This window comes from Rhizobium sp. SG741 (assembly GCF_012275435.1).
GTDB lineage: Bacteria > Pseudomonadota > Alphaproteobacteria > Rhizobiales > Rhizobiaceae > Rhizobium > Rhizobium lusitanum.
Window position 1 is genome coordinate 279473 of record NZ_JAAZQP010000004.1, and the last position, 112562, is coordinate 392034.

Below are 112562 nucleotides of genomic sequence, written 5' to 3' on the forward strand. Positions count from 1 at the left end.
CCGCTTTTACGGTTGCATCTCTGTTATTCTTGGCTCCGCTCGCTTTAGCGCATGTTTGCCGGGAGCGAAACACCAAGTTTCGCGCGCGCAGCATTCGGAACTCCAGAAGCGTGCCTTGCTTGACAGGGTCCCGCCTCGGCTTTACCCCTTCGAGGAACCAAAGCGCAGGACAGAGATCATCGTGAATTTCATTGATTTTTTTAGCAGCCTGTCCAACGGCTTTATAGGGCCGTGGTTTTGAGTTTGATCACTTCCTTTCAACCACTCTATTCCCTTTCCGGCTTCTTCGTCGGCATGCTGGTCGGCATTACCGGCGTTGGCGGCGGGTCGTTGATGACACCGTTGCTGGTGCTGCTGTTCGGCGTGCATCCGGCGACCGCCGTTGGCACCGACCTGCTCTATGCCGCAATTACGAAAACGGCGGGAACAGCCGTCCACGGCATGCATGGACGCGTCAATTGGAGAGTGGTCAGCCTATTGGCCTCGGGCAGCGTCCCGGCAGCACTGGCCATGCTCTGGATCATGGCCGGCGTCAATCGCGAGAGCCCAGCGGTCGCCCACACCATCACCCTGTCTCTCGGTTGTCTTCTGTTGCTGACGGCGCTCATGCTGATCTTCCGTGGGCAGATACTGAATGCCATACGGAAATGGCGCGGCGAGCGCGGCACGCTCACGCCGCGCACCATCGCCTTGCTGACCGTCACTCTCGGCCTCCTGCTCGGAATACTCGTCACGATGACATCGGTCGGCGCCGGTGCGCTCGGGGTCACCGTGCTGCTGGTGCTTTATCCGCAAACGGACGTCCGCGAGATCGTCGGCTCGGACATCGTGCATGCGGTGCCGCTGACCCTGATCGGCGGCATGGGATACTGGTTCATCGGCGAGATCAACTGGACCATGCTGTTTGCGCTGCTCGTCGGGTCCATTCCCGGCATCGTCGCCGGCAGCCTGCTGGCGCCGCGTCTGCACGAGCGATCCGTCCGCATCATTCTCGCCGTCACGCTGACGATCGTCGCCTGGAAGCTTATCTTTCCTTGAGGCAATTCCATCGCCTTCAGATCGCAGGGTTTGCCGTCCGCGCTTCCATGAGAAGCCAATTTGCAAAAACCTGTATTGGGCCGTCACTCAATCGGATCGGCTCCGGCAGGATGAGGCAGAAGGTTTTGGAGATCGACTGACCGTCAGGCCAAGGCGCAATCAAGCGACCTTCCGCCAATTCTGTTTCAACATAGAGGCGCGGCACCAGCGCGACGCCGAGCCCCGCTAGCGCGGCCTCAATCAGCATGACATGCAGATCATAACGGGGACCGATCGTAGGATTGGTCAATACGATCCCTGTCTCCTGTGCATAGCGTTGCCAGGCATCCGGGTTTTGGCGTCGATGGAGGCGCGGCAGTTCATTAAGCGATACCCTGCCCTCACCTCGATCGAGAAGCGCCGGATGGCAAACAGGAACCAAGGTTTCATGCAGCAGTCGGTGTGTTCTCATTCCGGTCCACGCAGGATGCTCGAAATGGATCGCAGCGTCGAAACCGCTTCCCGCAAGGACAAAAGGCTCCATCCGCTCGGCAAGATGCACGATAATATTCGGGTGCTTTTCCCGAAAATGCATCAAACGGGGGATGAGCCAGCGAGCGGCGAAAGTCGGGATGGTGGCGATGTCGATACTCCCGCCGTCGCTCGGCTCACCCATCAGATATTGACTGTCACGTTCCAGCCGATCCAGCGACTCACGAACCTGAATTGCATAACGTTCTCCATTGGGCAAAAGCCGAACGCGATTGCCGACGCGCTCGAACAACGTGACGCCGAGGAAAGCTTCGAGCCGGCCTATCTGGCGGCTGATCGCCCCTTCGGTCAGGGCCAATTCGTCGGCAGCGCGAGCGAAGCTTCCGTGACGAGCCGATGCCTCGAACGCCATGAGTGCGGAATTGCTTGGAATCTTACGGCGCATGAGTGGTTCCTGACATGATGGCTCGGCACACGATCCGCCGTTACCTTGATATTAAATCACTGAAGCATGACCCGATGTTGATATATTGGCCGTGATCGGCAGTTTATCATGATCAAATATCAATGAGAAACAAGATCGGAAGCCGGTGCAACGGTCGGAGGTGATACGATGATCTATACGGTAGAATGCAGCTTTGCCGATCCACACAGCGAAGCGGAATGGAATGAGTTCTATAGTCTGGACAAACTGCCAGCCCTCATTTCAGTGAGCGGTTTCCAAACCTCGCAGCGTTTCAAGGCGTTGAGCCGCGGCTGCCCCGTCTATCTCGCCATTCATTCGATCGACGGCCTCGATGTTCTGACGGGTGAAAAATATCGCAAAAAGGGCGGCGGCAATTTCGCGCGCTGGCAGCAGCACATCACTGACTGGCACCGAAACCTTTATGATGGCGTCGAGCGGGCGCCAGCAATCGATGAGGGCGAATATCTGGCGTTGAGCGCAAAGGGCCCCGAGCCTCTGATCCGGTTAGGCCTCGCTCCACAGGCGATGCAGGCGGTCGCTATGGAAAAGTTCCCCGAATACCGCTGGCTCGCCAAGGTGGAGCGCACCAAGACGCCTGACCTCGAGCGTCTGCCGGAAGACGTCCACATTTATGAGCCGATGACGACGCAGTTGACGAACGGCAACGGCGGCGCCTTCGCGAAGCCTCGGTAAGTGCCGATGCCGAATGTCACGATATTCATCCCCGCAGATAGGATGCCGCCGGACGGAGCACTCGCGGCCCTCGCGGAGCAATGCACCGAACTCTGCACGGGCATCCTACGGGCCGCATTGGTCAGTGTGCATGTTATCTATGTCGCTGTTCGGCATGGGCGAGGTCACCCCGTCTTTGCAGAAATCCAATATCGCCTTGAACCCTTTCGGTCGCCGCCGGTGATGGAGCGGTTCATGGAAGGCCTGGATGAAGCCATCAGGCGCAATCTCGACCTCACCGCGCGCATCCGTTGCTTTGGTTATGCAGCGTCGAGCATCTACGCACGAAATTGAGCTGACGCTCAGAGAGAACCGATGACAGATATTCCCAGCCAGCAGGTCGGCGACTTAACAATCACGGCCATCAGCGATGGCTATCTCGCCGGCAGCCTCGACCTGCTCTCGAATATCGCCCCGGCAGATGCCTCACACATGCAGGAGAAGGCGGGCGTGAAGGATCATGCCGCGATCCACATCAGCTGCTACCTGGTGCGTGGCGGTGGTCGCACTATCCTGATCGACGCGGGAGGGGGTGGCTTCAAACAGTGGGGTGGTCGGCTGAAGGCCAATCTCGCGCTGGCCGGCGTCCAGCCTTCCGGGATCGACACGATCCTGTTGACACATGCCCATCCCGATCATGTCGGAGGGCTGGTGAGCGCTTCAGGAGAAGCCGCCTTTCCGAATGCCGAGCTTGTTGCCCACCATCGGGAAATCGCATTCTGGCAGGATGACGGCAATCTGAGCCGCGCCTCCGGTCGCGCCCGTGGCAACTTCTTCCTGGCGCGTCAGGCGTTCGACGGCTATCGCGCCAGACTGCGCACCTTCGATGCCGGTGAGGTGCTTCCCGGCGTGACGGCGATGCCGCTGCCGGGCCACACGGTCGGGCACACCGGTTATCGTCTCGAATCTTGCGACCGGAATCTGCTGGTCTGGGGAGATGTTGTCCATTTCCCCCAGATTCAGGTTCCGCGACCGGATGTGTCGATCGCGTTCGATCAGGATTCACATCTCGCTGCGGCCACACGGTCGAGGTTGCTGGATCTCGTCAACTCCGAAAGGTTGCTGATCGCCGGTATGCACCTCGGCGAACTCGGTTTTGCGCACATCGAGCGGGCGGACGGAAGCTATCGCGTCATCTATGCTCAGCTAACTTAAGCCGAAAGCTGCTGCTTAAGTTCACCGAGGACTGTAATGAGCGTCTGCTTGCGATCGAGATTGTAGGCCTGCGAGATATTGAGCCGTTCGGTGGTCTCGGAGTGGAGACGGGCCAATCTCTCCGCCGTGCCGATATATCCGCCAAGTGCGGCGGCCCTTGCGCGATCTGCGATATCATCGCCGATATGGGATATGAAGAAGCCGAAGATCGTGTCGCTGTCCTTGCCCGAAAGCGCATCGGCTAGGCGGTGCATCGCCTTGCGGGCCGCCGGTCCATCCACCGAGAGAACCTGCCGATAGGCATCGATGATGTCTCCGCCGCCATAATTCAGCAGCTTGAGCGCCTCGCTGACGCTGCCCTTGGCCGCCGGGAGCAATTCACTCCCCTTCCCGGCCGGCACGCCGAGATTCTCGAGCGCCGAGCGCAAAGCCTCGTCTCCGAGCGGCGCTAGTTTCAGTGGCAGGCAGCGCGAACGGATCGTCGGCAGAAGCCTGCCCGGCGCATGCGACAGGACGAGGAACAGCGCCCGCTTCGGCGGCTCCTCGAGAATTTTCAGGATGGCGTTGGCGGCGTTGCGGTTGAGGTCGTCGGCTGGATCGATGATGACGATCCGCCAGTTGCCGGTGCCGGAGGTCTGCGAAAAGAACTTTCCGGCGCGACGCACCTCATCCACCGTGATTGCGGATTTCACCTTGCCGGTCTTGTCGTCGATGGGACGGGAGAGATGCAGCAGATTGTGGGATGCCCCGCCGGAAATCTGACGGCTGATGGCCGAGGACGGATCGGGATCTCCGATCGTCTCGGGCGCGGATGCCGGGTCGGGATGGGACAGGACATGATTGGCGAAACGAAAGGCGAGCGTCGCCTTGCCTATCCCCTCGGGTCCCTCGATCAACACGGCATGATGACCCTTGCCGGAGCGATAGGATTGCGCCAGGAAGGCTTCCGCCTCCTCATGGCCGAAGAGCCTGGGATTGTCCTGTGGAGGGATCGCGCCGTCGAGAACGCCGGGCCGTTCCTCGCTCATTGCGCCGCTTCCGATCTCGCAGAAGAGATATTGGCGGCGGGCCCGAGCCGCCTGTCGACGATCGCGGCGATGTCCTCTGCAATCTCGTCTTCCGAGCGGAGCGCGTCGACGACGTGGCAGCGATCCGGTTCGCGCGCGGCGATATCGAGAAAGGCCTCCCGGCGTTTCTCATGGGTCTGCATCTCTTCCTTTTCGAAGCGATCCGGCGCTGTGACGGCAGAGGCGCGCTTGCGCGCGCGCTCAAGCCCGATCTCGGCGGGAATGTCGAGGATCAGCGTGCAATCGGGAATAACGCCATTGACGGCAACCCTTTGCAACGCCTCGATATAATCGGCTTCGAGATTGCCGGTTACGCCCTGATAGACGCGCGACGAGTCCATGAAACGATCGCAAAGGACGATGGTGCCGCGCGCCAGCGCCGGGCGAATGACTTCCTCGACATGATCGTTGCGCGCAGCGGCAAAGAGGATGGCCTCCATGCGCGTGCCGAACATCTCTGCGGCCCCGGAGAGCAGCACATGGCGGACGGATTCGGCACCCGGGGAGCCGCCCGGCTCGCGCGTGACCAGCACGTCATGGCCGAGCTCGCGCAACCGTTCGGCCAACCGGCGGATCTGGGTGGATTTCCCGGCCCCTTCCCCGCCTTCGAAGCTTACGAATAATCCGTTTGCATCAGCCAATGATCATGTCCTGCACTTTTCGCCTGCCGTCCGCTCGGCACGCGATACGTCTCTTGTTTAACCCAAGACATGCCGGGGTGGAACCGTGCATGTATCGGCGCCCGCCATTCTATATGGGGTGTGAACAGGGATTTCGCGAGCCATGCAACCCGTCAGGTCGGCAACGGCTTGTCCCAGAGCCAGGAGAATAGCAGGGATTCGGTCAATTCCATGAAGGCATCGAAGGCGCGACGGCTGAGCGTGCCTTGAGCGACTGATTCCTTTGTGTAAAGCGGCAATTCGCGCACCAGTCGCGCGCCCAGGAACACACGAAGCGTCCCGGCTTCATAGTCCCCGGCCACGGGTGCCGTCAGCGGCCAGCGGTAGACGATTCGCGCGGACAGACGGTCAGGCGTGTCGACCGGCACGTAGACATCGACGGGCGTCTTGGCCAGCAGCCCCACCGTCGATTGCGCGCCGCCATAGACGCTGGCATCGCCGATCACTTCCCCGTCGGCGAAAATGCGCTGGCTCTTGAAATTGCTGAGGCCCCATTCGAGCACACGACGGGTCTCTTCTGTCCGCTCCTTGTCGTTCTTCAGGCCGCCAAGCGCCAGGAACAGCCGGCGGCCGTCGCGCTGCACCGAGGCGACGATTGAAAAACCCTCGCCTTCGGTAAAGCCCAGCCCAAGGCCATCGACGCCGATATTGAGCAGCAGCAACGGGTTCTTGTTGCGCTGGTAGATCTTGTTCCAGGTGAAATCCGCCTGGCCGAAATATTTGTAGAGATCCTGATGCTTCTGCTGGAGATCCTGCGCCAGGGCCACCAGTTCCCGCAGCGAGACCTTGCCGCCGCCGTTGGGGTCGTTGGCGTCAGGCAAACCGGTGGAGTTGGTAAAGACAGCCCGCGTCATGCCGAGCTCCCGCGCACGCGACGTCATGCGCCGGGCAAACTCGCGTTCGCTCACCGAAATCCCTTCCGCCAGAACGATGCAGCCATCATTGGCCTGCTGCACGGCGACGCCCTGAATGAGGTCGCCGACCCGCACACGCGACTTCAGCGCGGCAAACATCGTCGACGCACGCGATGGCGCGCCGCCCGTTCGCCAGGCATTTTCCGAGACGGGATATTCCGTATCGAGCGAGATCTCCCCTCGCCCAATAGCATCGAACACGACGTCCAGAGTCATGAGCTTCGCAAGCGAAGCCGGCGAAATCGGTTGATCCTCGTTTTTCGCAAGGAGAATGGTGCCTGTAGAGGCCTCGATCATGAATGCCTGGGCGGCTTTCGTATCGAACGCGCCCGGAACGGCCGGCTGCGCCATGGCTGCCACATTGCCGATGCCCAGGAGAAAAAGGAACAAAAGAATCAAGCGCTTTGGCATACCGTCCCCTCAATCCGACCACCGGCACCTTTATTTTAGTGACGGGTGAAGATTCAGGCAATGACGCCGATCAATCAACCTGCGTCGTGCCTTGATGCTGGCGGCGATAGGCCGAGAGGATCGACTCCTGCGTCAGTCCGTCGTTGCGAACCATGACGGCGTCGAAAGCAAGATCGACATAGACAGTCTTGACCGGGACATTCTGATAGGCGGCGACCATCGAACCGATCGACGGATCGTTGATGCTTGCCATGCCCGGAGCGAAATCCGGACGTTCGTAAGGGATCGGTCCGATCAGCGGCAGAACGACCATGACGGGCTCGGAAGGCTCGGCAGACGGCATCGCGCCGCCGTTCCAGGTCATCGGCGGCGGATTGTTGCGCTTGTTGCCGTTGTAGACCGTGTCCGGCGTCGAGCCGGCGAAAGCCGTGGCCGAATAGGGAGACTGGCGCGGAATGGGGGCGATCGACGGTGCGCGATCGAAGCTGCGCTGCTGGCGGCCGACGCGGACGGGATTATCCGAATCCGGCAGCTGGTCGGCGGTCATCCTGCCATTTGAGGCAACCATCACGCCCGTTGCGATCTGGCCGCCGGGATTGATGCTAGGCAGGCGCGAACCCTTGGGGATGTATGAGGCCATCAGATAGGGGTCGTCGTGACCGTCCATGCGGGCGCGGCCGACATATTGCACGCGCACGTCGCCGGTGCCGCTGTGCTGGAGATCGAGCATCTGCGCCGTCTTGTTGGAAAGATCGATGATGCGGCCGGGATGATAGGGGCCGCGATCGTTGACGCGAACGATGATGGAGGAACCGGTTTCGACATTGGTGACGCGCGCATAGCTCGGCAGCGGGAAAGTCGGATGCGCAGCGGTCAGCGATTGTTGGTCGTAAACTTCGCCATTGGCGGTCAGGCGGCCGTGAAACGCCGAGCCGTACCAGGAAGCGATACCGACCTTGTTATAGCCGTAGTCTTCCTTGGGATAGTACCACTTGCCCTTCACCTGATACGGATTGCCGACCATGAAGCGGCCGCCGCCCTTGGGAACAGGCCCGTTGGCGACAACCCGCGGACTGGCCTTCACGCCATATTCCTTCTCGGAGAAATATTCCTTGCCGTGCTGGCGCGTCGAGGCAACCTTCTGAGACGTTCCACAGGCAGTGATGGTTGCGCACATCAGTGAGAGAGCAAACCAACGCATACCCGTTGCGTATGTCACCGCACGATTTTCGAATTTCATCTGTCCCACGCCGCTACTCAATAATTCTGACGGAGGTCTGCTATAACCGGTACATCCCTCATTCCGGTATCCAGCTACGCCTCAATCACCTAACGGTACTTTAATCATGATTAGAGTTTGTCGATTTTGCGATGCAAATTGAGCGCACTGGGGAAATACCGAAGATCATGGTTAATCTGCGGTAAAATGGGATTTGCCTGAAGTACCGGGCAAGACGGCAAACCGCTCGAACAGCTGGTCTTCCCTCTGTCTTCATCAAGGGTCCCGGATCGGGACAGATCAGAGCAAATTGTGGCCGTCAGAGATGTGCCTTTGACAAGAAGCGAAGGCCCAGTTCAGGAAACTGTATCGCGGCGCATCAGTGTTTCGTGGTGATAGACGTCGCCGACCTTCAGCGCCTCGGTATCGATGGCCCATGCGTTGAAACCAAAAGATTCGTAAAGACGAATGGCCGCCCTATTGGATGAGACGACGCTGAGCCGTTTCAAAACGCTGGAATTGAAGTGGCCTAGCCGCTGGAGACGACTAGGCCACATTTGCCAGGTCAGGGGTCAAATCCGACTGAAGCGCCCTAGCAATAAGACAAGCTTAGTTTTTGTCAATGATGACTGACGGGCCACGAACGAAGAAGATGGCACTATGTCTACTCTATAGCCACCTAACTTGCTCCATAGCTTTCTGACGCCTATGGATTGCTCCGCTGTTCCCTACCCTACCACGGATGATGATGGTGTTCGTCCTGCGGAGACCGACTCACCGGCAGTCGTCTGATCTCCTCGCCGAAGAAGCGGATAGCGTCAACTTTCATGAAAATAGTGGCACTGCCCTCCGGCACACTCCCACCACCGTATTGCGGAACCAGCGATGGGCTGGATCGGCATCCATTCGGGGATGCCACATCGCCGATATTAGGATTTCTGGCGTAGCGACGGGAAGCTCGAAGCTCACCAAGCCCTGGCTGAACGGTTCGGTGCCGACCAGGCCATTTCCGAGACACGAGCGCGGCACAAGCGCGACCAGGTCAGATTGGCGCGCGATGCGCAAGGCGTCCGGGAATCCGGGCACGACAGCGATGACCTCCCGGCTGAGACCGAGTTTCTCCAGGGCATCATCGACTGGCCCCGTAAAACTCCCCTTTCGCGACGCCGCGATATGCCTGGACGCCGCATAGCGCTCGGGTGTCACGGGACCCTTCAGCAAAGGATGCCCATCCCTGACTACACCCAGGAATTTGTCGCGGAAGAGGAAGTGGGTACGCACCTCCGGCGCAAACTCTCCGAGAACGCCAATTTCAAGATCGATCTGCCCTTCTCGGAGCGGCGCGGCATCCTTGACAGGTTTAGGTGCGAACCGCAGGCGGACCCTTGGCGCCGCGTCGGCAATGGCGGCCACCAGGGGAGCAGAGAACAGCGCGATAAAGCCCTCGTTGGCGCGAATGGCGAAGGTCCGCTCCAGCGTGGCGATTTCAAATTGGCCAGCCTGCGGGCTGAGAACGGCTCGAGCTTCGCGAGCAAGCTCGTGAACTCGATCGCGCAACTCGGCGGCGCGGGGCGTTGGGACAAGTCCGCGCCCAGCGCGCACAAGCAGCGGGTCGCCCGTGGCGGACCGGAGCCGTGCGAGGGTCCGGCTCATGGCGGAAGGACTGAGGCCGAGACGGCGCGCAGCGCCGGTCACGCTAACCTCGGTCAGCAGTGCGTCGAGCGCCGGAAGCAGGTTCAGGTCGAGATTGTCCACAACCGCAACCTACATCACTTGACGCCCACAACATAGCGCCTGATGCAACAACAATGTGCATCCTGTGCGTCTGGCGTCAATCCGATGGCGCGCTCATATTCGCTGCCGACACAGCACAACGAAAGATAGCACCCATGTCATCAACCATTTCACACGACACCGCAGGCACGATTCTTCTCATCGGCGCATCGCGTGGCCTCGGACACGCCATGGCCGCCGAGCTCCTGAAAAAGGGGTGGAACGTCGTCGGCACGACGCGCCCGGTCGAAGGCCGAACTGAGCTGCATGACCTGGCCGACGAGAACCCGGGTCGCGTCGAGGTCGAGACCGTCGACATCTGCGAACCGGAGCAGATAGCGGCACTTCGTACTCGCTTGTCGGGCCGGGTGTTCGACATCCTGTTCGTGAACGCCGGCACCGCCAATGCGAATCCCAACGAGACCATCGCCGAGGTATCCACCGAGGAGTTCATCCGCGTGATGGTCACGAATGCACTTGGCCCCATGCGTAGCGTCGAGGCGCTGCAGGATCTTGTCCCCGCAGATGGCCTCATCGGCGTCATGTCGTCAGGACAGGGCAGCATCGCCAACAACACGAACGGTGGGTTTGAAGTCTATCGCGGCAGCAAGTCGGCGCTGAACCAGTATATGCGAAGCTACGCCGCGCGCCACGCGAGCGAGCCGCGCGCCTTGGTGCTGATGGCTCCGGGCTGGATCCGCACGGCACTGGGCGGTCCGAACGCGCCACTCAGCATGGAAGAGGCTATTCCCAGTATCGTGGAGGTGCTTCTCACGAAGCGGGGCAGACCCGGTCTCGAATACCTCGATCGTATGGGGAAAACCGTTCCTTGGTGAACCTCACCGGCGCAGCATTTCTGAATATATTCTATCGCTGGAATTAAGGTGACAGTGCATTCTACCGTGATCGGAGGCCATAGATTTGGCGGAAGAGGTGGGATTCGAACCCACGGTACGGTTTCCCGCACGCCGGTTTTCAAGACCGGTTCCTTAAACCACTCGGACACTCTTCCTGTCGCTACGGCTCGACGCCTAGCAAAAGTGGTTGGCTGGCTTTACAGCTATTCGGGCCGAAGCGTCAACTGGGCCGCGGTGCATCCGTGGCCAACGGCCACGCGAAAAAGATTCCATGACGCCGTTGCTTGTGCGAAAGATTCGGCATCGACTATCCGGAAGGACATCGCCCTCGCCCATGACCTCTGACGATCAATCTCTGTCGCTCGGTCCCAAGCCCCTGGCCGGCCCTGCCCTTGCAGCCTTCTTTGGCCGCGATGCCGTTGGCGTCGCATCCGATCTGATCGGGATGCGGTTCACGGTTGCCGGCATCGGAGGTCGTATCGTCGAGACCGAGGCCTATCGGCCTGATGACGAGGCTTCCCACGCCTATCGCGGTCCAACGCCGCGCAATGCGGCGATGTTCGGTCCGGCCGGCCATGTCTATGTCTATCGCTCCTATGGCATTCACTGGTGTCTGAACTTCGTCTGCCTTACTGGAAGCGCCGTGCTTATTCGGGCGCTGGAGCCGGAGAGCGGCATCGAGGAAATGATACGGCGGCGCGGCATTGCCGATATCGTGTCGCTATGCAACGGGCCGGGAAAGCTCTCGCAGGCGATGGCCATCGACATCGGCCTGAATGGCCTGTCGCTGGATGCGGCGCCTTTCGCTATTTCCTTAGCGGAACCCGTTACCGTCGCTTCCGGCAAACGCATTGGAATCACCAGGAATGTCGATGCGCCCTGGCGGTTCGGCGCGGCGGGTTCGCGCTTCGTCAGTCGTCGTTTTCCCTGATGTTGCAATAAAAAGGCCGCCGGGGTGGTGCCCGGCGGCCCATGCGGCCACGCAGCGAACTGGAAGACTGCGCGGCTATCTTATTCCATGGCAACGCTATGATCGACGGCCGGTGGCGCCTTTGGCTTGCGCAGGAGCACCAGCAGCGGTATGGCGCAGATCGACATCAGCATCAGCAGCTTGAAGTCATCGATGTAGGCGATGATCGTCGCCTGCGTGGTGATCATGCTGTCGAGCGTGGCGCGTCCCACAGCTGTCAAGGGACTGATTCCCTGGGCCGCCGTCGCATCGAAATGGCGGTTGAACGGCGTTACATAGGCGGCGATGTTCGCGTGGTTGACCTGCGTATTTTCCGTGATCAGCATCGAGACGACTGAAATGCCGACGCTGGAGCCGATATTGCGCGAGAGGTTGTAAAGGCCTGTGCCCTCACCGCGCATCTGTGCCGGCAGCGTCGCGAAAGCGATCGTCGTCAACGGCACGAACAGGAAGCCGAGGCCGGCGCCCTGGACGAAGCCGACGGAGATGATGGTTTCTTGCGAGACATCCGGTGTCCAGCCTGTCATCTCGTACATGGCCCACGCGGTCAAAGCGAGACCGATGAACAGCAAGAAGCGCGTATCCACCTTGCCGATCAGCCGTCCCACAAGGAACATGCAGAACATCGTGCCGAGGCCGCGCGGTCCCATGACGATACCGGCGGTGACGACGGGATAGCCCATCAGCGTCTGCAGATAGGGCGTCATCAGGGCGAGCGAGGCCAGATAGGTCACGCCGACGATGAAGATGAACAGCATGCTGACGGCAAAGTTTTGATCGAGGAAGAGCCTCGGGTTCACGAAACTTCGCTCAGCCGTGAACATATGCACGATGAAGAGATAGAAGGCGCAGGCGCAGACGAGCGCCTCGACGATGATCTCGCCCGAATAGAACCAGTCGAGCTGCTCGCCACGATCGAGAAACAATTGCAGCGCGGCAATACCGAGCGAGAGCATACCGAATCCGAACCAATCGAGTTTGGCGAGCGTGTCCAGCTTGGTCTCGGTGACGTAGACGACGATGCCGAAGAAGGCGAGCGCGCCGATCGGCACGTTGATGTAGAACACCCAGCGCCAGCTGATATTGTCGGTCAGCCAGCCGCCGATCACGGGACCGAGCACGGGGCCGACCATCACCGAGACGCCGAACAGCGCCATGGCGCGGCCGCGCTCCTCGACATTGTAGATATCGAGCAGAATGCCCTGCGACAGCGGCACCAGCGCCGCGCCGAATAGGCCCTGCAACAGGCGGAACCCGACGATCTGCGCCAGGGATTCAGAGAGGCCGCAGAGGACCGAAGCGGCGACGAAACCGGCGATCGCCACCAGCAGCACGCGCTTGCGGCCGAACTTTGCAGACAGGAAGCCGGAGGGCGGCGTCATGATCGCTGCTGCGACGATATAAGACGTCAGCACCCAGTTGATCTGGTCGGCGCTGGCGGAGACATCGCCCTGGATATGTGGCAGCGCGACGTTGGCGATGGTGGTGTCCAGCGCCTGCATGATGACAGCCAGGATGACGCAGGCGGTGATCGCGCCGCGATTGGCGATGGGCGCTGATGGCGGAGCGGTGGTGGCGTTACTCATGGTCCTGACCGCGGGAATGGCCCAGCAGATTGCTGACGAAATCCGGCAGGCCGCGGGCATGGCCGGTATCGACGCCGGCGACGACGCTCATCCCGACGCGCAGCGGAGGTTTGCCCTCCATATCGTCGATGCTGATGATCATCGGTATGCGCTGCACGACCTTCACCCAGTTGCCTGTCGTGTTCTGTGCGGGCAGCAGTGAGAAGCTCGAGCCGGATGCCGGTGCGATGCTGGCGACGGTGCCCTTCCAGGTTACGCCCGGATAGGTGTCGACCGAGATGTCGACTTTCTGGCCGGTCCGCACATAGGTCAGCTCGGTTTCCTTCGGGCTGGCGTTGATCCACATATGCGTGGTGGAAACCAACGAGAAGCCCTGCTGCGCAGCCGTCAGGTAGGCGCCGACCTGCAGCGAGGGAACATTGGCGGTGACGCCGTCGAAAGGCGCCCTTACCACAGTGTCGTCGAGCTCGCGCTGCGCATTGTCGACCGCAGCCTTGGCCTGCAGGTAGAGCGGGTTCTGCTCGGGAGGCAGATCGGCAGTGCCATCGCCACCCAATTGTGCGAGGGTCGCGGCAGCTTGTGCCCGGGCAACCGAGACCTTCTGCTGGGCAGCTTCGAGATTGTGCTTGGCCTGGTCATAGGCCGACTCGGAGGCAACCGAACTGTTGATCAAATTCTGCTGACGCTCGAGCTCCGTCTGGTAGTAGGGAATGTCGGCCTGCGCCTGGGCGATCTCGGCCACGGATTGCTTGTAGCTCGCCTGCAGGTTCAGGATCTGGTTTCTGGCGTTGCCGAGCTGCGCCAGCGCGCCTTCGAGCGCGATACGGAACGAATCGGGCTTGAGGCGGAAAAGCACCTGCCCCTTCTTTACGACCTCGTTCTCATGCACATCGACCGATATCACCGTGCCGGAGACGTCGGTGGAAACGCCGACCATGTCGGCCTGGATATAGGCATTGTCCGTGGACATGATCTGTCCGCCGGTGACGTAATAATAGCCACCGATGACGAGGGCGACGGGGAGCAGCGCAAACAGGATCGGCCGCGTCGGGCTGCGGCGCTTGCGCGGCTTTTCGGGAGGCGTGACGGGGCTTGCCGCGGCAACCGCTGCAGGCGGCGGTGTCGGGTTTGGAGATGGGGCCTCGGCCACAGGGGCTTGAATCTGTTCTGAGGAATTTGCGTTTGCGGGTACGCGAAGCGAAGAGGATGCGTCAGCCATGTTGTATCTCTTTGTCGGCTGCCTTCGAGCGGCAGACGTGAAGCAGGTTCGATTTCATGAGGGTGAGCAACTCATAAAGGCGCTCGTTATCCTCCTGCGAGGTTCCGTCGAGCGCTTCCTTGCGCGTTTGGTCGCCTATGCTGCGCATGGTATCGATCAGTGGCCGGGCCTCCTCGCGCATGTAAAGGAGCCAGCTCCGCCGATCGCTCGGATGTTGCCGGCGCTCCACCAGACCGCGCTCGCTAAGCTTGTCGAGAATGCGAACCAGGGTGATCGGTTCGATCTCCAGCATCTCCGCCAGTCCGGCCTGATGGATACCTTCATTGTTCGCGAGATAGGCAAGCGTTTGCCATTGCGATCGCGTCAGTCCCAAATCCTTCGCGCGCTGCTCGAACCGCTTCCGAAGAAGCCGCGCAACGTCATGGAGGAGAAAGCCGAGGGTGGGTAGTGTGTTCATGGCATAAGAAGCCTGCTATTCATAAGCAACCTTATAATTACCGACACCTATAGTAAGCGCCCACGCGATACAAGAGGGCGGGCGATCAAGAAATAGGGACGGTCGAAGATGTCGCGGGGGTGTCGCAAAGATGTCGCACTCCCTTCGCGGGGCCGGCAAGAGATGATGAAAGTCGAGGTTCACCTGCCGATCGATGCCCAAAATCGAAAAGGCGCGGACGATTCGTCCGCGCCTTTTCGGCAGTTTCGCAAGCTGGATGGGCGCGTGGGGCCTGTCCTATCCGTTAAGGGTTCAGCATAGGCTAGCGGCGACTGAGAAGACCGATGAGATAGCCGATGCCGGCTGCGGCAGCGACCATGAAAATCGGCTCCTCGCGAACTCTTTCGCGTAACTGCTCTGTGATCTCCTGGGCTTCCTCCGCGACGACGGACGTCGCTCCTTGCCCGACGGCAGCAAGGCTCTGCGACAGCCTCGATAAATCTTCGCGGAGAGCGGCGACCTGTGCCGCCAAATCTTCCACTGCCGTTTCAGTCTGCGCTCGTGCTGAAGAGGACTGGGCGGAAGCTGATTTCGTCTCTGCCATCGTGTGCTCCTTGTGTTTCTTTGTTGATTAAAACGTCACGGCTCGTCAAAGGTTCCGGCACCTTGGCGCCTCGTCGGGTGATTTCCCCTCTGGCTCTTCAATTCCGGTTCGGATTGTTCTAAGGAACTTCGATTGTTTCGCCTACGGGCGAAGACGTATTTATGACGAGGTTTGCTTTCCAATGTTCGACGTGCTGAGAAAAATCGCCCAGACCTGGCTTGCCAAGGGCTTGTTGCTTCTTCTGGCGGCAGCCTTCGGTGTATGGGGCGTCGAACGTTCGCTCATCACCGGCGGCAACAGTAATACCGTGGTGACCGTCGGCGACCAGCACATCGATACCAATGAATTCCGCCTCGCCTATCGCCGCCAGATTCAGGCCATCAGCCAGCAATTGCGCATGCAGATCACGCCGGAACAGGCCCGCGCCTTCGGTATCGGACAGCAAACCGTGGCACAGCTCGTTGCCGGCGCTTCGCTCGATCAGCTTGCCGCCGATATGAGCCTCGGCCTTTCCCAGGACAAGCTCGCGCAGCTGATCGGCGACGATCCGGCCTTCAAGGCGCCGAACGGCGCTTTCGACCGGCAGAAATTCGAGATGCTTCTGCGCAACAGCAACATCTCGCCCGACGACTACATCAAGGAGCGCAGTAAGGTTGCGGTCCGCGGCCAGATCGTCGAAGCGGTGTCGAACGGCTTCGTCGCTCCGAAGGTTCTGGTCGATGCCGTCAAGCAGTATCACGACGAGCACCGCAGCATCGATTACCTGCTGCTCACCAACGCCAACATCGACCCCGTCAAGGCACCGGCCGACGACGTGTTGTCCAAATGGTTCGAGGGTGTGAAGTCGAAGTACCGCGCTCCCGAATATCGGAAGTTCTCCTATGTGAAATTGCAGGCAGAGGATCTCGCCGATGCGGCGAGTGTGTCGGACGACGAAGTGCGCGCCGAGTTCGACAAGCGCAAGGACAGCTACACGACGCCGGCAACGCGCACGATCGAACAGCTGACCTTCGCCAACAAGGATCTGGCCACTGCGGCCGCCGACGCGCTGAAGACCGGCACGACCTTCGATCAGCTGGTTTCCGATCAGGGCAAGAAGCCTTCCGACGTGCTGCTCGGCACGTTCACGAAGGATCAGGTTCCGGACAAGACGATTGCCGAAGCCGCCTTCGCCGTCGCCAAGGATGGCGGCACGACGCCCGTCGTCGACGGTTCGTTCGGCCCGGTCATTCTGCGTGTCACCAACGTGAAGGCCGAAACGGCGAAGAACTTCGACGACGTCAAGGAAGACATCCGCAAGCAGATTGCGCTCAGCAATGCCGCCAATGAAATCACCAGCGTCCATGACAAGTTCGAGGATCTGCGCGGATCCGGCGTCTCGCTGCAGGAGGCTGCAACGCAGCTGAAGCTGAAGACGGTCGCGATCGATTCGATCGATGCGACCGGCCTCGATCAGTCCGGCAACGAGGTCAAGGATCTGCCGGCAAAACAGCAACTGCTTTCCGAGGTCTTCAAGGCCGACCAGGGCGGCAATCCCGCGCCGCTGACGGTCGGCAACGACGGCTATGTCTGGTACGACATACTTGGCATCACACCCGATCACGATCGTTCGCTCGCCGACGTCCGGGAAAAGGCCGTTGCCGACTGGACTGCCGCGCAGCAGAAGATCGCGCTTGCCGCCAAGGCAACCGAGCTGAAGCAGGAGGTGCAGAAGGGCAAGTCGCTTGCCGATATCGCTGCACCGCTCGGCATCGCCGTGGAAAGCAAGGCCAACATCATGCGCTCGACGGATGATCCGGTTCTCGGCCGTGGCGGCATCGCCGCCGCCTTCTCCGGCCCTGTCGATACGGCCGCCAGTGCCGTCGGCGCAGATGACGCGACGCAGATCCTGCTCAAGGTCACCGATGTCAACGACAACCCGACGACCGATGCCCTGAGCAATGACGATCAGCAGATCGCTCAGATCGCCAATGCCGCCGGCGACGACATCCTCGACCAGATGGTCAGCCAGCTGCAGTCCAAATACGCCGTCACGGTCAATCAGAGCCTCGCCGAGCAGGCGATGTCCCGCTAGGCTCGGTCGGGAGGATGGATAACCAATGGCCGAACTGAAACCTTTCCTCGCCAAGGTCGCCAATCGTGAGGCGCTGACACGAGACGAAGCCCGGCAGGCATTCGAGATCCTGATGTCGGGCGAAGCGACACCGTCGCAGATCGGCGCTTTCCTGATGGCGCTGCGTGTCCGCGGCGAAACGGTCGACGAGATCGTCGGCGCCGTCACCACGATGCGCGCCAAGATGCTGTCGGTGGAAGCGCCAGCTGACGCCATCGATATCGTCGGCACGGGCGGCGATGGCGTTGGCACCTATAACATCTCGACGCTGGCGGCATTCATCGTCGCCGGCGCAGGCGTGCCGGTGGCAAAGCACGGCAACCGTGCGCAGAGCTCCAAGGCCGGCACGGCCGACACGCAGTCGGTGCTCGGCATCAAGCTCGATATCGGTCCCGAGGTGATTGCCCGCTGCATTCGCGAAGCCGGCATAGGCTTCATGTTCGCGCAATTGCACCATTCGTCGATGCGCCATGTCGGCCCGTCCCGCGTCGAGTTGGGCACGCGCACGATCTTCAACCTGTTGGGCCCGTTGTCGAACCCGGCCGGTGCGCGCCGTCAGCTGCTCGGCGTCTTTGCGCCGCAATGGGTCGTACCGCTTGCCGAGGTGCTGAGGGACCTGAATGCCGAAAGCGTTTGGGTCGTGCACGGCAATGGCTTGGACGAGATCACCACGACCGGAGCGACCTCGGTCGCAGCACTTGAAGACGGCAAGATCCGTACCTTCGAGCTGACGCCGGCCGATTTCGGTCTGGCGCATGCCGATCTTGCCGACCTCAAGGGCGGCGATGGCATCGCCAACGCTGCAGCGCTCCGAGATGTGCTCAGCGGTGCGAAAAACGCCTATCGCGACATTGCTCTTGCCAATGCAGCCGCATCGCTTGTCATTGCCGGCAAGGCGGAAACGCTTCATGATGGCATGAAGCTCGCGGCCCAGTCGCTCGACAGCGGCGCGACCGCGGTGGCGCTGGACAAGCTGATCGCCGTCTCCAACGAGGAAGAATAGGTTCAGGACGTCATGACCGATATCCTTCAGAAGATCGAAGCCTACAAGCGCGAGGAAATCGCGGCGGCCAAGGCCAAGGTTCCCCTTGCCGATCTCAAGGCTATGCAGGCAGGTCAGTCCGCGCCGCGCGGCTTCCACAAGGCACTTCTCGCCAAGCAGAGCGCAGGCGTTTTTGGTCTGATTGCCGAAATCAAGAAGGCAAGCCCGTCGAAAGGACTGATCCGCCCAGACTTCGACCCGCCTGCCCTCGCCAAGGCCTATGAGGCGGGTGGTGCTGCCTGCCTCTCGGTACTGACGGATACGCCGAGCTTCCAGGGCGCTCCCGAATTCCTGACGGCTGCGCGCGCCGCCTGCTCCTTGCCGGCACTGCGCAAGGATTTCATGTTCGATACCTATCAGGTGCAGGAAGCCCGCGCCTGGGGCGCCGACTGCATCCTGCTGATCATGGCCTCGCTCTCCGACGACGACGCGCAGCGATTGCAGGACGAAGCTTTCGGCCTTGGCATGGACATGCTTGTCGAGGTTCATGATGCCGAAGAGATGGAACGGGCGCTGAAGCTGTCTTCGCCGCTGATCGGCATCAACAACCGCAATCTGCGTACCTTCGAGGTCAGCCTCACGGTCAGCGAAGCGTTGTCGGCCATGGTGCCGGAGGGTCGCCTGTTGGTCGGCGAGAGCGGTGTCTTCACCCATGCCGATTGCAAGCGCCTCGAAGCCGTCGGTATCACCACTTTCCTCGTCGGCGAAAGCCTGATGCGCAAGGACGATGTCACGGCGGCGACGCGACTGCTGCTGAACGGCGAGACCGGCGTTCTGGCGGCCGAGTAAAATGAGCACCGAGAAAACGGGCCTCACCCATATCGACGCCTCGGGCGAAGCGCATATGGTCGATGTCGGCGACAAGGCCGAAACGGCGCGCAGCGCCACCGCTGGCGGTTATGTCAGGATGAAGCCGGAGACGTTGGCGCTGATCCGCGATGGCAACGCCAAGAAGGGCGATGTCATCGGTACGGCGCGGCTCGCCGGCATCATGGCAGCCAAGCAGACGTCCAATCTCATTCCGCTGTGTCATCCGCTGATGCTGACGAAGGTGGCGGTCGATATCGCCGAGGACGCCGCCCTGCCCGGCCTGCGCGTCACCGCGACGGCAAAGCTCACTGGCCGCACCGGCGTCGAGATGGAGGCGCTGACGGCGGTCTCCGTCGCTTGCCTGACGATCTACGATATGGCCAAGGCCGCCGACCGAAGCATGGAAATCGGCGGCATAATGCTATTGGAAAAATCCGGCGGCAAATCGGGGGATTTCCGCCATCCGGGGGCCTGACGCATGAGCCTGTTACCCGTTGCCGAAGCACAAGCGCGCCTGCTGAACAGTGCGACGCCGCTTCATCGTTTCGAAAGCGTTCCGCTCGATATGGCGGACGGTAGGGTGTTGGCCAGGGATCTGGCAGCGCGCCTGACGCAGCCGCCCTTCGATGCCTCTGCTATGGATGGCTATGCCCTCCGTTTCGGGGATGCGGCAACGCCCGGCTCGGAACTGCAGATCATCGGCGCTTCTGCCGCTGGCCATGCCTTCGAAGGAACAGTCGGCAAGGGCGAGACTGTACGCATCTTCACCGGCGCGCCGGTACCGGCGGGAGCAGATTCGGTGCTGCTGCAGGAGGATGCAGGACGCCTGGAAGGCGATCGCATTCGCACCACCTATCCAATCCGCCAGGGGCAGCATATACGCCCGCGTGGCCAGGATTTCCTCGAGGGTGAGGTCGTGCTGTCCGCCGGCACCGTGATGGATTTCTCCCGGCTTACCGTTGCCGCCGCCATGAATCATCCGGCGCTGGATGTCTATCGCCGGCCTCTGGTTGCAATCCTTGCGACCGGCGACGAGCTGGTGGTGCCCGGCAGCGAGCCGGGTGCTGCGCAGATCGTTGCGTCGAACACGTTCGGCATTGCGGCGCTGGCACACAATGCCGGCGCCCATGTGCTGGATCTCGGCATTGTTCCTGACGATAGCGATGAAATCACCGCCGCGATCGGCCGCGCGCGGGTCGCGAAGGCCGATATTATCGTCACGCTCGGCGGCGCCTCTGTCGGCGATCATGACCTCGTGCAAGCGACCATGATTGCCGCCGGCATGCAGCTCGATTTCTGGCGCATTGCCATGCGCCCCGGCAAACCTCTGATGGTCGGCAGTCTCGGCGAAACCCATGTCCTCGGTCTGCCGGGCAATCCCGTCTCCAGCCTGGTTTGCGGGTTGCTGTTTCTCGAACCCTTGATCCGCAAGCTCGCGTCCTTGCCGCCGGTGAAGCGCGACGGCGTCGCGAAGGCGGCTGTCCCCTTTGCGGCGAACGATCAGCGCCAGGATTATATGCGCGCAACCCTGACGAAGACTGCCGACGGCGGCTGGCTCGTCGAGCCTTTCTCCAGGCAGGATTCTTCGATGATGAAGGTCTTTTCGCGCGCCGATTGCCTTGTCGTTCGCCCGCCGCATGCGCCGGAACTTGCCGTCGGCTCGCCCTGCCCAGTCATAGTACTACGGCCGGACCTGCTAGGTTGAGCCAGGCAAGGAAAAGCCGGGAGGCTTGACCCACCCGGCTCATATTTCAGTAAACCCGTAGATTACTTGCCAGGCTTCTCATGATGACCGCCGAAGCCGGCGCGCATCGCGGACAGAACCTTGTTGGCGTAATCGTCATTGCCGCGCGAGGCGAAGCGGCCATAGAGGGCGGCGCTGAGCACCGGCGTCGGCACACCTTCGTCGATCGCGGCCGAAATCGTCCAGCGGCCCTCGCCTGAATCCGAAACGCGGCCGGCATATTGCGATAAGGCGGCGTCGCCATGCAGCGCGTCGGCGGTGAGGTCGAGCAGCCAGGATGTGATCACGCTGCCGCGACGCCAGACTTCGCTGATTTCGGCGATATCGAGATCGTACTGATAATATTGCGGATGGGCGATCGGCGCGGTTTCCGCGTCCTTCTCGGCGTCCAGCTTGCCGACATTGGCGTGGCGCAATACGTTCAGGCCTTCGGCATAGGCAGCCATCAGGCCGTATTCGATGCCGTTATGGACCATCTTGACGAAGTGGCCGGCGCCGGACGGGCCGCAATGCAGATAGCCCTGCTCCGCGGTGCTGTTCCTGGAGGCTTCCTCGGAGCGCTGCTTCGAGGGAAGGACGTCGCCGACACCGGGTGCAAGGGTCGCGAAGATCGGCGAGAGGTGTTCGACCGTTTCCTTCTCGCCGCCGATCATCAGGCAATAGCCGCGCTGCAGGCCGAAAACGCCGCCGCTCGTGCCAACGTCGGCATAATGAATGCCCTTGGACTTCAGCTCCTCGGCGCGGCGAATGTCGTCATGATAATAGGAGTTGCCCCCGTCAATGACGATGTCGCCTTCCTCGAGCAGTGGTACGATTGCCGCCAACTCCTGATCGACGATCGCAGCCGGCAGCATCAGCCAAACGACGCGGGGCTTGGCGAGCTTCGATACGAAATCTTCGAGCGACTTGCTGCCGGTGGCGCCAAGCTGCTCGAGCGCCGCGATGCTTTCCGCACGCGCATCGAAAACAACCGCGCTGTGGCCGCCCTTCATCAGGCGCTGCACCATGTTGTTGCCCATGCGGCCAAGGCCAATCATTCCGATTTGCATATGTCAGTCTCCTAGGACGGTTTTAATCGTTTTGAATACTCAATAGAGACATTTCGCAGGATTTTCCAATGAACAAATGACGGGCGAGCTATGCGTGGGCCAGACAGCGGAGAAAATTTACTGTCCTCACGCATCTGTGATCGCGCTTTGCCGTCTCCGACGAAAGCTGTATTTTGCGCTCCGGCCCCTATTGATAAGTTCAGCGGCGTTCCGGGGTTCTTTGCTTAATTCTCTGTAGGTGGCGCTCACCGTGAAGCGTCAAAGGAGGCATATGGCTGCGTCTCTGAAATTGCCGTTGGTTCCGGCTGCATTCTTCGGCATGGTTTTGGGCCTTTCCGGGCTTGCCTATGCCTGGCGCGTCGGGGCACGCATCTGGCAGTTGCCGGCCGTGATCGGCGAGGTGCTGACCTTTGTCACTCTCGCCGTCTGGTTGGTGCTGATCGTGCTCTACCTGTTGAAATGGATGGTGGCCCGCGAGGAAGCCTTCAAGGAGGTGGCCCATCCTGTCCAGTGCTGCTTCATCGGTCTGGTCGGGGTGGCGACCATGCTCGTCGCCGCAGGGTTGTTGCCCTATTCGCGCATCGGCGCCGAAACTATCTTCCTAATCGGCGCAGCCTATACCCTTGCCTTCTCGGTCTGGCGAACCGGCGGCCTGTGGCAAGGCGAGCGCGATATCGCGACAACGACCGCAGTGCTTTATCTGCCGAGCGTGGCCGGAAGCTTCGTTACCGCCATCGTCGGCGCCGCCCTCGGCTTTCCCGAATGGGCTAAGCTTTTCTTCGGCGCTGGCTTCTTTGCCTGGCTCGCGATCGAATCCGCCCTGCTGCATCGTCTGTTGACTGGACCGGCACTGCCCCTGCCGTTGCGGCCGACGCTCGGGATCCAGTTGGCGCCGCCGGCGGTCGGTGCGCTCGCCTATATCGGCGTTATACAGGGGCCGACCGATATTCTTGTGCACGCGATGATCGGCTACGGTCTGCTGCAGGCTCTGATCATGATTCGCCTGCTGCCGTGGATCACGAAGGAAGCCTTCAGCCCGGCATATTGGGCCTTTTCCTTCGGTGCCACCGCGCTCGCGACCGCTCCAATGCGGTTGATCGAGCGCGGAGATACCGGTCCTGTCGCACAGCTCGCCCCGATCCTCTTCATCGCGGCCAACATCGTCGTCGGTATCGTCGCCGTGGCAACGATCCGGCTGATCGTCAGCCGCAAGCTGGTTATCGGCTGGACGGATCTCCCGCCTCGCGATGCCGGCGCCATCGGCCAGGGTTGATGATGTCTGTGTCTGCCAATCAGGAGTTAATATGCTGGACCACGTGACGATCGGTGTCCTTGATCTAGAACGATCCAGGATGTTCTACGATGCGATATTGCACCCTCTTGGCATCGAGCGCCTTTATGCCGAAGGCGAGACCTTTGCGGGCTATGGGATCAGACCAAAGGCATTCTTCTGGATCGGCCAGCGCGCTACACCACAGACCGGCGCACATGTCGCCTTTGCTGCCCAAAGCAGGGAAATCGTCGATAGGTTCCACCAAGCCGCGCTTGTCGCCGGCGGCGTGGATAACGGAGCGCCGGGTGTCCGCGCTCACTATCATCCCAATTACTACGGGGCTTTCATCCTCGATCCGGACGGCCATAATATCGAAGCGGTTTGTCACCTGGCGGTGAGCTAAGCGTCGTGGCCTCCATGCGGCGCGCTATTGCACCGGCGGCCCGACATAGCGCGCACGCGGCCGAATGAGACGCCCGCTCGTCGCCTGCTCCATCGCATGTGCCAGCCAGCCCACGGTGCGGGCGAGCGCAAAGATGATCAATGGCGCATCCTGTGGCAGGTGATAGGCGTGGACCATCGCCGTCAGGGCAAAGTCAACATTGACGCGTTCGCCGACCAGCTGCTCGCCGACATCGCGAACCCTGGCAAACAAGGGCGGCAGCGTGAAGCAATGAAGCAGAGTTTCGGCGCGGGCATCGACATCCGGATAGAGCGGATGACCGAAAGCCGGCAAAGGCCGCCCTTCCGACAGGTAGCTGCGCACCGCCTCCTCCGCACCGATCGCAGCCGCTCGGGCGATCAGCGAGCGCACGCTCTGCCAGGCACCGCCGTGCAGCGGACCGGTCAGTGTCGACAGGCCGGACAAGGTGGCTGCGGATAATGTCGCGCCGGCGGAAGCGGTGATTCGCGCCGTGAAGGTCGAGGCATTCAACTCGTGGTCCGCAAGCAGCACAAAACAGCGGCGTATGAGATCCGCTGCGTCGGGACGATCCCATGCAACGGCGAGACGTTGATGCAGAGGCAAGCCCGACGCGCCCGGCGCCAGTGCCTCGGCGACGGTGCTGAAGACACTTTCGGCCTCGCGCTGCAACGCCGGCAGCGAGCGCCCGAGTGACGGCAAGTCGCTTGTCGCGCGTTCGGCCAGCGCCGAGAACGCGGCATTCAGGGATGGAGGCGTGCGTTGGCCCTCCTCCAGCCGCAATGGACGTTTCATGTCCCAAAGCAACAGCGCGATCTCCTCCAGGGTCGCACTCTCGGCAAGAGCCGTCGCATCCCGCCCGCGATAGAAAAGCCGCCCGCTCGAAACCGTCGATAGCGCCGAGGGCAATACCGGATCACCCCATTGGATGGCCTCGGCGGCGACCGCCTCGGTCTTGCGCCGGCCGGCATGGCGAGTTGCCAGCCGCTTCACATCGTCAGCGAAATAGAGGCTGCGTCGCGTATCCGCCGGGTCCGGCTTCGCACGAATGCGGCCGCGACTGACATTGGCGTAAAGCGTCTGTGATTTCGTTCCCAGCAGGTGCAGCGCCTGCTCCGCCGTCAACCAGCTCATCATTCCCTCATATTGATTAATTGCATCAAGATTGACGTCAATAAAAATAGGCCCGATCTAAGTGGATAGTCAAAGGAGAACAGTGATGAAAAGTGGTCTTGAAGATGTCATTGCCGCAGAAACCAAGCTATCCGATGTCGATGGCGCGGCCGGCCGGCTGATCATACGCGGCGTGTCGCTCGATGATCTGGTGGCGACCAGCCGCTTCGAGGATGTCGCGGCGCTGCTGCTCGATGGCCTGTTCGATGAACATTTCGATGCGGCGTCCATCAGAACCCAGCTTGGTGCGGCCCGCGTTGCCCTCTTCGCTCATGTCGATGCGGCCGATGCCGTATTGCTCGCTTTGCCGCCGGTGGATGCGGTACGGGCTCTGCTGGCACGGATCGAGGATGGCGAGGATTTTGCCAGCGCTATCAGCCTGATGGCCGCGCCGGCCGTCTTCCTGCCGGCCGTATTGCGGCTGCAGAAGGGCGATGCGCCGATCAAGCCGGATGCTTCATTGTCCCAATCCGCGGACATCCTGCGCATGCTTGCGGGTCGTGTGCCGACGGCCGAGCAGACGGCCGGGCTGGACGCCTATCTCGTGACGATTTCCGATCATGGCCTCAATGCATCGACATTCGCTTCGCGTGTCATCGCCTCGACCCATGCCGGCCTGACCTCTTCCGTGCTGGCGGCGATCAGCGCCCTCAAGGGTCCGTTGCACGGTGGTGCCCCCGGCCCGGTCCTCGACATGCTTGATGGAGTGGGCAAGCCGGAGAATGCTCGGGCCTGGCTGTCGCATGCGCTGGATCATGGCGAGCGGTTGATGGGTTTCGGCCATCGCATCTATCGTGTTCGCGACCCGCGTGCCGATGCATTGAAAACAGCGCTGAAGCCGATCTTCGAGAGCGGTCAGGCGGATGCCGGACGCATCGCGCTGGCAGAAGCAATCGAGGCGGCGGCGCTCACCCTGCTCAAGGAGCGCAAGCCGGATCGGCCGCTGGACGTTAATGTCGAATACTACACGGCCCTGCTGCTCGATGCTCTCGGCTTCCCGCGCAATGCCTTCACCGGCGTCTTTGCAATCGGCCGTACCGTTGGCTGGATTGCTCATGCGCGTGAGCAGACGCTCGACGGGCGTCTCATCCGCCCGCAGTCGCGCTATGTCGGCCCTCTGCCGAAGGCAGCATAAGAGGCTTATCAGGGCCGATCGACGCTCAGGCGGCCGCGGATTGACGCGGCCGCATCAGTCCCTCGCGAATATGGCGGGCGAGCTCCAGAGCCTGCGGTGTGGCGTCCCCTTTGGGCAAATGCAGGTTGATCGCGAAAACCGGCAGCTCGGGCAAGCCCTCCTCGACGGAGAGAATGTCGAGATCGGCCGGGACGGTGGAAGCAAGCCAGGCGGTAACAGCCAGATCCGTGCGCACGGTCGCGGTGGTGGCCTCGATATTGCCGTTCTCGAACACCGTCCGCCAGCGTCGCCCGTCATTGCTCAACGCCGCGAATACGGATGAGCGGAAAGCGCAGGTATCAGCCACCATCGAGATCGGCAGCGGCACCTTGCGATAGGCGTTGCCGGCCTTCGCACCCACCCAAACCAGCCGCTCGACACTCAGGCATTCGCCTCGCGATGCACCGAACTGTTCTTCGACGACGCAGAGGTCGATGGTGCCCTTCTCCAGTTCCGCCAGCAGCTCCGGCGACGAGGCGCAGACCAGCGAAATCTCTACCTGCGGGTGACGCTCGGCATAGGATTTCAGCACCGGCGCCAGCGTTGCCCCGACGAGATCATAGGGAACGCCGAGCCGGACGCTTCCCTGGATCGTCAGTTCGGTCATGTCGGCCCAGATATCGTCGTTCAGCAGCAGCAGACGGCGGGCATTGCCGAGCAGCCGCTCACCCGCATCGGTGAGCCGCAAGCCGCGCTTGTCTCTCTCGAACAAGGCACATCCCAGCATATCCTCCAGCCGCTTGATCTGCTGGCTGACGGCGCCTTGCGTCAGGTGCAGCATGTTGGCAGCGATGGTCATGCTGCCTTGATCGGCAACAGCGGTGAAGGTTCTGATGAGGGTGATATCGAAGTTTCGGACCATAAGGGCATTATAGATGCTAATGCTCTCCTCCTTCAACATTCGATTTCCTGGTGGGTGCTGCTTGCCTATTCCTTTTCCTGAATTGGAGAAAGGCTGGAATGACCATCGAATCCCTGTTGCCGCTGATCCTGTTTGCGCTCGTCTCGACCATAACACCGGGTGGCGCGACGACACTCGCGACCGCTTCCGGCGCGCATTTCGGCTTTCGCCGGTCGATACCCGTCATGACCGGTTTCGCCTTCGGCCTCGGCTCCATGGCCAGTGTGGCGGCGGCCGGACTTGGCGGCGTCTTGATAACCCTGCCCGTCTTGCAGATCGCAATGAAGACGCTCGGCTCGCTCTATCTGATCTGGCTCGCAGTACGGATCGGCAGAAGCGGCCAGCCACATGGCGCCGGTCGGATGACGAAGCCCACGAGCTTTATCGCCGGTGTCTGGATGTTGTGGCACAATCCGAAGGGTTGGGCGATGACGGTCGGCGCGGCCGCCTCATTCGCCGCTCTGGCGGGCAGTCCCACCACCCTCGCGATCCTGCTTGGCCTGACCTTCTGCCTCGTCGCCGCATTCTCGCTGGCGGTCTGGTGCGTTCTCGGACAGATGCTCGGGCGTTTTCTGAAAACGGCGTGGCAATGGCGCGTGCTCAATATCTCACTCGCCTGCCTGCTCGTGATATCAATTATCCCCATGTGGCGCGGATGAAGCCTGAAATCTTAAGGTCGTTCCGGATCATGCCTGCCGCGCCAGAGCCATATGGTCAAGGACCCCGCGCGGCCGCGCAAGCTTGTTTCGATCGGGCCGTCGAGCTTGCCTTCCATAAAGGGCGCACTGTCGCGGCCGGCGGAATGCAGCAGGTCGTTGCTTATGGCGATCTCGGCGCGATTGCGAGCGGCAACCTCCATCAGGCGGCTTGCTATGTTGACCGTGTCGCCGGTCGCCGTGATCTGTTGGCGGCCGCCACCGCCGAGCCTGGAGGCGACGATGGTGCCGAAATGCGCGCCGATCTTGAAGCCGATTCGGGATGCGGTTGCCGGCGGCATCGCTGCGAGCCAGCCTCTCATTCGGTCGGCAAGGCGGATGCAGCAGCGCGCCGCATTGGCGGCGTCGGTTCGCTTCGGCTGCGGTAGGCCGAAGAGGATCATGGCGCCATCGCCCATGAAGCTGGTGATGGCGCCGCCACTGGCAGTCACTTCCTCGTCGACAAGATAGTAGAAGCCGTTCAGCAAGTCCCGCACGGCCGCAGGGCCGATCGTCTCGCTGAGACCCGTGAAGCCGTTGATGTCGATGAAGACCACTGCCGCTTCCTGATGCACCGGCGCTGCGAGAAAGCCGGGATCGCGGGCAAGATGTTCGGCAAGACCGGGCGCCTGGATGCGTTGCAGCAGTTCGCTCTGCTCGGCGAAGCGCCCGGCCTGCCTGCGGCCGAGCCAAAGCTGGGCTGCGCCGAAGAACAGCGCCGGCGGCACCGTCGCGGCGATCGGCAGGGCGGCGCTCATCCAGATGCTGTGTTTGAAGACGTTGACGTTGATCGCCAGCCAGGCAAGGACGACGCAGAGTACCATGATAAGGCCGATGGTGTTGCGCCGCCAGGAGAGCAGGCTGACAACGAGGACCGGCAGACCGACGGCAAAATAGAGGTCGATGAAACGAACGCCGCGATCGCGCACCAGGCCATCCCCGGCGATCAGATGCGTGATCGAGGTGGAGATGACTTCGACGCCCGGCAGCACCGGATCGAAGGGTGTCGGAAAGACATCACCGCCGCCGGTAACGGTCGCGCCGATGACGACGATATGATCCCGGATGGCCTCCTCCGGTAGCTGCCCGTTCAGCGCCGCGCTGGCGCTGATGGTGCGGATCGTGCCGCGCGGGCCATAGAACGAGAGCGGCATGAGATAGCCACTATCGGTATGGACGGAACGGTCACCGATCTTGATCTGGTCGGAGATGACGGTCGTGTGCTCGCCGGTCGCCGCGGAAGCGACGCGCAGCGAGAAGGACGGTTCGATCCGCTCGCCGCTGCGAAACAGCATGGGCACGAAGCGCGGCGTTCCCGTCTTGTCGGTCTGTACGTTGACGACGCCGTAGCTTGCGGCATCTGCGAACCGCTTCTGCGGCTCGAGGAATTGTAGTGCGCTGGGCACGCGGGCGAGAGGTTCCTTGCTGTCATCGACAACGCGCTGGCGGCTTTCGGGAAAGATGCCGGCGGCGGCGAGCACGGCACTGGTCCGCTTGAGGGATTGCTCCAGTGCCGCATCGCCGGCCTCATCGCCGGCATCGAGCAAAAGCATGTCGAGCGCGATGGTTTTCGGCCCTAGGGCGGCGATGACATCGATGATTTTGGCGAGCGTGGCGCGGGGCAGCGGGTAATGTCCCGCCACCCGCGACGTCTCATCGTCGATGGCGACGATAGTGACGACATCGGGCGGTTTGCGGCTGCCGCCAACCGCATTCCTGAGATTCGTCAGCGTCGCCTCCGCGCCGTCGATAAAGGGAATGTCGCCATGCAGATGCATGACACCGAGGCCCAGACCCCAGAGAGCAGTCAAGATGAGCGCAATCAGCGTCTGCGGCGGCGGTCTGCGCATGGGCGTCAGAATCTCACTGGCCGAGGCGAGCCATCAATGCGTTTATGCGTGGCTGTCCCCAGGCTGTGACATGCAAGGGGGAGCGGCTGCGGTCGGCATCGACGCCCTGCCCTTGCCCGAGCGTGACGCCTTCCCCGGTCGAAACCTTGTTGACCGCGACGCGGCCGCGCAACACCAGTACGGAAGTCTTGCCACGTTGCGCGTCGACCGCCCATCGCGTGCCGCGGACGGCAGCAATGGCCTGCGGCGTCACCACCTCGAACCCGCCTTGAACATGGTTGCTGTCGACATCGATCAGCACCGCCTTGTTGTTGAGCACGATAGCATCAACCCGACCATCGTGATTCCGATCGGCAAGCCGGTAGTGTGCGCCGCGCTCAACAGTGATGCTAAGCCCCGGTTCGCACTTCAGGGTTTGGCGCTCAGCGCTGACGGCCGGCCGCGGCGAGCAGTTGGCGGCGGCCTGCGCGTAGACCTGGTCAGCGCCGATGATGAACAGAACGCCTGCCGCCAGCGCAACACCGAGAATATCGCTTGTCTGGATCATGATCGTGGCCCCTCCTGCATGTAACTGGGGCCGCACACGACGATTTCCAGTCACCGCATTTTCGATCCTTGGCATCGATGATGCGTCAGGAGCGGTTGATCTGCAAGCTGTCATACCCTCCGGCCTTATAGAGCACTGTCGAAACCAGCCAGCTCAGCAGGAAAATACCGACGACCGCGAAGCCGAAATTGGCAAGATTGTCGTTGAGTTCGCCGATGAAGCGCCAGAAACCGCCCTCGAGGCCGAGCTTGTCCGAGATAAGCCCCAGTGCCTCGATGCCGCCGATGAAGATGGCGACGACGACGGAAGCAGCTGTTATCGTCAGATTGTACCAGAGCTTGCGCACGGGTTTGACGAAGGCCCATCCATAGGCGCCGGTCATCAGCGCGCTGTCGAGTGTATCCATCAGCGACATGCCGGCGGTGAAGAGTGTCGGGAAAACCAGGATCGTCCAGAACGATGTGCCCTGCGCCGCTTGTGCGGCGGAGATGCCGAGAAGTCCGATTTCCGTCGCCGTGTCGAAGCCGAGGCCGAAGAGAAAGCCGATCGGATACATATGCCAGGAGCGGGTCACGACCCTGAACATGGGTTGGAAGATGCGCGCCAAAAAGCCGCCGCCGGCGAGCAGCGTGTCCAGATCCTCCTCGGCGATCCTCTCGCCCCTCTGCGCCCGCTTGAAGGCGGACCATACGCCCTTGAGCACGAAGAGATTGGCGATACCGATGAGGAGCAGGAAGACCGCCGAGACGGTCGTGCCGATGACGCCGCCGACATCGTGGAAGGAATCGAGCCGGCTCTGCATGGCAGCCGCCGTCGCGGCGATCAGGATCGAGGCGATCACGACGATCGAGGAATGGCCGAGGGAAAAGAAGAAGCCGACCGCATAGGGCTGCTTCTTTTCCTGAATGAGCTTGCGCACGACATTGTCGATCGCCGCTATATGATCGGCATCGAAGGCATGGCGAAGGCCGAACATATAGGCGAGAAACGCAATGCCGAGCAGCGACGGCCTGTCTGAAAAAGCGACCCAGGCCCAGGTCCAGGCGGCAATGTTGAAGGCGATCAGAAGCGCAAAGGTGAAGGCAATCTTGGCTTTCGGCCTTTCGGCACGATCGTCAAAAGGATTGAGGATCATACTTTTGTTCCCGTTATGCTTACTCGCACAGTGCCACGGAAACCAAGAGGACGCGACAGTCAAATGACGTAGCTGCCGAAGTTTTTCGCAGTGTTGTAAAAATGGGCAAGCCCGGCATTGAGCCGGGTTAGCCCGTCGTCTTGTCATCCCTTTTCGAAGGGATGCCCCTCATCTGCCCAGCCGGTGATGCCGCCGATCATCACCTTCACGCGCCTGCCAAGCGTGCCCAGGCGCAAAGCAGCCTTGTCCGTTCCGTTGCAATGCGGTCCGGCGCAATAGACGACGAACAGCGTATCCTCGGGCCATTCCGCCATCTTGCGAGCAGGCATCTTGCCATGCGGCAGATTGATCGCGCCGGGAATATGTTGCTCCTGAAACAGGGCCGGCCCGCGAACATCGATCAGGACGAAATCCATATTGCCTGAGGTCATGGCCTGGCGCACATCGGAGCAATCGGTCTCGAAGGCGAGCCGCCGGGCATAGTGCTCGGCGACAAGGTTCGGGTCTGCGGTGGGGATTTCACTGACTAGGGACATGGAACGCTCCTTCTCTGGTTCGGTGCATTCATGCCTTAACGATCTGGCGGTTGAAATTGGCCGAAACGCCATATAACGTCAATATCATGCCAAACGCTCCTGCATCGTCGCTTCGCGGACCGCATGTCGTCACCCTCGTCTATGACGGGCTCTGTACCTTCGAATTCGGCGTCGCCTATGAGATCTTCGGCCTGCCGCGGCCGGAGATGGGTGACGATTGGTACCGCTTTTCCGCTTGCGCCATCGAGGATGGCCCGTTGCGTGCCGCGGGCGGCCTCACGGTCCAGGTTGATCGCGGGCTTGATGTTCTTGCTGACGCCGATCTGATCATCGTGCCGGGCTGGCGCGGGATCGGGGCGCCTGTCCCCGCTCCTCTGATCGCTGAGCTGCAGTCGGCCAGCAGTCGGGGCACACGCATCATGTCGCTCTGCTCGGGCGTTGCCGTCCTTGCCGCCGCCGGGCTGCTCGCCGGACGCAAGGCGACGACGCATTGGTGTTATGTCGATTCGATCGCCGCGCGCTATCCGGACATCACCGTCGATGCCGATGTGCTTTACGTCGATGAGGATAGCGTGCTGACTGCCGCCGGAAGCGCTGCCGCGATCGACCTCTGCTTACATGTCGTGCGCAGGGATTTCGGACCTGATGTCGCCAACAGTGTTGCGCGTCGGTTGGTGGTGCCTCCACATCGCGAGGGCGGACAAGCGCAGTACATCGAGACCCCTGTGTTGAAGCAGCGCGAAGGCGCGCGGCTGGGGCCGTTACTCGAATGGATGCGCGAGCGTCTGCACGATGATCAGGCCATAGCCACGCTCGCCGCACGGGCCGGCATGAGCGTGCGGACCTTCCAGCGCCGCTTCGAGGCGACCACCGGCATGTCGCCGGGCGAATGGTTGTTGGGAGAGAGGTTGCGTCGCGCTCGCGATCTGCTGGAAAAGCAGGCCGCCATTTCGCTTGATGACGTGGCCGTGGCGAGCGGGTTTGGATCGCTCGCCACCATGCGCCATCACTTTCGGGAGAGGCTTGCGGTCAGCCCGAGCGACTACCGCAAGCGATTTGCCGCCCTTAAACCAGCCGGCTCTGTTCCGTCGCCGCTTCGATGAAGCTGGAGAACAGCGGATGCGGTTCCAGCGGCCGGGATTTCAGTTCCGGGTGATACTGGACGCCGATGAACCAGGGATGGTCCGAATATTCGACCGTTTCCGGCAAGACGCCGTCTGGTGACATGCCGGAGAAGACGAGACCGCAGTCTTCCAGCCTGTCCTTGTAATCGACGTTGACTTCGTAGCGGTGGCGATGGCGCTCCGAGATGTCGTTCGAACCGTAGATCTCCGAAATCTTCGTGCCCTTCTTGAGAGCCGCCTTGTAGGCGCCGAGGCGCATGGTGCCGCCGAGGTCGCCGGATTTTGTGCGCTTCTGCAGCTCATTGCCCTTCAACCATTCGGTCATCAGGCCGACGACAGGCTCTGGCGTCGGTCCGAATTCCGTCGACGATGCATGTTCGACGCCGGCAAGGTTGCGGGCCGCTTCGATGACCGCCATCTGCATGCCGAAGCAGATGCCGAAATAAGGCACCTTGCGCTCGCGCGCGAAGCGGGCTGCAAGGATCTTGCCTTCGGAGCCGCGCTCGCCGAAGCCGCCGGGCACCAGAATGCCGTGAACCTTCTCGAGATAGGGCGCCGGGTCTTCCTTTTCGAAGACCTCGGATTCGATCCATTCGAGATTGACCTTGACCCGGTTGGCGATGCCGCCGTGATGCAGCGCTTCGATCAGCGACTTATAGGCATCCTTGAGGCCGGTATACTTGCCGACGATGGCGATGGTCACCTCGCCTTCCGGCGTGCGGATGCGATTGCAGACTTCTTCCCACTGGTCAAGGCGCGGCTTCGGCGCCGGCTCGATGCCGAAGGCGGCTAGCACTTCGTTGTCGAGGCCTTCCTTGTGGTAGGCCATCGGCACATCATAAATGTTGGCGACATCGAGCGCCTGAATGACGGCCGAGGGACGGACGTTGCAGAACAGCGAAAGCTTGCGACGCTCTGCTTCCGGAATCTCGCGATCCGCACGTACGAGCAGAATGTCGGGATGAATGCCGAGTGCCTGCAGTTCCTTGACGGAATGCTGCGTCGGCTTGGTCTTCAGCTCGCCGGCCGCGGGAATATAGGGCATCAGCGTCAGGTGGACGTAGATCGCGGTGCCGCGCGGCAGGTCGTTGCCGAGCTGGCGTATCGCTTCCATGAACGGCATGGCTTCGATGTCGCCGACGGTGCCGCCGATCTCGCAAATGACGAAATCATAGTCGTCATTGCCTTCGGTGACGAAATCCTTGATCTCGTTGGTGACATGCGGAATGACCTGAACGGTGGCGCCCAGATAGTCGCCGCGGCGTTCCTTGTCGATGATGTTCTTGTAGATGCGACCGGTGGTGATGTTGTCGGTCTTGGTGGCCGAGCGACCGGTAAAGCGCTCGTAGTGGCCGAGATCGAGGTCGGTTTCCGCTCCGTCGTCGGTCACGAAGACCTCGCCGTGCTGGGTCGGGCTCATTGTGCCCGGATCCACGTTCAAATAGGGATCGAGTTTGCGCAGGCGGACTCGATAACCACGAGCCTGCAACAACGCTCCGAGAGCCGCGGCCGCAATTCCTTTTCCGAGGGAAGAAACCACGCCGCCAGTGATGAATACATATCGCGCCATGGGAGTCACCGGATACCTTTTCACAAATGATTCCGCTAGCCCTAAAATTCGTTTCCGGAATTTTGGACACAGAAGACGGAATATCGACAAAACAAAACCGGCAGATCCGAAGACCTGCCGGGGATGATCTTGGGCCGACCGGGCTTACTTGCCGGTCGGAACGTCGCCGCCGCTTTGGGCGGGCGCGGGCGCCGTGGCCGCCGGCGCGGTCTGCTGACCGGTGGCGGCTGGAGCCGGCTGCGCGGACGTTGCAGCTGCCGGCTGGTTCGTCGTTGCAGGCGGCGTCGCCTGCGACTGGGGAGCAACAGCGCCGTTGTTCGGAACGCCGCTATTATCGGCCGGCTTCGGCTGCGTCGTTGCCGGTGCGGAACCCTTCTGGCCGCCAAGCGAATCGAGAATGCCGTTGCCCTGGCCCGCCGTGCTCGGGATACGGTTGAGAATGTCGGTCGGTCGCGATTCGAATCGCGACAGCACGTTCATGCCGAGCGCCAGTGCGAAGAAGAGCGCAGCCAGGATGGCGGTGGTGCGCGTCAGCGCATTGGCCGTACCGCGCGCGGACATGAAGCCCGATCCGCCGCCGATACCAAGGCCGCCACCCTCGGAGCGCTGAATCAGCACCACGCCGATAAGGGCGATAACAACCATGAGATAGATGACAAGCAGTACGGTTTGCATAGGTCCAGTCCTGCCCGCATGCGGGCATCAAAAAGAAAAGCTCGCGGCTCTTTACATGAGGCTCTCGCCTAATCCAAGCCCTTTTGACACCGGAAGTCCGGGCAAGTGGGTCCGTCAGGCGAACTGTCGTTCGAATGCGGCATAAATGGCGAGGAAGTCAACCGCTTTCAAGCTTTGACCACCCACAAGCAAGCCGTTGACGTTGGGAATATCGAGAAGGTCCCGGGCATTGGCGCCGCTGACCGATCCGCCATAGAGGATGCGCATGCCCGCGCCGCCGTTGCCGAAGCGTTCGACCAGTTCGGAACGGATGAAACCATGGGCTTCCTCGATATTTTCGCGGGTCGGAATTAGGCCGCTGCCGATCGCCCACACGGGCTCGTAGGCGATCACGGTCGATTCCGCCGTCGAATCATCCGGGACCGATCCCGCCAATTCCCGCTTCAGCACATCAAGCGTCTGGCCGCTATTGTGCTCATAGGCAGTTTCGCCGAGGCAGATGATGGCCGTCAACCCGGCCTCATGGGCCGCATGCGCCTTGGCGCGCACCAGCATATCGCTTTCCGCGTGATTCCTGCGCCGCTCGGAATGACCGACGATGACATGGGTGCCGAAGCAGTCAGCGATCATCTCGGCTGAGATGTCGCCGGTATGCGGGCCGCTGACCTGTTGGTGGCAGTCCTGGGCGCCGATCGCCAGCGGACTGTCGTCGCAGAGCGCGGTCGCGACGTAGAGCAAGGTGGCCGGGGGGCAGAGCAACGTATCGATTTTGTCCGACAGCGGCGTCTTGACGCCGTCTCCGATCGCCTTGATCTGATCGAGGCTCGCACGCGTGCCGTTCATCTTCCAGTTTCCGGCCAGAAGCGGCCGTATGGTCTTCGTCATTCCGATCTTCTCCCCCTTGATCCACCTGTCGGCCTAACAAAACTGTCGAGGAAAGGAAAGTTATCGAATGGGGCCGGGACGGGTTAAAATCGTTTGAAAAATTGCTTATCCGGAAAATAGATCGAATTGCCCGATGCGTTTCACGATGCTTGCGGATCGACGATCCAGTTCAGCACCTTCCGCCAATCGGTCATGCGCACAGGCGTGCCATGGTTTCCTGTGGCAAAAAGCGTGAAACGTGTCGGGTAATGCGCCTTGTAGAGCTTCTCGAACAAGGCCTGCTGATCGGCCGCCGCATAGACCGGGTCTCTGCTGCCATGGGTGAACCATAGCGGCAGCTTTGCCTTGTAGAAGGCGCTTTTTGTGAAATCCGGGTCCGTCACACCGCTCAGAATCGCCATGCCCTTCAGGCGCTTGACGCTTTCGGCATCGCGGGTGATGCCCCAGCAGACGAAGCTGCCCATGGAGGCGCAGGTCAGGATGACGGGCTTGCCGCCGGATTGTTCATAGGAATAGCGGATCAACGCCGCGATATCGGCGACACCGGTGCTGTCGAAGCCTTTGACGCTCGGCGCATAATATGTGCCGCCATTCCTGTAGGCGAGGTTCTTCAGTCGGTTGAAGTTGCCACCGAAGGTGTCGTCGTTGGAGCCGAGCCGGCGGTCGCCACCGCGGCCGTGAATGAAAATGACGGTGAAGGCCTGGCCCGACGCCGGGCCGATCCGCGTGACGTCAAGCTTGCGGTCGCCGAGCTGCAGGGTCTCGTCCTGCTGGGCTTTCCAGCGGACGCCGGTATCGACATAAGCCGGCTTGACGCGCTTCTCGGGAATCTGGTCGCGGCTGTTGATATCCCGCATTTCCTGGTAATCGATCGTCTGGAACGCACCGTTGTCGTGACTTTCAAGAACGGTCTCATTGGAAAACAGCTCATCCTTGAAGGGTTTCAGCATGTCCGCGCTAGCGACAGACGCTGTCGCCAGAAGCAGGATGCTTGATATTGCGGTCAGGATCGACAAATGAGCTGTGGACATTCGCATGCGGACACTTCCTCCGATCAGCCTGCGGGCTTGCCATTCATCACCCGGCAACGCAAATCTTTTTTGAATCTGCCCCCTCATGGGGCGCCATCGCGCTTGTGTGCCGTTTCTGTCAGAATGACGATGATTCGCGAATAACAAGCGCAAATGCGATAATAAAGGGATCTGGCCCCACCAGGACAAATCTGAGCAGCTTAAAGTTCCATGGATAACAGCAACGATCTCTTCTCCGGACTACCCCGCGCGCCGAAGCCGAAAGCGGTGGAAAAGCCTGACGTCAAGGCGGAAAAGCCTGCAGCCGCTCCGTCACCGCGCGCTGCGCCGACAACATCTTCGGCCGAGGAATATGGCGCCAGCTCCATTCGCGTTCTCGAAGGACTCGAGCCGGTGCGCATGCGTCCCGGCATGTATATCGGCGGCACGGATGAAAAGGCGCTGCACCATCTCTTCGCCGAGGTGATCGACAATGCCATGGACGAAGCCGTCGCCGGCCATGCCGATTTCATCGAGGTCTATCTCGACCGGCAGGGATATTTGACCGTCACCGACAATGGTCGCGGCATTCCGGTGGAAAACCATCCGCAGGTGCCCGGTAAGTCGACGCTCGAAGTCATCATGACGAAGTTGCATGCGGGCGGTAAGTTCGACGGCAAGGCTTACGAGACGTCGGGCGGCCTGCACGGCGTCGGCGTTTCGGTAGTCAACGCGCTGTCGGACGATCTGGAAGTCGAGGTCGCCCGCAATCGCAAGCTCTATCGTCAGCGCTTTTCGCGTGGCCTGCCGACCGGCGGCCTCGAAGAACTGGGCGATATCCACAACCGTCGCGGCACCCGCGTCCGCTTCCATCCCGATCCGCAAATCTTCGGCGATCATGCCCGGTTCGATCCGGCCCGCGTCTTCCGCATGGCCCGTTCCAAAGCCTATCTGTTCGGCGGCGTCGAAATTCGCTGGAGCTGCGATGCCGAACTGGCGCCCGAAGGGGCTGATATTCCCGAAAAGGCGGTCTTCCATTTCCCGGGCGGCTTGAAGGATTACCTCAAGGCAACAATGGGCAACGAGTTCACCGTGACCCGCGAGATCTTCGCCGGCAAGTCGGAGAAGGAAAGCGGTCACGGCTCGCTGGAATGGGCAATCACCTGGTATGGCGGCGATCCGCAAGTCCATTCCTACTGCAATACCATCCCGACCCCTGAAGGCGGCACGCACGAGGCCGGCTTCCGTATCGCGCTCACCAAGGGCTTGAAGAGCTACGCCGAACTGACGCAGAACAAGCGTGCGGCCAATATCAGCACCGAAGACGTGATGATATCAGGCGTCGGCATGCTGTCGATCTTCATCCGCGAGCCGGAATTCGTCGGCCAGACCAAGGACAGGCTCGCATCCGTCGAAGCACAGCGTATCGTCGAAAACGCCTTGCGCGATCCTTTCGATCACTATCTCACCGACAATCCGACCGAAGCAGAAAAGCTGCTGGAATGGGTGATCGAGCGCTCCGAGGAGCGCATGCGCCGGCGCAAGGAAAAAGAAGTCAACCGCAAGTCGGCCGTGCGCAAGCTGCGCCTACCGGGCAAGCTTGCCGATTGTTCGCAGAACACCGCCGAAGGCGCTGAACTCTTCCTCGTCGAAGGTGATTCGGCCGGTGGCTCCGCCAAGCAGGCGCGCAACCGCATGAATCAGGCCATCCTGCCGCTGCGCGGCAAGATCCTCAACGTCGCCAGCGCCGGCCGCGAGAAGCTTTCCGCCAACCAGCAGATCGCTGACCTGGTCCAGGCTCTCGGCTGCGGCACGCGGTCGAAATATCGCGAGGAGGATCTTCGCTATCAGCGCATCGTCGTCATGACCGATGCCGACGTCGACGGTGCGCACATCGCCTCGCTGCTGATTACCTTCTTTTATCAGGAGATGCCCGAACTGGTCCGCGGTGGCCACCTTTTCCTGGCTGTTCCGCCGCTCTATAAGATCACGCAGGGTTCGAAATCCATCTATGCCCGCGACGACGCCCACAGGCTGGAGCTGATGGAGAGCGAATTCAAGGGCAAAGGCAAGGTCGAAATCAGCCGATTCAAAGGCTTGGGCGAAATGCTTCCTGCCCAGCTCAAGGAAACGACGATGGACCCCTCGAAACGCACGCTATTGCGTGTCGTGATCGACGAGGTCGATTTCGAAGGCACGCGCGACGCCGTCGACAATCTGATGGGCACCAAGGCTGACGCTCGCTTCCGCTTCATTCAGGAACGCGCGGCATTCGCGGAGAATCTCGATATTTGACCGCAGCAGCAGATCGCCGCGGGCAATGACTCCCGGCGATATTTTATTGAACTGACGGATATTCGTTACGAAGCCGTCATGGACGGATGCGTAGATGGCGGCATGGCCTTGAATGCCATCATCCCATTCATCCGGATTTGTTTTATCCCTATGCTGAAGCCTTTTTTGACGACTGTCGCCGCCGTTCTGCTTTTCGGCCACGCCGCTCATGCCGCCGATATCGGCGCTACCATCGACGTGCCCTGCCCCTTCGGCGACTGCAAGGCCGGCATCAGCCTTTCCTATCTCGGCAACTACGATATCCCGACCGGTTTCATGGAAAATGGAGTAGAGGTTGGTGGCCTTTCGGGCATCGATTTCGATCCGTCCACCGGCCGCTATATCTCAATCAGCGATGACCGCTCCGAGAAGGCCCCGGCGCGCTTCTACGATCTCGATATCGATGTGAGCGTCAGCGGCCTGAAAGGGGTAACGGTTGTCGATCATGTCAACTTGAAGGACAAGGATGGCCAGCCTTTCGCTTTGCGAAAGGTGGATGCCGAATCCATTCGCTTCGGCAAGGACGGCATCTATTGGAGTAGCGAAGGCGACGGCAAGGCGCTGTCGCCGCCCTTCGTGCGCGTTGCCAACCGCGATGGCAGCTTCGTGCGCGAACTTCCCTTACCGGTCGGATTTGCTCCCACAGCCAACAAGAGCACCGGCATCCGCGACAACCTCGCATTCGAAGGCCTGGCCCTTCTCTCCGGTGGCGATCTGCTGGTCGGCACGGAATCCGCGCTTTACCAGGATGGACCGATCACGACGCTGACCGCCGGCGCGCTCGCCCGCCTCATCCGTTACGATGCGGCAAGCGGCGAGCAGAAGGCGCAATATGTCTACCCGATCTCGCCCATACCGCAGGCGCCCTCCATGGCAAGCGGCTGGAATGACTTCGGCATGTCCGAGATCATGGCGCTTGACGATCGCCACCTCCTGTCGATCGAGCGCGGCTATGCGCAAGGTGTCGGCAATTCGGTCGTGATCAACATGTTCGATCTCGATGGTGCGACCGATGTTTCGAACATCCCTTCCCTTGCTAAGACCGATCAGCGGATCGTGCCTGTGCGCAAGGTACAGATCATGGATCTGCGCGCGCTGGGCCTGGCACCCGACAATATCGAAGGCATTACTTTCGGCAAGGCGAAGGATGGCACGGACGTATTGATCCTCGTCGCCGACAACAATTTCAACCCGACGCAGAAGACCCAGTTTTTCGCCTTCAAGGTGATCCGCCGTCCCTCGTGACGCCTTTCTTATTCGCGTGCCAGTCGTGTTACTGTCACGGCGACGGAATAAAGAGCCTTTCAGGCTGGTGCTCTTGAAACAGCCTAGATCATACCCCATAACCGGTTGATCTAATAAAGAGGGGCGAAGTAAGTCGGGTGGGTGTATTTGAACGTCATAAGCCTAAGGAGCATCGGTGGCTAGGGTCGAGCGCACATGCGCGCATGCCGCTCATTCCATCCATTTCCGCGGCGCGCTGGCTGCTTATTCTGATCGCTATTGCCGGCATCTATTTCTTCTACGGTTTTCTCGTTCCGGTTATGGCCGCTGGGGTCATCGGCTTCGCCACATGGCCGCTTTACAGCGATCTGGTGCGCCGCACCGGCGGAAACACGACGATTGCGGCTACTATCGCCATCATCTTCATCGTCACGTTTCTAGTGCTGCCGATCATTCTTTCTGCCGTCTATATGGCCGGCGAAGTGCGCGAATGGTTCGGCTGGGCCGTCCATGTCAACCGCGACGGTGCGCCGACGCCGCAATGGATTTTGGCGCTGCCCCTCGTTGGCCCATGGCTTGGCGATCAGTGGACGCAATATATCGGTAGTCCTGGCTCCATCGGTGAACTGGCGCAACTCATCAGTGGCGCGCATATCGGCAATATCTACAGGGCCGTACTTGCGGCCGGTGGCAGTGCCTTCCACGTCGTGCTGACCTTGCTGTTCATGCTGATAGCCCTGTTCTTCATCTATCGCGATGGTTCGACATTCGTTCGTCAGGTCGATCTGCTCGGCGAGCGAATCCTTCCGAACCGCTGGGAGCGGATCTCACGTGTCGTGCCGGCGACGATCAGTTCGACCGTCATGGGCATGACGCTGATCGCCATCGGCGAGGGTGTCGTGCTTGGCGTGGCCTATTGGATTGCCGGTGCCCCGTCGGCGATCACGCTCGGTGTTCTCACAGGCGTGATGGCCCTCGTGCCGGGCGGCGCGCCTCTCTCGATGTCGCTTGTTTCGATTTATCTTGTCGCCAGCGGCTCGTTTTGGGCGGGCATCGCGTTGTTTCTTTGGGGGACGATCGAGCTGTTCATCGTCGATAAGACGCTTCGCCCGAAGCTTGTCGGCGGCCCGATCAAGCTGCCCTTCCTGCCGACTTTCTTCGGCCTGGTCGGCGGCGTGAAGACCATGGGTTTCCTCGGCCTCTTCATCGGTCCGGTGCTAATGGCGATCATCGTCGCCATTTGGCGCGAATGGATTCGCGAGGCGGAATTGACCGAGGAACAGCATGCGCAGGAGCCGGAACTGCAGCTGCATGTTCGAGACGGTTCTGACGGGTGAGTTCCACGCTTACTCTTTCGTCAGTCGTTTTTCCATGAACAGGCTCAGCGGATCTGGCTGGTAGCTGCCGAAGGCGGCAATCTCGTGATAGCCGAACCTTCTGTAAAGGCCGATCGCTTCCGGCTGATATATGCCGGTTTCGAGCCGAACTGCCCTAAGGTTTCTTTCGGCCGCTGCCGCTTCGAGCGTCTCCATCAGCTTGCGGGCGACACTGCGGCCCCTGGCGACGGGATCGACGAACATGCGCTTGATTTCCGCCGTGCCATCGCCTGCTTCCACCAGGGCGCAGCACCCGACGATATCTCCCGCGATCCTGGCAACCCAGAAGGTCACGCCTGGCTTTTCCAGTGATGCCAAATCGAGCATGTGATTGCTTTCAGCGGGATAGAGTGATTCCACATAAGCGTTCGACATATCGAGAAGACGGACGACGCCATCCTGGCGCGGGCATTCGATAGCAATAGTCAGCGGCAAGACGCACCTCGAAGATAAGATGCGCGCTGAATATCACGCGGCCGCGAGGGTCGCCAGCGCGGCGAAACTGCGCGCCGTCTGCCGCCTTTCGGCGTTTGCGAGCTTTTCCACCATATCGAGCAGTTGCATGGTCGCGGCGGGCGGCTGCTCGGCAAGGCGGAATTTGCGTATCAATCGCGCAGAAACATTTTCCAGCATGGCCGCGCCGTTCTCGCGTGATGCCTCGCGCCAGATCAGCGTCGCCTCCACGAAGACGGTGCTGATATCGCGGGATAATCCTGCGCTCTCGTAAAGCGCGCGAATGGCGTATACGCGACCTCTTGACAGAATGGAGCGCACGCGGCGTTCGTCGCAGCCGGAAAGATTGGTGATCGCGCCAGCGAAGAAATCGACCTTGCCGGAGCATAGCGCATGCATCAGGAAAGCTGGCGTCAGCCAGCCCCTGTGCCTGAGATGCTCCACCAGGTCAGGCAAATGATCATGTTGAGCTGAGCCGGCGATGGCGACGGTTGCCGATTCGGTGGCCTCGCGCGTCACCTGCTGCAGCCTGTGGCTGCCGACCGTCGCCTGTATCAGGCTTGAGCCAGACAGGGCCTCGCTGACGCGATGCATCAGCAGGTGCCGAATATCGGACGACAAGGCATCGCGGGACAAAAGCAGGCCGCGTATATCGGCACAGTCGCCGAACCGCTCCGCTATCCGCTTCAGCGAAGCGTGCGGAAGCAATGCGCCGTCATTCTCCAGAAGACACAGGATTTCGGCTTCTCCGCCGATTTCGCAGAGTGCTGCACAGACCGTTCTCGGCACATGCCCGCGAGAAGCGATCAAGACGCGCGTCACGTCACTACCGCGCAGTGCGAGATCGACCAGATCGGCATCGGTAAATACCGGCGAGAAGAGAATGACCTGACCCGCGATTTCGGGCTGATCCTCGGCAAGGGACAAGATCACGTTACGCGGCGCATTCGCCGAGGCAGCGACCGCCTCCGCAAGCGAGAGCCGCACGCGCGGCGACGGATCATCAAGCAGATAGGTCATGGCCATTTCTGCGGCGGTGCGTTCTTCCCTTGGCATTTCCGATTGCAGATAGGCTCGACCGAGCGCATTGGCCGCCCTTGCCCTGTTCTCTGCTTTGGCGGTTTCGGCCCAGCGAAGAAATGCTTCTATGATCACGTAACGCCCCGATATCAGCGAGACGATTCCCGCCGCGCAAACTCATATTCTCCACGTTACCGGGGAAAGGTTTACGGCGCGTTTACCTTATTTATTAACCACTAATGCTTGCAGGCGTATCAAGGTGCCTTGGGCCGTATCATCTCGAAGACATCGCTGCCTTCGCTGTAATCCATATAGCCCATGCGCGCGACCGGCCGCGCAAGCGCCATATCAAGCCTTCCATCTCGGATGATCGTCTCGTCGATATGGATGCCGACCACTTGGCCGATGACCATAATATTTTCCGAAACCTCCCCATCGAGACCTTTGGGCTGAAGGATTTCGGTTGCCCGGCACTCGAGTACGGCAAAGGCTTCCCCGACATAAGGCGCATCGACCAGCGTGCCAAGCTTCGCCGTCAGACCGGCCAACTCGAACTCGTTGATGCCGTAGGGTACGCCGATCGACGAATGGTTCATCTTTTCAACGAGATTGCGGCTGACGAAATTGGCAGTGAAGGCGCCCGTTTCCTCGACGTTGCGTGCGCTATCCTTGCGGCCGGCGGAGGAAAACATCACCAGCTTCGGCCGATCGCTGATCGCGTTGAAAAAAGAATAGGGCGACAGGTTCAGCGAGCCGTCCCTGCCCTTGCTGCCGATCCAGCCGATCGGCCTCGGCGCGACGATGGCCTTGAAAGGATCGTGCGCGAGGCCGTGCCTGTTGGTATCCGTCGTGTAGAACATCACGCGTCCTCACCGCCCACCCAAGTTACGGTTTCAATCAATTCCGGACGCGGACGTTCGACGGGCGGGAAGGCAGAGGAGCCGATGTGAATAAAGCCGGCAACCTTCTCGCCCGGCTCGACCCCGAGCAGCGGATAGGCGCGCTCATCATAGGCGAACCATTCGGTCAGCCAATTGGACACCCAGCCGTGGGCGTTCGCTGCGATCAGCAGGTTGAGGCAGAGCGCTCCCGCCGACATCAACTGCTCCCATTCCGGGATCTTGAAATGCGGCGCCGCCTTACTGACGACGGCGATGACGACCGGCGCGCGGGTGAAGCGGGTGCGCTCCACCTGGATCATCTCCTCGGACAGATCCGGCTTGGCCTCCAGCGCGAGCTTCAGCAACTCCTCGCCGATGCGCGCCCGCTCCTCGCCGCGATAGACGATGAAACGCCAGGGGGCGAGCTTGCCATGATCGGGCACGCGCGAGGCCAGCCGGAGAATCTCCTCGATCTCAGGCTTGTCCGGACCCGGCTCCGCCATTTGAAACGCGGGAATGGATCGGCGCACTGCGAGATAATCGACCAGCTTGATATCGGTTTTCATTGAGTGATTGCTTTCATTTTGGCGTATGGGAGGATGTGGGTCTTGAATTTGCCATGGCATTGGTTTTGAAGTGGCCTGTGTTTTACCGGAAGTCAATCGGTTGGGAACCCATGTCAGGCATTTCATCCGCTCGCCGATTGAGCGCGGTTTTCGCGATATTCGCCAGCCTGAGCACGGTCGCTTCCGCCCAGGACGCCTTCAAGGAATTCAAGCAGCTTGACGGCAGTGTGAAGATGCCGAAGCTCAACGCCTTCGTGGCGCCGAACGGCGAAAATTCGGCGTCACGCACATTGCGCGACGTTTCCTTGGAGGCAAAGCTGACGCCTGAGAGCGGTACGCAGCAGCAGGGTCTGTCCTGGTATGTCTTCAGCCCCAATGCCGGCGCTGACGGCAAGCTGCCGCTGGTCGCCAGCTCCAAGGGTGGCTCGGCGTCCTTCCATCTTTTGCCCGGCGATTATTTCGTCAACGTCTCCTTCGGCCGTGCGGGCGTCACCAAGAAGCTGAGCGTGCCGGAAACGGGCGACACGCAAAAGCAGACCATGGTCCTCGATGCCGGCGGCATGGTGCTGAACGCCGTTTCCGGATCCGATGTCCGTATCCCGCCTGCCGAGCTGAGCTTCTCGATCTATTCCAGTGAAGCCAAGGAAGACGGAGAGCGCGGCTTAGTCATGGCCGATGTGAAGCCGAACACGCTGGTGGGCCTCAGCGCCGGCACCTACCACATCGTTTCCGAATACGGTGCCGTCAACGCAGTCATCCGCGCCGATATCCAGGTGGAGGCCGGCAAGGTGACAGAGGCGACCATCCAGCACCGCGCCGCAAAGATCACGCTCAAGCTCGTGTCTGATGCCGGCGGGGAAGCGATCGCCGACACCGCCTGGTCGATCCTGACATCTGCCGGCGATATCGTCGGCGAAAGCCTCAGCGCCTTTCCGACCATGGTGCTCGCCGAAGGTCGCTATACCGCCGTCGCCCGCAACAAGGACAAGATCTACCAGCGCGATTTCACTGTGGTAGCCGGCACGAACACGGATGTGGAAGTGTTGATGAAGGAACAGCAGCCTCAGGATGCCGACGACCAGCAGCCAGCCCAGCAACTGCCCATCCAGATGCCGCAGATGCGGCAAAGCCAGACCCCGCAGACGCAACCGGCCACATCCACTCAACAACCGTTGCCGACCTACGAACAATTGACGCCGGCAGGTGGCGAGGGCGAAAGCATGGATTGACGGCGAGAGCGGCTTTTCCCGCGGCTGAAGGCTAAAGGCCCTCGCCCCTCATCCTGCTTTTCGCCGCGGCATCTTCCTGGGTGGTGCCATCGAAAAGACCGCGCCGTAGAGTTTCGAGAGAAGATCCTTGCGATCGCTTCCCTCGCTCAGCGTTTCCCAACTCATCAGCGTGCCGATATGGGCGGTGATCGTGCTGCCGGACAGGCGCCGGAATTCGCGGATCAACAGCGAGATGCGCAGCGTCATCGAAAGGCGGCTCGCCAGATGAAACAGCCGGCCGTTCTGCCCTTCGAAATAGATGGGAATGACGCTGGCGCGTGCCGCCTGGATCAGTTTAGCCGGAAATATCTTCCACGGCAGATCTTCGGCGCGTCCGAAGCCTTTTTTGGCTGTCGCGACACCGCCGGCCGGAAAGACGATGATCGTCGTGCCTTCCTTGAGCAGGCGAACGGCCTCGTGGCGCGTCTTCATGTTGATCGCCATCGCCTCCTTCGTTTCCTCGAAGGAAACCGGCAGCGAATAGTCGTTCATTTCAGGCACTTTCAACAGCTCGTTGTTGATCAGCACCTTGAACGGGCGGCCGAGCTCTTCGGCAAGCGCCAACACGGCGATCCCATCCCCGATACCAAAGGGATGGTTGGCGACGATGACGATCGGTGCAGCGGGAATATCGCGTGGCGGCCATTCACCCTTTGCGACCAGCCTGATGTCGATGAGATCGAGCATCTTTCCGAAGACACGCTCGCCTTTGCCGACGATATCGCTCCGCCATATGTCATAGAGCCGGGCATAGCGATCACGCCCGGACAGGCCTTCGATCGAACGGATGAACCAGCGCTTGATGCGCGTATCCCGTTCATTGGCGTAGGATAATTCTTTGAAATCCAAATCCGCAACGGGCTGCCCCGCTCCTTGTGCTCCAGGCGCTGCATTGCCGCTCTATGTCAGTTGCCTGACGGCACCATGAACGTGTCGTCAGGCAGGATTTGAGATCAAGCGGCCTTTGCGCGTTTGGCTTCCCTCTTGCGCAGAATGTCAGGCGCCGTCGCTTCGAGGGAAAGCGATGCGATCGCCTCATCGAGCGACATCGACGTCTGAGCCTGGCTGCCGAGGCGGCGGATATTGACCGAGCGCTCCTCCGCTTCCTTCTTGCCGCAGACGATGATGACAGGAACCTTCGTCACCGAATGCTCGCGGATCTTGTAGTTGATCTTCTCGTTACGGAAATCGGTCTCGACGTTGAGGCCCGCATCACGCAACGCTTCGGCAACTTCTTCGCCGTAAGCATCGGCTTCAGAGGTGATCGTCGCCACGACGACCTGCAGCGGCGAGACCCAAAGCGGCATGTGGCCAGCGAAGTTCTCGATCAGGATGCCGAGGAAGCGCTCCATCGAGCCGCAGATGGCGCGATGGATCATGACAGGCTGCGTCTTTTCGGAATGCTGGTCGATATAGAACGCGCCGAAGCGTTCCGGCAGGTTGAAGTCGACCTGCGTCGTGCCGCACTGCCATTCACGGCCGATGGCGTCCTTCAGCGTGTATTCGAACTTAGGCCCGTAGAACGCGCCCTCGCCCGGCAGAATGCCGGTCTTGATGTTGTTCGACTGCTGCTGGATGGTCTCCAGCACATTCATCATCACGCTTTCCGCGCGATCCCAGAGCGCATCGGAGCCAACGCGCTTGTCCGGACGTGTGGACAGCTTGATGGTGATCTCATCGAAGCCGAAATCCTTGTAGACCGAGAGGATCAGATCATTGATCTTCAGGCATTCGGCCGCCATCTGCTCGTCGGTGCAGAAGATATGCGCGTCGTCCTGCGTGAAGCCGCGCACGCGCATCAACCCGTGCAGCGCGCCCGAAGGCTCGTAGCGATGCACGGCACCGAATTCCGCAAGGCGGATCGGCAGTTCGCGGTAGGACTTCAAGCCATGCTTGAAGATCTGGATATGGCCAGGGCAGTTCATCGGCTTCAGCGCGAAGACGCGATCGTCATCCGTATCGTCGCCGGCAACGGTGACCTTGAACATGTTGTCGCGATACCAGCCCCAGTGACCGGAGGTTTCCCAGAGCGATTTGTCGAGCACTTGCGGCGCGTTGACTTCCTGATAGTCGCCCTGCAGCCGCCGGCGCATGTAGGACACCAGCGTCTGGAAGACGCGCCAGCCCTTGCCGTGCCAGAAGACGACGCCTGGGCCCTCTTCCTGGAAATGGAACAGGTCCATTTCGCGGCCGAGACGGCGATGGTCGCGCTTCTCGGCCTCGGCAAGGATGTGCAGATAGTTGTCGAGATCGGCCTGCTCGGCAAAGGCCGTGCCGTAGATGCGCGTCAGCATCGGATTGTTGCTGTCACCGCGCCAATAGGCGCCGGCCACCTTCATCAGCTTGAAGGCCGTGCCGATCTGGCCGGTCGAGGCCATATGCGGACCGCGGCAAAGGTCGAACCAATCGCCCTGATAGTAGATCTTCAGGTCCTGACCTTCAGGAATGGCATCGACCAATTCCACCTTGTAGCGCTCGCCCTTGGCGGCAAAGACTTCCTTTGCCTTCTCGCGCGACCAGATCTGCTTGGTGAACGGCGCATTGCGCTGGATGATCTCGCGCATCTTCTTCTCGATGACCGGCAGGTCATCGGGCGTGAAGGGCTCGTTCTTGGCGAAGTCGTAGTAGAAGCCGTTCTCGATAACCGGGCCGATAGTGACCTGCGTTCCCGGCCAGAGTTCCTGTACCGCTTCCGCCATCACATGCGCTGCGTCATGCCGGATGAGCTCCAGCGCGCGGTCGTCCGTGCGGGTGACAATCTCGATCTTGCCGTCGGTTACCGGATCGGAGAGATCGCGCACAGTGCCGTCGATGGCAACTGCGACGGCCTTCTTGGCCAGCGATTTGGAAATGGATTCGGCGACATCGCGACCGGTCGTGCCGGCAGCGAAGCTGCGCACGGAACCATCGGGAAATGTCAGGGAAACGGATTGGGACATCGATATTCTCCTTGTCCAGTCCCGCCAACGAATGCGGGTGGTTTTAAAGATGAAGATCCAAACAGACGCAGCTTGGAACCGCGCGCCTGATAGCTTTATTTCTCTGTCTAGTAAAGAAAAAGCGGCGCTAGCGGTCGATCATCTCGGCCAAACCGCGCACGGTGTTCCAGTTTCGCATCGTTCCAATGCCAAGCCGCTTGGTCGTCAGGACCGGCAATAATTTCGTCTCGCTGGCCTTGAGCCCGAAATCGATCCAGAGATCGCCGTCAACGATCGCCATGCGCTCGCCGCTGTGCCGGTATTTCGCAAGCACTTCGAGAATCTGAGGCTCCAGCGGCTGACGCATGACGCGAATGGCGACCTCGCTGCCGATGCCGTCGACAAAGGGATTGCCCTCGGCAAGCTTCAGCCATGTCTTGGCGTCTCGCACGATGATGTCGACATGCTTGCCGAAGGCTTTGACAAAACCAGCTTCGAGCTGCGCCTCGATGGACGCAATCGTCTGCGTTTCGCTCTCGAAAATCAGATTGCCGGTTGCGACGAGTGTTCTGGCATTGCGAAAGCCAAGCTCCTCCGCCATCGCTTTGAGATCTGCCATGACCACTCTGCGGCCGGCGCCGAGCACGACGCTATGCAGCAGCGCGACATAAACCGCCATGCGGTCAGGCAACCTTTTGCCCAAGGCGGAAATAACGCCAGGGCGTCCACCAATGGTAACGGCGTTCCAACTGGCAGGGCACCGGATCGAGCCCGCTCGTGCCTCCAGGGCCGCAGCGCGCCACGCGAAACAGTGTCATCCAGCCGCCGGCCCACAGGCCATGGCGGGCAATCGCCTCATAGCCATATTCAGAGCAGGTCGGTATGTGGCGGCAGGAATTGCCGACAAAGCCAGAAAGGGTCAGTTGATACAGGCGAATGAAGCCCATGCCGAAGAGCCGGTCGGGCGTCTTGCGGAAGGGGCCGGAATAATTGCGAGATTGTGCCTTTCCACCGGATGGCTGAGCATCGCGTCGCGCGCTCCTTGGAGCTGCAGCGCCGCCCTCGTCTTCATCATCGTCCTGCATGAGACAGAATTGACACATTGCTCGGCACCTCGATCAGACGGCTTCGGCCGTTTTGGCGTTTCCGCCCTGGCGTGCCGCCTCGATCTGCCCAATCGCATCGACGACGGCATCGAATGTCAGCATCGTCGATGCGTGGCGAGCCTTGTAATCCTTCACCGGCCTTAGGTAGCGCATGTCCTCGAAGCGCCCGCTCGGCCCCTCGCCGTCTGCCTTGAGCATGGCAAGCATATCCTCGCGTGCCTGGCGCAGTTCTTCCGCCGAAGCTCCGACGACGTGGCGGGCCATGATCGAGGATGATGCCTGACCGAGCGCGCAGGCCTTGACGTCGTGGGCAAAATCGGTCACGACGTCGCCGTCCATTTTTAGCCAGATTTTTACGCGAGAACCGCACAGTCTGGAATGGGCCTGGGCAGTGGCATCGGCGTCAGGAAGACTGCCGATTCGGCCGATATTGCCGGCAAACTCCAGAATTTTGCTGTTGTAGATGTCGTCCATCACAGATTCTGCTCCGATGCACCTGTGTTGCGTTTCGCAATAAAAAACACAGCGTGTCCATTCAGGACACTTTCACAGGGACAATGCCATACTATATGTATGTCGTTCGAAGACCATCGAAATGCAATGGTCTTCTGTAAGTTTGATGGGAAACCGTGCAGGACGGCAGGCTTGTCCGCCAGCCAGAACGCCCCGGAGCCCGCCAAAGGTACACAATCTCCGTGTCTCGGGGAATGCCAGTGGCGAGTCCGACAAGATGATATCCGCGTAGCGGGTCAGGAGATCCACAGGTAATGGACGCCATTGTAAAGAACTTTCCGCAAGTCGTTGAATCCGAACGTCCTTCGCAGAAGGAAGCCGAAGACGCAGTCCGCGTCCTGCTTCGCTGGGCCGGCGACGATCCGCGGCGCGAGGGTCTCCTCGATACGCCCGAACGCGTCGCCAAGGCCTATCGCGAGCTTTTCGCCGGCTACGACATGAACCCCGAGGATGTGCTCGGCCGCACCTTTGAAGAGGTTGCCGGCTATGACGACATCGTTCTCGTGCGCGACATTCCGTTCTTCTCGCATTGCGAACACCACATGGTACCGATCATCGGCAAGGCGCATGTCGCCTATCTGCCGAACGGCCGCGTGCTCGGCCTGTCGAAGATCGCCCGTGTCGTCGAGATCTTCGGGCGCAGGCTGCAGACGCAGGAAGCCATGACCGCGCAGATCGCCAATGCGATCGACGAGACGCTCCGCCCACGCGGTGTTGCCGTCATGATCGATGCCGAGCACATGTGCATGGCGATGCGTGGCGTGCAGAAGCAGGGTTCGTCGACGCTGACTACGACCTTTACCGGCGCCTTCAAGGCTGATCCGGCTGAGCAGGTTCGTTTCATGTCGATGGTCCGGGGACGCTAACCGCGCTTCAACGAAAGAGCCGGAGATGAATCTGATTTTCAATGCGCCTTCCGAAGACAAGTCCGAGCTCGAAGACGCCGGCGATTTCACGCCCCGTTTCGACGATCGCGGCCTGATCACCGCGATCGTGACCGACGCGCATGACGGTGAGCTCCTGATGGTCGCGCATATGAATGCCGAGGCGCTCGCTCTGACGATCAAGACGGGAACGGCGCATTATTTCAGCCGCTCCCGCGGCAAAATCTGGAAAAAGGGCGAAACCTCCGGAAATTTGCAGGCTGTGAAGGAAATCCGTACCGATTGTGATCAGGATGCCATCTGGCTGAAAGTGGAGGTCGCCGGTCACGACGCAACGTGTCATACTGGGCGCCGTTCCTGCTTCTATCGGACGGTCGAACTCGAGGACGGGAAGCCGATGCTGAACGTGGTCGATGATCACCTGCATTTCGATCCGAGCGAAGTCTACAAACAGTAAGCCCAATCGATGGCACGTCGTCCCAGAAGCAACGGCCGGATATACGATTTGGAAACGAAAAAGGGACAGTATTTTAGCAAGAGGCATATAAGCCTCGGAGGAGGCTTTAAATGCTGAATTGGGGGTTGAATCGTCAGAACGGCGGACAGAACTGGAACGGTTCAGGTACTTCCAACGATACGTCCAATCCGCTTGTCGCTCCCGCTCCTCCCAAGAAGGTCAAGATTGCGCTCGCACTCGGGGGCGGCGCCGCGCGCGGCTGGGCGCATATCGGCGTATTGCGCGCCCTGGACGAAGCGGGAATCGCAGTCGGCATGATCGCCGGCACGTCGATCGGCGCGTTGGTCGGCGGCTGTTATCTTGCCGGCAAGCTTGACGAACTGGAGGCTTTCGCCCGTTCGCTGACCATGCGTCGCATCGCGAGCCTTCTCGACCTGACCATTGGTGGTAGTGGCCTGTTCGGCGGCATGCGGTTGACCAAGCGCATGCAGGAACATCTCGAAGGCCTATCGATCGAGGATCTGGATCATCCTTTCGTCGCCGTCGCTTCGGAACTCAACACCGGCCACGAAGTTTGGATTGCGCACGGCTCCCTCATTACTGCGCTGCGGGCGTCATACGCCCTGCCCGGCATTTTCGAGCCGGTGCGCTCCAACGGCCGCACCCTGGTCGACGGCGCTTTGGTCAATCCTGTGCCGGTTTCGGTGTGCCGCACATATGAACAGCCGCTCGTGGTCGGCGTAAACCTGCATTACGATCTTTTCGGCCGCTCCGCCGTGGTCAAGCACAGTGTCGCCTCGCCCAATGGCGATCTGCTGCGACGCGAAGACACTCCCGCCATGAGACTCGGCATGACCGGCGTCATGGTGCAGGCTTTCAACATCATACAGGATAGAATTGCGCGCGCGCGTCTTGCCGGCGATCCGCCCGATCTTGCGCTGCATCCCCGGCTTAGCGATATCGGCCTCTCCGAATTTCATCGTGCCGGCGAGGCGATAGAACGCGGCTACGAGGAAACATTGGCGAGATTGACGGAAATCCGGCGCATGCAGGAAGCCTATGCCCGGTAGGGCGTAAATTGCAAAAGGTGGACGTCTGTTCGGAGCCTCTTTCGGCCAAGGGTGCACAAGAGGGTTCGGTAGATGCCGCACGATCCGGCGCTTCTCTTTGAGCTCAGCGCGTTCGTCGCTGCAATCGACCCACTGGGTCGATTGCTTCGGCTGGGTCGAGCCGTTCCTCGACCTCACCCAGCGATATAAGCCTTGATCTGCTCGGCCTCGAGCTCGATCTCACGGATGCGCCATTTGACGACGTCACCGATCGAGATAATGCCGGAAAGCTTACCCTTCTCTTCGACGGGGACATGGCGGAAACGACGTTGCGTCATCAGCTCCATCAGCTCGTCGGTCGTGGTGTCTTCCTTGCAGCGATGCACCTTCGCGGTCATCAGCGATGCGATCGGCTTGTCGAGGCATTCTGAGCCATGCTTGGCAACCGCATTGACGACATCCCGCTCCGTGAAGATACCGGAAATCTTGCCGCCCATGGCGGTGACGACGATTGCACCGATACGCTTCTCATTGAGAATCTTGGCAGCCTCGGCAAGCGTCGTATTACCCCCGGTGGTCACGACATCGCGGCCTTTGGCGTCAAGTATGGCCTTTACGGAAACAGACATTCAATCCTCCCATCTCGAAAGCACAGTGAACACTCAAGCGTCCGATATGTTCCGAAATCACCCCCCGGATTTCAAAGCGGCGCTCTGCTCATCGGCAGAGAAGGTCTCCTCCACCTTCCCACCGATACGTAGGAATGGTGCGCCCGCGGAGGCAAGAAAGCAACAGCTTCATTCATCGAAGGGCGCGGGTTCATGCACTTCAATGGATGGCTGCCGATCGAACAGTGAAAAGAGCAGAAACCCGAAGAGAAAGCCGCCGATATGGGCGTCCCAGGCCACCGGCTGCGAGCTGTCTCCGGCAAGCGTGATGCCGAAGGCGACAAGTGCGTTACCGGCGACCCACATGACGATATAGGCAACGACAGTGCGGCTTCGCAGTGAGTCGAGAATGGTGAGGCGCGGGTTCAGATGTGCCTCCCGCATGGGGAGGCGACGGCCATCCATGGCGGGAAATGCGAAGCGGCAAGCCGCTCCCATGAGTGCCGAGACGACCCCGGATGCCCCGATCAGCAGCGTCTGGTCGCCCCAGTAGAGAGCGGCATGCATGAAGGCCGAGGCGGCGGACGAGAGGATCCAGAAAATCACGTAGCGCGTGCCGCCGATGCGCCGCGCCACCGGCGCCGCGAAGACCATCAGCCATAGGCTGTTGAAGACGATGTGCTCGATCCCGCCGTGCAGCAGCGAGTAGGTCACGGGGGTCCAGAGCCATTCCAGGCCCTGCTGCGACAGCGGAAACGCATAGCGGGCGGGAATGAAGCTGAACGTGAAGTAGAGCCAGTTCAGCGTTTCGTCGGACCACCATGGCAGGTTCATGACTGCAAAGACGATGATCAGGACGGCCAGACTTGCCAGAATGACCGGAGGCAGGTTGAAGGCCGGGACGCGCTGTTGCGGCCGCGGATCTTCAGGTTCTTGGCGCGGCAGCTGTTCATCGTCCATGTCTTGCTCTGCTTTTCCATAGATGAAGTCGACACATAGCACAGCAGGAATCAAAAAAAAGCCGTCCAACGTTGTGGACGGCGTATCGGGCGTTTCTCTCAGGGACTGGCCTGAAAAGGCCTATCCCACGCCCGGGATAGTTGGTGCTGATGGTCACCTGCGTGAAGTGATGAGCAATTCCTTTCATTCATTGTCGCCAAAGGCAATCGAAACCACTTGTTAACCCTAACAACCCGGCCCTGGCATGGAATTCGCTACGTCTGAGGTGAAGGCAATGAATGCCGTAGTATTCGAACCAAAATGGGACACGGACGCATTATGCGCCAGAAGACGAGCACCGAAATATTTACCTACTGGGAGCAGGTCCGCGGCGATGCGGATGCCCCGCTGCGCAATTTGATACAGCCATCGGCGGTTAGCCGTATCCTGCCCGAACTGTTCATCCTGGAGAACACTTCGGATGACAATCCGCGCTTCCGCTTGGCCGGCACTACAATCTGCAGCCTCATGGGACGCGAGATCCGCGGCGAGAATTTTGCCGCTTTATGGGCAGGAAGCCAGCAAGACGATCCGGTTCGTATTGCCGCCGGCGTGATGACGCATGTCGTCCCCGCCTTGATCAATGCCACCGGCTACAGCGTCAGCGGCCGCAGCATGACTTTCGAGATGGTATTGATGCCGCTGCGCACATCCGGCGATATCTGCGACAGGTTGCTGGGATGCCTGACGCCGACCGCTCGTTCGACATGGCTCGGCAACGAGCATCTGGATTTCCTGGCGCTCGACCGCAGCCGCCTGCTTTACGAGCGCCCTGCCCGCCTCGTGGATGCGCCGCCCCATCCGGATCCGGTCGATCTCCTGCCGGTTCAGGAAAGTGCCGGTCTCGGCGAATGGATGCGTCGGAAGTTGAATCTCGCATTGAATGACGGCGAACAAAGCAAGATTGATCCATCGCGAGACAGATTCGGTCGTGGTCTCTAAGCTACGTCTTAGGAAAGACAACCTTACCTTAAGAAGTTTCGGCTAATAACTGCAGAAGACGCAATCGGTTCGAGAAGCTTTTCCATGCATTCGTTCCAGCCGGTCCACGCGACACGGTCAAATCAGACGGCAGGCAATGCCCTTCGCAACGATCAGCGGACCTTCCAGCGGGTTCCGATCAACATGCAGGGTCGCCTGATGCTGGCTAGTTACGAGGAATACGAATGCCTGGTGACGGAGATGTCGCCCGGCGACATGTATGTCACTTGTCTCGGCCGCCCACGCGCCGCTGAGCGCGTCATCGCCTACATCGATCATCTCGGCCGTGTCGAAGGCAATGTTGTTGCGATCGACGGCCGCGGCTTCAGCATGTCGATCAATGCGACCGAGCGCAAGCGCGAGAAACTGGCGGCGCAGTTGACCTGGCTTGCCAACAAGCACGAGCTCGGCCTGCCGGAAGATCGTCGTCACGATCGACTGATGCCGCGCAATACGACCAGCGAACTGACACTGGATGACGGCACAGTCCATATCTGCCGCATCATGGATCTTTCGCTGTCGGGTGCTGCCGTGGACATCGAAATCCGCCCGACCATCGGCACGCCGGTGCGCCTCGGCAACATGCGCGGCCGTGTCATCCGTCACTTCATGGAGGGCGTCGCGATCGAGTTCCTCTCCCTGCAATCGCGCGAGACCTTGCGCGAATTCCTCTGATACTGTCATCCTCCTGTCACGCAGCGCCCGGAAATAGCGGCGTCTATGTTTCACGCTCGACGGCACGAGATGCTCTATCCGGAAATAATCCCATATGATCAGGGTCTGCTTGAGGTCGGCGACGGCCAGCGGATCTTCTGGATGCAATCCGGCAATCCACAGGGCATGCCTGTCGTCATCCTGCATGGAGGGCCCGGATCCGGTAGCTCCGCGGGAGCGCGGCGTTATTTCGATCCGCAATATTACAGGATCATTCAGTTCGACCAGCGCGGCTGCGGCGAAAGTTTCCCGCATGCGTCCGAACCGAGCATCGATCTATCGGCCAATACGACATGGCATTCGGTTGCCGATATCGAGCGGTTGAGACTGCTGCTCGGCATAGAGCGCTGGATCGTATTCGGCAATTCCTGGGGGTGCACGCTCGCCCTCGTCTACGCCGAAACCCATCCGGAGCGCGTGGACTCCATGCTGCTCGTCGGCATCACCATGACGCGGCAATCCGAAATCGACTGGCTCTACCGTGGGCTTGGTCGCTTCTTTCCCGAGGAGTGGTCGCGCTTTCGTGCGGCAGTGCCGGAGGAGGCGCGCGACGGCGATCTGGTCGCGGTCTATTATCGCCTATTGATTGATCCGGATCCGGCCGTTCACGCGAGAGCGGCGGACGATTGGCACGAATGGGAGGCCGCCTCGATCCTGGTCGACCCTCGCGCGACCCTGTCCGCGCGCTGGTCCGACCCGCGCTATCTGACAGCACGGGCGCGCATTATAACGCACTACTTCCATCATCGGGCCTGGCTGGAGGATCGGCAGATCCTGCGTGACATCCATCGGCTCGCCGGTATCCCATGCACGATGATCCATGGACGTCTGGATCTCGAGGCGCCTGTGGTTACCGCGTGGGAATTGTCACAGGCTTGGCCAGCAGCGCAGCTGGTCATCGTTCCCAACGCCGCCCACTCGCCCGCGACAGCAGAAATGGCGGCTGTCATTGTCGAGGCGACCGATGCGCTTCGAGCCCTCGGCTCAAAATAAAAGTTCAAAAATTTTTCGCGCCTGTTTTCCCAAAATGAGACAGTCCAAGGCGATTTCCCCTGTCATGGGCATTCCGTTGACGTTCCGGTGGAAGCTTTTCGTCTCGCCACGGCGCTATTTTTGACCGAACCGACGTGTGGCTGTTAAGAATTCAGCCGACCGGAAATCATTTCAAAACAGTTCGATACTGCGATTTTCCGAGCGCGAGCCAATACCGAAAACACTCAAATTCTAATCAAATTCGCCGAAAACTTGATTCAAGTTTTCCGCTTGTTTTATGAAAATTTTCTCCGGATTTGAATAAACTAAGTCCTTAATTTGACTGCGTAATTTTGCGCCGGATAAAAGCATGCGTGTCATTCTGGTCCCAATAAGAACAGGGACAGGGACATGAACTTTCAATTCGTACTTCGCGGCTGCGCCGCATTGGCGCTCGCCACTCTCGGCTTCTTCGGCTTTGCTCAGGCCGCACCTGCCAACATGACGATTACCGGTGACGCCGCGCCCCCGATCGGTCACTACGAGTTCTGCAAGGAGAACCCGCGGGAGTGCGCCTATGCCGGCGGCGACGCCGGTCCGATCCTCCTCTCCCAGGACAGCTGGAAGGCGATCCTGAAGATCAACTACACCGTCAACACGACGATCAAGCCGATGACCGATATGGAACTCTACGGCGTCGAGGAAAAATGGGCGATCCCGACCACCGCCGGCGACTGCGAGGATTTCGCATTGCTGAAGCGCAAGCAGCTGATCGATGCCGGCTTTTCCCCGTCCGACCTGCTCATGACCGTCGTGCTGCAGCCGAATGGCGAAGGCCATGCCGTTCTGACCGTTCGCACCGACCGCGGCGATTTCGTTCTCGACAACATGCGCAACACGGTAAAGCTCTGGTCGGAGACCGAATACACCTTCCTCAAGCGCCAGTCGGCTGACAATCCGGCCCGCTGGGTCAAGATACAGGACGGCCGCGCCGTCGCAGTCGGCAGTCTGAAGTGAGCCTACACACCATATCCGATCGTCGGCGACCTAGCGCCGGTGATCACGATCAGAGGCCCGGTCTCGTCCCCTGATTTCTGTCCAGGCCGGCGCCTCTGAGCCGTTCCCGCTGTCCCGGGAACGGCTCTTTTCGTTATTGGCGCATCCCTTGCAAAGCGAAAGCGAATAATTTCAGCGAGCCGGCACGACAATAGATTGGTTGCCGATGCACTTTTAATCCTTCATTAACCACTGTGGCGCCAAACATTTTCCTGACAAGACTCACCAAAGGTCTGGTGCCGCAGCGGTTTTGCCATCGACGATGGCTACCGAGGCGGAAGCAAATGAAGGCAAGAGCATGGCTTCTCCCCTGTCACACACCTCTGTGGTTGACGAACGGCCGCTGATCTCGAGCGGTCTCGTCTGTAGGCTTACATCAGGCGCTGCCCTCCTGGCCGCCCTCACTGTCGCCATATCCGTCGGCGGTCATTGGCTCGGCGAGAAAATCTCGCTGGCCGGCCATACGACCGAGACCAAGGCCATTGCGGTAACGATCGGCGAGGACACGCTGCACCTCGCAGCCAACACCATCCGTTTCCCGAGCGAGCGAGTAGACGGAGCGGCCGAACGCGTCGATCTTTACCTCACATGGCCGCAGATGCAGGGATATAGCGCCGCCGATCGGCTGCGCTTCGACGACATTTCCCAGTCATCCTCGCTGATTTTCCTGCAGCTTAGCCAGAGCACGATGTCGCGGGACATGTCGGGTCGCCTGGAGCCGATCTATTCGCACCTGATCGAAGGCGAGGCCTATGCCGGCCCCTACGGTCTGGCGGCGCATCGACTGCGTGCCGACGCAGGCTATAACGGCGAAGTGCTCCTGACAGCGCCACGCGCGGGCGAGCCTGATTATGTCGTGCGCTGCATCCTGCCCGCTTCGCCTGCCCTGGCAACCAGTGGCGATTGTCAGAGAGACGTGAAAGTCGGCAAGGATCTGAGCGTTCTCTACCGTTTTTCAAGTAACCAGCTTGGGGACTGGCACAGCATGGATACTGCCGTCCAAAGCTTCGTGAAGGCGCGTCTTGAGGATGTCGCGGGCGCCGGAACTCCATCTGTGGGCGGTCGCTAAAATGGCGCGAAAACCTGAAACCAACTGTTCATCATAAACCGATTGGTAACGCTAGGCCCTTAGTCTAGAACGCAACGGGCGTTTCTGGAGGCGGCGACCGGATAATCGAGAATGTAAATGCAAGCAGAGAGTGATTTAGTGTCCAGATCAAACCTTCCCGCATCGTCGTCTCAGTCCGGTAAGATTCTGGCGAGAATGTTCCTTGGATTTGCGATCGCGACAGCAACGGTCACCGTGACCGTGGATGCCAATGCAGCCGGTGGCCCGAGATATGCGGGCATCGTTATCGATGCGAATACTGGCAATATTCTCTACAGCGAAAATGCTGATACGCTTCACTATCCCGCCTCGCTGACCAAGATGATGACGGTCTACCTGACCTTTGAGGCGCTGGAAGCCGGACGGATCACTCTGGACACGCCGGTCGTCTTTTCCAGGAACGCCGCCGCTCAGGCTCCGACGAAGCTCGGCGTTGGCGCCGGCCGGTCGGTGACCGTTCGCGATGCGATCCTCGGCATCGTCACCAAATCAGCCAATGACGCCGCAATGGCGCTCGGCGAGATGCTTGGCGGCTCGGAGGAAGGCTTTGCCCGCATGATGAACGACAAGGCGCGTGCGCTCGGCATGACACGCACGACCTATCGCAATCCCAACGGCCTGCCGAACACGGCGCAGATGACGACGGCACGCGATCAGGCGCGCCTTGGCATTGCCCTGCGCGAACATTTCCCGCAGTATTACGGCTTCTTTTCCGAGACGAGCTTTCGGTTCGGCAATCGCGTCATACCCGGTCACAATCATCTGATCGGCTCGGTTCGCGGTGTCGATGGCATCAAGACGGGCTATACGCGTGCCGCAGGCTACAACCTCGCGACTTCGGTGAAAGTGGACGGACGCTCCATCGTCGGCGTCGTCTTGGGCGGTGCTTCGACGCCCGCCCGCGACAATCAGATGCGCAAGCTGATCGCGGAATATCTGCCGCAGGCATCGACAAGGCACATTGCTTCGAATGTCATCGCGCAGACGCCAGCGACGACGCCGAATGTTCAGGCCGCAAGCGCCCGCATGGCGGACATCAACCGCGCAAAGATCAAGAACGATGAGACCGCGGAAGTCGTCGATACTCAACAGCCATCCAGCGCGGCAGCTTTTGCGGCGATAGCGCCCAAATCCGTCAATCCATTGCTCGCGGCCAAGCCGGCCCAACGCGCCGCCTCCGACGAGGTTGCTTCCATTACGCCTTCAGATGACGGCGATGAGGACGAGGTCGATACCGTCACGACGGCGTCGACGTCCAAGGCCGATACGAAGATCGTCAAGCTGCAACGGGCTGACAAGGCGGAAAAAGCCGAGAAGGTAGCAAAGGCAAGCAAGGCTGAGCGTGACCCGACCGGCTGGGTTGTGCAGATCGGCGTTTCTTCCAGCAAGGATGGTGCAAGCGATCTCCTCGATGCAGCCAGAAGCAAGGGCGGCAAGGCATTGCGCTCGGCGAAGCCCTATACGGTCGCCTTCGACGGCGGCTATCGCGCGCGCTTCGGTGGTTTCGATGATCAGAACTCGGCAATCAACGCCTGCAAGGCTCTCAAGCGGGCTGGCGTAAAGTGCTGGGCGAGTATGGAATAGAGGTGCGGCCTGAGTTTTCATGCCGCATTGCTTGAAGATCGGTCGGGTTTCTCTTGATGCCTGACCTTCCGGTCCCGGATGTCCATGGGGCCGGCCCTGAGTTTGTAACGTGTACGGGGACTTGAAATGGCAGTGAACGAGAACTTTCCCGGTTTCTCGCTCGATGGCGCGGGCAAGATGAAACCGAAGAGCTTTGCTCTTCATCCGTTGCATGAGGCGGCGATGCGTTTGGCGGACCTGGGTCTCAGCCGCTCGCGTTCACGCAACAAGACGAAAGACCTAATCGGCATCCTGCTTTGCCACGGCGCGCGCGCCTGGCGCTATTCGCAGCCGGAGGCACATATTCACATCCACATCACCGCGCCGAGCGGTCGATCACCGGTCCTGATGCGGCTGCGTTAAGCAGCCGCCGTGCCTACAGCAAGCCGAGCTCGGAAAGTTCCCGCCGCAGGTCGGCAGGCAGCTCAGCGACACCGCCGAGACTATCGAGATCGCGCGGCACATCCTCCTGCGGCAGATAGCGCCAGCCCTGGAAGGGGCGACGCGGCTGACCGGTCGTTTCAATGACGCTTGGGTCAAGGATAAGCCGGCAACGCTGTATGCCTTCGGCGTCAGTGAAGGTCTCGATGCCGAGCAGCTTCTGTCGCGCCTGCACCTGCCCCTTGATCACCCAGTAAAGCGAGCCTCCATCCAGCAGGTCGTCGATGCGCTTCGGTACCATGCGCGTGGTATGCGTGGTGTGCGGCTCCAGCCCGGCAGCAATGGCATTCATCGCCCGCTCGGAAACCCATTCGCGCAGATCCTCGAGCGAATCCGCGCCCACGCATAATTTGATGAGATGCAAAGCCATAACGCCGTTGAAATCCTTTTGACCGGCAGCGTCAAGCTTTTAGATCAAGCGTCCACTCAGCATTCCACGACATTCACGGCAAGGCCGCCGGTCGAGGTCTCCTTGTACTTCTCGCTCATGTCGTGGCCGGTCTGGCGCATGGTTTCGATGCAGGCGTCGAGCGGCACGAAATGCTGGCCGTCGCCTTTGAGGGCAAGCGAGGCGGCGGTGACTGCCTTGACGGCGCCAAGCGCGTTGCGCTCGATGCAGGGCACTTGGACGAGGCCGGCGACGGGATCGCAGGTCATGCCGAGATGATGCTCCAGAGCGATTTCCGCGGCATTTTCGATCTGCTCGGGCGTGGCACCCATGACGGCGGCAAGTCCCGCAGCCGCCATCGCGGCCGCCGAACCCACCTCGCCCTGACAGCCGACCTCGGCGCCGGAGATCGAGGCATTGTGCTTGATGATGCCGCCAACGGCGGCAGCCGTCAGGAGGTAGTTATGGATACCGTCGCGGTCCCAATCCTCGTGGAAGTGCTGGTAATAGCGGATCGTCGCCGGGATGACGCCGGCGGCGCCGTTGGTCGGCGCGGTGACGACGCGGCCGCCGGCTGCATTCTCTTCGTTGACGGCCATGGCATAGACGCTCAGCCAGTCATTGGCGAGCAGCGGATTGATGCGGTTGCTGCGCCATTCCTCCTGCAGCTTGTCATGGATGGCGCGAGCCCGGCGGCGTACCTTCAAGCCACCCGGCATGATGCCGTCGACCTTCAAGCCGCGATCGATACAGCTGCTCATCGCGGCCCATATGCGGTCGAGCCCGGCATCGAGATCATCGCTGCTCATGCGCGTTTCTTCGTTGGCGCGCTTCATCTGTGCGATCGAAAGACCCGAGCGCTCGGCCATTTCGAGCATCTGCTTGGCGGTGGCGAAGGGAAATGGGATGCGCTCGCCGGCCGCGGCCGGCTTCTTCTTGTCGGCGCGCATCTGTTCCAGCTCCGTATCGGTCACGACGAAGCCGCCGCCGACGGAATAGTAGATGCGTTTGACGAGCAGGCGATCATCCTTGTCGAGGGCAGAGAAGCTCATGCCGTTGGCATGGCCCGGCAGCGGCACCTTCTTGTCGAAGATGAGATCGGTCTTGGGCTGGAACTGGTAGGCCGGATGGCCAGGCGGCGTGATGCGTCCGCTGCGTTCGACCTCATCTATAATGGCATCCATATGGTCGGGATCGACGTTGTCGGGCCGCTGTCCCATCAGGCCGAGAATGACGGCCCTGCCCGTGCCGTGGCCGATACCGGTATGGGCAAGCGAGCCGTGCAGGCTGACCTTGATCGAGGCGACATGGACGTTCGACGACGGACGCGGCCACTCGTTCGACAGCAGCAGGTCCAGGAAGCGATTCGCGGCGGACATCGGCCCCATCGTGTGCGAGCTGGACGGTCCCACACCGATCTTGAAGACGTCGAAAACGGAAAGAAACATGGACTTTTGGTGCCTCCTCGGCAAATCGATTATGGTGAAGGCTACGCTATCGGGGCAACCTTGCACGGCGATCGACCGACATCGGATTTCATGGCAGCGACATTACATATAGGCATCGAGCGAGGCAAACAGAAGGCCATTGCGCCCGGCCAGAGCTGAGCTACAGTCGACATCGGATTGATCTGGAGAATCTGCCTTTATGACGACTGCCGACTATGTCGCCCTCGCCCTGTTCATTTTTCTCTGGGTTGCGTTGAACTGGATCACCGGCAGCGCCCGCTTCTTCAATCGCACCAGCCTGACATTGGCGATGAACGAACGCCGGCGCGAGTGGATTTACAATTCGCTGCGCCGCGACATGAAGATGATCGATACGCAAATCCTGTCCGGCCTGCAGAACGGCACCGGCTTTTTCGCCTCCACCTCGATCTTCGCCATCGGCAGCTGCTTCGCCCTGCTCGGCGCCACCGACAAGGTCAACGCGTTTTTCTCAGATCTGCCTTTCATTCTCAATGGTGGCCGCACCGCCTTCGAGATCAAGGTGGCGGGACTGGCCTGCCTGTTCGGCTATGCCTTCTTCAAATTCGGCTGGGCCTATCGCCTGTTCAATTACTGCACCATTCTCTTCGGTTCCCTGCCGATGAGAGAGGACGCTATTCTCGATCCCGTGCGCGCCGAACACGCGGCCGAGCGCGTCGTCCGCATGAACATCATTGCCGCGCGCAGTTTCAACGCCGGACTGAGAGCCATCTTCCTGTCGATCGGTTATCTCGGCTGGTTCCTCAGCCCCTATGTCTTTATGGTCACGACGATGTTCATCATCATCGTGCTGATCCGCCGACAGTTTTTTTCCGACGCCCGTCTGGCCATCATGGACAGCGATGTGCCATGACAAGGCCGCGTCCGTTCGAACCGGCGCCCACGATTTGAGTTCATGCCTGGAAGGACCCGCCAATGGTCGCTATCGCCGAGAGCGCCGATGCACCCGTAAAAACGCCCCGCATCGGCATTCTGGATACGGCGCGTGGCGTCGCCCTTCTGGCGATGGCAAGCTATCATTGCACCTGGGATTTCGAGTTTTTCGGCTATCTCGACGGCGGTACGGCAGAAACCGGATGGCTGAAATTTTACGCCCGCGCCATCGCCAGCACCTTCCTGTTTCTGGCTGGGTTCAGCCTCGTGCTCGCCAATACGCCCAGGATTCGCTGGCGCTCCTACTGGCGGCGCCTCGGCATGATCGTGGCCGCCGCCGCGGCGATCTCCATCGTAACCTTTTGGTTTATCGGTGCGGGATGGATCTACTTTGGGATCCTTCATTCGATTGCCGCCGCCAGCCTGATAGGCTTGCTGTTCTTGCGGCTGCCGGCCTTCGCAACTCTGCTGATCGCCGCTTTGCTGGCGGCCGGCATTGTCGTCGACAACGTCATTGCTCCCTTTGGGCTGCATTCCGCCGCATTCGATACGCCATGGCTCTGGTGGGTCGGCCTATCGGAGAGTCCCCAGCAATCGAACGACTACGTGCCGCTCTTCCCCTGGTTGACGCCATTTCTGTTCGGTCTCGGCGTCGCGCAGGTGGCAATGTCCTTCGGCTGGCTAGAGCGGCTGGCGACATTCGGCCCAGGCCGCAATCTGATTGCCCGCGCCGGCCGTCACAGCCTGATCTTCTATCTCGTTCACCAGCCGTTGCTGTTCGGTCTTGTCTATCTTCTGTCTCTGGTCGCCCCGGCTCCGCAGCAGGATCCGGCGGTCGGCTATATCGGGCAATGCGTGGCGTCCTGCACGCGCTCTGGCACCGAAGCCATGTGCCGCAGCTTCTGCCAATGCACGCTCGACAAGTTGCAGGCGCAAAATCTCTTCAAACCCCTGGAATCCGGGGCAATCAAGGCAGATAGCGATGAACGTGTAAGCCGAATCGCGATACAATGCACGGAAGAAGCGCAATGACAGGGTTATTCGATGAATGCCTATCGTTCGAAGTCGCTGAGTTTTCCGTGGCCGCCGCTACTCTATAGTCTTGCCGTCATTTCGGCGCTGTATCTTTATCGGGATTATCCTCTACCCTTGCCTTTTGCCTGGGCATTTCTCGCATGGTGCATAGGCGCTGCCCTGACCACTTTTGCGGTGACGCTGAACGTCTGGGCCGTCAAGACGCTGATGGAGAGGAAAACAACCGTGCTCACGCAGCGCTGCAGCCGGCATCTGGTGACGACGGGGCCATTTCGCTTCACCCGCAATCCGACCTATCTCGGCTATACACTGCTGACGGCCGGGCTTGGCCTGCTGATCGGCAATCTCTGGTTCGTGGCAATGGCGGCTGTCGCAGCGGCGCTGATGACACTTCTGGTCATCCGCTGCGAGGAAATGCATCTCCTTTCGCGCTTCGGCTGTGAGTTTGAATTCTACTGCAAGCATACGCGCCGGTGGCTTTGATCTGAGAATTGCCGATTCCGGCGCAATCAGGTCCCCACACCGATATCGGCTAGGCGACCAAGACAGGCCTCTTCGACATTGTCGAGCTCGGTTAGCGTATCGTCGATATCCTTGCGCTTCTGGCGCAGTTCGTCGCGCTTCTCGTCGACGCGCTTCATCAGCAGCTTCAGCTGACCGATCTCGCCCGGCGGTTCCTTGTAGACCTGGATGATCTCCCGGATTTCAGCGATGGTGAAGCCGATACGGCGGCCACGCAGAATTTCCATGATCAGACGCCGGTCGGCTGCGCGGAACAGCCGCGTGCGGCCCCTGCGTTCGGGGTGGATGAGGCCCTCGTCCTCGTAGAACCGCAACGTCCGGGTGGAAACCCCGAATTCCCGAGTGAGCTCCGTTATGCTATAATATCCGTCTACCAAGAATCCGCCCCTATCTGCCAGCGACCATAATATTGACTTTTACGTAATAGTCAATTTTCGTCCAGGAGGGCGATTTTGGCATTTCCACCTAGCGAAGCGCAAACCACCACGTCGCAAGGCCGAGAAATGCCAGATATCCGGTGCAATCCGTAACGGTAGTCACGAAGGCGGATGATGCGATCGCCGGATCGGCTCCGAATCGATGCAATAGCAAAGGCAGCAAAATGCCGCCGAGCGCGGCCGCGACAAGATTGATGATCATCGCCACGCCGATGACTATCCCGAGCTGGAAATCATGAAACCATAGCACCGCAATCGCCCCCACGATGACAGCGAACAATATGCCATTGAAAAGGCCGACGCTCGCTTCCCTGCGCACGACGCGGAAGGCGTTGTAGATATCGAGGTCGCCAGTGGCGAGCGCCCTCACCGTGACGGTCATGGTCTGAGTGCCGGCATTGCCGCCCATCGAGGCAACGATCGGCATGAGTACGGCAAGTGCCACCATCTTCTCGATCGCGCCGTCGAAAACATCAATAATGCTGGAAGCCAATATGGCCGTCATCAGATTGACGGCCAGCCAGACGAAGCGCGACCGCACCGTGGAGATGACATTATCGGACAGCTCTTCGTCACCGACACCGCCGAGGTGCTTGATATCCTCGTCGGCCTCTTCCTGAATGACGTCGACCACATCATCGATCGTCAGTACCCCGACAAGGCGCTGGTTCTCATCGACGACGGCGGCCGACAGCAGGTCATATTGCTCAAAGATCTGAGCCGCCTCCTCCTGGTCCATCTCAGCCGGGATCGGATGCGATGTCTCGCGCATGATGCTCTCGACCTTGGCCTCAAGCTGCGCTCGCAGAATGCGATCGAGATCGATGCTGCCGAGCAGTTTGAAGCTCGGATCGATGACGAAGACCTGTGTGAAGGTTTCCGGTAGTTGCTCGCCTTCCCGCATGTAGTCGATCGTCTGCCCTACCGTCCAGAACGGCGGCACGGCGATGAACTCCGTCTGCATGCGACGGCCCGCAGACTGCTCCGGGTATTCCAAAGCGCGTCGCAGGCGAACGCGTTCCGTGAAAGGCAGTTGCGACAGGATCTCGTCGCGGTCTTCCTGATCGAGGTCTTCCAGAATGTAGACGGCGTCGTCCGAATCCAGCTCGCCGATACCAGCGGCGATCTGGTCGTTCGGCATCTGATCGACGATCTCCATGCGGATCGCCTCATCCACCTGCGTCAGCGCCGTCATGTCGAATTCGTCGCCGAGCAATCGGACAAGGGTCAGGCGCTCGGGCGGTGGCAACGCTTCCAGAAGGTCGCCGAGTTCGGATTCATGCAGCCTGACGACATGCCGCTCGATGACGGAACGATCGCTGCGATCGATCGCATCGCTGATCTCAGTCAGAAAATCCGAGCGTACCGCGCCATGTTCGTCGTAAATATCGGCGTCGCTGATCCCGTCTTCATCGGTCATCGTCATGAGCCGCCCCCACCTTGCAATTCGTGATCGCTCCGCATTCCATCCCTCAGAGTGAAGGGAAAAAACTCACTGTCAACAATCGGATAGGCGGAATTGCTGATATTTCGTCTTTGATCGTCGAAGACGATGGCATCGTCTCTTCCTTGCCCCTATTCTAAGCCAATCAACATCTCGTCCAGTCAGTAGAGAGCGCTTTGCCGGTTCGTCCCATCATCCGTTTTCCCGATCCCTTGCTTCGAACCGCCTGCCCGGCGGTCACGGTCTTCGACGACAACCTAAGCATGTTCACGGTTGATCTTTTGGACACGATGCGCGCCGCGCCCGGCGTCGGTATCACAGGTCCGCACATCGGCGTGCTCACGCGCGTTGTCGTGATCGAGCTCAGCCGCGAGGATAGTGTCCGCACCTACATCAATCCGGAGATCCTCTGGTCATCGGAGGAGACCATGCGGCATGTGGAAGGCAGTGTCTCCATGCCCGGAATGACCGAAGAGATCACCAGGCCGAAGGCCATTCGTTTTCATTATCAGGATATCGACGGTACGGCGCACGAAGCAGCGGCCGAAGGTTTTCTGGCCATCTGCATCCAGCATGAGATCGACCAGCTCGACGGCATATTCTGGCTCCAGCGGCTTTCAAAACTCAAGCGTGATCGCCTGGTAAAGAAATGGGAGAAGATGCGGAGCTGAAAGCGCTTCAAAATGAAACGGGCGCCACGAAGGCGCCCGCTCGATCGTCCGGTCAATCCGGAAATCAGCCCTTGAGCTTGGAGTTGCAGAGGCTGTAGTAGCCGCCGCCCTTCTCGATCCACTTCAGGCCGCCGAGCGAATTCTTGGCCTTGTTGGCATTGTATGCGTCGACGCAGGTATGGAAACGGCCCTTGCCGGGGGTTTCGCTTGCATACTTCGGATCAACGCTTGCCGGGAAGCTGACGCCGGCCGGGGCAGCCATCGTCGGCTTTGCCGGCTCTTTGGCCGGCGGCTTGGTGGCGTCAGGCTCATTGGCGTCGACCTTGGCCGCAGCGGTCGTCGTCTTCGTGGTCTTCGGCGGCGTCGTCGCAGCAGGTGCGGTCGTTGCCGGCGCGGTCGTCGTTGTGGCGCTGGCGTCCGCACTGCACTGAGTGGCACGGAAGTCGTTCCACTTCTGGCCGTTCAAGGTACCAGCGGTCTTGGCTGCCTGATACTTGGCGCTGCACTCTTTCATGGTTAGCGCAGAAGCTGACGAAGCGAGGCCGATCGAGCCTACGACTGTGAGAGATGCTAGAGACATCAACAGGATGGCACGACTAGTCATTGGCATTTCCTCCGCTCTATGACGAATGTCGAAATTATTAATCGTATCGTCCCCATCGATTGTCAATCGACACGCGACTAGGAGGCGACGGATGACACCATATGCGGACGAAGATGAACGCAAACTGTACGAAAACAGCCATCGGGAAGAGCGGCTTGGCCTCGCTCTCAACCGTTGATGGGAATTCATGTCGTCGTCTGATTCGCGGCGAAACATATCCGCGCACGGGTTCGACGGCTCACAACAGATCGATTATTGCGGACGCGACCACGACTTCAGTTCCTGCCAATCCGACCGAGCAAAACAATGTTGTGTCTTGAGACGATCTTCGACCGATCTCCCGTTTGGCAATGATGTCAGCTAGATCAGCCATCCGATGTTCGTTGCCGGAGCCAGCGAGAAAGAAGGGAGAAGCGTAGGCGCGTGTCTGCTCGGGGGAGTCGGTCGCTATCACATCTGCAACGTCTGCAATATCGAGGCCCAGTTCGTATCCTCGTTGCGTTTTAGGCCCGACAGTATTGACATGCACACCAGGCTTCAAATCCGAAGCATGTATTATTGGCGTGCTGCTCGTCGTGGCGCAGATAACGATGTCAGCATCACGCGCAGCGTCTAGGACGCTCCCAACAGGCCTCACCTCAATACCGAGCTCCCGCTCCATCTCCTGGGCAAAGGTAGTACGGTTTTTCTCGTCTCTGCTATAGACGCGTGCCGACGTAATTTGCCGGACGGTGGTCGCTGCGGCCAGTTGAGTTCGCGCCTGAGCACCACTTCCGAGAATCCCAACAATTTTGGCATCAGGCGAGCTAAGATGCCGGATCGCGACGCCGCCAATTGCACCCGTTCGTATGTTGCCCAGGCGCTCGCCCAAGACAATTCCTTTGAGCTTCGCGTCTTCCACAGACCACACAGCGACGATCTGTGAATGCTCCACACCGTCGAACGTTTCATAAACCCGGAAGCCCGCAAGTGGCTTCTCACCCAACATTCCGCCGACTGTAAACACCAAATCGCCTCGGTTCGAAAACGAGACATGATGCCTGGGCGGGGATATCATTTGGTCCCGAGCTCTGGCAAGGAAAGCGGCATCCAAGGCATTGATTGCAACGCCCATAAGTTCGCTCCCAACCAAATCATCATCCCTGAGTATTTTCGTCACGGTTTGACCTCCGAACTGCTAAGGCATTGTGCAACCTCAACCGTACTTCGGGTCAATGGACCCACTTAAGAAAATCCATGCCCGATAGAAATCCTGCACCGGAATCCGCTTTTTGATGGCAATTGCTGCAGAGTAGCGGGCATTTGACGTTCACGAGATCGTGCAATGAACCCAAGACTTGAAGTACGGACGCGCCGCCCTAACCTCTCTAATGCAGTTCCCCTCTCTTGCCCTGGATGCTCTCCCTTCCAGGGCATTTTCTTTGCGAGCACAAATGATAAGTGCGCCTGATCAATGACAATCATTCATTAATCATTGTTGGCGTAACCGTTGGTGGCATTCAAAATTTTTGGAGCTACAAAATGCATAAACTCACCCTCGCAGCTATTTTGGCCGCTTCCACGATCATTGTATCGGGACAGGCGTCCGCGGCTCCTCGCCATCATCGCAAGCCCATTTGCCATACCGATCATCACAAGGTGAAGGTGCATGGAAAGTGGATCGTCAAGACCATCCGGGTTTGCAAGTAAAAACCAAGGGGCGGCTTAGCTAGGCCGCCCCTTCTCGTTAAGGCACAGCTACCCGGCCGCAAGACAAAGGCGCCGCGAAAAATGGCAACTATTACAAAATGACTAGCCATTCGCCCTAAGGATGCGTAGGGTATGGTCATCGCTGGTTACCGAACCCGCGGGACACCAGCGGCTGAGAGCGACACGCACTCTCGCCTGCAGAGGTCAAGGAGCAATCGCATGACCTCGCATGACGATCGAGACAATATTCTCACCGACCAGAAGTTACACGATCTTCTTAAAGTGGAAGATGAGATGGATCGTCTGGCGGGATTGAAGCGCGACCTTCCGGTTGAGCCTGGACGGATTCGAGTTGAAGACCCGCAAGCGCCGTCCTCGTGAAAACGACCGCCGGTCGTTGACGGCAGGCTCCGGAATTAGACCGGATATTTCTTGATCACCGGTCACACTTCCTGCCATTTACCTGGCCTGAATTGTTTTCGCGCCCAGAGCCGAACCGCAGGCTGGGCGGTGGCGCGTGCAAATCATTCAAAAGCCATCGGAGCAAAGAAGACTAAACACGCGCTATCGGCGCATGCTTACCATGTCACGCCCCTTGTCACGCGACATCTTGCTTTTGGTCATGTAAGCAGCCTCTCACTTTGTGGTTCGAGGCAAAGATGTTCGAGGAGCGAGATGATGTCGACTTCGATTTTGACCGCTTTGACGGTATGTGCAGGCGCAATCACTGTAGCGCTGATGGTAGTTCAATTCCTTCATTGATCTCAGGGGGCAGGCTAACTCGGCGTGTTGAGATACCTTCCCTATGCCCTGCTGGAACTCCCGACTGCGCATCGCGTTACAACGTCAGGAGGATACAGCCATGAACACGCCCACGTCGACCACCCCCCCAATCCTGGCTCCGGAACTCGGACTGCCTAACCCGATACAGCCTCTGCCGAACCAACCACTTGATTTGAAAGCTTCGGACGATAGCGAAAAGGAAGCCTATGAGCGTGGGGCGGAGGCAGGCAAACGGGAGGAAGAGAGCGAGAAGAATCCTTATCCGGAGGGAAGCAAACTCGCCAAGGCCTTTGAACACGGCTATCTGGATGGGCAAAAGCTGCGATCAAACGACAAGCCGCCTGAGCACTAGAATCGCTGCCACGCCTCGAAGACGACTTCTGTAGCCGCGCCAGAGGGATTGAGTTTTTCATTGGTCCTTGACTCCGACTCGGAATGAGAACATTTTGAGAACAAATCAAGGAAAACATCATGGCGATCGCCGAGAAATTCATTGTCCTGCCGTACAAAAAGAACCGCGGAAATCTTGTTCCAGCTGAGATGCGCCAGGCCTCGAATGCGATGAGCGCCGAAAAGATCGCGACGGCGATGTCGTCACGCTTTGTCGGCGTGGCTGCCTACGCGGTCATGGTTGACGATGAGACCGGCGACATGACGTCCCCTCGCCTGCTGATCCAGCATGGTGAAATCGCGGATCTCAACGCCGCCTGAAATTGACTGACAATTTGGTAATGCGAACCGCCGTTCTGCGACGGAACGGAGATGTGCGTCGATGAGTGCCGAATCCCCTCTGGCTCCTGAGGAATCAGATTTCGATCCGATCGAAGCGATCCTTGCCGCCCATGATGGCGACGCGCGGGCCGCGATCGGCGACCTGGTGGAACGCATCCAGCACCTTCGCCACCAGCTTTCACTCGCGTCCGCCGCAATGAGCAGGGGCATGACGCGCGGCTGGTCGCCAAGCTTGGATCAAAGCTGACGGACCAGGACGATGGCGAAGCGGCCTCGAACGGATCGGCGCACGCTTAACTGATTGAGTTCACATGAAATAAGGCCGCTCTGTTTTAACTGTTTTTTGGCCCTGGCCGCAAAATGCCGCCGGCAATAAATATGCCAGTTCGGCATAAATCAGAAAATAATAAATAATTCCAATAGATCTATGATACACTGCGGGGGCTTAGAAAATAATCATAAAAAGGAGCATTTCCGTGAAACAATTTTATTTCGCACTCAATCGCCGGCAATGCACTGTTTTCCTGATTGAAACGTCAGTTCTCACAGCTGGGCTTGTTGCTCTGTTCTCCGGCCTCTCAATACTGAAGTAGTAAGTCGGCGACACCGGATACTTTGCGCCGGTCAGGTTCTCCAAAAATCAATCAGGGATGACGACAATGATCAGACATCGACCAGTTCGCAGACGATTCAAATGCCCAATCAGCGAAAAGACCGGAACTGTGTTCGCCGATATCAGCTCCGGCAACATCCGAGTGCGGATGGAGAGGGCTGCACTTCTCAAAGCTCTCCGAATTGAGCGTGATCGACCAACGCGACCGCAGCGCGCGAGCTAGTTCAAGCGCGCAGACGACAAAAACCACGACAACGACAGTCTTCGCTGCGAACACACTGCTCACGGTTCAAATGTTGTGCCGGGATGCCGGCATAGGCCAGCCATCCGCCCAGAGCGTGCGCAAAGAACTCGCCGAGTTCAGGTGCAGCCAAAACTAACAAAATCTATACGGGGAAAGTTGAGGCCGAACTCTTGCGCAAGAAGCGCTAGAAGAGGTCGAGGTGTCCCAGGCGTTTTTCGGATGGGACACTTCGAATGAAGAACAACGACAGCGTCGTTGTCTTTGGTGCGGTCGAGAAGACTCGAACTTCCACGGGTTGCCCCACAGCGACCTCAACGCTGCGCGTCTACCAATTCCGCCACGACCGCATCGTGGTAGGGCCGGATTGCTCCGGCGCGGCTGCATGTAGCAAAAGCATCCGGGGGGCACAAGAGCGATGTGTCAGTTTTTTTAAATTCCTTCACAGCTCCTCGGATTGCGGCTTCGGAATTACCTGGCAAGCGCCGTAGATGTTTGAATTTCCGCCTGAATACCTCCATATGTGGACAACCCGTCGGCGCGCCGGATTTCCACATGAGCGGTCTGCCGGATGGGCGCAAAGGACTGGCTCATGCTTCGCACTGAACTCTCACATCAAATGTTTCCCGTCGAAGGCACCTCGCCCGTACGCTGGCGTATCGCCGATGGCCTGGTGCCCTATGACGAAGCGGTGGCGACCATGGAAGCGGAAGTCGCCGCGATAGCCGATGGGCGTGCACCGGAACTCGTCTGGTTGGTGGAGCATCCGCCACTCTATACGGCGGGCACCAGCGCCAATGCCGCCGATCTCATCGAGCCGGATCGTTTTCCGGTTTTTGCCACGGGACGTGGCGGTGAATACACCTATCACGGGCCCGGCCAGCGCGTGGCCTATGTCATGCTGGACCTGAAGTGTCGGCGGCAGGATATCCGCGCCTTTGTCGCCTCTCTCGAGGAAGTCATCATCCGCACCCTCGAATCGATGAATGTTCGTGGCGAGCGGCGCGAGGATCGCGTCGGCGTCTGGGTGAGGCGCCCGGAGAGGCCGGTGCTGCCGGATGGCACCATGGCCGAGGACAAGATTGCCGCCCTTGGCATTCGCGTGCGCAAATGGGTGACGTTTCATGGCCTTTCGCTCAACGTCGATCCCGATCTTGGCCATTTCTCCGGCATCGTGCCCTGCGGGATCTCCGCCTACGGCGTTACGAGCCTGGTCGATCTCGGCCTGCCGGTCATGATGGCGGATGTGGATATCCGTCTGCGCGAGGCTTTCGAGCAGGTATTCGGCGAGACCGTCAACGACTCTTAATGCGCAATGTCCTTGCTGACGTTGCGCAGCCTGATCTGATGGTCGAGCCGTTCGATCTGGCGAGTGGTTGTCTCGATCAGCCTGCCGATTTCCTCATGGGCCGTCCGCAAACGGGAAAGCTCGTTCCTGACGGCTTCGAGCGCGCGTTCGTCACTATCCTCGCCGGGGCCGTCGCCTGCCCCCGTCATCAGCCATGCGGGAGAAACGCCGAAGAGAACCGACATCTTGACCAGAGCGGACGCCTTGGGTTCGGAGCGGTCCGATTCCCAAGCAAGCATCGTTTCTTCGCTGACGCCAAGCTGGCTTGCCAGCGTCTCCAAGCTGATGCCGGCGGCGTCGCGGGCCATGGAGAGCCGCCCGCCCAGGGTATCGTCGCCCTCATCCGAAAAAATGGTCGTCTCTTGTTCTGTCTTGAACATCGGTGCGATCCCTTTCCTGGCCGCGCCGGCGAAATTCTGCGGCGCGCTTATGTTTTAGCCGGTTCCGAAGGCTGAGATAGGTCTAAGGGCGTCATCTCGCCACCATGATCTGTCCCAATTGGCAAAGTTTGACCTTTGCGGCGCATCGGATCGCTTCTTGATTGCATGCCGTTCCTGTGTTTGATGGCAGCCCATGTCCGTCGCTTCAGCCGCTCCCACCCAGCAAAACCCGCTTCAAGGCATGACGATCATGGCGAGTGCCATGATCATATTGCCGACGATGGACGCGATCGCCAAATACATGGCGAGTTTCGAAGGCATGTCGCCCGGCCAGGTGACGTTCTACCGCTTCTTCTTCCAGATCGTCTGCATGCTGCCGCTGCTCGTGACCGTTTCCGGCCGGGCGGCTTTCTCAGCGAAGCGGCCCTGGCTGAACCTCTTGCGCGGCGCTCTGCATGGGGCTGCAAGCCTGCTCTTCTTCGCAGCCGTCAAATACATGCCGCTTGCCGATGTCTTTGCGATCTATTTCGTCGAGCCGTTCATGCTCGCGGCGCTTTCGGCCCTGTTCCTCGGCGATAGGGTCGGCTGGCGGCGCTGGCTGGCGATCGTCGTCGGTTTCGGCGGCGCGATGATCGTCATCCAGCCGAGTTTCGAGATTTTCGGATTGAAGGCGCTGCTGCCTGTGGCCTGCGCCTTCCTCTTTGCGCTCTATCTGTTCATGAATCGCGCGGTCGGCGAAGCGGATTCGCCATTGACGATGCAGATCATGGCCGGTGTCGGCGGCACGCTGTTCATGACATTCGCTCTGCTGGCGGGCTCGTCGGCCGGTATTGCGGATTTCGAGCCTTCCCTGCCCGTCTCCGGGCTCGGTCTCGTGCTCCTGCTGATTCTCGGCTCGATTTCAGGCTATGCGCACATGCTCGTCGTCAGAGCCTTCCGGCTAGCGCCGTTGTCGCTGCTGGCACCCTTCCAATATTTCGAGATTATCTCGGCCACCATCCTCGGCTATGCGATCTTCGGCGATTTTCCCAATCTTTCCAAATGGATCGGCATCGCGATCATCGTCGGTTCCGGCCTGTTCATCATCTGGCGGGAGCGCGTGCAGTCGCGATCGGCCAAATCCGCTTGAGTACGCGCATCTTGCACATGGACCGACGGCGCAATTTATGGCTAAAACACTGACACAGCAGACGTATTGGGCGGAGTTCGCATGTTCAAGAAAATCCTGATCGCCAACCGCGGCGAGATCGCTTGCCGCGTGATCAAGACGGCGCGCCGGATGGGCATCCTGACGGTTGCCGTCTATTCCGATGCCGATCGGGATGCCCTGCATGTCGAGATGGCCGACGAGGCCGTCCATATCGGCCCTGCTCCGGCCGCGGAAAGCTATCTCGTTGCTGAAAAGATCATAGCAGCCTGCAAGGAGACTGGAGCGGAAGCGGTTCATCCAGGCTACGGCTTTCTCTCCGAGCGTGCGTCCTTCTGCTCGGCGCTGGAAAAAGAGGGCATCGTCTTCATCGGCCCGAAGCCGAAGGCGATCGAAGCCATGGGCGACAAGATCGAATCGAAGAAATTCGCCAATGCCGCCAAGGTCTCCACCGTCCCGGGACATCTCGGCATCATCGATGATGCCGATCATGCCGAAAAGATTGCCGGCGAAATCGGCTATCCCGTGATGATCAAGGCATCCGCCGGCGGTGGCGGCAAGGGTATGCGCATCGCCTGGAGCAAGGATGAGGTGCGCGACGGCTTCGATCGTGCCCGTTCGGAAGCGAAAAGCTCCTTTGGCGACGACCGCGTCTTCATCGAGAAATTCGTTGTCGACCCACGCCACATCGAAATCCAGGTGCTGGCCGATGGCCACGGCAATGTCGTCTATCTCGGCGAGCGCGAATGTTCGATCCAGCGCCGGAATCAGAAGGTGGTCGAGGAAGCACCCTCGCCTTTTCTCGATGACGCAACACGAAAGGCCATGGGCGAGCAGTCGGTTGCACTCGCCAGGGCCGTGGATTATCAGAGCGCCGGCACCGTCGAGTTCATCGTCGACCGCGACAGAAATTTCTATTTTCTCGAAATGAACACCCGCCTGCAGGTCGAACATCCCGTAACGGAGCTCGTGACCGGCGTCGATCTTGTCGAACAGATGATCCGTGTCGCCGCCGGCGGAAAGCTGCCTTTCAAGCAGGAAGACATCAAGCTGAACGGCTGGGCAGTCGAAAGTCGCCTCTATGCCGAGGATCCCTATCGCAATTTCCTGCCTTCGATCGGCCGGCTGACGCACTACCATCCGCCGCGCGAAGGCAAACGCGGCAAATCCGTCGTCCGCAACGACACCGGCGTCTTCGAAGGCGCCGAAATTTCCATGTATTACGATCCGATGATCGCCAAGCTCTGCACCTGGGCTCCATCTCGGCTGGAGGCCATCGAGGCCATGGGTGAGGCGCTGGACGGTTTCGTCGTTGACGGCATCGAACACAACATGCCGTTTTTGTCGGCGCTGATGAAGCATCCGCGCTGGCGCGAGGGGCGTCTTTCCACCGGCTTCATCGCCGAGGAATATCCGCACGGTTTTGCTCCGATGGCGCCGGACGAGAGCCAGGCTGCCCCGCTTGCTGCAATCGCCCTCTCCTGCAGCCTGATCGAATCCAACCGTCGCGAACGCTATGCCGACAGGCTGCGCCCCACGGCGGGACCGCTGCGGGAGAACTGGGTGATCAAGCTCGGCGCCGATTACCTCTCCGTGGGGCTGCTGGATGGCGTGGTGACTATTCCATTCGAGATGGGCATGCAGATAGGCGGAGAGACCGTGACGGTCGCGACCGATTGGCGTCCGGGCGACGCCGTATGGGTTGGCACAGTCGCCAAACATAGGATCACTGCCCAGATCCGCCCCGTGCTGAACGGCCTGCGCATCGACTGGCAAGGCATGTCCGTCAGGGTCAAGATCTTCACGCCTCGCCAGGCGGAGCTCGACAAGCTGATGCCGGTAAAATTGCCGCCCGACACGTCGAAGCTGCTCCTTTGCCCAATGCCCGGTCTTGTCGTCGCCATTGCCGTCGCCGAAGGCCAGGAAGTCAAGGCCGGTGAGACTCTCGCCATTGTCGAGGCAATGAAGATGGAGAACGTTCTGCGCGCCGAACGTGACCTGACCGTCGGCAAGATCAACGCCAAGCCCGGTGAAAGCCTCGCCGTCGATGCCGTCATCATGGAATTTGCCTGATCAAAATACGGCATTAATTTCGCTTGAGCCGTCCCGCGCGCCCATGCCAATGTCCGCGCGAACCAAAACATTGCAGGAAGGGATGAAACGATGGATGTACGTGCTGCAGTAGCAGTTCAAGCCGGCAAGCCGCTCGAGGTGATGACGGTTCAGCTCGAAGGGCCGAAGGCGGGCGAAGTGCTGATCGAGGTGAAGGCGACAGGCATCTGCCACACCGACGATTTCACGCTGTCGGGCGCCGATCCCGAGGGCCTGTTTCCCGCCATCCTCGGCCACGAGGGCGCCGGCATCGTCGTCGACGTCGGTCCGGGCGTCACCTCGGTGAAGAAGGGCGATCACGTCATTCCGCTTTACACGCCGGAGTGCCGCGAATGCTATTCCTGCCTGTCGCGAAAGACCAACCTCTGCACCTCGATCCGCGCCACCCAGGGACAGGGCCTGATGCCCGATGGCACATCGCGCTTCTCGATCGGCAAGGACAAGATCCATCACTACATGGGCTGCTCGACCTTCGCCAACTTCACCGTCCTGCCGGAGATCGCGCTTGCCAAGGTCAATCCCGACGCGCCCTTTGATAAGATCTGCTATATCGGCTGCGGCGTCACCACGGGCATCGGCGCCGTCATCAACACCGCCAAGGTCGAAATCGGCTCGACCGCTATCGTCTTCGGTCTCGGCGGTATCGGTCTCAACGTGCTTCAAGGCCTGCGCCTTGCCGGCGCCGACATCATCATCGGCGTCGACATCAACAATGATCGCAAGGCCTGGGGCGAAAAGTTCGGTATGACGCATTTCGTCAACCCGAAGGAAGTCGGTGACGACATCGTGCCCTACCTCGTCAACCTGACGAAGCGCAATGGCGATCTGATCGGCGGTGCCGACTATACGTTCGACTGCACGGGCAACACCAAGGTCATGCGTCAGGCATTGGAAGCCTCGCACCGCGGCTGGGGCAAGTCCGTTATCATCGGCGTTGCCGGTGCCGGCCAGGAAATCTCCACCCGTCCATTCCAGCTGGTCACCGGTCGCAACTGGATGGGCACCGCCTTCGGGGGCGCGCGTGGCCGCACCGATGTGCCGAAGATCGTCGACTGGTACATGGAAGGCAAGATCCAGATCGATCCGATGATCACCCACACCATGCCGCTCGAAGACATCAACAAGGGCTTTGAGCTGATGCATTCCGGCGAAAGCATCCGGGGCGTGGTGGTTTACTAATAGCCGCCAACGGAGTTGCATGCGGTGGATGAGTTAATCACCGCATGCTATTTGAATTATTGAAGTATCCTATGATTTATGTCGATGCCGATGCCTGTCCGGTCAAACCGGAAATTTTGAAAGTTGCCGAACGTCACGGCATCGAAGTGACGCTTGTCGCTAATTCCGGATTGCGCCCGTCGCGGGATCCGATGGTGCGGAACGTCATCGTCTCCAATGCTTTCGATGCCGCCGACAACTGGATCGCCGAGCATGCCGGTCCCGGCGATATCGTCGTCACGGCCGATGTGCCGCTCGCCGGGCGTTGCGTCGCCACCGGCGCGCTGGTGACCGGGCCGACCGGCCGGGTGTTCGACGTCGCCAATATCGGCATGGCAACCGCCATGCGTGATCTCGGCGCGCATCTTCGTGAGACCGGCGAGAGCAAAGGATACAACGCCGCCTTTTCGCCGCGCGACCGCTCGACCTTCCTCGAAACCTTCGACCGGCTGTGCCGGCGTGCAAAAGCACTTCAATCATCGCCTGGAGACCAGTCTTGAACATCATTTCCCAGAACACCGCCTTCGGCGGCATGCAGGGCGTCTTCTCGCACGAATCGGAGGCCTGCAAATGCGAGATGACGTTCGCAGTCTTCGTGCCGCCGCAGGCAATCAAGGAACCCCGCCCTGTCGTCTGGTATCTCTCCGGCCTTACCTGCACCCACGCCAATGTCATGGAGAAAGGTGAGTATCGCCGCATGGCTGCCGAGCTCGGCCTGATTGTCGTCTGCCCGGACACCAGCCCGCGCGGCAATGACGTGCCGGATGAACTGACCAACTGGCAGATGGGCAAAGGCGCCGGCTTCTATCTCGACGCCACCGAGATGCCCTGGGCCGAGAACTACCGGATGTATAGCTACGTCACGGAGGAATTGCCTCACCTCATCGCCAAGCAGTTCCGCGTCGACATGAGCAAACAGGGCATTTTCGGCCATTCCATGGGTGGTCATGGCGCAATGACCATCGCGCTCAAGAATCCAGACCGCTTCAGGAGCTGCTCCGCCTTCGCGCCCATCGTCCAGCCTTCGACGGCCGATTGGTCGGCTCCGGCCTTCGACAAATATCTCGGCGCCGACAAATCGGCCTGGAGACAATACGACGCGTGCTCCCTCGTCGAGGACGGCGCCCGCTTCCCGGAGTTCCTGATCGATCAGGGCAAGGCCGACAGCTTCCTTGAAAATGGCCTGCGTCCCTGGCTGTTCGAAGAGGCTGTCAAAGGCACCGGCATCGGCCTGACGCTACGCATGCACGAGCGCTATGACCACTCCTACTACTTCATCTCCAGCTTCATGGATGATCACCTGAGATGGCACGCCGAACGGCTGGCATGAAACGGGTGGCATGGCAGCTATGCGCTCAATAGCTTGAAAAGCTCTTTTGGCAGAGGCATATGGTAACCCGCGCAGACGGCTGCGGCGGCCGATATTCTTTCATCGGCCGTAACATCCGCGGGGACGGCCTCGCTCTGAATAAAGGAGCGTAACATGGCTTGGTTCCTGCTTTTTCTTGCAGGCTTGTTTGAAATCGGCTGGGCAGTGGGCCTGAAGTATACCGACGGCTTTACACGGCCGATGCCGACTGCTTTCACCATCATATCCATGGTCATCAGCGTTGTGCTGCTCGGCCTTGCGGTAAAGACCCTGCCGATGGGCACGGCCTATGCTGTTTGGACCGGCATCGGCACGGTCGGCACCGTATTGTTAGGCATATGGCTGCTCGGCGATCCCGCAACCCTCGTCCGCGTGGCCTGCATCGCCCTGATCGTCACAGGCATTGCCGGCCTCAAGCTCGCCACCTGACAAGGCAAGGTCATCGGCGCTGGCGATTGTCCAGCGCCCAATCCCCGGGACCGGCAAACACCAGAAACAGGAAGATGAAGCAGAACAGTACTGCGCCATCTCCCTGATTGTTGGCCGGGAAGAAGTCGATCTGCATATGCAGCATAAAATAGGCAATCGCCATTTCGCCGCTAAGGAGAAAGGCAATGGGGCGGGTGAACAGCCCAAACAGGATAAGGACGCCGCCTACGAGCTCGATTGCACCTGCCACGAAGAACAATGTCGTGATCGTGAAGGGTGCAGGGGGAAAGCCGAAAAGCTTTTGGGTGCCGTGCTCGATGAACAACAGGGCTGTAATAACCCGCAGGATTGCCAGTGCGGTTGGCTGATACGGCGACAAGCGCTCGAAAACCGACATGAAGATCTCCGTTCGAAATAGAATGCAGAAGAGATCTTGCCGACAAGGCTCCCTTTCCGCTGACAACGGAATCAACACGCGAAAGAGAAAATTATTCGCCGGGCCTGGCGATCGTCCAAGCCCGGCGATGACATTGACTACTTCTTGCGATTGTCGACGGCCACAAGGCCGGGACCCGCAAAGATCAGGAACAGGAAGACGAAGCAGTAAAGAATAGCTGCGTCTCCGCCATTGTTGGCCGGGAAGAAATTCTTCGGATAATGCGCCATGAAATAGGCGACCGCCATGTTGCCGCAAAGGATGAATGCGACGGGGCGGGTAAAGAAACCGACGATTGTTGCCAAGCCGCCGACGATCTCGATGATACCCTGAACCAGAAGCAGGGTCGGCAGTGGGCTTGGGAATTGGCCCCCGGGCGGAAAGCCGAAAAACTTCTGTAGGCCGTGTTCGATGAACAGCACGCCGGTGACGACACGCAATACAGTAAGAGCATAGGGCTGATATTGATTCAGCCGATCGGAAAGCGCCATTTTAAACTCCAGTTTTAACTCCCCCAGAAGCAAGCATTAGAGCGGCCGCCCCTGAACGTGAAAACACGGATTCTGACGTCCAATCAATTTTCCGTGTGAAATCCGTGACTTGCTGTCACATGCTCACAGTGGAATGTTGTCGTGCTTCTTCCAGGGATTGGTCAGGTCCTTGTTGCGCAGCATCCGCAAGCCCTGCGCCAGCCGGCGGCGGGTGGAACGCGGCATGATCACTTCGTCGATATAACCACGCTCGGCTGCGACGAAGGGCGACAGGAAACGGTCCTCATACATCTTCGTATGGGCCGCTATTTTCTGGGGATCAGCGATATCCTTGCGGAAGATGATCTCGACGGCGCCCTTGGCGCCCATGACGGCAATCTGCGCCGTCGGCCATGCATAGTTGAGATCGCCGCGCAGATGCTTCGAGGCCATGACGTCATAGGCGCCGCCGAAGGCCTTGCGGGTGATGACGGTGAGCTTCGGCACCGTCGCCTCGGCATAGGCGAAGAGCAGTTTGGCGCCGTGCTTGATCAACCCGCCATATTCCTGCGCCGTCCCTGGCAGGAAGCCGGGCACATCGACGAAGGTGACGATCGGGATATTGAAGCAATCGCAGAAGCGCACGAAGCGCGCCGCCTTGCGCGACGCATCGCTGTCGAGCACGCCGGCGAGCACCATCGGCTGATTGGCGACGAAGCCGACCGTGGCTCCCTCGATCCGCCCGAAGCCGCAAACGATGTTCTTGGCGAAGCTCTCCTGTATCTCGAAGAAATCGCCCTCATCCGCCACCTTGAGGATCAGTTCCTTGATGTCGTAGGGCTTGTTGGCATTGGCCGGGATCAGCGTGTCGAGCGAGGTATCGGGCTCGGTGACGGATTGATAGCACTCGATCTCCGGCAGAGCCGCAGTATTCGATTGCGGCAGGAAATCGACGAGGCGGCGCACCTGCAGCAGCGTATCGACATCATTGTCATAGGCGGCGTCGGCAATCGAGGATTTCGTCGTATGCACGGAGGCGCCGCCGAGCTGTTCGGAGGTGACGGTCTCGTTTGTGACGGTTTTCACCACATCCGGCCCGGTGACGAACATGTAGGATGTATCGCGCACCATGAAGATGAAATCGGTCATGGCGGGCGAGTAGACATCGCCGCCGGCGCAGGGACCCATGATGACGGAAATCTGCGGGATGACGCCGGATGCAAGCACGTTGCGCTGAAACACTTCGGCATAACCGCCGAGTGCGGCCACGCCTTCCTGAATGCGGGCGCCGCCGGCGTCATAGATGCCGATGATGGGCGCGCGGTTCTTCAGCGCCATATCCTGTACTTTGGTGATCTTTTCCGCATGTGCTTCTGAAAGAGACCCACCGAAGACGGTGAAATCCTTGGCAAAAATGAAAACGGTGCGCCCGTTGACCGTACCCCAGCCGGTCACGACGCCATCGCCGGCAACCTTGCTCTTGTCCATGCCGAAATCGGTCGAGCGATGCTCGACGAACATGTCGAACTCCTCGAAGGAACCCTCGTCGAGGAAGATGTCGATGCGTTCGCGGGCCGTGAGCTTGCCTCGCGCATGCTGCGCATCGATTCGCACCTGACCGCCGCCGAGCCTTGCAACCTCACGACGACGCTCCAGTTCCTGCAGAATTTCCTTCATGAGGCCCTCTCTCCTTCGCTGCTCGGGCTTAGCACGACGCGAGCGCGGTTTGAAGCTGCCGGCTCAGTTCGCCAGCCGTGGCATGGTCAGTGAAAAGATGGAGCGGACGCGAGCAGCGATATCTTCCGCCATCAGTTCATCGGCCGTGGCAGGATCGGGAGCCACCGTTCTTATTTCAAAGGATGCCATGGCCACCACGGAGCCACCGTCCAACGCCGCTGCGTCGATGTTGACCTTGGCGCTGCTGCGATCTCGGTTGAAGCCGCGCGCCTTGCGAACATCGGTCAATCGGATGGTGATAGCGACCTGCGGCAACGTCGTGCTGTGGGCCGTTGCGGCGATCGAGGCGTTCACGCGATCATTGGTGGCGGCAATCAGCGCCGGCGATACCGGCGGCAAGGCCTGATCGGCCACCACAGTCGCGCTACGAACGTCATAGGTTGGAGGAGGAGGATCAACGGACCAGCTCGAGCACGCAGCCAGAGCCAAACATCCCACGAGCGCCAACACGGCCCCCGGCCTCAACAACAACATGATCCCTGCCCCGACTTCCAAATCCGCAAGATACGAAGGCTGTTATAAAGGACTGGAAATCAACAATATTCAACTGCGCAGTGCAGAAAAAACGTCGGTTGCCGCCTGAAATTCCTCGAAGCGTTGCGCGCGGCGGTGCTCGGCTTCCTCATCGCTGCCCCAATGTTCGATCGTCCAGTCTTCATCGAGATGCGCCAACGACCAGACGTCGGCAAGCGGCAGCCAGCCCTCGGCAAAGGCGAGCGCCAGGATCGCGGAGCCGGTCATGCTCGTGATCGTATGCAGGCTCGCAAGCTCCATGGGCGTGTCGTATTTGCGCAATGCCGCGGCGAAGGCGGAAATGGCCTCGCGGGGCTGCTGCTGGTGAATGACGCCCTCGGCCAGAATGAAGCGAGCACCGATCTCGCGTGCCGCCCACTCGATCACCGGGTTCCAGCGCTCCGACTGCCGCGCGACCAGCCGCTCCGGCTCATTGGCGCGATAGCAAAGGAGATCGCTGCCGGAAAAGCGCACGATTTCGTCGAACACAGCCTGGCTTTCGGTCGCCACACCATCGATGGCGCTGTTGACCAGACGGGTGACCGGCATTGTTGCTGGATCGATGACGTCGACTTGTCTCGCCCATTCGGCCGCCACCAGCTTGGCAAGCGCTTCCGTCGGCAGGGCCAGAGAATGCCGCGCCGGCGTCTTGACCACCTTGCCGTCGAGCGCAATGGCGTGACCGTCCTTGCCCGGGTTGATTGTCACGTCTTTGTAGAAGCGCTTCGGCAAGGGTCTCTTCATCTGGATCTGCGCGCGGCGGATCGGATCGGGATGGCTCAGCCCCTCGGAAAGATCGTTCAACAGGTCGCGCATGGCGTCACCTCAGAGAATATGGCTCAACAGGTCGTTCGGATGGTGGGCAATCGCATCGGCGCCGGCAGTCAGCAATTCCTCGACCGAAGCGTAACCCCAGGATACGCCGATGGCGGTCGCGCCGGCAGCCTTTGCCATCTGCATGTCGTAAACGGCATCGCCAATGACGATGGTGTCGTGCGGATCCATGCCGGTTTCGTCGCAGCATTCCGCCACCATGGCCGGATGCGGCTTCGAGGGGCAATCGTCGGCAGTACGCGACACCACGAAATAGGGCGCAAAACCGTTGGCTTCAAGAATATGGATAAGACCACGACGGGACTTGCCCGTCACGGCACCGAGCAGCAATTCGTCGCGGGATGCGAGAGTCTCGATCAGCGGCTTGATGCCGTCGAAGAGCGGCGTCTGCATATCCGCCTCGTCGCGCACGCCGGGAAAGATCGACTTGTAGTGCGCGGTCATGGCAATCGCCTCGTCATCGACATGCGGCTTGCCCTGCATGCGGGAAACCGCGATATCCAGGCTGAGGCCGATGATCGCCTTGGTGGCGGAAACATCGGGGCGCTTGTAGCCAAAGGCAACGAATGTCCGCGCCATGACCTCGTGGATCAGCCGCACGCTATCGACCAGCGTGCCGTCGCAATCGAAAAGAACGAGTTTCATTCGTCGTCCGGCTCCCCTGCCGATGCCATGTCGAGACCGAGAAGGTTCCATGTCTGCACCATGTGCGGCGGCAGAGGTGCCGTAACGCGCAGGCGGCCGCCATTGGGATGCGGAATATCGATATGGCGGGCATGCAGATGCAGACGCTTCTGGACACCGCCAGGGAAATCCCAGTTCGGATCGTCATCGAAATATTTGGGGTCGCCGATGATCGGATGACCTATATGCAGCGCATGGACGCGGAGCTGGTGCGTGCGGCCGGTGTAGGGCTCCATCTCCAGCCAGGCGAGGCTCTGCGCTGCCATTTCGAGCACGCGATAATAGGAGATGGCGTGATCCGCGCCCTCCTCCCCATGCTTGGCGATGCGCATGCGATCGCCGTCGGGTGTTGCCTCTTTCACCAGCCAGGTCGAAATCTTGTCCTCGTGCTTGCGCGGCACACCCTTGACCAACGACCAATAGGTCTTCTTGGTGTCGCGCTCACGAAAGGCCGCAGTCAGCTTCTGCGCCGCGCCGCGGGTGCGGGCAACGACGAGGACGCCGGATGTGTCGCGGTCGAGACGGTGCACCAGACGTGGCTTTTCGCCCTTCTTGCTCGTCCATGCCTCCAGCATCTTGTCGATATGACGGGTAAGGCCAGAACCGCCCTGCACGGCGAGGCCGGCCGGCTTGTTCAGCACAAAGACCTTCTCGTCTTCGTGCAGCAGCATGCGCGCAAGAAGCTCGCCGTCACCGGCGTGTTTAAGGTCATTGCCACCGATGGGCCCGCTCTTCAGGGCCTTGGCGTCGACGTCGAGAGGCGGCACGCGCACCACCTGCCCCGGCTGCACGCGAGCATCCGTCTTGACGCGACCGCCGTCGACACGCACCTGGCCGGAACGCAACAACTTTTGCAGCTGACCGAAGCCGAGCCCCGGAAAATGTACCTTGAACCAGCGGTCGAGGCGCATGCCGGCTTCGTCAGGCTCGACCTGTATATGTTCAATCCCGGCCATTGTTCTTCTTTCAAATGCCGCAGCATGCTCCGGAAAATACCAAACGCTCGTTGGACGGGATCATGCCAATTCAAATAACGGGGCCAGCTGCCCCGCAGCCGGATATCCCGGCCTTTCGACGTGGCTTTAGAGCATTTCGAGCAAAAGTGGAAACTGGAATTATCCGGGCCGAATATTTTTCTGGCTCAGTTTCCCTTGGCCGACACGACGGGCAGATCGAGATCGACCATTCCGGCTTTCCCGAACATCAGCATCACAGGCACCGAGCCGCCCTTTTTGAAGGGCGTCTTCACCTGCTTGAACATCATGTGCATCGTGTTCGGCGAAAGCGTCACGGTAGCACCGGCGGGAATTGCGATACCACCCTTGATCTCGCGCATCTTCATGATCTCGCCGTCCATCTTCATCTCGTGCAATTCCACCTTGCCCGCAGCCGAGGATATGACTGATGTCAGCGTGTCGTCGGCCTTGCCGCCATTGTGGATGGTAATGTAGCCGCCGCCAACCGGTTGACCAGGCAGCATGGCGCGGACATAACCGCCGCTGATGTCGAGATCGCCGAGCTTACCGGTGGCTGAACCGGATGGCGCCGCCTGCGCATCCATATGCATCCCGGCCATGCCCTTCATGTCGCCGCTCTGCTGGGCCATTGCGCCGCCTGTCGAAAGCGAAAGTGCTGCTGCTGACATCAGCAATGCTGCGACCTGACAACGGTTCATCATTCTCTCCTGCCCGGCTCCTCTATCGACCCGAAGGGATAGCCTTTCGCAACCTCGTTGCAAAGCCCCCGCTTTCACTCGCGGGATCACCGATGGAAGCGCGCGACAAAAATTTGTTCAGCGGCGACATTTGCCCCTTGCCATCTCTCTCGAGTACCAGATAATGACACTCGACCTTGTTGGGAGAATCTGGCGCAAGCCGGTGCCGAAGGAGCAACCGCCCCGGAAACTCTCAGGCCCAAAGGACCAGCAAGGGGCAGACGGAACTCTGGAGAGAAACGCGCAAGCGTTCGCCGAAGGGATAACAATCTCAGGCAAACAGACAGAGGGGGCTCATCGTCAGGCGCAACCGTGCCGAAATTGTGAGCTCTGCGCTCGGATATGAGCGCAAAACCCGGAGGCGTCATTGGACGAGACCGCTGCCCTCAAGAAGACACCCCTTTACGACCTGCATGTATCGCTCGGCGCCCGCATGGTGCCGTTTGCCGGCTACGACATGCCCGTGCAATATGCCGCGGGTGTCATGAAGGAACACCTTTGGACCCGCTCTTCCGCCGGCCTGTTCGACGTGTCGCATATGGGTCAGGTGACGATCCGCGCCCATTCCGGCAAATATGAGGACGCGGCGCTCGCGCTGGAAAGCCTCGTGCCGGTCGATATCCTCGGCCTCGCGGAAGATCGCCAGCGCTACGGCTTCTTTACCGACGACAACGGAGGCATCCTCGACGATCTCATGATCACCCATATGGATGACTACCTCTTCGTCGTTGTGAACGCCGCCTGTAAGGAGCAGGATCTCAAGCATCTTCAAGATCATATCGGCGATAGCTGTGAGGTTACCTTACTTGATCGCTCGCTGATTGCCCTGCAAGGACCGCGCGCCGTTTCCGTGCTTGCGGAGCTCTGGGCCGACATTGCCTACATGAAATTCATGGATGTGCGCCATTGTCGCCTGCACGACGTTTCCTGCCTCGTGTCGCGCTCCGGCTACAGCGGCGAAGACGGTTTCGAGATTTCCGTACCGGCCGACAAGGCCGAGGATATCGCCAAGCGGCTGCTCGAACACCCGGATGTGCAGCCGATCGGCCTCGGCGCCCGCGACTCGCTGCGCCTCGAAGCCGGGCTTTGCCTCTATGGCAATGATATCGACCAGACCACGACGCCGGTCGAAGCTGCGCTCGAATGGGCCATGCAGAAGGCTCGAAAGACCGGCGGCGTCCGCGCCGGCGGCTTTCCCGGCGCGTCCCGCATTCTCGCCGAACTCGATGGTGGCGCCCCGCGCCGCCGCGTCGGCCTGAAGCCGGAAGGCAAGGCGCCCGTGCGCGGTCATGCCAAGCTCTATGCCGATGCCGAGGGCAAGACCGAGATCGGCGAGGTTACCTCGGGCAGCTTCGGCCCGAGCGTGGAATCCCCCGTCGCCATGGGCTATGTGCCCACGAGATTCTCATCGGCCGGCACGACCGTCTACGCCGAGGTGCGCGGCAAATACCTGCCCGTCGCCGTCAGCGCCCTGCCTTTCGTCAAGCCTACCTACAAACGCTGAACGTCTTTTCCAGAGAGGATTATCCATGCTGAAATTCACCGAAGAACATGAGTGGCTGAACATCGATGGCGACGTCGCAACGGTCGGCATCACGGCGCATGCCGCCGAGCAGCTCGGCGATCTGGTTTTCGTGGAACTGCCTGAAGTCGGCGCCAGCTTCTCGAAGGGCGACGATGCGGCAACAGTCGAATCCGTCAAGGCGGCTTCCGAAGTCTATTGTCCGCTCGACGGAGAAATCACCGCGGTCAACGAAGCCATCACCGCCGATCCGGCACTCGTCAACTCCGATCCGATGGGGGCTGGCTGGTTCTTCAAGCTGAAGCTGAGGAACGTGAGCGATGTTGATGGTCTTCTTGATGAATCCGGTTACAAGGAGCTGATCGGATAATGACAACGCCTACGGAATTCAAATTTACCGACTACCAGCCCTACGATTTTGCCAATCGTCGCCATATCGGCCCATCTCCGTCAGAGATGACCGATATGCTTGGCGTGATCGGCTACAACAGCCTTGACGGCCTGATCGACGCGACGTTGCCGCCTGCCATTCGCCAGAAGACGCCGCTCGCTTGGGGTGCGCCGATGACCGAGCGCGAGGCGCTCGACAGATTGCGCGAGACCGCCAACAAGAACAAGGTCCTCGTCTCGCTGATCGGCCAGGGCTATTACGGCACGATCACACCGCCGGTCATCCAGCGCAATATCCTGGAAAATCCCGCCTGGTACACTGCATATACCCCTTACCAGCCGGAAATCAGCCAGGGCCGCCTCGAGGCGCTGTTGAATTACCAGACGATGATCAGTGACCTCACAGGCCTCGATGTCGCCAATGCCTCGCTGCTCGATGAAGCGACTGCTGCGGCCGAAGGCATGGCGATGGCGGAGCGTGTTGCGAAATCGAAAGCCAAGGCCTTCTTCGTCGATGCCGATTGCCATCCGCAGACCATCGCGCTGATCAAGACCCGCGCCGAGCCGCTCGGATGGACCGTTATCCTCGGCAACCCCTTCACCGACCTCGATCCGGTCGATGTCTTCGGCGCGATCTTCCAGTATCCGGGCACGCACGGTCGCCTCAACGACTTCAGCGGGCTGATCTCCAGATTGCACCAGACGGGTGCCATCGCCGTCGTCGCGACCGATCTGTTGGCGCTGACGCTATTGAAATCGCCCGGCGAAATGGGTGCCGATATCGCCATCGGCTCCTCCCAGCGCTTCGGCGTGCCTGTGGGATATGGCGGTCCGCACGCGGCCTTCATGGCAGTCAAGGACGCTTACAAGCGCTCCATGCCGGGTCGCTTGGTCGGCGTCTCCGTCGATGCGCGGGGCAATCGTGCCTACCGCCTGTCGCTGCAGACCCGCGAACAGCATATCCGCCGCGAAAAGGCGACGTCGAATATCTGCACCGCGCAGGTGCTGCTCGCTGTCATGGCCTCGATGTACGCCGTGTTCCACGGTCCGCAGGGCCTCAAGGCCATCGCCCAGCAGGTCCACCAGAAGGCCGTCCTGATGGCCAAGGGGCTGGAAAAGCTCGGCTATGCCATCGAGCCGGAAAGCTTCTTCGACACGATCACAGTCGAAGTCGGCCATATGCAGGGTCTCATCCTGCGTGCCGCCGTCGCCGAGGGTGTGAACCTGCGCAAGGTCGGCGAGACGAAGATCGGCATGAGCCTCGACGAGCGCACGCGCCCGGCGACGCTGGAAGCCGTCTGGCGTGCCTTCGGCGGCGATTTCCGCATCGCCGATTTCGAGCCGTCCTACCGCCTGCCGAAGACCCTGTTGCGCACCAGCGAATACCTGACGCATCCGATCTTCCACATGAACCGCGCGGAAAGCGAGATGACCCGCTACATCCGCCGGCTCTCCGACCGTGACCTCGCGCTCGACCGCTCGATGATCCCGCTCGGCTCCTGCACGATGAAGCTGAACGCTACAGCGGAAATGCTGCCGATCACCTGGCCGGAATTCTCTGACATCCATCCTTTCGTGCCGGCCGATCAGGCGCTGGGCTACCGTGAAATGATCGACGATCTGACGGAGAAGCTCTGCGCCGTGACCGGTTACGATGCCTTCTCCATGCAGCCGAATTCCGGCGCGCAGGGCGAATATGCCGGCCTGCTCACCATCCGCAACTACCATATCGCCAATGGCGAGGGGCATCGCGATATCTGCCTGATCCCGACTTCGGCGCATGGCACCAACCCGGCCTCGGCGCAGATGGCGGGCATGAAGGTGGTGGTCGTCAAGGTCAGCGACGACGGCGATATCGACATGGCCGATTTCCGCGCCAAGACCGAGCAATATGCCGACAACCTCTCCTGCTGCATGATCACCTATCCTTCGACGCACGGCGTTTTCGAAGAGACGGTGAAGGAGATCTGCGATCTCGTGCACAAGCATGGCGGCCAGGTCTATCTCGACGGCGCCAACATGAACGCCATGGTCGGTCTCTCCCGCCCCGGCGACATCGGCTCCGACGTCAGCCACCTCAACCTGCACAAGACCTTCTGCATCCCGCATGGCGGTGGCGGTCCCGGCATGGGCCCGATCGGCGTCAAGGCGCATCTGGCGTCTCACCTGCCCGGCCATCCGGAGACGGACGGTCGCAGCGGCGCGGTCTCGGCCGCGGCCTTCGGTTCGGCCTCCATCCTGCCGATCTCGTGGAGCTACTGCCTGATGATGGGCGGCGAAGGGCTGACGCAGGCGACCAAGGTGGCGATCCTCAACGCCAACTATATCGCCGCCAGGCTGAAGGGCGCCTATGACGTGCTCTACAAGTCCAAGACCGGACGCGTGGCGCATGAATGCATCATCGATACGCGCCCGCTGGTGGACAGCGCCGGCGTTACCGTCGATGACGTTGCCAAGCGTCTGATCGATTGCGGCTTCCATGCGCCGACCATGAGCTGGCCGGTTGCCGGTACATTGATGATTGAGCCGACCGAATCGGAAACCAAGGCTGAACTCGACCGGTTCTGCGAAGCGATGCTGGCGATCCGCGAGGAAGCCCGCGCCATCGAGGAAGGCCGGATGGACAAGACCGACAATCCGCTGAAGAACGCGCCGCATACGGTGGAAGACCTCGTCGGCGAATGGAACCGCCCCTATTCCCGCGAGCAGGCCTGCTTCCCGCCCGGCGCGTTCCGCGTCGACAAATACTGGTCGCCGGTCAATCGCGTCGACAACGTCTATGGCGATCGCAATCTGGTATGCACCTGCCCGCCGGTGGAATCCTATGCCGAGGCGGCCGAGTAGATTTTTTTGCGAAAAAGCGAAGCGGTTCAGTCGCTTCGCCAAAAGCCGACATAAATCTATTGTGAAACTTGTCTATGAAAACGCCGCGCGTCCCACCGGATGCGCGGCGTTTTTTTATGACGCGCCATGAGGCCTTGGAAGTCAGACATTATGCCGGAATGGCCGGATTTTCATTTCATCGCCGGGCGGGCGGAGCATTCCTCCTCCCCGCTGCTTCTGCTGCACGGCAGCGGCAGCGATGAGGCCGCTCTCATCCCGCTTGCGGATGCGATTGCGCCGCAGCGGCCGTACATGGCGCTGCGCGGCGCTGTCGAATGGGAAGAAGGGTTCGCCTTCTTCCGCCGCAATCCCGACCGCAGCCTGGATCATGTCGACCTCGACAGCCAGACGGATAGGCTCTGTCGGTTCATTACAACGGCGATAGAGCGAAAGCTGCTCGCGCAGCCGCCAGTTCTGCTCGGTTTCTCCAATGGCGCCATCATGGCAGCATCGATCCTTCAGCGACGGCCCGGGCTCGCATCATCAGCAATCTTGATGCGGCCTCTTTCACCGGCACCTGACGCAGAGTTCCCGTCGATGCCCGCCCTGCCGATCCTGATCATCTCAGGCGAGAACGATCAACGGCGGGAGCCTGGCGACGCGGAACTCGTGAGACAACAATTTGCAAACGCCGGCGCGGATGTCAGCGCTCTTGTGCTGCCAACCGATCATGGCCTCCATCAAGACGAGGCCGACATCATCCGCGACTGGCTCATACGGAAAGGCATATGAAATGAACGAGGAAAATCCCTTTGATACGGATAATCCCGACAGCTACATCGCGGCCGCCTTTGAGACCGACGATCCGTCCTCCATTGCCAGGGCATTGGGCGAAGTGGCGCGCACGCGCAATATGAGCAAGCTTGCCAAGGATGTCGGCATGAACCGCTCGGCGCTCTATCGAGCGCTGAGCGGCGAGGGAAATCCGGAATTCGCGACGATCCTGAAAGTCGTCAAGGCGCTCGGACTCAAGCTGACGCCGGTGCCGGCCGCACATTGAGAATCCAACACGCTCTGAGGTGAAATAACGACAAAATCCGCTTTAAGCGGGCTGAACGGCCTGCCGTTGCGCCGCCAGGGCGGCAAGATCTGCAGGCTTCAATTCGACGGACTCGCCACAGCCGCAAGCAGATGTCTGGTTCGGATTGGTGAACGTAAAGCCCGAACGCAAGGTCGTGGTCTCGAAGCCCATTTCGGTGCCGAGCAGATAAAGCACGGCCGACGGCTCGACCCAGACCCTGGCGCCGTCGTGCTCGATCAGATCATCCTTGGGGTTCGGCTCACTTACCAGGTCGATGGTATATTCCATCCCCGCGCAGCCGCCCTTCTTGATGCCGACGCGAACGCCCTTGGCATCGGATCCGGAATTCTCGACGATCGCCTTTACGCGCGCAGCTGCGGTATCGGTCATAGTCATCACTGCAAAGCCCATGGGCTCATTCTCCTTCCGCAACCGGGGTCAAGATCCGGCGCTTCGAGTCTTAATGTAAAGCCGGCGGCCTAAAGCTTCAATACCAGCCGATGGCCACTTGCGCTTCTTCCGACATGCGGTCCGCGCTCCACGGCGGATCGAAGGTCATGCTGACGTCGACGCCGGAAACGCCTTCGACCGCGCCGACCGCATTTTCGACCCAGCCCGGCATCTCGCCGGCAACCGGGCAACCGGGCGCGGTCAGCGTCATGACGATCTTCACCATGCGGTCGTCTTCGATATCGATCTTGTAGATCAGACCGAGTTCGAAGATATCCGCCGGAATTTCCGGATCGTAGACAGTCTTCAGCGCGGCGATGATGTCGTCGCTGAGGCGAGCCAACTCACCCTCGGGAATGCTGGAATGCACGATCCCTTCGCGTACATCGATCTTCTGTTCGCTTTCGTCGAGTGACATCGCTTGCCTCCTTAGGCGAAGAACTTGCGCGCATATTCCAGCGCATCCGCCAAAGCATCCACTTCGGCACGCGTATTGTACAAGCCGAACGATGCACGGCATGTGGAGGTGACGCCGAAGCGTTTCAAGAGCGGCTGGGCGCAATGCGTCCCCGCGCGCACTGCAACCCCCTGACGGTCGATCACCATCGACACGTCATGGGAGTGGATACCCGCGAGTTCGAAGGAGAAGATACCACCTTTTCCGGGTGCCGTGCCGAAAACTCGCAGCGAATTGATATCCCGCAGCCGCTCCGCCGCGTAGGCCGCAAGATCGGCCTCATGTCGGGCGATCGCCTCGCGGCCGATGCTCTCCATGTAGTCGAGCGCGAAACCAAGCCCGATCGCCTGCACGATCGGCGGCGTGCCGGCTTCGAAGCGATGCGGCGGGTCGTTATAGGTGACGTTTTCCTCGGTCACGTCGAAAATCATCTCGCCGCCGCCCTGGAAAGGCCGCATCTCGGCGAGCCTCTCCTTCTTGCCGTAGAGAACGCCGATGCCGGAAGGACCATAGAGCTTGTGACCGGTCATGACGTACCAGTCGCAATCGATATCCTGCACATCGACAGGCAGATGCACGGCGCCCTGCGATCCGTCGACCAGCACCGGAATGCCCCGCTCATGCGCGATGCGGCAGACTTCCTTCACCGGAACGATGGTCCCGAGCGCATTCGACATGTGGGTAATGGCGACGAGCTTGGTCCGTTCCGTCAGGCTTTTCTCGAAATCCTCGATATGAAACGCGCCTTCGTCGTCAACAGGCACCCAGACGAGCTTTGCTCCCTGTCTTTCACGAATGAAGTGCCAGGGAACGATGTTGGAGTGATGCTCCATGATGGAGACGACGATCTCGTCGCCTTCGCTCAGCTTCGGCATGCCCCAGCCATAGGCGACCGTGTTGATTGCCTCGGTCGAGTTCTTCGTGAAGACGATATCGTCCACCGACGGCGCATTCAGGAAACGGCGCACCTTTTCGCGCGCTGCCTCATAAGCTTCGGTGGCGGCATTGGAGAGGAAATGCAGGCCACGATGCACATTGGCGTATTCGCTGGAATAGGCATGCGAGATAGCATCGATGACGATCTGCGGCTTCTGCGCCGATGCGCCATTGTCGAGATAAACAAGCGGCTTGCCATGCACCGTCTTCGCCAGGATCGGGAAATCCCGGCGAATAGCTTCGACGTCATAGGCCGTTGCAGGCATGATCTTGTCCACGAGCTTTGCCTCCAATCAGGCGTGCTTTTCCAGCCAAGCAGAGATAACGCCTTCCAGCGCCTCGACCAGGGCTTCGTCTTCCAGTTCCTCGACGATCTCGGCCACGAAGGCGTTGACCAGCATGGCGCGGGCCTTGTTCTCCGGAACGCCGCGGGCCATCAGATAGAAGAGATGGTTGCGGTCGATATCGGCAACAGTGGCGCCATGGCCGCACTGCACGTCGTCAGCGAAGATTTCGAGTTCCGGCTTGACCGAAAATTCGGCATCGTCGGACATCAGCAGCGTGTTGCAGGCCATTTTGGCATCGGTCTTCTGCGCATCCGGTGCGACCCGGATCATGCCCTGAAAGACACCGCGCGCCCGGTCGAACACGACATTGCGAATGACTTCCGTCGATCCGGTGTTCGGAACGTCATGACCAAGCACCATCGTCACGTCGGTATGCGTATCGCCACCGAGCAGGTTGATGCCGCGCAGCGTCAGATCGGCGCCCTCGCCCGCTACCTTGATGTACAGCTCCTGGCGCACCAGCTTGCCGCCGGCATTGATGACGAACAGCCTCAGCTTGGCGTCCGTGCCCAGATCGATGCGGATCTGGCCGAGATGCGTATCCTCGCTGCCCTGCTCCTGCAGGATGATCCAGGTCACTTCGGCGCGCGCGCCGATCTTGACTTCGCTCACCGAGGAGACGAGCGCGGCAGCGCCTTCGACAGCCTGGTGGCGCTCGATGACCGTCGCCTTGACGTCGGCACCGAAGGAGACCGGGAGGCGGCTGTGAATCTGCCCGCCGGCATGAATGAACTGAACCTCCAGCGGCGCGTCGAGCTCGGTACCGTCAGGGAAATCGACGACATAGCCATCGCGCACGAAGCTGGCGTTGATGCGCCCGATGGCATCGTCCTTGTCGAGCGCCTCCAGACCGGCGGCGGCTGTGCCGCTGATCAGGCTATCGGCGTAGCGGCCGATCGTCAGCCCCTTGACGGCAGCCTTCTCGCTCGCCTTGCCCTGGAGAACGGAAAGCACCGAAGCCCCCTCCACCGTCGGGGCCAAAGCTTCCGCAAGACCCTTGCCGATATCGGTCGGAACCAGACGCAGCAGGTTCTTGAAATCGGTGTAATGCCAGGCCTCGATGCGACGCGTCGGCAGGCCCGCGGTCTTCAGATCATCAAGCAGGCGGTCACGAACGGCGAAAACTTCACCGTCACCCGGCAGATCGCCAAGCTGGTCGTTGTACGCCTCGATCAACGCCGTTTCGGCTGATGTCAAGCGGTTCGTCGTCTGAATGTTCATCGACGTATCCTTTCCGCCCCGATCAGGCCGCAGCCCCGATGATGTCGGCATATCCATTGGCTTCGAGTTCGTGCGCCAGTGTCTTGTCGCCGGACTTGATCACCTGGCCCTTGTAGAGGACGTGAACGGTGTCCGGAACGATGTAATCCAGCAGCCGCTGGTAATGGGTGATGACGATCACGGCGCGATCCGGAGAGCGCAGCGCGTTGACGCCATCAGCGACGATCTTCAGAGCGTCGATATCGAGGCCGGAGTCGGTCTCGTCAAGCACGCAAAGCTGCGGCTGCAGCAGCGCCATCTGCAGGATTTCGGCGCGCTTCTTCTCGCCGCCGGAGAAGCCGACGTTCAGCGGACGCTTCAGCATATCCATGTTGATCTGCAGCTTGGCCGCTGCTTCCTTGACCCGGCGGATGAAATCCGGCGTCGTCAGCTCGTCTTCGCCGCGCGCCTTGCGCTGCTCGTTGAGCGCTACCTTCAGGAACTGCATCGTGGCAACGCCAGGGATTTCGACCGGATACTGGAAGGCAAGGAAAATGCCCTTGGCGGCGCGCTCGGCAGCGTCGAGCTCAAGGATGCTCTCGCCGTTGTAGAGGATATCGCCCTCGGTGACCTCATAGTCGTCGCGGCCGGCGAGGATATAGGACAGCGTCGATTTGCCGGAGCCGTTCGGCCCCATGATGGCGGCGACTTCACCCGCCTTCACCGTCAGGTTCAGGCCATGGATGATCTCGGTGCCGTCTTCGGCGATGCGGGCATGCAGGTTCTTGATTTCAAGCATTGTAGAATCCTAACGAAGGAATGAACGTAGGGCGCGGCTGGCGCGCCAAAGCTAATTTTCTATGCGGGCGTCAGCCGACGCTGCCTTCGAGCGAGATGCCGATCAGCTTTTGCGCTTCGACGGCGAATTCCATCGGCAGTTCCTGCAGGACTTCCTTGACGAAGCCGTTGACGATCAGAGCGATCGCTGCTTCCGTCGGGATGCCGCGCTGCAGGCAATAGAACAGCTGGTCCTCGGAAATCTTCGACGTCGTGGCTTCATGCTCGAACTGCGCCGTCGAGTTCTTGGCTTCGATGTAGGGCACTGTGTGCGCGCCGCACTTGTCGCCGATGAGCAGCGAATCGCACTGCGTGAAGTTACGCGCGTTCGTCGCCTTGCGGTGAGCCGAGACCTGGCCGCGATAGGTGTTCTGCGAGACGCCGGCAGCGATGCCCTTCGACACGATGCGGCTCGACGTGTTCTTGCCGAGGTGGATCATCTTGGTGCCGCTGTCGACCTGCTGATGGCCGTTGGAAACGGCGATCGAGTAGAACTCGCCGCGGCTGTCGTCACCGCGCAGAATGCAGGACGGGTATTTCCAGGTGATGGCCGAACCGGTCTCGACCTGCGTCCACGAAATCTTGGAGCGATGACCGCGGCAATCGCCACGCTTGGTGACGAAGTTGTAGATGCCGCCCTTGCCGTTCTTGTCGCCCGGATACCAGTTCTGAACCGTCGAATACTTGATCTCAGCATCATCGAGCGCGACGAGTTCGACGACGGCCGCATGCAGCTGGTTTTCGTCGCGCTGCGGCGCCGTGCAGCCTTCGAGATAGGAGACATAAGCTCCCTCTTCGGCAATGATCAGCGTCCGCTCGAACTGGCCGGTATTCTTCTCGTTGATGCGGAAGTAGGTGGACAATTCCATCGGGCAACGAACGCCCTTCGGCACGAAGACGAAAGAGCCGTCGGTGAAGACAGCGGAATTCAGCGTCGCGTAGAAATTGTCTGATGTCGGAACGACGGTGCCGAGATATTTGCGCACGAGATCGGGATGCTCGCGGACCGCTTCCGAGATCGACATGAAGATCACGCCGGCCTTCTTCAGCTCTTCCTTGAAGGTGGTAACCACCGAAACCGAATCGAACACGGCATCGACTGCGATCCTCGACTGCTTGACGCCGGCAAGGATCTCCTGCTCGCGCAAGGGAATGCCGAGCTTCTCATAGACCTTCAAGAGCTCCGGATCGACGTCCTCGAGCGAGGTCGGGCCGGACGTGCTCTTCGGCGCAGCGTAATAGTAGATGTCGTTGAAATCGATCTTCGGATAGTCGACGCGGGCCCAGGTGGGCTCTTCCAGGGTCAACCAGCGGCGATACGCCTCAAGACGCCATTCCAGCATCCATTCCGGCTCCCGCTTCTTGGCGGAAATAAAGCGGACAATATCCTCGGACAGGCCCTTCGGAGCCTTGTCCATTTCGATGGTAGTTTCAAAACCATACTTATACTGGTCCACGTCGATCTGGCGAACCTGATCGACCGTTTCTTGGACTGCAGGCATTTCGTTCTCCAATCTCGCCGGATCCAAGGTCCGGCAGCTTGTCAACGTTGCGGCAGACTTATGTCTACCCTCTATGTAGTCGGCCAAAGGGGACTTTTCAGCCCACTTGGCAAGCGGAAATTTCCGTTTCCGCAAAATTGTGGCCGTCAGGCCGCGGCACCCGCCAGTTTGCGGCGGCCCGCAATGCGGGCAAGGGCCGCTATGGCGCGATCTACGTCCGCTTCGGTCGTGGCGGGGCCGAGCGAAATCCGAAGCGCTCCGAGCTTCGGATCGCATCCCATGGCGACAAGCACATGGCTCTCGCCGACCTTCCCCGACGAGCAGGCAGACCCGGCCGAAATGGCGACACCTTCGAGATCGAAGGCGATCTGCCCTGTCTCGGATTTCAATCCCGGCAGCGTGAAGAAGCTGGTATTCGGCACGCGCGCTCCGCCCTCACCGTGAATGATGATATCGGGCGCGGCAAGCCGCATGCCTTCTTCCAGCCGATCGCGCAACGCGCCGATTCTGGCATTGCGGCCATCGAAGTCCACAAGCGCTGCCTCGGCGGAGGCACCGAAGCCGATGATGGCAAGCACGTTTTCCGTGCCGGAGCGATGCCCCTTTTCCTGGCCGCCGCCATGGATCAATGGCTTCGGCATCAGCACTTCGCCGCGCGAGATCAGCGCGCCGGCTCCTTTGGGCCCACCGATCTTGTGCGACGAGACGATCAGAAAATCCGCACCGATCGCTTCGATATCGATCGCCACCCTGCCGGCTGCCTGCACGGCATCGACGACGAATATGCCGCCTGCCGCCTGAACGAGCTTGGCCGCTTCATCGACAGGCTGAAGAATCCCTGTCTCGTTGTTGGCGAGCATGATCGCGACCATCGGCAGCCCGCTCGCCTTGTCATGCGCAGAAAGCACCGCTTCAAGGGCCGTAAGATCGATCATGCCGCCGGATGTCACCGGCACTTCGCCGATTCTGTCCTTCGGAAACCGGCCACCCTCGCGCACGGCCGGATGTTCGACGGCCGATACATAGAGATGGCTGACGGCAAGCGGCGTCCGCCCCATGCGAAACTCCGGCGTCAACACCATATTGGCCGCCTCGGTGGCGCCGCTGGTGAAAACGACATGGGCCGGAGCAGCGCCTGTCAGGCTTGCAACCTGCCGGCGCGCGGCCTCGACGGCAGCACGCGCCGCCCTACCTTCCCCATGCACGGAATTGGGGTTGCCCTGAATATCCATCGCACGTAGCATCGCATCCCGCGCGGCCTGATGAAGCGGCGCGGTGGCATTCCAGTCGAGATAAAGGCGCGTTGCCGCCATGATCTTCTTCCTGCCTGACGTTGCTTTGCTGCGTCCGGCTCATTTTCCTTGAAATTTCAGCCGGGCATGCCTTATGACACGTTCCATAAATCGTTGCACACACAACGCGCGGAACACCGCATCAAGTTTCGAATTGTTCTAAACTGCGTTCTAGAAAAGATGAGCGCATTCGTCAAGTCAACTTGCTGCGTGCCGTTGGGTTTGAACGCAGAAAAAGAAGAGCCGGAGTATCGATGCCCGAAGTTATTTTCAACGGCCCCGCAGGCCGCCTTGAAGGCCGCTATCAGCCCTCTAAGGAAAAAAGCGCCCCGATCGCAATTATTCTCCATCCGCACCCGCAGTTTGGCGGCACCATGAACAATCAGGTGGTCTACCAGCTCTTCTATATGTTCCAGAAGCGCGGTTTCACGACCCTCCGATTCAACTTCCGCGGCATCGGCCGCAGTCAGGGCGAATTCGATCACGGCGCCGGCGAGCTTTCCGATGCCGCATCGGCGCTCGACTGGGTCCAGAGCCTCCATCCCGATTCCAAAAGCTGCTGGGTTGCCGGCTATTCCTTCGGCGCCTGGATCGGCATGCAGCTGCTGATGCGCCGTCCTGAAATCGAAGGTTTCATGTCGATCGCGCCGCAGCCGAATATCTACGATTTCTCCTTCCTTGCTCCCTGCCCCTCGTCCGGCCTGATCATCAACGGCGATGCGGACAAGGTTGCTCCGGAAAAGGACGTCAACGGCCTCGTGGAGAAGCTGAAGACGCAGAAGGGCATCCTGATCACGCACAAGATCGTGCCGGGCGCCAATCACTTCTTCAACGGCCAGGTCGACACGCTTCTGGGCGAATGCGAAGATTATCTCGATCGTCGCCTGAACGGCGAACTGGTGCCGGAACCGGCAGCCAAGCGCATCCGGTAAGAGAAACGCCTTTACCGGGCCATTCTGAACGTTGGGCATGAGATCCCGTCGATGATCATCGGCGGGTGATCCTGCATGCCGATCTTTCGCAGAACCCGCTGCGACGCCGCATTTTCCGGATGTGTGAAGGCGATGAACTGATTGGCCAAGCCACGCTGCAAGAACCATTGCGCCAGCGCGCCGGCGATCTCCGTCGCGTAACCATTGCCCCAGGCGTCGTTCCGAATCGAATAACCGAGCTCGAATTCACCGCGGCCGTTTTCCTCGTGAAATCGCGAAAAACCAGCGCGACCGATGAAGCGGCCGTCGTCCCGCCTCAGCATCTTGTATTTGGTCACCCCGTCGCGCGCTTGTTCGCCGAACCAGCTTTTCAACCGCTCTTCGGCCTTCTCCAACGTCCATGGTGCCGCTCCGGAGAGATAACGCGTCGTTTCGACCGTCGAATGCAGCTGCCTGATCAGCTCGGCATCGCCCTTGTTCCACATCGTCAAAACAAGGCGGGGAGTTTCGAGTATGGTGGCGTCGCTCATCCGTCTGCCTGTTTTTTCGGGTAACACATGAAACTTGCGATTCATGTTCAATCACGACGGTCACCAGCCGGCAAGCCACTAAGCGCAGCGGCTCCGCTCCAGTCATCGCGATAGGCTGGCGCTCAAAGAGCAAGGGCCGCATACGCGGCCCCCGGATCGTCAGTCAAAATCACCGTTCAGTGACATGCAGGAAGCCCCGGCGCTCCGCACTTCTTCTTTTCCGGAGGCTTCGGCGGCGCAGGCGGGGGTCTCTTGACCTGCTGCGCAGCCTTCGGCTGGGGCTGCGGTCTCGGTTGAGCCTGAGGCTTCGGAGCGGGCGCCCTCGCCTGCGCGGTTGCGTGCGGCGCCGGCTTCGGCTGTGAGGCCACGGGGTTCACACGCTGCGGGGGCGCGGCTGCGACATGCGGCTGATTGTTGTTGACAGGTTTTGGCTTGGCAGGTGCCTTCGCGGCAATAGCCGGCGCCGCTGGCTTTATCGTCTGACCATGGGCATTCGGCTTCGGCCCTGTGGCGACCGAATTCTGTTTCGCGTTCGGAGCGACTTGCGGCGCCGGGGTCTTTGCGACCTGATTCGGACCCTTCGCTCCCGGAAGCGCATGCACACTGCCATTCGCACCCTGTGGGGCCGGCTTCGTCTGCGCCTGTCCTTGATTGGCGGGGGTCTTGCCGGCAGCCGGCAAGGGCTGGCCATTGGCACCAGGGAGCGCATGCGCTTTGCCATTCGCACCCAGTGGAGCGGGTTTCGCGCCAGCAGCGGCCGGATTTTGCACAGTGTTGGGCGCGGATTGTGGCGATTGCGCCTGCTTCGGCTGCACCTGCCCCTTATTGACCGGGGTCTTGCCAACGGTCGGCAAGGGCTGACCATTAGCACCGGGCAAAGCATGAGCGCCGGCATTTCCGGCTTGCGGCTGCCCCGAGGGTGCGGCGGGGGAACCTGCGGGCACCTTTACCACCGCCGCCGGGTTCTGCTTCTGCAGGACGGCCGCCTTCTGCACCGAAGGCGGCAGGGCGACATGCAGCGCCGCCGCACCGGCGCCGGCGACGACCGCTGCGCCGACGAGCTTCTGCCCTGTCGTCAGACCGGGCGCCGCAGGTGCAGCCCCGTTCTCGTTGACGGTCGTGTTGTTGATGACCGTATTGTTCTCGACCGTATTATGAATGTTGTTGAAGATGATGTTGTTTTCGGGCGGGGCGATATCGCGCGGCGGGAGCACCCAGCCCGGAACCGGAACGAAGACCGGCGCCGGCAGGACGTAAAGGTCGACCGAGGGCTGCGGCGGCGCCAATACGACGAAATCCGGCGGCGGCGGCGCCAGGAAAACAACCGGCGGCGGCGGTGCATAGCCGAAATCGGCATCATCGAAATAAAGAACGGGCCGATCGATATAGACGATTTCCGGCGGCGGTGGCGGCGGCACGTCATACTCGATCACGGTGAAGGACGGAGGCGGCTCGAGCGCTGCGTCGAAATGCTCGAGACGGCGGCGGGCATCCCAGACATGCGGGCCGCGTGGATAACGCCGCAGATAGGACCAATAGGCCTCCGGCGTATCCGCGATCCACGTCTCGCGCCAGGTGATCGCCTCGCGACGGGCAGCGATAATGGCGCGTACACGTCTCGCCATGGAGTCGTTCGGATAGGCGGCGAGGAAATCCTCGTAGCCTTGCAGCGAGTCACGGTCGAGCGCCGCAAAATAGGCATCCTTCTCATCGAAATCGCGGATCGCCTTCGTACGGATTGCCGCGTTGTCGTAACTGGACACCTGGGCTGCCGGCGCATCGGGTCCACGATCGAAGAAGGTGAAGGCGTTGTTGAATTTAGACGCGTCCCAGGAGATTTCTGCGCCCTTGGTCAGATCGCTCACTCGCAGGCGCGTGCGATCGAATACGTCGGCGAGCGAAAGGCCGCCGACGCGAATCATTTCCGCCAGCGCATGGGCATAGGAGCCATAGGGACCGGCTTCCGGCGGCGCGACGGTGCCGGGCGCCGCATTGAATGCGATCAACTGATTGGCGTCGGGTTCGACAAGCGTCAGGCCGCCGGCAAGCGGCTGATTGGACTGCGCGAACGGATTGGCCCGTGCCGCGTCGAGCACCACAATGCTGCCGCGATTGTTGATCGCCGCCAGCGATTTGGTGAAATCGGTTACCCGGATCGCCTCAACGGGAACATCCGTGGCATTGGCGATCTGCGCATCCACCGGCACGAAATAATTGTCGCCCTGGTATTGAAGCCCATAGCCCGCCAGATAGACGAAAGCCACGGTATCAGGCCCCGAGGCGTTCGCTTTCGCCAGGAAGTCCCTGAGTGTATCTCGCAACCCGTTCTGGTCGAGGTCGCGCGCGCCGATGACATCGAAACCCGCAGCCTGCAATGTCTGCGCAATCAAACCGGCATCATTGGCCGGCGTCGGCAACGCGCCCGTCTTGTAGGCGGCGTTGCCCACGACGAGCGCTATTCTCTTTTCAGGGGAACCTTGCGCATCGGCCGGGCTCGTGGCGACGATACCGGCCAAAACCAACGCTATGGCAAAAAATGCCCAGATCATCTTTTTGAATGACAATCCCATCATCGGAAGCAGAGGTGACATACCGGTTTCTTTCGGGAAACATGTGGCGCGCACGGGATCAACGATAAATGAATAGGATTTGATTTGGGCGAATACGCGGCGGCTTCGCGGCGTTGTTACGATGTATTCACGTTGAGAAGCGTCGGTTTACAAATCCGGGCCGCTGCTCCACCGGGCTGAAACTCGGCATTCGCACCCAACCAAAATGGTGACGCGCTCACAAATCAATGCTAAACGCGCCGCGACGTTCAACAACAGCGATTGTGCCGCATGATCCATTTGTGCGGCCTCGAGAGACCAAGATCATGGCTGAGTTCAAATCCGACTTCCTGCGCACCCTGAAAGAGCGCGGCTTCATTCATCAGATTTCCGATGAAGCAGGCCTCGACGACCTTTTCGCCAAGGAAACGGTGACCGCCTATATCGGCTATGATCCGACGGCATCGAGCCTTCATGTCGGCCATCTCACCCAGATCATGATGCTGCACTGGCTGCAGGCGACCGGCCACCGGCCGATCTCCCTGATGGGCGGCGGCACCGGCATGGTCGGCGACCCCTCCTTCAAGGAAGAGGCGCGCAAGCTGATGACCATCGATATGATCGAGGACAATATCGCCTCCATCAAGCGCTGCTTCTCGAACTACCTCACCTACGGTGACGGGCCCAAGGATGCGTTGATGATCAACAACGCAGAATGGCTCCGCTCGCTGAACTATCTTGAATTCCTGCGCGATGTCGGCCGGCATTTCTCGGTCAACCGCATGCTGTCCTTCGACAGCGTCAAGACGCGCCTGGATCGCGAGCAGTCGCTGTCCTTCCTCGAGTTCAACTACATGATCCTGCAGGCTTACGACTTCGTCGAGCTGGCCAAGCGCTATGACTGCCGCCTGCAGATGGGCGGCTCGGACCAGTGGGGCAATATCGTCAACGGCATCGACCTTGGTCACCGCATGGGGACGAAGCAGCTCTTCGCTTTGACCTCGCCGCTGCTGACGACCTCTTCTGGCGCCAAGATGGGCAAATCGGCCTCCGGCGCCGTTTGGCTAAACGCCGATCTGCTGCCGGTCTATGATTTCTGGCAGTACTGGCGCAACACCGAGGATGCCGACGTTCCGCGTTTCCTCAAGCTGTTCACGACTCTGCCGATGGATGAGATCGCGCGGCTTTCCGCCATCGCGGGCTCCGAGCTCAACGAGGTCAAGAAGATCCTCGCAACCGAAGTCACCACCATTCTCCACGGCCGCGCAGCTGCCGAGCAGGCAGCAGAGACGGCACGCAAGACGTTCGAGGAAGGCGGTCTCTCCGAAAACCTGCCGACGATCGATGTTCCCGTCGCCGAACTCGAGACAGGTATCGGCCTTCTGTCGCTGATCGTTCGCGCCGGCTTGGCCGGTTCGAACGGCGAGGCCCGCCGCCACGTTCAGGGCGGTGCGGTGCGCATCAACGATGAGGCCGTCAGCGACGAGCGCAAGGTCATCGGCAGCGGCGAAATCACCGCCGATGGCGTCATCAAGCTGTCGCTGGGCAAGAAGAAGCACATCCTGATCCGCCCGGCCGCTTGAGCAGCCGGTCACACGACTACGAACAAAGCCGGCGCATCTCGCCGGCTTTTTGTATTCGCCGCGCAGACTGAAAACCGCCGACCGATAAAGTGATGTGGACGATCAGTCGACGAAGGCAGCGCCAGTCCGCAAAGCGGATATGGGCCGCAGGAAAGACGACATAGCAGCTCCTAATCGCTCGGGCTGATCATATGGAACGCCGTGACCGGCATCGGGGATCAATTCATATCGAAGCAAGGGATTGAGCTCCCGCAGCTCACGAGCCGTATCCAGCGAAACGCCCCCTTTGTCTCCAATCACGAGAAGGATCGGGGCGTGCATGCTTTGAATGAGCTCGCGATAGTCAGGATTTGGCGGCGTGAGCACTTCGAACGCGGACATACTGGTCTGAAGTCTTGCATCGACCAGGCATTCCAAAATCTCCGCCGACGGGGATGGGTGTCGAAGCCGCGCCTGGGCAAGCAGATCAGCCCTGCCCAACGCCATGGATCGCTGATGTTCCTCAGCGATATCGCTTTCAAAAACCTCACGCTGCCACTCTGGACTTATGAAGGTCGGATCGACCAAGATAAGGCCGGAGATTGCCGATCCAAGCTGGCGAGCCGCAACGGCTGCTGTCGGATCGCTGACTACCGGTTCGTCCTCTGTCAGGACATGAAACTCCGGAGGTGGATTATGGATGAGATTCCGGTGATCAAAACAAGGCCCAAAGGCCGAAGCCTTACGCAGAATATGTTGATTCCAAGCGAGGAGATGGTTGTTCGCGCGTTATGGGCAGCGCCCCCAGGACAATTATCTGCCGTAGGCGAAGTAAGAAAGGCGCTCGCCAGTCAATATGGAGCAGATGCCTGCTGTCCTATCACCGTCCAGCGACACTTGGCTCAGATCAGCGAAAACGGCACCGCTCCGTTTTGGCGCGTCGTGGATCCCGATCGACCATTTGCCCGACGTATGAAAGGTGGACCAGAACGCATACGGCAGCGATTGGAGGAAGAAGAACGAGCTGTTAAATGAGCCGCCCGGCCGGAGAGAGCCGCAAACCGTCACGCCGTATGTCTCATCAAAACTCAAAGATCTGCCTAAATACCCCCGGTGCGATGATCGACAGCGGATTGATCTGAATACTCGATTTCTCCAGTGTACCCGTCACCCTGAAGGTGATGCCGATCAGGCCGCGGTCGCTGCCGTTGCCCAGGATGAAGCCGACGATCGGAACCTCGGCGAACAGCCGGTTCAGGCCGTAGGCGGGCATGAACGTGCCGGTCAGATCCATCTTGCCGTTGGCATCCTTGACCGTTCCCTGGAATGTCGCCCCAACCTGCACGCCCCGCACGACGCCGTTCTCGACCGACAGCGACCCATTTCGCATCACCAGCCGCGCAAAGCCTCTTTCGAAGCTTTGCGAGCGCGTATCGATATTCTCCTTCACGGCTGCATTCAGGCTTTTGCCGTTCTTGCCGCTCGGGGTCGAAACGATGGTCGAAAGCTTCTTCTCGTCGACGATGGCGAAGTTGCGCAGATCCAGCGATCCGTCCCAGTCGTCCTGCCCGACGGAGCGCAGCGACAGATTGAGCAGGCCGCCCTTCAGGTGCTTGTAGAGATCGGCAAAACGAGCAACAGAGCCGGCGTCGCCGCTGGTGATGCGGATGGTGCCGCTGCCGCTGCCCTTGCTCATCTGGCTGACAACAGCTTCTCCGCTGAGGGTGACGCCGGAAAAGTCCACCGCCGTCGTTTTGCCGCCTGCAATGGAATAGGTACCTTTGAGATTGCCGATCGATTCGTCGTTGAATCCAATAACCTTGTCGAGATTGACATGTATCGTCGCGCTTGCCGAGTCGTCGCCGCCGCTCTTCCCGCCGCCAGATGACGATGTCTTCAGCCGCGCCAGGATCGGGCGTACATCGGCCGAATTGCCCGATATCGATACGTCATAGCCTCCACCCTTGCCGCGCTTGAGCGACAGCGCGAAATCATCGAGGGCCGAGAGCTTAACGCTGTCGAAATTCGCTGACGACAAGCTCCCCTTGCTGATCACAAGATCGCCGCTGACGCCGAAACCATCGCCCTTGAGCGTAAAATTCTTGAGTGTCGTCTGGCTGTCCGGTCCGGACGCTTCGAGTTGGGCGGTTGCGGGAATGCCGCTGCCCTTCGACCATCCTACCCACGGAACCGTCAGCGCTGCCTTGCTGAGATCCACCTTGACGCCCTGGCGATCGTCATCGATGCGCGTCAGCTCCACTTTGACAGGCCCATCGATGATATCGCGAAGACCCGGCAGGACGGCATTGCGTTGAGCATCGCTAAGCGTCGCCGTAATGACGCGGCTGCGCTTGGCCGTCGATTTGCTGTCGGTCGGCTCGATCATATCGATCTGGGCAGGAATGCCGTCGATCTGCGCCTGAGCCTGCAGGTGCACCGATTGTGGATCTGCCACGATCTCGCCGGTCAGGTTGTCGATCTTGCGATTGTTCATCGGCTTCAACAAATCGACATTGTTGAGCTCCAGTTTCGCCTGCCAATCCGGCGGCGGCGGCTTCTGGTCGTTGATCAGGCCGATCCGGGCATTGACCTTGGCAACGATCTTGCCGTTGAAGTCCTCCGGTTTGAATTCCGTCCGTTGCAATACCTCCAGCGGCTTGTAGGTCAGCAATTCACCCACGGCGTCGCCCGTGCCGGATATTGTCAGAGCAAGCTCCGCCATCAGCGGCTTGTCGTAGGTTGCCGGTATCGAGAAGCTGCTATCGTTCAAGGTGATCTTGCGGCCTGTCGGGAAATAGGAGGTAGCAGTCTCGATACTGACGTCCATCATCGGGCCGGTCAGATCGAAATGTGCTTTCGTATCCCGGAGCGGCGGTATTTGGCCAGGCACGTTGAGGCGCGCGCCGTCGATGTCGAAAGCAATGTGCAACTCGTTCTGGCCGAGTTGCAGCTTGCCGGTCTGCGCAGCCTCCCGCAGCCTCCCGGCTGGAATGAACACAGATATCACGGCATTCGTCACCGAGCCGCCAAAGAGATTGTTCTCGACCCATACTCTCGGCTTCGAAGCCATCCAGAAGGGCCACAGTTGTTTCACCACGCTGGTGTCGAGTTTGTCCGCGCGGCCGCCGAAGCTGATTTCCGGCGAGCTGTCGCCGAGCTTCATGTGCAACGAACCGAACAGGGCACCTTGCGGTGTCGATATGCCGATATTCTCGAACTGGAATTCCTTGGTCGCGGACAGAAAGTGCCCTGTCGCCTGGCCGTCGAAGCTGACCGGCTTTTCTCCGGATATCGATGAGGCTGCCGTACCGTTCTTGATCAGGAAATCGATGCCGAAGCCTTTGCCTGCGTTGGCGTCAACTCGGTCGAGATCGATCAGGGCGCCGGAGAATGGCGCGACAGTGCTGACGAATTGCACCGTCGACGGTGCGATCTCGAGTGTCTGGTGATCGAAATTATAGGAGAGGTTGATATTGGCCTGCGTCAGATCCTGCGCGTCGCGATCCATATAGAGCACGCCGGGCTGGATATTGACGGAGGCATCGAGCTTCGGATCGGTGCCTGAGCCCCCTTTGACGGCAGATAGCGTCACATCGGCGAAACTCATGAGACCCTGACGCGGCGTGCCGGTCGCATCATAGGCCATCGTCAATGGCTTGAGATCGAGATTGGAGATTTTCGCGATCAGTGAAGAGCTGTGGCCGGACTCCTGCTGCTCTGCCATCACATCCAATATCGCCACCGACCCGTTGACGGCGACCTGCCCATAAAGATGCAGCGAATTCTGTTCGGTCCGCTCGAAGGTGAGATTATCGACCACAAGAGAGATGGGATCGCCTTCCTGGCGTGGCAGCTTGACCGAAAATCCGGAAATACGCACCGAATTGGTGCCGCCGCGCTGCACGAAGCGCTGCAGAAAATCGATATCGTCGAAAGCCGAGGTCAATGCCTGGGGCAGCGCATCCACGCGCCACGCGGTCAGGTCGACGGGATCTCCTTGAGGCAGGAGCGAAGTATCGAGCGCTATGCCTTCCGCCGCAACGCTCGCCACTTCCACCCGGCCTTCAATAAGGGCGAACGGATCGAGTTCCATATTGACCGCCGACATGGTCGACAGATGCTTGCCGCTGTCCTGATCGATCACGTTGACGTCACGCGCTTCGAGAGCCAGCCGCAGATCCGATGTGAAGCGGATCACGGTCTTGCCGACCTCCGCCTTGTAGCGCGGACCGATCGCCTTATCGAGGGCCGTCTGTGCCTTCTGAGACAGCGGCACATCGAAAACGCCGCTTTCGATCGTTGCGATGACAGCGCCGAGGATGATGGCAAGAAAGGTGAAGAAAACCAGCGTCATGCGGCAGACATGCCAGACATGCGAGCGGTTGCGGCTGGTGCGTTCCGGGGGGACATGCACGATCATGGGATCATCGACCTGGGCGGAAGGCAGATGATCGAGTGAAACGAGATCCTTTTTACGGAATGTTACCTTTTCGCCTCGGATCACTCCTGCGCGTCCCTTTCATTCTCAGCAATTTTGTTGGTGACGCTGCGTCCCATGTGGACGGCATACCTGAGCAGCATGTATGGCTCAACCTTAGTATCGTCTAAAAACCAGGCAAAAGAAAGTTTTTCCCATGACGGAAGTTTTCCCGATTGTTTTGAACGTGGGCGACGAGGCACCCGATTTCGATTTGCCACGCGATGGCGGCGGCCATGTGCGTCTAGCCGATTTCGGCGGAAAACCGCTGGTATTGTTCTTCTATCCTAAGGACGACACGACAGCCTGCACGACCGAATCGATTTCCTTTACCGCGCTTAAAGCCGATTTCGACAAGGCCGGCGTCGCGATCCTCGGCATATCGCCCGATACTGTGAAGAGCCATGACAAATTCGTCAGGAAACACGCGCTTTCCGTGCCGCTCGCCTCCGACGGGGAAAAGACGATGGCGATGGCCTATGGCGTTTGGAGGGAAAAGAGCATGTATGGCCGAACCTATATGGGTGTCGTGCGCTCGACCTTTCTGATTGGCGCCGACGGCCGCATCGCAAGGATATGGGATAAGGTAAAGGTAGCCGGCCACGCCGAAGAGGTTTTGGCCGCGGCGAAGGAGCTTTGACGGCATGTCAGGCGACCCCGACACGATCACATCACTGCGCGGTGGCGCCATTGCCGCCATTCGTTCGGCCGATCTCGATCGCAAGACCGGGCTCGCCCAGGAATCCGCAACGCGCTGGTTTGCGCGCACCCTGTCATTGCGTTCGCCACTCGATCCGCCGCTGGCAGATCGACCCGGCCGGCCCGAACGGCCGGAGCTGGTTCCGCCGAAGCATATGGAGAAGCGCTCGCTGCATACGCTGAAGGGCCGCATCGCGCTGCTGCACGCTATCGCCCATATCGAGCTGAACGCGGTCGATCTTGCACTCGACATCGTCGCACGCTTCGCGACCGAGCCGGTTCCCAATTCCTTCTTCGACGGCTGGATGCAGGTCGCCTTCGAGGAAGCGAAACATTTCCGGATGGTACGGACCCGGCTGCGCGAGCTGGGCGCGGATTATGGCGATCTGTCCGCCCATGACGGCTTGTGGCAGGCGGCCCATGCAACGCGCACTGACCTCACCGCTCGCCTCGCCGTCGTGCCGTTGATCCTGGAAGCCAGAGGACTCGACGTGACGCCCGCCCTGCAGGCAAGGATGCGCGAGACCGGAGACATGGAAAGCGCGGCCGTGCTCGACGTCATCTACAATGACGAAAAAGGCCATGTCGCCGTCGGCGCCAAATGGTTTCGTTTTCTATGCGCGCGGGAAAAGCGCGATCCGGCCCGTGCGTTCCAGGAGCTGGTGCGCGCAAACTTCCGTGGCTCGCTCAAGGCTCCATTCAACGATATCGCCCGCGCAGAGGCTGGATTGACGCCCTCTTTCTACCGCTCGCTCACATCCACAAGTAACTCCTAAAATACTAAAATAAAAGAACTTTTCCGTTTTCTGACAATCGCGCGGAAAGCATTCATTAACCATAATCCCGTGTACTCCCATTGGGTGCCTGAGAGCATCGATTGGGAGATTCTCGGTGACAGCAAAGCCTTACAACCGGGTTTTCGGCAAACAACAGCGGTGTCACACCATCATCCTCGCAAGTGGAGAGACGGTGCGCCACATGACCGTGCGTCCATGGATGGCGGCACTGTTCGTCTGCCTCGTCGGTCTGTTTTCGATCGGCTACCTGCTGGCGACCTCCTACCTCGTCCTGCGCGACGATCTGATCGGCGCGACAATGGCCCGCCAGGCGCGTATGCAATATGATTATGAGGATCGCATCGCCGCACTGCGTGCCCAGGTCGATCGCGTCACCTCCCGCCAGCTTCTCGA

General features: G+C 60.1%; 115 protein-coding genes, 2 tRNA genes and 2 riboswitches (1 of these 119 cut by a window edge). Of the genes, 57 read left to right on the forward strand and 60 right to left on the reverse strand.

The genetic code is table 11. The features are described 5' to 3' along the window. Positions 1–237 precede the first annotated feature (237 nt). A complete protein-coding gene (locus FHT29_RS12865; RefSeq protein ID WP_037202813.1) occupies positions 238–1038 on the forward strand; it encodes a sulfite exporter TauE/SafE family protein in 801 nt (266 codons plus the stop codon). 16 nt (positions 1039–1054) lie between these two features. Here FHT29_RS12865 and FHT29_RS12870 read toward each other — a convergent pair whose 3' ends face one another. Continuing rightward, entirely contained in the window at positions 1055–1954 is a 900-nt protein-coding gene (locus FHT29_RS12870) for a LysR substrate-binding domain-containing protein (protein ID WP_037202137.1), read from the reverse strand. Between the two features lie 168 nt (positions 1955–2122). On the opposite strand from FHT29_RS12870, the gene FHT29_RS12875 reads away from it, so the two are divergent. The 3 genes from FHT29_RS12875 to FHT29_RS12885 are packed head-to-tail and all read left to right on the forward strand — an operon-like array spanning position 2123 to position 3862. After that, positions 2123–2668: a hypothetical protein gene (locus FHT29_RS12875; RefSeq protein ID WP_037202140.1), complete on the forward strand. Its 546-nt coding sequence runs from the start codon at positions 2123–2125 to the stop codon at positions 2666–2668. A 6-nt stretch (positions 2669–2674) separates the two neighbouring features. Beyond that, positions 2675–3001, forward strand: coding sequence for a hypothetical protein (locus tag FHT29_RS12880; protein ID WP_037202814.1), 327 nt, complete (start codon positions 2675–2677; stop codon positions 2999–3001). A gap of 21 nt (positions 3002–3022) precedes the next feature. Next, positions 3023–3862: an MBL fold metallo-hydrolase gene (locus FHT29_RS12885; protein WP_047556747.1), complete on the forward strand. Its 840-nt coding sequence runs from the start codon at positions 3023–3025 to the stop codon at positions 3860–3862. Here FHT29_RS12885 and FHT29_RS12890 read toward each other — a convergent pair. The 5 genes from FHT29_RS12890 to FHT29_RS12910 all read right to left on the reverse strand — a co-directional run bounded on the left by FHT29_RS12890 (position 3859) and on the right by FHT29_RS12910 (position 9908). After that, positions 3859–4890, reverse strand: coding sequence for a DNA polymerase III subunit delta' (locus FHT29_RS12890; protein ID WP_168599731.1), 1032 nt, complete (start codon positions 4888–4890; stop codon positions 3859–3861). The two genes, FHT29_RS12885 and FHT29_RS12890, sit on opposite strands and share 4 nt — an antisense overlap. Next, a complete protein-coding gene (gene tmk, locus FHT29_RS12895) occupies positions 4887–5570 on the reverse strand; it encodes a dTMP kinase (protein WP_037202146.1) in 684 nt (227 codons plus the stop codon). Before tmk ends, FHT29_RS12890 begins: the two co-directional genes overlap by 4 nt. Positions 5571–5722: 152 nt before the next feature. Continuing rightward, the gene (locus FHT29_RS12900) at positions 5723–6874 is read right to left on the reverse strand and encodes a D-alanyl-D-alanine carboxypeptidase family protein (RefSeq protein WP_244655151.1); all 1152 of its coding nucleotides are present in this window, start codon (positions 6872–6874) and stop codon (positions 5723–5725) included. Positions 6875–7004: 130 nt separating this feature from the next. After that, the gene (locus FHT29_RS12905) at positions 7005–8174 is read right to left on the reverse strand and encodes a septal ring lytic transglycosylase RlpA family protein (protein ID WP_047556740.1); all 1170 of its coding nucleotides are present in this window, start codon (positions 8172–8174) and stop codon (positions 7005–7007) included. A gap of 804 nt (positions 8175–8978) precedes the next feature. Then, positions 8979–9908: a LysR family transcriptional regulator gene (locus FHT29_RS12910; protein ID WP_047556738.1), complete on the reverse strand. Its 930-nt coding sequence runs from the start codon at positions 9906–9908 to the stop codon at positions 8979–8981. A gap of 134 nt (positions 9909–10042) precedes the next feature. On the opposite strand from FHT29_RS12910, the gene FHT29_RS12915 reads away from it, so the two are divergent. Beyond that, on the forward strand, positions 10043–10762 hold the full coding sequence (locus FHT29_RS12915; RefSeq protein ID WP_047556736.1) for an SDR family NAD(P)-dependent oxidoreductase: 720 nt from the start codon (positions 10043–10045) through the stop codon (positions 10760–10762). Between the two features lie 86 nt (positions 10763–10848). Here the strand turns inward: FHT29_RS12915 and FHT29_RS12920 are convergent. Next, positions 10849–10938: transfer RNA gene (locus tag FHT29_RS12920), tRNA-Ser, on the reverse strand. Between the two features lie 179 nt (positions 10939–11117). On the opposite strand from FHT29_RS12920, the gene FHT29_RS12925 reads away from it, so the two are divergent. Next, positions 11118–11714, forward strand: coding sequence for a DNA-3-methyladenine glycosylase (locus FHT29_RS12925; protein ID WP_037202161.1), 597 nt, complete (start codon positions 11118–11120; stop codon positions 11712–11714). An 80-nt stretch (positions 11715–11794) separates the two neighbouring features. On the opposite strand, the gene FHT29_RS12930 is transcribed toward FHT29_RS12925, so the two are convergent. The 4 genes from FHT29_RS12930 to FHT29_RS12945 form a co-directional block, all read right to left on the reverse strand. After that, on the reverse strand, positions 11795–13339 hold the full coding sequence (locus FHT29_RS12930; protein WP_047556734.1) for a DHA2 family efflux MFS transporter permease subunit: 1545 nt from the start codon (positions 13337–13339) through the stop codon (positions 11795–11797). After that, positions 13332–14558 (reverse strand): HlyD family secretion protein, encoded by a 1227-nt coding sequence (locus FHT29_RS12935; RefSeq protein ID WP_037202165.1) that lies wholly within the window; start codon positions 14556–14558, stop codon positions 13332–13334. Before FHT29_RS12935 ends, FHT29_RS12930 begins: the two co-directional genes overlap by 8 nt. Continuing rightward, a complete protein-coding gene (locus FHT29_RS12940) occupies positions 14551–15015 on the reverse strand; it encodes a MarR family transcriptional regulator (protein WP_037202168.1) in 465 nt (154 codons plus the stop codon). Before FHT29_RS12940 ends, FHT29_RS12935 begins: the two co-directional genes overlap by 8 nt. A gap of 301 nt (positions 15016–15316) precedes the next feature. Then, on the reverse strand, positions 15317–15598 hold the full coding sequence (locus FHT29_RS12945; RefSeq protein WP_047556730.1) for a hypothetical protein: 282 nt from the start codon (positions 15596–15598) through the stop codon (positions 15317–15319). Between the two features lie 181 nt (positions 15599–15779). Here FHT29_RS12945 and FHT29_RS12950 point away from each other — a divergent pair, with 181 nt between their 5' ends. From FHT29_RS12950 to glp, 5 genes are read left to right on the forward strand one after another with little or no spacing between them, the layout of a single operon-like run. After that, positions 15780–17672 carry a peptidylprolyl isomerase gene (locus FHT29_RS12950; RefSeq protein ID WP_037202173.1) on the forward strand — a complete coding sequence of 631 codons (1893 nt, stop codon included), beginning with the start codon at positions 15780–15782 and terminating at the stop codon, positions 17670–17672. 25 nt (positions 17673–17697) lie between these two features. Next, positions 17698–18714 carry an anthranilate phosphoribosyltransferase gene (gene trpD, locus FHT29_RS12955; RefSeq protein ID WP_047556727.1) on the forward strand — a complete coding sequence of 339 codons (1017 nt, stop codon included), beginning with the start codon at positions 17698–17700 and terminating at the stop codon, positions 18712–18714. A gap of 12 nt (positions 18715–18726) precedes the next feature. After that, the gene (gene trpC, locus FHT29_RS12960) at positions 18727–19542 is read left to right on the forward strand and encodes an indole-3-glycerol phosphate synthase TrpC (RefSeq protein WP_047556725.1); all 816 of its coding nucleotides are present in this window, start codon (positions 18727–18729) and stop codon (positions 19540–19542) included. A 1-nt stretch (position 19543) separates the two neighbouring features. Next, positions 19544–20038 (forward strand): cyclic pyranopterin monophosphate synthase MoaC, encoded by a 495-nt coding sequence (gene moaC / locus FHT29_RS12965; RefSeq protein WP_037202178.1) that lies wholly within the window; start codon positions 19544–19546, stop codon positions 20036–20038. 3 nt (positions 20039–20041) lie between these two features. Continuing rightward, a complete protein-coding gene (gene glp / locus FHT29_RS12970) occupies positions 20042–21268 on the forward strand; it encodes a gephyrin-like molybdotransferase Glp (RefSeq protein WP_047556723.1) in 1227 nt (408 codons plus the stop codon). A gap of 62 nt (positions 21269–21330) precedes the next feature. Here glp and gnd read toward each other — a convergent pair whose 3' ends face one another. Further along, on the reverse strand, positions 21331–22356 hold the full coding sequence (gene gnd / locus FHT29_RS12975) for a phosphogluconate dehydrogenase (NAD(+)-dependent, decarboxylating) (RefSeq protein WP_037202181.1): 1026 nt from the start codon (positions 22354–22356) through the stop codon (positions 21331–21333). A 271-nt stretch (positions 22357–22627) separates the two neighbouring features. On the opposite strand from gnd, the gene tehA reads away from it, so the two are divergent. Then, positions 22628–23629: a dicarboxylate transporter/tellurite-resistance protein TehA gene (tehA, locus tag FHT29_RS12980; protein ID WP_168599732.1), complete on the forward strand. Its 1002-nt coding sequence runs from the start codon at positions 22628–22630 to the stop codon at positions 23627–23629. A 31-nt stretch (positions 23630–23660) separates the two neighbouring features. Further along, positions 23661–24032 (forward strand): VOC family protein, encoded by a 372-nt coding sequence (locus tag FHT29_RS12985; protein ID WP_047556721.1) that lies wholly within the window; start codon positions 23661–23663, stop codon positions 24030–24032. A 24-nt stretch (positions 24033–24056) separates the two neighbouring features. On the opposite strand, the gene FHT29_RS12990 is transcribed toward FHT29_RS12985, so the two are convergent. Continuing rightward, positions 24057–25184 (reverse strand): citrate synthase, encoded by a 1128-nt coding sequence (locus FHT29_RS12990; RefSeq protein WP_047556814.1) that lies wholly within the window; start codon positions 25182–25184, stop codon positions 24057–24059. Between the two features lie 85 nt (positions 25185–25269). Here FHT29_RS12990 and FHT29_RS12995 point away from each other — a divergent pair, with 85 nt between their 5' ends. Next, on the forward strand, positions 25270–26358 hold the full coding sequence (locus FHT29_RS12995; protein WP_037202190.1) for a citrate synthase/methylcitrate synthase: 1089 nt from the start codon (positions 25270–25272) through the stop codon (positions 26356–26358). A 25-nt stretch (positions 26359–26383) separates the two neighbouring features. On the opposite strand, the gene FHT29_RS13000 is transcribed toward FHT29_RS12995, so the two are convergent. Beyond that, positions 26384–27298, reverse strand: coding sequence for a LysR family transcriptional regulator (locus FHT29_RS13000; protein WP_234903730.1), 915 nt, complete (start codon positions 27296–27298; stop codon positions 26384–26386). A gap of 59 nt (positions 27299–27357) precedes the next feature. Here FHT29_RS13000 and FHT29_RS13005 point away from each other — a divergent pair, with 59 nt between their 5' ends. Then, complete coding sequence (locus tag FHT29_RS13005) at positions 27358–27957, forward strand: LysE family translocator (protein WP_047556720.1); 600 nt, start codon at positions 27358–27360, stop codon at positions 27955–27957. Positions 27958–27968: 11 nt separating this feature from the next. Here FHT29_RS13005 and FHT29_RS13010 read toward each other — a convergent pair whose 3' ends face one another. The 4 genes from FHT29_RS13010 to FHT29_RS13025 all read right to left on the reverse strand — a co-directional run bounded on the left by FHT29_RS13010 (position 27969) and on the right by FHT29_RS13025 (position 32061). Then, complete coding sequence (locus FHT29_RS13010) at positions 27969–29843, reverse strand: adenylate/guanylate cyclase domain-containing protein (protein ID WP_168599733.1); 1875 nt, start codon at positions 29841–29843, stop codon at positions 27969–27971. 13 nt (positions 29844–29856) lie between these two features. After that, complete coding sequence (locus FHT29_RS13015) at positions 29857–30390, reverse strand: FecR domain-containing protein (protein ID WP_113118622.1); 534 nt, start codon at positions 30388–30390, stop codon at positions 29857–29859. Positions 30391–30475: 85 nt separating this feature from the next. Beyond that, positions 30476–31525, reverse strand: a complete 1050-nt coding sequence (locus FHT29_RS13020; RefSeq protein ID WP_047556713.1) for a HoxN/HupN/NixA family nickel/cobalt transporter — start codon at positions 31523–31525, stop codon at positions 30476–30478. A 143-nt stretch (positions 31526–31668) separates the two neighbouring features. Continuing rightward, positions 31669–32061, reverse strand: a complete 393-nt coding sequence (locus FHT29_RS13025) for a rhodanese-like domain-containing protein (RefSeq protein WP_168599734.1) — start codon at positions 32059–32061, stop codon at positions 31669–31671. 86 nt (positions 32062–32147) lie between these two features. Here FHT29_RS13025 and ftrA point away from each other — a divergent pair, with 86 nt between their 5' ends. Then, on the forward strand, positions 32148–33164 hold the full coding sequence (gene ftrA / locus FHT29_RS13030; RefSeq protein WP_168599778.1) for a transcriptional regulator FtrA: 1017 nt from the start codon (positions 32148–32150) through the stop codon (positions 33162–33164). Here ftrA and FHT29_RS13035 read toward each other — a convergent pair. The 4 genes from FHT29_RS13035 to FHT29_RS13050 all read right to left on the reverse strand — a co-directional run bounded on the left by FHT29_RS13035 (position 33127) and on the right by FHT29_RS13050 (position 37352). Beyond that, positions 33127–34755 (reverse strand): CTP synthase, encoded by a 1629-nt coding sequence (locus FHT29_RS13035; protein ID WP_037202202.1) that lies wholly within the window; start codon positions 34753–34755, stop codon positions 33127–33129. The two genes, ftrA and FHT29_RS13035, sit on opposite strands and share 38 nt — an antisense overlap. 144 nt (positions 34756–34899) lie before the next feature. Then, on the reverse strand, positions 34900–35430 hold the full coding sequence (secG, locus tag FHT29_RS13040; RefSeq protein ID WP_037202205.1) for a preprotein translocase subunit SecG: 531 nt from the start codon (positions 35428–35430) through the stop codon (positions 34900–34902). A gap of 114 nt (positions 35431–35544) precedes the next feature. Next, positions 35545–36315, reverse strand: coding sequence for a triose-phosphate isomerase (tpiA, locus tag FHT29_RS13045; RefSeq protein WP_047556707.1), 771 nt, complete (start codon positions 36313–36315; stop codon positions 35545–35547). A gap of 140 nt (positions 36316–36455) precedes the next feature. After that, positions 36456–37352, reverse strand: a complete 897-nt coding sequence (locus FHT29_RS13050; protein ID WP_047556812.1) for an alpha/beta fold hydrolase — start codon at positions 37350–37352, stop codon at positions 36456–36458. Positions 37353–37556: 204 nt separating this feature from the next. Here FHT29_RS13050 and parE point away from each other — a divergent pair, with 204 nt between their 5' ends. The 3 genes from parE (at position 37557) to FHT29_RS13065 (ending at position 42220) form a co-directional block, all read left to right on the forward strand. After that, positions 37557–39620 (forward strand): DNA topoisomerase IV subunit B, encoded by a 2064-nt coding sequence (gene parE / locus FHT29_RS13055; RefSeq protein WP_037202211.1) that lies wholly within the window; start codon positions 37557–37559, stop codon positions 39618–39620. Between the two features lie 150 nt (positions 39621–39770). Next, positions 39771–40904 (forward strand): esterase-like activity of phytase family protein, encoded by a 1134-nt coding sequence (locus FHT29_RS13060; protein ID WP_047556810.1) that lies wholly within the window; start codon positions 39771–39773, stop codon positions 40902–40904. Positions 40905–41041: 137 nt separating this feature from the next. Further along, the gene (locus tag FHT29_RS13065; protein ID WP_047556703.1) at positions 41042–42220 is read left to right on the forward strand and encodes an AI-2E family transporter; all 1179 of its coding nucleotides are present in this window, start codon (positions 41042–41044) and stop codon (positions 42218–42220) included. Positions 42221–42229: 9 nt separating this feature from the next. Here FHT29_RS13065 and FHT29_RS13070 read toward each other — a convergent pair whose 3' ends face one another. From FHT29_RS13070 to FHT29_RS13085, 4 genes are all read right to left on the reverse strand, one after another. After that, positions 42230–42694 carry a GNAT family N-acetyltransferase gene (locus tag FHT29_RS13070; RefSeq protein WP_047556701.1) on the reverse strand — a complete coding sequence of 155 codons (465 nt, stop codon included), beginning with the start codon at positions 42692–42694 and terminating at the stop codon, positions 42230–42232. 33 nt (positions 42695–42727) lie between these two features. After that, positions 42728–43882, reverse strand: coding sequence for a DUF2336 domain-containing protein (locus FHT29_RS13075; protein WP_168599779.1), 1155 nt, complete (start codon positions 43880–43882; stop codon positions 42728–42730). A 104-nt stretch (positions 43883–43986) separates the two neighbouring features. After that, positions 43987–44592: a flavin reductase family protein gene (locus tag FHT29_RS13080; protein WP_047556697.1), complete on the reverse strand. Its 606-nt coding sequence runs from the start codon at positions 44590–44592 to the stop codon at positions 43987–43989. Further along, the gene (locus FHT29_RS13085; RefSeq protein WP_168599735.1) at positions 44592–45179 is read right to left on the reverse strand and encodes a nitroreductase; all 588 of its coding nucleotides are present in this window, start codon (positions 45177–45179) and stop codon (positions 44592–44594) included. Before FHT29_RS13085 ends, FHT29_RS13080 begins: the two co-directional genes overlap by 1 nt. Before the next feature lie 110 nt (positions 45180–45289). Between FHT29_RS13085 and FHT29_RS13090 the strand changes: the two genes are divergently transcribed. Then, on the forward strand, positions 45290–46408 hold the full coding sequence (locus FHT29_RS13090) for a hypothetical protein (RefSeq protein ID WP_168599736.1): 1119 nt from the start codon (positions 45290–45292) through the stop codon (positions 46406–46408). A gap of 48 nt (positions 46409–46456) precedes the next feature. On the opposite strand, the gene FHT29_RS13095 is transcribed toward FHT29_RS13090, so the two are convergent. From FHT29_RS13095 to FHT29_RS13115, 5 genes are all read right to left on the reverse strand, one after another. Next, positions 46457–47296: a lysophospholipid acyltransferase family protein gene (locus FHT29_RS13095; protein ID WP_047556692.1), complete on the reverse strand. Its 840-nt coding sequence runs from the start codon at positions 47294–47296 to the stop codon at positions 46457–46459. Between the two features lie 104 nt (positions 47297–47400). Beyond that, complete coding sequence (gene thrS / locus FHT29_RS13100) at positions 47401–49386, reverse strand: threonine--tRNA ligase (RefSeq protein ID WP_168599737.1); 1986 nt, start codon at positions 49384–49386, stop codon at positions 47401–47403. Between the two features lie 127 nt (positions 49387–49513). Then, a complete protein-coding gene (locus FHT29_RS13105) occupies positions 49514–50044 on the reverse strand; it encodes a DUF1697 domain-containing protein (RefSeq protein ID WP_168599738.1) in 531 nt (176 codons plus the stop codon). Positions 50045–50048: 4 nt separating this feature from the next. Further along, positions 50049–50468: a membrane protein insertion efficiency factor YidD gene (gene yidD, locus FHT29_RS13110; RefSeq protein WP_168599739.1), complete on the reverse strand. Its 420-nt coding sequence runs from the start codon at positions 50466–50468 to the stop codon at positions 50049–50051. A gap of 15 nt (positions 50469–50483) precedes the next feature. After that, positions 50484–50945 carry an iron-sulfur cluster assembly scaffold protein gene (locus tag FHT29_RS13115; protein WP_037202234.1) on the reverse strand — a complete coding sequence of 154 codons (462 nt, stop codon included), beginning with the start codon at positions 50943–50945 and terminating at the stop codon, positions 50484–50486. 293 nt (positions 50946–51238) lie between these two features. On the opposite strand from FHT29_RS13115, the gene folE reads away from it, so the two are divergent. From folE to FHT29_RS13130, 3 genes are all read left to right on the forward strand, one after another. Then, a complete protein-coding gene (gene folE, locus FHT29_RS13120; protein WP_037202236.1) occupies positions 51239–51850 on the forward strand; it encodes a GTP cyclohydrolase I FolE in 612 nt (203 codons plus the stop codon). A gap of 25 nt (positions 51851–51875) precedes the next feature. Next, positions 51876–52325, forward strand: a complete 450-nt coding sequence (gene hisI / locus FHT29_RS13125) for a phosphoribosyl-AMP cyclohydrolase (protein ID WP_037202238.1) — start codon at positions 51876–51878, stop codon at positions 52323–52325. A 110-nt stretch (positions 52326–52435) separates the two neighbouring features. Further along, complete coding sequence (locus FHT29_RS13130; protein WP_092573764.1) at positions 52436–53395, forward strand: patatin-like phospholipase family protein; 960 nt, start codon at positions 52436–52438, stop codon at positions 53393–53395. 173 nt (positions 53396–53568) lie between these two features. Here FHT29_RS13130 and FHT29_RS13135 read toward each other — a convergent pair whose 3' ends face one another. Together FHT29_RS13135 and FHT29_RS13140 are read right to left on the reverse strand one after the other, a co-directional pair. Then, positions 53569–54003 (reverse strand): CBS domain-containing protein, encoded by a 435-nt coding sequence (locus tag FHT29_RS13135; RefSeq protein ID WP_037202244.1) that lies wholly within the window; start codon positions 54001–54003, stop codon positions 53569–53571. 168 nt (positions 54004–54171) lie between these two features. After that, entirely contained in the window at positions 54172–54942 is a 771-nt protein-coding gene (locus tag FHT29_RS13140; RefSeq protein ID WP_047556683.1) for a rhomboid family intramembrane serine protease, read from the reverse strand. 318 nt (positions 54943–55260) lie between these two features. Between FHT29_RS13140 and FHT29_RS13145 the strand changes: the two genes are divergently transcribed. The 7 genes from FHT29_RS13145 to FHT29_RS13175 all read left to right on the forward strand — a co-directional run bounded on the left by FHT29_RS13145 (position 55261) and on the right by FHT29_RS13175 (position 61798). Further along, positions 55261–55923 carry a PAS domain-containing protein gene (locus FHT29_RS13145; RefSeq protein ID WP_052212158.1) on the forward strand — a complete coding sequence of 221 codons (663 nt, stop codon included), beginning with the start codon at positions 55261–55263 and terminating at the stop codon, positions 55921–55923. Between the two features lie 84 nt (positions 55924–56007). Further along, positions 56008–56637 (forward strand): PilZ domain-containing protein, encoded by a 630-nt coding sequence (locus FHT29_RS13150; RefSeq protein WP_047556681.1) that lies wholly within the window; start codon positions 56008–56010, stop codon positions 56635–56637. A gap of 45 nt (positions 56638–56682) precedes the next feature. After that, positions 56683–57669: a prolyl aminopeptidase gene (pip, locus tag FHT29_RS13155; protein ID WP_047556679.1), complete on the forward strand. Its 987-nt coding sequence runs from the start codon at positions 56683–56685 to the stop codon at positions 57667–57669. A 390-nt stretch (positions 57670–58059) separates the two neighbouring features. Then, positions 58060–58665 carry a transglutaminase-like cysteine peptidase gene (locus FHT29_RS13160; RefSeq protein ID WP_037202251.1) on the forward strand — a complete coding sequence of 202 codons (606 nt, stop codon included), beginning with the start codon at positions 58060–58062 and terminating at the stop codon, positions 58663–58665. 337 nt (positions 58666–59002) lie between these two features. Then, positions 59003–59773, forward strand: coding sequence for a hypothetical protein (locus tag FHT29_RS13165; RefSeq protein WP_047556806.1), 771 nt, complete (start codon positions 59003–59005; stop codon positions 59771–59773). Positions 59774–59890: 117 nt separating this feature from the next. Beyond that, positions 59891–61396, forward strand: coding sequence for a serine hydrolase (locus FHT29_RS13170; RefSeq protein ID WP_080760518.1), 1506 nt, complete (start codon positions 59891–59893; stop codon positions 61394–61396). Positions 61397–61522: 126 nt separating this feature from the next. Further along, positions 61523–61798 carry a hypothetical protein gene (locus tag FHT29_RS13175; RefSeq protein ID WP_037202255.1) on the forward strand — a complete coding sequence of 92 codons (276 nt, stop codon included), beginning with the start codon at positions 61523–61525 and terminating at the stop codon, positions 61796–61798. 13 nt (positions 61799–61811) lie between these two features. Here FHT29_RS13175 and FHT29_RS13180 read toward each other — a convergent pair whose 3' ends face one another. After that, entirely contained in the window at positions 61812–62246 is a 435-nt protein-coding gene (locus FHT29_RS13180; protein ID WP_037202257.1) for a DUF1489 family protein, read from the reverse strand. A gap of 56 nt (positions 62247–62302) precedes the next feature. Further along, a complete protein-coding gene (locus FHT29_RS13185) occupies positions 62303–63712 on the reverse strand; it encodes an L-serine ammonia-lyase (protein ID WP_047556677.1) in 1410 nt (469 codons plus the stop codon). A 199-nt stretch (positions 63713–63911) separates the two neighbouring features. Between FHT29_RS13185 and FHT29_RS13190 the strand changes: the two genes are divergently transcribed. From FHT29_RS13190 to FHT29_RS13200, 3 genes are all read left to right on the forward strand, one after another. Then, positions 63912–64604, forward strand: a complete 693-nt coding sequence (locus FHT29_RS13190; RefSeq protein ID WP_168599740.1) for a DUF599 family protein — start codon at positions 63912–63914, stop codon at positions 64602–64604. Positions 64605–64666: 62 nt separating this feature from the next. Beyond that, a complete protein-coding gene (locus FHT29_RS13195; protein WP_037202264.1) occupies positions 64667–65656 on the forward strand; it encodes a DUF1624 domain-containing protein in 990 nt (329 codons plus the stop codon). A gap of 12 nt (positions 65657–65668) precedes the next feature. After that, the gene (locus FHT29_RS13200; protein WP_037202266.1) at positions 65669–66142 is read left to right on the forward strand and encodes an isoprenylcysteine carboxylmethyltransferase family protein; all 474 of its coding nucleotides are present in this window, start codon (positions 65669–65671) and stop codon (positions 66140–66142) included. Between the two features lie 26 nt (positions 66143–66168). Here FHT29_RS13200 and FHT29_RS13205 read toward each other — a convergent pair whose 3' ends face one another. Together FHT29_RS13205 and mgtE are read right to left on the reverse strand one after the other, a co-directional pair. Beyond that, positions 66169–66558: a MerR family DNA-binding transcriptional regulator gene (locus FHT29_RS13205; RefSeq protein WP_037202268.1), complete on the reverse strand. Its 390-nt coding sequence runs from the start codon at positions 66556–66558 to the stop codon at positions 66169–66171. An 88-nt stretch (positions 66559–66646) separates the two neighbouring features. Continuing rightward, a complete protein-coding gene (mgtE, locus tag FHT29_RS13210) occupies positions 66647–68044 on the reverse strand; it encodes a magnesium transporter (protein ID WP_047556675.1) in 1398 nt (465 codons plus the stop codon). A 194-nt stretch (positions 68045–68238) separates the two neighbouring features. On the opposite strand from mgtE, the gene FHT29_RS13215 reads away from it, so the two are divergent. Further along, complete coding sequence (locus FHT29_RS13215) at positions 68239–68733, forward strand: peptide deformylase (protein WP_168599741.1); 495 nt, start codon at positions 68239–68241, stop codon at positions 68731–68733. Between the two features lie 64 nt (positions 68734–68797). On the opposite strand, the gene FHT29_RS13220 is transcribed toward FHT29_RS13215, so the two are convergent. Together FHT29_RS13220 and FHT29_RS13225 are read right to left on the reverse strand one after the other, a co-directional pair. Then, positions 68798–69337: a hypothetical protein gene (locus tag FHT29_RS13220; RefSeq protein WP_037202275.1), complete on the reverse strand. Its 540-nt coding sequence runs from the start codon at positions 69335–69337 to the stop codon at positions 68798–68800. Between the two features lie 238 nt (positions 69338–69575). Beyond that, positions 69576–70496 (reverse strand): ornithine cyclodeaminase family protein, encoded by a 921-nt coding sequence (locus FHT29_RS13225; protein WP_168599742.1) that lies wholly within the window; start codon positions 70494–70496, stop codon positions 69576–69578. Between the two features lie 281 nt (positions 70497–70777). Between FHT29_RS13225 and FHT29_RS13230 the strand changes: the two genes are divergently transcribed. The 5 genes from FHT29_RS13230 to FHT29_RS13250 all read left to right on the forward strand — a co-directional run bounded on the left by FHT29_RS13230 (position 70778) and on the right by FHT29_RS13250 (position 72788). Beyond that, positions 70778–71026, forward strand: coding sequence for a hypothetical protein (locus tag FHT29_RS13230; RefSeq protein WP_168599743.1), 249 nt, complete (start codon positions 70778–70780; stop codon positions 71024–71026). Positions 71027–71245: 219 nt separating this feature from the next. After that, entirely contained in the window at positions 71246–71407 is a 162-nt protein-coding gene (locus FHT29_RS13235; protein WP_156143714.1) for a hypothetical protein, read from the forward strand. Positions 71408–71888: 481 nt separating this feature from the next. Continuing rightward, positions 71889–72161: a hypothetical protein gene (locus FHT29_RS13240; protein ID WP_047638323.1), complete on the forward strand. Its 273-nt coding sequence runs from the start codon at positions 71889–71891 to the stop codon at positions 72159–72161. Between the two features lie 119 nt (positions 72162–72280). Next, entirely contained in the window at positions 72281–72520 is a 240-nt protein-coding gene (locus tag FHT29_RS13245; protein WP_037202280.1) for a hypothetical protein, read from the forward strand. A gap of 61 nt (positions 72521–72581) precedes the next feature. Continuing rightward, a complete protein-coding gene (locus FHT29_RS13250) occupies positions 72582–72788 on the forward strand; it encodes a hypothetical protein (protein WP_037202282.1) in 207 nt (68 codons plus the stop codon). Positions 72789–73660: 872 nt separating this feature from the next. Here the strand turns inward: FHT29_RS13250 and FHT29_RS13255 are convergent. Beyond that, positions 73661–73745, reverse strand: a tRNA-Leu gene (locus FHT29_RS13255). 242 nt (positions 73746–73987) lie between these two features. Between FHT29_RS13255 and lipB the strand changes: the two genes are divergently transcribed. Further along, entirely contained in the window at positions 73988–74704 is a 717-nt protein-coding gene (gene lipB, locus FHT29_RS13260) for a lipoyl(octanoyl) transferase LipB (protein WP_037202825.1), read from the forward strand. Here lipB and FHT29_RS13265 read toward each other — a convergent pair. Then, positions 74701–75123, reverse strand: a complete 423-nt coding sequence (locus FHT29_RS13265) for a helix-turn-helix transcriptional regulator (protein ID WP_037202283.1) — start codon at positions 75121–75123, stop codon at positions 74701–74703. The genes lipB and FHT29_RS13265 overlap by 4 nt on opposite strands. Positions 75124–75316: 193 nt before the next feature. On the opposite strand from FHT29_RS13265, the gene FHT29_RS13270 reads away from it, so the two are divergent. The 6 genes from FHT29_RS13270 (at position 75317) to sugE (ending at position 81398) form a co-directional block, all read left to right on the forward strand. Next, positions 75317–76252 (forward strand): DMT family transporter, encoded by a 936-nt coding sequence (locus FHT29_RS13270; RefSeq protein WP_037202284.1) that lies wholly within the window; start codon positions 75317–75319, stop codon positions 76250–76252. A gap of 81 nt (positions 76253–76333) precedes the next feature. Continuing rightward, positions 76334–78343 (forward strand): acetyl/propionyl/methylcrotonyl-CoA carboxylase subunit alpha, encoded by a 2010-nt coding sequence (locus FHT29_RS13275; RefSeq protein WP_047556667.1) that lies wholly within the window; start codon positions 76334–76336, stop codon positions 78341–78343. A 90-nt stretch (positions 78344–78433) separates the two neighbouring features. Beyond that, a complete protein-coding gene (locus tag FHT29_RS13280) occupies positions 78434–79561 on the forward strand; it encodes an S-(hydroxymethyl)glutathione dehydrogenase/class III alcohol dehydrogenase (protein ID WP_037202286.1) in 1128 nt (375 codons plus the stop codon). A 71-nt stretch (positions 79562–79632) separates the two neighbouring features. Next, positions 79633–80100 (forward strand): YaiI/YqxD family protein, encoded by a 468-nt coding sequence (locus FHT29_RS13285; protein ID WP_047556665.1) that lies wholly within the window; start codon positions 79633–79635, stop codon positions 80098–80100. Continuing rightward, positions 80097–80930, forward strand: a complete 834-nt coding sequence (gene fghA / locus FHT29_RS13290; protein ID WP_047556663.1) for an S-formylglutathione hydrolase — start codon at positions 80097–80099, stop codon at positions 80928–80930. Before FHT29_RS13285 ends, fghA begins: the two co-directional genes overlap by 4 nt. 153 nt (positions 80931–81083) lie before the next feature. Further along, positions 81084–81398, forward strand: a complete 315-nt coding sequence (gene sugE / locus FHT29_RS13295) for a quaternary ammonium compound efflux SMR transporter SugE (protein WP_047556661.1) — start codon at positions 81084–81086, stop codon at positions 81396–81398. Between the two features lie 10 nt (positions 81399–81408). Here sugE and FHT29_RS13300 read toward each other — a convergent pair whose 3' ends face one another. The 8 genes from FHT29_RS13300 to FHT29_RS13335 form a co-directional block, all read right to left on the reverse strand. Beyond that, the gene (locus FHT29_RS13300) at positions 81409–81795 is read right to left on the reverse strand and encodes a DoxX family protein (RefSeq protein WP_168599744.1); all 387 of its coding nucleotides are present in this window, start codon (positions 81793–81795) and stop codon (positions 81409–81411) included. 137 nt (positions 81796–81932) lie between these two features. Continuing rightward, complete coding sequence (locus FHT29_RS13305) at positions 81933–82325, reverse strand: DoxX family protein (protein ID WP_037202299.1); 393 nt, start codon at positions 82323–82325, stop codon at positions 81933–81935. 123 nt (positions 82326–82448) lie between these two features. After that, positions 82449–83981: an acyl-CoA carboxylase subunit beta gene (locus tag FHT29_RS13310; RefSeq protein ID WP_037202302.1), complete on the reverse strand. Its 1533-nt coding sequence runs from the start codon at positions 83979–83981 to the stop codon at positions 82449–82451. Between the two features lie 63 nt (positions 83982–84044). Next, positions 84045–84395 (reverse strand): hypothetical protein, encoded by a 351-nt coding sequence (locus FHT29_RS13315; protein ID WP_348644863.1) that lies wholly within the window; start codon positions 84393–84395, stop codon positions 84045–84047. Positions 84396–84584: 189 nt separating this feature from the next. Further along, positions 84585–85370 carry an ATP12 family chaperone protein gene (locus FHT29_RS13320; RefSeq protein ID WP_168597497.1) on the reverse strand — a complete coding sequence of 262 codons (786 nt, stop codon included), beginning with the start codon at positions 85368–85370 and terminating at the stop codon, positions 84585–84587. Positions 85371–85379: 9 nt separating this feature from the next. Then, positions 85380–86033, reverse strand: coding sequence for an HAD-IA family hydrolase (locus FHT29_RS13325; protein ID WP_047556655.1), 654 nt, complete (start codon positions 86031–86033; stop codon positions 85380–85382). Next, complete coding sequence (locus tag FHT29_RS13330) at positions 86030–87028, reverse strand: RluA family pseudouridine synthase (RefSeq protein WP_037202306.1); 999 nt, start codon at positions 87026–87028, stop codon at positions 86030–86032. The genes FHT29_RS13325 and FHT29_RS13330 overlap by 4 nt, the downstream gene beginning before the upstream one ends. A 185-nt stretch (positions 87029–87213) precedes the next feature. Further along, positions 87214–87747, reverse strand: coding sequence for a copper chaperone PCu(A)C (locus FHT29_RS13335; RefSeq protein WP_047556801.1), 534 nt, complete (start codon positions 87745–87747; stop codon positions 87214–87216). Positions 87748–87917: 170 nt separating this feature from the next. Beyond that, a riboswitch (glycine riboswitch) is annotated at positions 87918–88002 on the forward strand. A 3-nt stretch (positions 88003–88005) separates the two neighbouring features. Further along, positions 88006–88083, forward strand: a riboswitch (glycine riboswitch). 70 nt (positions 88084–88153) lie between these two features. On the opposite strand from FHT29_RS13335, the gene gcvT reads away from it, so the two are divergent. The 5 genes from gcvT to FHT29_RS13360 all read left to right on the forward strand — a co-directional run bounded on the left by gcvT (position 88154) and on the right by FHT29_RS13360 (position 93581). Beyond that, the gene (gene gcvT, locus FHT29_RS13340) at positions 88154–89290 is read left to right on the forward strand and encodes a glycine cleavage system aminomethyltransferase GcvT (protein ID WP_047556653.1); all 1137 of its coding nucleotides are present in this window, start codon (positions 88154–88156) and stop codon (positions 89288–89290) included. Between the two features lie 25 nt (positions 89291–89315). Next, the gene (gene gcvH / locus FHT29_RS13345) at positions 89316–89678 is read left to right on the forward strand and encodes a glycine cleavage system protein GcvH (protein WP_168599745.1); all 363 of its coding nucleotides are present in this window, start codon (positions 89316–89318) and stop codon (positions 89676–89678) included. Further along, a complete protein-coding gene (gcvP, locus tag FHT29_RS13350) occupies positions 89678–92542 on the forward strand; it encodes an aminomethyl-transferring glycine dehydrogenase (RefSeq protein WP_047556649.1) in 2865 nt (954 codons plus the stop codon). The genes gcvH and gcvP overlap by 1 nt, the downstream gene beginning before the upstream one ends. Before the next feature lie 150 nt (positions 92543–92692). Further along, on the forward strand, positions 92693–93313 hold the full coding sequence (locus FHT29_RS13355; protein WP_052212151.1) for an esterase: 621 nt from the start codon (positions 92693–92695) through the stop codon (positions 93311–93313). A 1-nt stretch (position 93314) separates the two neighbouring features. Further along, positions 93315–93581 carry an addiction module antidote protein gene (locus FHT29_RS13360; RefSeq protein WP_037202314.1) on the forward strand — a complete coding sequence of 89 codons (267 nt, stop codon included), beginning with the start codon at positions 93315–93317 and terminating at the stop codon, positions 93579–93581. Between the two features lie 42 nt (positions 93582–93623). On the opposite strand, the gene sufA is transcribed toward FHT29_RS13360, so the two are convergent. The 7 genes from sufA to FHT29_RS13395 all read right to left on the reverse strand — a co-directional run bounded on the left by sufA (position 93624) and on the right by FHT29_RS13395 (position 100644). Next, entirely contained in the window at positions 93624–94013 is a 390-nt protein-coding gene (sufA, locus tag FHT29_RS13365) for a Fe-S cluster assembly scaffold SufA (RefSeq protein WP_037202315.1), read from the reverse strand. Between the two features lie 76 nt (positions 94014–94089). Further along, on the reverse strand, positions 94090–94470 hold the full coding sequence (locus FHT29_RS13370; RefSeq protein WP_034504882.1) for an SUF system Fe-S cluster assembly protein: 381 nt from the start codon (positions 94468–94470) through the stop codon (positions 94090–94092). Between the two features lie 11 nt (positions 94471–94481). Next, positions 94482–95723, reverse strand: coding sequence for a cysteine desulfurase (locus tag FHT29_RS13375; RefSeq protein ID WP_037202829.1), 1242 nt, complete (start codon positions 95721–95723; stop codon positions 94482–94484). A gap of 15 nt (positions 95724–95738) precedes the next feature. After that, entirely contained in the window at positions 95739–97013 is a 1275-nt protein-coding gene (gene sufD, locus FHT29_RS13380; protein ID WP_047556797.1) for a Fe-S cluster assembly protein SufD, read from the reverse strand. A 22-nt stretch (positions 97014–97035) separates the two neighbouring features. Next, entirely contained in the window at positions 97036–97791 is a 756-nt protein-coding gene (sufC, locus tag FHT29_RS13385; RefSeq protein ID WP_037202319.1) for a Fe-S cluster assembly ATPase SufC, read from the reverse strand. Positions 97792–97861: 70 nt separating this feature from the next. After that, positions 97862–99331, reverse strand: a complete 1470-nt coding sequence (sufB, locus tag FHT29_RS13390; RefSeq protein ID WP_037202320.1) for a Fe-S cluster assembly protein SufB — start codon at positions 99329–99331, stop codon at positions 97862–97864. A gap of 146 nt (positions 99332–99477) precedes the next feature. Continuing rightward, on the reverse strand, positions 99478–100644 hold the full coding sequence (locus FHT29_RS13395) for a cysteine desulfurase family protein (protein WP_047556647.1): 1167 nt from the start codon (positions 100642–100644) through the stop codon (positions 99478–99480). A gap of 233 nt (positions 100645–100877) precedes the next feature. Between FHT29_RS13395 and FHT29_RS13400 the strand changes: the two genes are divergently transcribed. Then, on the forward strand, positions 100878–101555 hold the full coding sequence (locus FHT29_RS13400) for an alpha/beta hydrolase (RefSeq protein WP_034504875.1): 678 nt from the start codon (positions 100878–100880) through the stop codon (positions 101553–101555). A gap of 11 nt (positions 101556–101566) precedes the next feature. Here the strand turns inward: FHT29_RS13400 and FHT29_RS13405 are convergent, their stop codons facing one another. Further along, on the reverse strand, positions 101567–102085 hold the full coding sequence (locus FHT29_RS13405) for a GNAT family N-acetyltransferase (RefSeq protein WP_047556645.1): 519 nt from the start codon (positions 102083–102085) through the stop codon (positions 101567–101569). A 176-nt stretch (positions 102086–102261) separates the two neighbouring features. Continuing rightward, positions 102262–104676, reverse strand: a complete 2415-nt coding sequence (locus tag FHT29_RS13410; RefSeq protein ID WP_047556642.1) for a caspase domain-containing protein — start codon at positions 104674–104676, stop codon at positions 102262–102264. Between the two features lie 284 nt (positions 104677–104960). Between FHT29_RS13410 and tyrS the strand changes: the two genes are divergently transcribed. Further along, positions 104961–106217 carry a tyrosine--tRNA ligase gene (tyrS, locus tag FHT29_RS13415; RefSeq protein ID WP_047556640.1) on the forward strand — a complete coding sequence of 419 codons (1257 nt, stop codon included), beginning with the start codon at positions 104961–104963 and terminating at the stop codon, positions 106215–106217. A gap of 102 nt (positions 106218–106319) precedes the next feature. Here tyrS and FHT29_RS13420 read toward each other — a convergent pair whose 3' ends face one another. Then, positions 106320–106784, reverse strand: coding sequence for an alpha/beta hydrolase (locus tag FHT29_RS13420; RefSeq protein ID WP_168599746.1), 465 nt, complete (start codon positions 106782–106784; stop codon positions 106320–106322). A 108-nt stretch (positions 106785–106892) separates the two neighbouring features. On the opposite strand from FHT29_RS13420, the gene FHT29_RS13425 reads away from it, so the two are divergent. Continuing rightward, complete coding sequence (locus FHT29_RS13425) at positions 106893–107231, forward strand: hypothetical protein (RefSeq protein ID WP_168599747.1); 339 nt, start codon at positions 106893–106895, stop codon at positions 107229–107231. 46 nt (positions 107232–107277) lie between these two features. Here the strand turns inward: FHT29_RS13425 and FHT29_RS13430 are convergent, their stop codons facing one another. Beyond that, complete coding sequence (locus FHT29_RS13430) at positions 107278–110700, reverse strand: DUF3971 domain-containing protein (protein ID WP_047556636.1); 3423 nt, start codon at positions 110698–110700, stop codon at positions 107278–107280. 130 nt (positions 110701–110830) lie between these two features. On the opposite strand from FHT29_RS13430, the gene FHT29_RS13435 reads away from it, so the two are divergent. The 3 genes from FHT29_RS13435 to FHT29_RS13445 all read left to right on the forward strand — a co-directional run. Then, complete coding sequence (locus tag FHT29_RS13435; protein WP_037202328.1) at positions 110831–111313, forward strand: peroxiredoxin; 483 nt, start codon at positions 110831–110833, stop codon at positions 111311–111313. Positions 111314–111317: 4 nt separating this feature from the next. Beyond that, positions 111318–112148, forward strand: a complete 831-nt coding sequence (locus tag FHT29_RS13440) for a ferritin-like domain-containing protein (protein WP_047556634.1) — start codon at positions 111318–111320, stop codon at positions 112146–112148. A gap of 115 nt (positions 112149–112263) precedes the next feature. Then, on the forward strand, positions 112264–112562 hold the beginning of the coding sequence (locus tag FHT29_RS13445) for a peptidoglycan DD-metalloendopeptidase family protein (RefSeq protein ID WP_047556632.1). The gene runs 1018 nt beyond the window's last position; only the first 299 of its 1317 coding nucleotides appear in the window; the start codon lies at positions 112264–112266; its stop codon lies beyond the right edge, outside the window.

Bases quoted from the DNA above. Each gene is read 5' to 3' on its own strand.
- FHT29_RS12870 (WP_037202137.1), bottom strand. From the start codon at position 1,954: ATGCGCCGTAAGATTCCAAGCAATTCCGCACTCATGGCGTTCGAGGCA.
- FHT29_RS12875 (WP_037202140.1), top strand. From the start codon at position 2,123: ATGATCTATACGGTAGAATGCAGCTTTGCCGATCCACACAGCGAAGCG.
- FHT29_RS12880 (WP_037202814.1), top strand. From the start codon at position 2,675: ATGCCGAATGTCACGATATTCATCCCCGCAGATAGGATGCCGCCGGAC.
- FHT29_RS12885 (WP_047556747.1), top strand. From the start codon at position 3,023: ATGACAGATATTCCCAGCCAGCAGGTCGGCGACTTAACAATCACGGCC.
- FHT29_RS12890 (WP_168599731.1), bottom strand. From the start codon at position 4,890: ATGAGCGAGGAACGGCCCGGCGTTCTCGACGGCGCGATCCCTCCACAG.
- FHT29_RS12900 (WP_244655151.1), bottom strand. From the start codon at position 6,874: ATGGCGCAGCCGGCCGTTCCGGGCGCGTTCGATACGAAAGCCGCCCAG.
- FHT29_RS12905 (WP_047556740.1), bottom strand. From the start codon at position 8,174: ATGAAATTCGAAAATCGTGCGGTGACATACGCAACGGGTATGCGTTGG.
- FHT29_RS12915 (WP_047556736.1), top strand. From the start codon at position 10,043: ATGTCATCAACCATTTCACACGACACCGCAGGCACGATTCTTCTCATC.
- FHT29_RS12925 (WP_037202161.1), top strand. From the start codon at position 11,118: ATGACCTCTGACGATCAATCTCTGTCGCTCGGTCCCAAGCCCCTGGCC.
- FHT29_RS12930 (WP_047556734.1), bottom strand. From the start codon at position 13,339: ATGAGTAACGCCACCACCGCTCCGCCATCAGCGCCCATCGCCAATCGC.
- FHT29_RS12935 (WP_037202165.1), bottom strand. From the start codon at position 14,558: ATGGCTGACGCATCCTCTTCGCTTCGCGTACCCGCAAACGCAAATTCC.
- FHT29_RS12940 (WP_037202168.1), bottom strand. From the start codon at position 15,015: ATGAACACACTACCCACCCTCGGCTTTCTCCTCCATGACGTTGCGCGG.
- FHT29_RS12945 (WP_047556730.1), bottom strand. From the start codon at position 15,598: ATGGCAGAGACGAAATCAGCTTCCGCCCAGTCCTCTTCAGCACGAGCG.
- FHT29_RS12950 (WP_037202173.1), top strand. From the start codon at position 15,780: ATGTTCGACGTGCTGAGAAAAATCGCCCAGACCTGGCTTGCCAAGGGC.
- trpD (WP_047556727.1), top strand. From the start codon at position 17,698: ATGGCCGAACTGAAACCTTTCCTCGCCAAGGTCGCCAATCGTGAGGCG.
- trpC (WP_047556725.1), top strand. From the start codon at position 18,727: ATGACCGATATCCTTCAGAAGATCGAAGCCTACAAGCGCGAGGAAATC.
- moaC (WP_037202178.1), top strand. From the start codon at position 19,544: ATGAGCACCGAGAAAACGGGCCTCACCCATATCGACGCCTCGGGCGAA.
- glp (WP_047556723.1), top strand. From the start codon at position 20,042: ATGAGCCTGTTACCCGTTGCCGAAGCACAAGCGCGCCTGCTGAACAGT.
- gnd (WP_037202181.1), bottom strand. From the start codon at position 22,356: ATGCAAATCGGAATGATTGGCCTTGGCCGCATGGGCAACAACATGGTG.
- tehA (WP_168599732.1), top strand. From the start codon at position 22,628: ATGGCTGCGTCTCTGAAATTGCCGTTGGTTCCGGCTGCATTCTTCGGC.
- FHT29_RS12985 (WP_047556721.1), top strand. From the start codon at position 23,661: ATGCTGGACCACGTGACGATCGGTGTCCTTGATCTAGAACGATCCAGG.
- FHT29_RS12990 (WP_047556814.1), bottom strand. From the start codon at position 25,184: ATGAGCTGGTTGACGGCGGAGCAGGCGCTGCACCTGCTGGGAACGAAA.
- FHT29_RS12995 (WP_037202190.1), top strand. From the start codon at position 25,270: ATGAAAAGTGGTCTTGAAGATGTCATTGCCGCAGAAACCAAGCTATCC.
- FHT29_RS13000 (WP_234903730.1), bottom strand. From the start codon at position 27,298: ATGTTGAAGGAGGAGAGCATTAGCATCTATAATGCCCTTATGGTCCGA.
- FHT29_RS13005 (WP_047556720.1), top strand. From the start codon at position 27,358: ATGACCATCGAATCCCTGTTGCCGCTGATCCTGTTTGCGCTCGTCTCG.
- FHT29_RS13010 (WP_168599733.1), bottom strand. From the start codon at position 29,843: ATGCGCAGACCGCCGCCGCAGACGCTGATTGCGCTCATCTTGACTGCT.
- FHT29_RS13015 (WP_113118622.1), bottom strand. From the start codon at position 30,390: ATGATCCAGACAAGCGATATTCTCGGTGTTGCGCTGGCGGCAGGCGTT.
- FHT29_RS13020 (WP_047556713.1), bottom strand. From the start codon at position 31,525: ATGATCCTCAATCCTTTTGACGATCGTGCCGAAAGGCCGAAAGCCAAG.
- FHT29_RS13025 (WP_168599734.1), bottom strand. From the start codon at position 32,061: ATGTCCCTAGTCAGTGAAATCCCCACCGCAGACCCGAACCTTGTCGCC.
- ftrA (WP_168599778.1), top strand. From the start codon at position 32,148: ATGCCAAACGCTCCTGCATCGTCGCTTCGCGGACCGCATGTCGTCACC.
- FHT29_RS13035 (WP_037202202.1), bottom strand. From the start codon at position 34,755: ATGGCGCGATATGTATTCATCACTGGCGGCGTGGTTTCTTCCCTCGGA.
- secG (WP_037202205.1), bottom strand. From the start codon at position 35,430: ATGCAAACCGTACTGCTTGTCATCTATCTCATGGTTGTTATCGCCCTT.
- tpiA (WP_047556707.1), bottom strand. From the start codon at position 36,315: ATGACGAAGACCATACGGCCGCTTCTGGCCGGAAACTGGAAGATGAAC.
- FHT29_RS13050 (WP_047556812.1), bottom strand. From the start codon at position 37,352: ATGCGAATGTCCACAGCTCATTTGTCGATCCTGACCGCAATATCAAGC.
- parE (WP_037202211.1), top strand. From the start codon at position 37,557: ATGGATAACAGCAACGATCTCTTCTCCGGACTACCCCGCGCGCCGAAG.
- FHT29_RS13060 (WP_047556810.1), top strand. From the start codon at position 39,771: ATGCTGAAGCCTTTTTTGACGACTGTCGCCGCCGTTCTGCTTTTCGGC.
- FHT29_RS13080 (WP_047556697.1), bottom strand. From the start codon at position 44,592: ATGTTCTACACGACGGATACCAACAGGCACGGCCTCGCGCACGATCCT.
- FHT29_RS13085 (WP_168599735.1), bottom strand. From the start codon at position 45,179: ATGAAAACCGATATCAAGCTGGTCGATTATCTCGCAGTGCGCCGATCC.
- FHT29_RS13090 (WP_168599736.1), top strand. From the start codon at position 45,290: ATGTCAGGCATTTCATCCGCTCGCCGATTGAGCGCGGTTTTCGCGATA.
- thrS (WP_168599737.1), bottom strand. From the start codon at position 49,386: ATGTCCCAATCCGTTTCCCTGACATTTCCCGATGGTTCCGTGCGCAGC.
- FHT29_RS13105 (WP_168599738.1), bottom strand. From the start codon at position 50,044: ATGGCGGTTTATGTCGCGCTGCTGCATAGCGTCGTGCTCGGCGCCGGC.
- yidD (WP_168599739.1), bottom strand. From the start codon at position 50,468: ATGTGTCAATTCTGTCTCATGCAGGACGATGATGAAGACGAGGGCGGC.
- FHT29_RS13115 (WP_037202234.1), bottom strand. From the start codon at position 50,945: ATGGACGACATCTACAACAGCAAAATTCTGGAGTTTGCCGGCAATATC.
- folE (WP_037202236.1), top strand. From the start codon at position 51,239: ATGGACGCCATTGTAAAGAACTTTCCGCAAGTCGTTGAATCCGAACGT.
- hisI (WP_037202238.1), top strand. From the start codon at position 51,876: ATGAATCTGATTTTCAATGCGCCTTCCGAAGACAAGTCCGAGCTCGAA.
- FHT29_RS13130 (WP_092573764.1), top strand. From the start codon at position 52,436: ATGCTGAATTGGGGGTTGAATCGTCAGAACGGCGGACAGAACTGGAAC.
- FHT29_RS13135 (WP_037202244.1), bottom strand. From the start codon at position 54,003: ATGTCTGTTTCCGTAAAGGCCATACTTGACGCCAAAGGCCGCGATGTC.
- FHT29_RS13140 (WP_047556683.1), bottom strand. From the start codon at position 54,942: ATGGACGATGAACAGCTGCCGCGCCAAGAACCTGAAGATCCGCGGCCG.
- FHT29_RS13145 (WP_052212158.1), top strand. From the start codon at position 55,261: ATGCGCCAGAAGACGAGCACCGAAATATTTACCTACTGGGAGCAGGTC.
- FHT29_RS13150 (WP_047556681.1), top strand. From the start codon at position 56,008: ATGCATTCGTTCCAGCCGGTCCACGCGACACGGTCAAATCAGACGGCA.
- pip (WP_047556679.1), top strand. From the start codon at position 56,683: ATGTTTCACGCTCGACGGCACGAGATGCTCTATCCGGAAATAATCCCA.
- FHT29_RS13160 (WP_037202251.1), top strand. From the start codon at position 58,060: ATGAACTTTCAATTCGTACTTCGCGGCTGCGCCGCATTGGCGCTCGCC.
- FHT29_RS13165 (WP_047556806.1), top strand. From the start codon at position 59,003: ATGGCTTCTCCCCTGTCACACACCTCTGTGGTTGACGAACGGCCGCTG.
- FHT29_RS13170 (WP_080760518.1), top strand. From the start codon at position 59,891: ATGCAAGCAGAGAGTGATTTAGTGTCCAGATCAAACCTTCCCGCATCG.
- FHT29_RS13175 (WP_037202255.1), top strand. From the start codon at position 61,523: ATGGCAGTGAACGAGAACTTTCCCGGTTTCTCGCTCGATGGCGCGGGC.
- FHT29_RS13180 (WP_037202257.1), bottom strand. From the start codon at position 62,246: ATGGCTTTGCATCTCATCAAATTATGCGTGGGCGCGGATTCGCTCGAG.
- FHT29_RS13185 (WP_047556677.1), bottom strand. From the start codon at position 63,712: ATGTTTCTTTCCGTTTTCGACGTCTTCAAGATCGGTGTGGGACCGTCC.
- FHT29_RS13190 (WP_168599740.1), top strand. From the start codon at position 63,912: ATGACGACTGCCGACTATGTCGCCCTCGCCCTGTTCATTTTTCTCTGG.
- FHT29_RS13195 (WP_037202264.1), top strand. From the start codon at position 64,667: ATGGTCGCTATCGCCGAGAGCGCCGATGCACCCGTAAAAACGCCCCGC.
- FHT29_RS13200 (WP_037202266.1), top strand. From the start codon at position 65,669: ATGAATGCCTATCGTTCGAAGTCGCTGAGTTTTCCGTGGCCGCCGCTA.
- mgtE (WP_047556675.1), bottom strand. From the start codon at position 68,044: ATGACGATGACCGATGAAGACGGGATCAGCGACGCCGATATTTACGAC.
- FHT29_RS13220 (WP_037202275.1), bottom strand. From the start codon at position 69,337: ATGACTAGTCGTGCCATCCTGTTGATGTCTCTAGCATCTCTCACAGTC.
- FHT29_RS13235 (WP_156143714.1), top strand. From the start codon at position 71,246: ATGACCTCGCATGACGATCGAGACAATATTCTCACCGACCAGAAGTTA.
- FHT29_RS13240 (WP_047638323.1), top strand. From the start codon at position 71,889: ATGAACACGCCCACGTCGACCACCCCCCCAATCCTGGCTCCGGAACTC.
- FHT29_RS13245 (WP_037202280.1), top strand. From the start codon at position 72,281: ATGGCGATCGCCGAGAAATTCATTGTCCTGCCGTACAAAAAGAACCGC.
- FHT29_RS13250 (WP_037202282.1), top strand. From the start codon at position 72,582: ATGAGTGCCGAATCCCCTCTGGCTCCTGAGGAATCAGATTTCGATCCG.
- lipB (WP_037202825.1), top strand. From the start codon at position 73,988: ATGCTTCGCACTGAACTCTCACATCAAATGTTTCCCGTCGAAGGCACC.
- FHT29_RS13265 (WP_037202283.1), bottom strand. From the start codon at position 75,123: ATGTTCAAGACAGAACAAGAGACGACCATTTTTTCGGATGAGGGCGAC.
- FHT29_RS13270 (WP_037202284.1), top strand. From the start codon at position 75,317: ATGTCCGTCGCTTCAGCCGCTCCCACCCAGCAAAACCCGCTTCAAGGC.
- FHT29_RS13275 (WP_047556667.1), top strand. From the start codon at position 76,334: ATGTTCAAGAAAATCCTGATCGCCAACCGCGGCGAGATCGCTTGCCGC.
- FHT29_RS13280 (WP_037202286.1), top strand. From the start codon at position 78,434: ATGGATGTACGTGCTGCAGTAGCAGTTCAAGCCGGCAAGCCGCTCGAG.
- FHT29_RS13285 (WP_047556665.1), top strand. From the start codon at position 79,633: ATGATTTATGTCGATGCCGATGCCTGTCCGGTCAAACCGGAAATTTTG.
- sugE (WP_047556661.1), top strand. From the start codon at position 81,084: ATGGCTTGGTTCCTGCTTTTTCTTGCAGGCTTGTTTGAAATCGGCTGG.
- FHT29_RS13300 (WP_168599744.1), bottom strand. From the start codon at position 81,795: ATGTCGGTTTTCGAGCGCTTGTCGCCGTATCAGCCAACCGCACTGGCA.
- FHT29_RS13305 (WP_037202299.1), bottom strand. From the start codon at position 82,325: ATGGCGCTTTCCGATCGGCTGAATCAATATCAGCCCTATGCTCTTACT.
- FHT29_RS13310 (WP_037202302.1), bottom strand. From the start codon at position 83,981: ATGAAGGAAATTCTGCAGGAACTGGAGCGTCGTCGTGAGGTTGCAAGG.
- FHT29_RS13320 (WP_168597497.1), bottom strand. From the start codon at position 85,370: ATGCGCGACCTGTTGAACGATCTTTCCGAGGGGCTGAGCCATCCCGAT.
- FHT29_RS13325 (WP_047556655.1), bottom strand. From the start codon at position 86,033: ATGAAACTCGTTCTTTTCGATTGCGACGGCACGCTGGTCGATAGCGTG.
- FHT29_RS13330 (WP_037202306.1), bottom strand. From the start codon at position 87,028: ATGGCCGGGATTGAACATATACAGGTCGAGCCTGACGAAGCCGGCATG.
- FHT29_RS13335 (WP_047556801.1), bottom strand. From the start codon at position 87,747: ATGAACCGTTGTCAGGTCGCAGCATTGCTGATGTCAGCAGCAGCACTT.
- gcvH (WP_168599745.1), top strand. From the start codon at position 89,316: ATGCTGAAATTCACCGAAGAACATGAGTGGCTGAACATCGATGGCGAC.
- gcvP (WP_047556649.1), top strand. From the start codon at position 89,678: ATGACAACGCCTACGGAATTCAAATTTACCGACTACCAGCCCTACGAT.
- FHT29_RS13355 (WP_052212151.1), top strand. From the start codon at position 92,693: ATGCCGGAATGGCCGGATTTTCATTTCATCGCCGGGCGGGCGGAGCAT.
- FHT29_RS13360 (WP_037202314.1), top strand. From the start codon at position 93,315: ATGAACGAGGAAAATCCCTTTGATACGGATAATCCCGACAGCTACATC.
- sufA (WP_037202315.1), bottom strand. From the start codon at position 94,013: ATGGGCTTTGCAGTGATGACTATGACCGATACCGCAGCTGCGCGCGTA.
- FHT29_RS13370 (WP_034504882.1), bottom strand. From the start codon at position 94,470: ATGTCACTCGACGAAAGCGAACAGAAGATCGATGTACGCGAAGGGATC.
- sufD (WP_047556797.1), bottom strand. From the start codon at position 97,013: ATGAACATTCAGACGACGAACCGCTTGACATCAGCCGAAACGGCGTTG.
- sufC (WP_037202319.1), bottom strand. From the start codon at position 97,791: ATGCTTGAAATCAAGAACCTGCATGCCCGCATCGCCGAAGACGGCACC.
- sufB (WP_037202320.1), bottom strand. From the start codon at position 99,331: ATGCCTGCAGTCCAAGAAACGGTCGATCAGGTTCGCCAGATCGACGTG.
- FHT29_RS13395 (WP_047556647.1), bottom strand. From the start codon at position 100,644: ATGGCGGCAACGCGCCTTTATCTCGACTGGAATGCCACCGCGCCGCTT.
- FHT29_RS13400 (WP_034504875.1), top strand. From the start codon at position 100,878: ATGCCCGAAGTTATTTTCAACGGCCCCGCAGGCCGCCTTGAAGGCCGC.
- FHT29_RS13405 (WP_047556645.1), bottom strand. From the start codon at position 102,085: ATGAGCGACGCCACCATACTCGAAACTCCCCGCCTTGTTTTGACGATG.
- FHT29_RS13410 (WP_047556642.1), bottom strand. From the start codon at position 104,676: ATGTCACCTCTGCTTCCGATGATGGGATTGTCATTCAAAAAGATGATC.
- tyrS (WP_047556640.1), top strand. From the start codon at position 104,961: ATGGCTGAGTTCAAATCCGACTTCCTGCGCACCCTGAAAGAGCGCGGC.
- FHT29_RS13425 (WP_168599747.1), top strand. From the start codon at position 106,893: ATGGATGAGATTCCGGTGATCAAAACAAGGCCCAAAGGCCGAAGCCTT.
- FHT29_RS13435 (WP_037202328.1), top strand. From the start codon at position 110,831: ATGACGGAAGTTTTCCCGATTGTTTTGAACGTGGGCGACGAGGCACCC.
- FHT29_RS13440 (WP_047556634.1), top strand. From the start codon at position 111,318: ATGTCAGGCGACCCCGACACGATCACATCACTGCGCGGTGGCGCCATT.